This window comes from Mesorhizobium sp. B2-4-6, from assembly GCF_006442775.1.
Classification (GTDB): Bacteria; Pseudomonadota; Alphaproteobacteria; order Rhizobiales; family Rhizobiaceae; genus Mesorhizobium.
This window is the reverse complement of record NZ_VFVI01000003.1, coordinates 224422-333226: the sequence shown is the minus strand read 5'-3', so window position 1 is coordinate 333226 and position 108805 is coordinate 224422. Positions and strand designations below refer to the sequence as shown.

Genomic DNA, 108805 nt, shown 5'->3' with positions numbered 1-108805 from the left:
CAAACCTTCGTCTTCCTCGACATGCCGGTGATGCAGCAGCCGGAGGCTTATATAGGCAATGTCTCGGAGCTGTTGGACGACAAAGGCGCGGTGACCAACGCTGACACCGCCACCTTCCTTGAGAATTTCATGGCCAGCCTGGAGAGCTGGATCAGGACGGTGCATCCTGGCGGCTCGTCCTTCGATGCCTTCATGAAGCAGCGCGAGAAGATTGCCGAGGACTATGTCAATGGCGACGCCTCCTCGCTGAAAGCGATCGTCACCCGTGCCGGGCCGGCGACGTTCTTCTCGCCGCGCGGCGACCATCTCGAAGGGGCCGAAGCGATTGCCGGCCGTTACGAGCGCGATGCCGCGAGCTTCCACAAAGGCGGCAACACCGACCTCGAGGTGCTGCAGGCGTCGGCAAGCGGCGATCTGGCCTTCTGGAGCGGCTTGCAGCATGCCAAGGCGCGCATGGGCAAAAACGGCGAGGCAACCGAGATGACCTTGCGAGTCACCGAGGTGTTCCGGCTGGAGGACGGCGCGTTCAAGCTGGTGCATCGCCACGCCGACCCGGTTCATTAGCCGGCGCTTGCAAAAATCCGCGACACAATGCCGGTGGCCTTTGCAACATAGACCTATTCCTTTTGGCCCGGGGGCGGCATATGTCAGATACATGGTCGTGCCAGTTGAAGGCATGATGACGACGATAAAGACACGTATGGGCGCGGAAGCGAAAGTCTTGCCGTCGGGGGTCGGCGAGCCAGCGATATTGGAAGGCGCGATTGTCATCGGCGCGGGCGCCGCGGGGCTTGCCGCCGCGCATGCGCTGGCCAAGGCCGGCGTGACGACGCAGCTCCTGGAACGCGAGGAACGGCTGGCCGAGCCCTGGCATCGCCGCCACGACAACCTGCACCTCAACACGCATCGCGACCTCTCCTCGCTGCCGGGCGTATCCTTTCCGGCAGGAACGCCGGCCTTCCCGCACCGCAGCGCCGTCATCCGCCATCTCAACGATTTCGCTGAGACGCACAGGCTGCCGATCGCCTTCGGCGTCAAGGTCGACGAGATCGAATTTCGCGGCGACCACTGGCTGCTGCGGACAAGCGCGGGCTTGAAGGCGGCGCGATATGTGGTGGTTGCCACCGGGCGCGACCGGCAACCCTTCATCCCGGCCTGGAAGGGCATTGCGGATTTTTCAGGATCGATCATCCACTCGGCCGATTTCGGCAAGGCGAGCGACTATGCCGGCAAGAAGGTGCTGGTGGTCGGCGCCGGCAATTCCGGCTTCGACGCGCTCAACCATCTTTCCCGCGTCGAGACGGGCCAGATGTGGCTTTCGGCGCGCAATGGACCTTCGCTGCTGCCCAGGCGCATCGGCAAGATCGCGGTGCATCGCATCTCGCCGGTGATGGCAAGCCTGCCGACATGGCTCGCGGACGCGGCCATGGCTGCAACGCAGCGCCTGGTGTTCGGGGATCTGACGAAATACGGCCTGCCTCCTGCCCCGTCGGGCGGCGCCAGCCGGCTCGGCTCCGACTATACGGCGATCGCCGCCGACGACGGCGCGGTCGATGCCATCAAGGCCGGACGCATCATCGTGGTGCCGCAACCGCGCGAATTCAGTCGCGACGGCGTGGTGCTGGACAATGGACAGATGATCGCGCCCGACATCGTCATTGCCGCCACCGGCTACCGCACGGGGCTGGAGACGATGCTGGGCCGGCTCGGCGTGGTCGACGCCAAAGGCGTGCCGCTGTTCAACGGCGCCGCCAACGACCCGAAGCTGCCCGGGCTCTGGTTCACCGGCATGCGGCCGAGCATTCGCGGCTGCTTTTCCAATGCAAGGATTCAGGGCACAGCGATCGCCAGGAAGATCGTCGGCCAGAAGCGCTGAGCGGCATCGTCAGTTCCGACCTCGGTTTTTGTGTTGCCTTCCGAGCGTGCGCCCCCTATACGCCGCGGGACGTCGGAGTGTAGCGCAGCCTGGTAGCGCACCTGATTTGGGATCAGGGGGTCGCAGGTTCGAATCCTGCCACTCCGACCATTGCTTCTTTCCTAGACCAAATCGGTCTCGCCGTCCCTGCATTACAACCGGAAGGACAGGGACAATTGGGACGCCAACACCGACATCATCGTCGTTGCGGATGTTTCCAGGGCAGCTGACATGGGTACTCCGCGACCTATGGTCCCTCCTCTTCAACGACGCGCGTCGATGCGGCCCCGCCATGGTGGCGGCAGCTTGCTGCTCGGCGCGGGACAGGCTCACGGGCAAGCGGAACCAGCCATTCAACGGCGCAGCCGAAGTCACGGTAAACCCGCCGGGCGAGAACCCCAACACCTCGAGCCCGGCGAGCCTACAACCCGATCTGGAACGCGACCGGGGCCGGGATCAGCCGGCACGGTCCGCGTTGCAAGAGTGATGCCGGAAAGACTGTTCCGGAATGGGACCGCTACGCCGCGTGCTCCCACAGGTAGATCACGGAAACGCCTGCCGTGGCTCGAATAATCCCTCGCCTCCAACTTTGTCGCCGGTCTAGACTTCGAACCAGGGGGATTTTCGATGCCCGTTCTCGAGGCTCTGCTGTCGCTGATCGGCCCGGCCTATCTGGCCTATTACGGCTTTACGGTTGCGGTGATGGTGGTCTGGGCAATTCTGTGCGCTGTCCTGTGGGTTTGGAACAACCGGCCCAGCAAGAGGAATGGCGGCGTAGCCCGGTCGCGGTCCGCCGGCCTGATGTTCTTCATCCTAGTCGCCGCCTGTTATGTGGCGGCGCACACGGGAGTCTATCTTTTGGCCCGGCATCTGGCCGGACTATGGGCGTGACAGGCCTCAGATATCGAACTCGCCCTGCCCCTCGTCCATGGCGCTGACGGTCTCGGCCGCCAAGACGCGGGTGATCGGCGTCTTGCGCTCGAGGGCGGCGCGATCGAGGCGCTCGACGACGCGCATCGCGGTGCCGAGCGAACGCTCGATGCGGCGCACCAGGTATTGCACCACATGCGGCTCGACTTCGACCTGGCGGTCGGCGAACAGCTTTGTGATGACGCCGGCAAGCAAAAGGTCGTCGGGCTCGTGGATCTCGACCGTGGCCGCCGCCTTCAGCCGCGAGATGAGATCGGGCAGCGCGACGCGCCAGGCCGAGGGGAACCGCCGCGCCGTCAAAAGCAGCGTCGAACCCGCGCCGCGCACGGCGTTGATCAGGTGGAACAGGCCCTGCTCGTCGATCGGCCCCTTGTCGATATCGTCGATGAGCGCCGGCCTGGTGCCGAGACCGGCAATGTGCTCGTCGATCCGGCCGGGATCGATGGCGACGGCATGCGTCCGATCCTGCCAGATCCGGGCGAGATGCGTCTTGCCGGAACCGGGCGGCCCTGCCAGCACGACCACCGGCGACGGCCAGTCGGGCCAGCGGTCGATCAGCGATGCCGCCTGCGCATTGGTGCCCGAGACGACGAGTTCGTCGCGCGAATAGCCGGTGCCGTGGCCGAGATCGAGCGGCAGCTGGCGCGGCGTATCGGCTGGCTGAGCAGCCATTTCAGCCCCGCTTCGAGCGATGGCCGCCGCCGCGATCGGCTGGCAATGGCGGCACGGGCCGGGCGGCGTGACCCTTGTAGAGCGGCGATTCGAGATAGCGGCCGATGGCGAAGCGCACCAGTACGGCGATCGCAGCCGAGGCCGGGACGGCGATCAAAAGGCCGACGAAGCCGAACAGCGCGCCGAAGGCAAACAGCGCGAACATCAGCCAGACCGGATGCAGACCGACGCTTTTGCCGACCAGCCTCGGCTGTAGGATGTTGCCCTCGATGAACTGGCCGACGAAGAACACGCAGGCCACCGCCACGATCATTGTCCAGTCCGGCCAGAACTGGACGAAGGCGACGCCGACGGCGAGCACCAGCCCGGTCAAGGAGCCGACATAGGGGATGAAGGAGATCAGCCCGGCGAAGAAGCCGATGAGGATGGCGAAGTTCAGCCCGGTCAGCGTCAGGCCCGTGGCATACATCGCGCCGAGCACCAGGCAGAGCGTGCCTTGACCGCGCACGAAGCCGGCGGTGGCGGTGTTGATGTCGCGGGCGAGCGCGCGCACCGTCTCGACATAGTCGCGCGGCACCCAGCTGTCGACCACCGCCACCATGCGGTCCCAGTCGAGCAGCATGTAGAAGGCGACGACCGGGGTGACGACGAACAGGCTGACGACCGATACCAACGCCACGCCCGAGCTCCAGATCGAGGTGAAGACGGTGGTGAGCAGCCCGAAGCCGGTGGTCAGCAGCGAGTTCAGCCCGTCGCGCAGGCCGGCGGCGTTGACGCCAAAGCGCTGCTCCAGCCATTTCGGGTCGAAGCTGGTGATCAGCGACTGCAGCCGGGTGAGATATTCCGGCAGCTTGCGGGCGAAATCGGCCATCTGGGTGGCCAGCACCGGCACCAGGATAACGAAGGCCAGCACCACGACGACGATGAAGGCAATCAGGATCACTACCGTCGCCATCAGGCGCGAGAGGCCGAGACGCTGCAGCCAGTCCGCGACCGGGTCGAGGAAATAGGCGAGCACCATGCCGGCGACGAAAGGCAGGAGGATGCCCGAGAAGACATAGAGGAACAGCGCCAGCAGGACAGCCGTGGCCAGCCAGAAGAAGGCCTGGCGGCGAAGCCCGCCCGAGCCGTCGTCGGCCGCGATCGCCGCGGCGTCATTGTCAGGCGCCCGTGTTGGAACCGCCCGACTTGCCGATGCCCGACTTGATGTCGCCGGTCTGGGAGTTGCTCGTCCGGGAGCCTTCGCCATAGCCGCTCATATGTCTTAGCCAAGCCACGAGATAGGCCGCGGCCGAAGCCACGGTCAAGACCCCGGTCAGCAATATGAGCGCGGTCCGCAGCGGGCCGAGATGCACCGAGAAGGCCAACTCGCCCAGCACAAGCGCCGCCAGCACGATCTGCGCCGCGGTGTTGGCCTTCGACACGAAGAGCGGCTTCATCTCGACCGGATGGCTCATGACGCTGGACAAGAGCACGGCGCAGACGATCAGCCCGTCACGCGAGACCATGGTCACCACCAGCCAGAGCGGCAGTTCGCCGGCAAAACCCATGACGACGAAGACCGAGACCAGCAGCAGCTTGTCGGCGATGGGATCGAGATAGGCGCCGAGGCTGGATGACTGGTTCCAGCGACGCGCGATGAAGCCGTCGACACCGTCGGAGACGCCGGCGACGAGGAACCCGGCGAAGGCCCAGTCCCAACGCGCATTCAGCATCGCCAGCACCACGGCGGGCACGAGCAGCAGCCGCATGATCGTGATCATGTTGGGAAAGGTCACGTGATGTCCCGTCGTGGTCCTTTGTTGGGGAATAGATGAGGGAGATGGGCAAATTGGGCAAGTGGAAGCGGCGCGGAAGCTGCCAATCTCTTCCCTCGCGGGGGATGTCTGGCAAGGCAGAGAGGGGTGCTGTCCCGCCAGCTTATCGACCGTTGCTCATTGGATATCGAAAAGCTGATCGCTCGATCGCCTCGCCCACTTTCCACGGTGTTTTGTCCGCCTCGACGACCGTCATCCTTGCTCCCCGAAACCATTCATGCGAAGAGCCCGCAATGACAAACAGGGACGAGCCGACCATGAGCAAGGGCGACCAGGCCAAGCGCAAGAACGGTCTCACCTATGCCGAGGCTGGCGTCGATATCGATGCCGGGAACCTGATGGTCGAGAAGATCAAGCCGCTCGTGCGCATGACGCGCCGGCCGGGCGCCGACGGTGAGATCGGCGGCTTCGGCGGGCTGTTCGACCTGAAGGCCGCCGGCTTCACCGATCCGGTGCTGGTCGCGGCCAATGACGGCGTCGGCACCAAGCTCAAGATCGCCATCGACGCCGGCAAGCACGATACGATCGGCATCGACCTCGTCGCCATGTGCGTCAACGACATCGTCGTGCAGGGCGCCGAGCCGCTGTTCTTCCTGGACTATTTCGCCACCGGCAAGCTCGACCCGGACCAGGGCGCTTCGATCGTCGGCGGCATCGCGCAAGGCTGCCGGCAGGCCGGCTGCGCGCTGATCGGCGGCGAGACGGCGGAAATGCCCGGCATGTATCACGACAAGGACTATGACCTCGCCGGCTTCGCCGTGGGCGCGGCCGAACGCGGCCAGTTGCTGCCGACCGACGACATCGTCGAGGGCGACATGCTGCTCGGCCTTGCCTCGTCCGGCCTGCACTCCAACGGCTTTTCGCTGGTGCGCCGGATCGTTGCCACGAGCGGCCTTGGCTGGAGCGATCCGGCGCCGTTCAACGAGGAACTGAGCCTCGCGGAGGCGCTGCTCGAGCCGACGCGCATCTATGTGAAGTCGATCCTGAAGGCGATCCGCAACACGCATGGCATCAAGGCGCTGGCCCACATCACCGGCGGCGGTTTCCCGGAAAACATTCCGCGCGTGCTGCCCAAGGATTTCTCCGCCGAGCTCGATCTCGAGGCGATCGACGTGCCGGCGGTGTTCTCGTGGCTGGCCAAGACCGGCGGCGTGGCGCCGGAAGAAATGATGCGCACCTTCAACTGCGGCATCGGCATGGTCCTCGCCGTCGCTTCCGGCCAGGCAGCGCAAGTAGCGGCAGTGCTGCAGGAAGCCGGCGAAACGGTGACGCCGATCGGCCGCATCGTGCCGCGCCGAGACGCCGGCGTCATCTATCGGGGCTCGATCGGCCTATGAGCAGGAAACGCACGGTCGTCCTGATCTCGGGACGCGGCTCCAACATGACGGCGCTGATCGCGGCGGCCGCCGATCCAAGCTATCCGGCGGAAATCGTCGGCGTCATCTCCGACCGCGCCAACGCGGCCGGCCTCGGCATCGCCCAGTCGCGCGGCATCGCCACCAAGGTCATCCAGCGCGCCGACCATCCGAGCAAGGATGCCTATGACGCAGCGATCGATGCCGCGCTCACCGGCTTCGGCGCCGACATCGTCGCCCTGGCCGGCTATATGCGGATCCTCGGCCGCGGCCTCGTCGAGAAATGGCAGGGGCGCATGGTCAACATCCACCCTGCCCTGCTGCCGGCCTTCAAGGGGCTGGATACGCATGCTCGCGCATTGCGCGCGGGCGTTCGCATCCATGGCTGCTCGGTGCATTTCGTCACGCCGGAGATGGACGACGGCCCGATCATCGCGCAGGCCGCCGTGCCGGTCATGGTCGGCGACAACGAGGACACGCTGGCCGCGCGGGTGTTGAAGGTCGAGCACCGGCTCTATCCGCTGGCGCTGGGGCTGGTCGCCGAAGGCAAGGCACGCATGGAAAAAGGCCACACCGTGCTTGCCCATTTCGCCGACGATGCCGACAACGCCACCTCAGTAGTGATAGCGCCGGACCCGTTGCGCGAGGAAACCGACCTCGAACAGCTGGCGCGGATCACGCCTTAGAGGCGTCAATGCCCGTAAAACAACTGCTTATCCTGCGCCATGCCAAGTCGAGCTGGGACGATCCCTCCCTCGCCGATTTCGACCGGCCGCTCGGGCCGCGCGGGCTGAAGACGGCGCCACTGATAGGGCGCGAGCTTGCCCGGCGCGGCTGGCTGCCCGATCTGGCACTGGTCTCGCCGGCGTTGCGCACCCGCGAGACCTGGCAGACGGTCGCGGCTGAACTGCCCCACCATGTGCCGGTGCAATTTGCCGAGGAACTCTACGAGGCGGCGGCCGGCGCCATCCTGGCGCGTGTGCGGCAGGCCAAGGCGGAGAGCCTGTTGGTGATCGGCCACAATCCCGGCCTGCAGCATTTTGTGTTGCGGCTGGCCGGCGCCGGGTCGGACGAGAGCGTGTTCAAGAAGATCGAAGCGAAGTTCCCGACGGCGGCGCTCGCGCGGTTCACGCTGGACGAGGATTGGGTGGACCTTGACTTTCGCGGCGCGCGCCTGACGCATTGTGTTCGGCCGAAGGATTTGGCCTAGAGGGAGCCGCCGATCTCGTCGCACTGGGTGGCGCTGCTCGCCGCATAAAACAAAAGGCGGCGGAGCAAGTCCGCCGCCTTTGACAGTTCAAAGCGTCAAGAATCAGTTGCCCCAGATGCCCTGGCCCGGGTCGGACCAGGCCTTGGAGCCAGCCGAACCTGTCGTCATCGAGGTGTCGACATCGGCCTGCTTGGCAACCTCACGCTTGCCGATCGAGGCCGTATAGGCCCTGTCGACGCCGGCGGTTGGCCGGTTGGCGTCATTGGGGTCGTAGTGATCGCTGCCGGCAAAGGCGGAGCCCATCGCGAGAAGCATTGCGGCAGTGGTGAGAGCGATCCTGGTCATTTCGGTTTTCCTTGTTCGTTGGTTTCATAGAGGCGGAGGCCCTGGGAGGATGACCCCGCTGCCGACAAGACCCGCGGCGGCCGGGATTTATTCCCGGCCCGCTCGCTTTCTTTAGCGGCCCCGGCAGCGTCGGTCCAAACTTCGCCGAGAAAAAGACAAACGATTACAAATACTTGTGATACAAATACTTGTGAAGTGATTTCACAATGCCGGTAGCCGGCTGTAGAAAAACAGAGCGGCGGGACAAGCCCGCCGCTCGAGGTCTTGGAACCAGGCCATTCAGCGGTTGCCGAAAAGATCCTGATCGGCGGCCTGGACCGCCGGCTTCTGGACATTCGCGCCCGAATTCTTGATCGAAGCGGTGAACGAGCTGTCGACCGAAGCAGTCGGCCGGTTGGCCTCGTTGGGGTTGTAGTGGTCCGACCCAGCGAAGGCGGCGCCAGTGGCGACAAGCAGGGCGGCGGCGGTAAGAGCGATCTTGGTCATTTCAAATACTCCAGGTTTCGGGTTGCGCTGTTTGATCAGGCGCGATCGACGATCAGATGACCAAGTGGATCGGCACAGGGTAGCCTCGGACATCGCCCGGGTGCTGCCCGCTCGCTCCACTCACTTGAATTTCCTTGGCATCGGCCCCGTCTATCGGCCCTTACTCCCACTTCGACAGCACCAGTGGCACCGTTACAGGCATCACCGCTTCGTGATGAATGCTTGATCGACCCTGAAAAGCCGGTCCGGGAGCAGCCGGCTTTAGAAAACAGAGCGGCGGGACAAGCCCGCCGCTTTGAAGTCTTGGAAGACCAGGGCGTTCAACGGTTGCCGAACAGATCCTGGGCAGGAGCCTGGGTCGCCGGCTTCTGGACGTTCCCGTCCGAATTCTTGACCGAAGCGGTAACCGAGGTGTCGACCGACGCGGCCGGCCGGTTGGCTTCGTTGGGGTTGTAGTGGTCGGACCCAGCGAAAGCGGCGCCAGTGGCGACGAGAAGAGCGGCAGCAGTAAGAGCGATCTTGGTCATTTGAGTTACTCCAAATTCAAGGTTGATGGGTTGATGGTCAGATTTTGGTCAGGACTGGAACCAGCTTAGTGGTTGCCCCAGAGGCCCTGGCCGGATTCCTGCTGGTTCGAGCTGGGCGCATTCTTGAGGAAGCGCTGTTCGAACTTGTTGATCGAGCCGGTAACGGTCCGGTCGACGTTGCCCGCGGGGGCCGTTACGGCCGACTGGCTGGCATCGTTGGGGTTGTAGTGGTCGCTGCCGGCGAAAGCGCTGCCCGTGGCAATGAGGAAGGCAGCGGCGGCAAAAGCAATCTTGTTCATTTTAGGTACTCCAGATTTCAAAAGTCATGTCCGTCAAGTGGCGTGCCGTAATGGAAATTCGCGTCGCTCGGACCACCTCGAAATGGGTCGGCCCTGTTGCCATTTCCAATCACGAAAAGTTGTGAACCGAACCGTTCGGTTCGATCTTGAAATTATGTGAAGAACGTAGCGGCCACATTCTTATCGTTTAATATCAACTGGTTATAGAGAACCCCGCGCGATGCGGGATTCGGATACGGGTTGCCGGTGTTCACCTTGGCTACACGAACCGTCAACATTAATTGAACCGAACGGTTCGATTTCGTCGCTTGCCCGGCCGAACAAGCGGCTCGGCGGACGCCACGACCGGGATGGCGGCCGCCGGGAAAGCACGTTTGCCTTGCGCGTGGATCGATACTATCGGTTGCCTCGGGAACCAATTTGGACGCTGCCCGCCGCGCTTTGGCGACGGTCGACGCCATTGGGAGGAAACAGCGACAAACGATGCGGCTGCTGCTTGTCGAGGACAATCGCGAACTGGCCGATTGGTTGAGCAAAACGCTGCGCCAGGCGAGCTATGTCGTCGACGTCGTGCATGACGGCGAAGATGTCGAGCATGCTTTGGCCGCCGGCGACCATGCCTTGATCATCCTCGACCTTGCCCTGCCCCGCATGGGCGGCATGGAGGTGCTGAAAAGATTGCGGGCGCGCGGCAACCCGGTGCCGGTGATCGTGCTAACCGCCAATGCCAGCCTCGACGGCCGGGTCAAGGGCCTCAACGAAGGCGCCGACGACTATCTGGCGAAACCCTTCCAGATCGAGGAGCTGGAAGCGCGCATCCGCGTGCAGCTGCGCCGCGCCAACGACCGAACCGCGCCTGTCATTGCCTGCGGCGATCTGGTCTTCGACACCAACACACGCCTGTTCTCGCTTGCCGGCGCGACGCTGTCGCTGACACCGCGCGAGCACGCCGTGCTGGAACAGCTCGTCGTCAAGGCCGGCCGCACGGTGAGCAAGGCGGCGCTCTCGACCGCGATCTACGATTTCGAGACCGACGCCGACCCCAGCGCGATCGAGATCTACGTGCACCGGCTGCGCAAGAAGCTGGAGGGATCGCGCGTCCAGATCGCCACCTTGCGCGGCCTCGGCTACCTGTTGCGCCACGACGATCCGGCGCCATGAGGATCGGCAGGTTTCGGATCGGCAGCCTTCGCCTGCAATTGCTGGCCTGGGTGGTGCTGCCGCTTGCCGGGCTCGCCGCCATCAATCTGTGGACCAGCCAGCGCAACGCGCTGGCGACCGCGGACCTCGTCACCGACCGCATGCTGGTCGGCTCGGCGCGCGCCATCGCCGAGCAGGTGGCAATGGCCGACGGCGCGCTCGACGCCATCGTGCCGCCGGCGGCGATCGAGATGTTCGACACCGGCGACCGGGACAGCGTCTATTACCGGGTCGAGACCGCCGGCGGGCGGCTGCTGACCGGCTATCCCGGCCTGCCCGTGCCGCCGGAGCACGGCAGCATAGAGGCTGCCTATCGCGATCACCCGCTGCGCCTGGCGACGCTCAGCCATGCCGTGATCGGCGCCGGCACGGATTCGCCGATCAAGGTCACTGTCGGCGTCACGCTCGCCGGGCATGACGCGATGGTGAAGCGCCTGTGGCTCAGCGCCTTCGCCCAGCAGCTTGCCTTGGTGGCTATTGCCGGCGTGTTCGTGCTGCTTGGCCTGCGCCGCGGGCTGGCGCCGCTGATCCGGCTGCGCGATGCGGTGCGCTCGCGCAGCCGCAGCGATCTCGACCCGGTCGAGGTCCCGGGCGCGCAGAGCGAAATCCGACCGCTGATCGAGGCGCTCAACGCCTATATGGAGCGCGTGCGGGCGCAAATGGCGGCGCAGCGGCGCTTCATCGCCAATGCCGCGCACCAACTGCGCACGCCGCTGGCGCTCTTGTCGACGCAGGCAAGCTATGCCTTGCGCGAAACCGCGGCCGACCGGCGCCAGGAGGCGCTGGTTGCCTTGCAGGCGAGCTCGGGCAAATTGGCGCGGTTGGCCGAACAACTGCTTACGCTGTCGAGGGCGGAGCCCGGCAGCCGACGGCCGCGCGCCGACCGCATCGACCTCACCGAAGCCGCCCGCCATGTGCTGGAAGCGCAAGCGCCGGCGGCGATCAAGCGCGACATCGATCTCGGCCTCGAGGAGAGCGGACCGGTGACGGTGGTCGGCGACGGCACGATGCTGCGCGAGATGATCGTCAATCTGGTCGACAACGCGCTGCGCTATTCCAGACCGGGCGGTAGCGTCACGGTGAGGCTGGCGACGGCGGATGGCGAGGCCGCGCTCACGGTGAGCGATGCCGGACCGGGAATCCCGGCGGAAGAGCGGGAGCATGTCTTCGAGCGCTTCTACCGCCTCGCCGGCTCGGCCGAGGAAGGCAGCGGTCTTGGTCTCGCCATCGTGCGCGAGGTGGTCGAGAATGCCGGCGGCAGCGTCACGCTGGGCGACGCCGCCGCGGGCGGACTCAAGGTCGAGGTGCGGCTGCCGCTTGCTTCACCTGCAGAGCGATCTGCCTGATCAAGTCCCCTGCTCGTTGAAAGGTGCCGGCCGCCACTTCACCACATAGTTCTCGAAGCGGGTGATGATGAATTCCACCACCAGCGCCATCACCGCCAGGATGATCATGGCAGCGAAGACGCCATTGGCGTTGAAGGCGCCCTGCGCGGTGGAGATCAAGAGACCCATGCCCTGCTTGGCGCCGAGGAACTCGCCGACCACAGCACCGACCAGCGCGAAGCCGAAGGAGACATGCAGGCTGGCAAGGATCCAACTCATCGCCGAAGGGATGATGACCGAGCGGGTGATCTGCATCGGCGAGGCGCCGAGGATCTGGGCGTTGGCGATCATCGCCCTGTCGGCCTCGCGCACGCCCTGGAAGGCGTTGGCGAAGACGACGAAGAACACCATGACGACAGCCAGCGCCACCTTGGACGCCATGCCGAGGCCAAGCGCGATGATGAACACCGAGCCCAGCACCACACGCGGCACGGAGTTCGCGATCTTAATGTAGATCGAGAACACGTCGGCCAGCAGCTTGTTGCGGCCGAGGATGATGCCCGCCACGATGCCGCCAACGGCGCCGATGACGAAACCGAGGAAGGTCTCTTCCAGCGTCACATAGATCTGCAGCCAGAGCGGCCCCTGCGAGGTGCCTTCGGTGATCCAGGACCAGATCTGTTCCCAGATGCCCGAGGGGCTGGAGAAGAAGAACGGATCGATGATGTTGTAATCGGCGCAGAGTTCCCAGAGGCCCAGGAAGACCACGAGGATCGCGAGGCGCAGGCCGATGACCAAGGCATGGCGCTTGCGCAGCCGTGCCCTTGCCCGCGCTTCAGCGGCGACGATCGAAGTGGCACGGGTGGCGGCCTGATCGGTGGGAGAAATGGCGGTCATGCTGTGCCTCCTGTCAATGGCCGGTCTGGAGGCCGCGGCTTTGGCCAAGCTGCACCTCCTCGCGCAGATCGTTCCAGATAACCTTGGCGATCTCGATGAATTTCGGATCGTAGCGGATGTCTGCCATGACGCGCGGGCGCGGCAGGTCGATGCGATAGACGCTCTTCACCGTGCCCGGACCGGCGGTGAGCACGTAGACCTTGTCGGCCAGCGCCACCGCTTCCTCGAGGTCATGCGTGACGAAGACGACGGATGATTTCAGCCCCGACCAGAGGCCCAGCAATTCGTCCTGCATGGCCGTGCGGGTCTGCATGTCGAGCGCGCTGAAGGGCTCGTCCATCAGCAGGATCTTGGGCTGGTTGATGAAGGTCTGGGCAAGCGCTACGCGCTTGCGCATGCCACCCGAGAGCTGGTGTGGGTAGTGCTTGTCGAAACGCGAAAGGCCGACCCGGCCGATCCAGTCGCGCGCCTTCTCGTAGGCTTCCTTCTTCGGCGTGCCCCGGAAGAGCGGGCCGGCGGCGACATTGTCGATGACGCTGCGCCACGGAAACAGCGCGTCGGCCTGGAAGACGAAGCCGATGTCGCGGCTGATGTCGGTCACCGGATTGCCCATGACGCGGACATTGCCGGTGGTCGGACGCAACAGCCCGGTGACCAGGTTGAGCGTCGTCGACTTGCCGCAGCCGGTCGGCCCGACGACGCAGGCGAACTCGCCGCGCGCCACCGTCATGGTGAAATCGCGGATCGCCGTCATCATGTGGCCGTCGGGCGTGACGAAGCGCAGCGTCACGTCATCGATGGCGATCGCGGCATCGGCCGGCGGCGCGGCCGGAGACAGTTTCTCCGCCGCCATGGTCTGCAACTGCATGGCACACTCCTGTCGTGGTGGCGCGAGGATGCCTTCGGCTAAAGCCGGAGGGCTTGCCGCAGCTTGGCATCCGGAAGGCGCCGCTGCCGAATTGATTCAGGCAGCCGGCGCAAGTCGTTGTTCCCTAGAGCGGTTCGCCGTTTCACGCCAAACCGCTCCATCTCTTTGCTTGACGCAATTCCGGGTGGAAAACCGTTTCACACTTTTCCTGGAATTGCTCCAAGGGCGGACTGAACAGCCCGCCCTCGCCTGCCAACGCTTACTTCGCGGCGTCGACGAATTCGGTCGTGTAGGTCTTCGACAGATCGATCTGCTTGCCCTGCAGGCTCTTGGAGAAAGTCGACAGAACCTTCAGCACGGTCTCCGGGCCGTCGGCGGGCATGCGGCCATCCGGCGTGAACATCGCCTTGCCGCCGGCCAGGCCCTGCACATAGAGGTCCTTGCTGCCGGCGTAATAGTCCTTCGGCATCTTGTCGGCTATCTCTTCGGCCGAGTGGCCGGCGATGAACTTCATCGTCTTGACGAAGGCATTGGCGAGCTTCTGCGCCTCGTCCTTGTGGCCGTCGAGCCAGCTCGACTGGACGTAGAAAGAGGCCGCCGGATAGTCGCCGCCGAGCGCTGCCTTGGTCTTTTCGGGCGTGCGCATATCGACCAACACCTTGGCCTCACCGGTCTGGAGCAGCTTGGCGATAGTAGGCTCGGTGGTCATGCCAGCCTGGATCTGATCCTGCTTGACGGCGGCGATGAAGGTGTTGCCGGCGCCGACCGGAAGCAGCGTATAGTCGCCGGGCTTCAGGCCGCTGCGAACGGCGAGATACTGCGTCAGGAAATCGGTCGAGGAGCCGAGCCCGGTGACGCCGAGCGTCGCGCCCTTGAAGTCGGCTGGCGACTTGATCTCGGGATGCTTGGCCGAAACCAGCTCGACCTCGCCCGGCGCCTGGCTGAACTGCACGATCGACTGGATGTATTTGCCCTTCGACTGCAGGTCGACGGTATGGTCGTAGAAGCCGACGACACCCTGCACGGCGCCGGCCAGCAATTCGTTCTCGGCTTCGACGCCGGCGCGCGAATTGATCAACTCGACATCGAGCCCTTCATCCTTGAAATAGCCGAGCTGCTGGGTGAGCACGGCCGGCAGATAGATCTGCTTTTCCATGCCGCCGACGATGATGGTGATCTTGTCGGCAGCCGAGGCCGCCGATGCGCCAGCGCCAATCATGGCAAGCGTCAGCGCCACTGAGCGCAGCGCGCGTTTAGAGATGAAACCGGTCACGTAACTTCCTCCGCTGGGCGGCGCGGCGCGCCGCATTTCCTCCTGCCGGCCGCTCCCAGGCCGCTCATGTGGCGAACGCCACAAAACCGTCATGGCATAGCTAAGCTTTCAGCTGGCTTTCAGCCGTTTTGGCGGCCGTGGAATGGAATCCGGCGTGGTTCCCGGTCACGAGGCAGTGAAGCCGAGAACGTCGCGCATATCATATTCGCCCGGCGGCCGCCCGGCGACCCAGAGTGCCGCCGCGATGGCGCCCCGCGCGAACATCGAGCGGTCGCCGGCGGCATGCGAGAGCGTGAGCGTCTCGCCTTCGGTGAGGAAGCTCACGCCATGCTCGCCGACGATGCCGCCGCCGCGCACAACGGCAAAGCCGATCCCGCCGGTGGGGCGCGGACCGACGTGGCCGTCACGGGTGCGCTTCGCCGCGTTGTCCGGCTCGACGCCGCGCCCGCGCGCCGCCGCATCGCCGAGCATCAGCGCCGTGCCCGACGGCGCGTCGACCTTCATGCGGTGATGCGCTTCAAGAATTTCGATGTCGCAGTCTTCCGCGCCGAGTGCCCTCGCCGCCTGTTCGGCCAGCCCGGTCAGCATGTTGAGCCCCAGCGAATAGCTTCCGGAGCGCACGACGGCGATCTTCTTCGCCGCCTCGGCGATTGCCGCCAGCTCCGAGGCGTTGAAACCTGTCGAGCCGATCACCAGCGCCGGACCGCCGCGCGCAGCGCAGGCCTTGGCCAACTCGGCGGAAGCCGCGGGCGTGGTGAAATCGACGACCACATCGGCAAGCGCCAGCGCTTCGTCGCGCTCAAGCAACCCCTCGCCCGTGCTGCCCGGCCGATGGAAGCGCGCGACGAGCCGCAGCCGGGGATCGGCCGCGACGGTCTGCGCCATCTGCCGGCCCATGCGGCCGAGCGCGCCGGCGACGGCTATCCTGAGCGGCTGCGGCATGGCGATCCTTGTCGAAAGCCCGAGTCGGAACAATCCTCTAGCACGCCGCCCTGGCAAATTGATTCAAGCGTTGATTCAGGCGGCGCCGTTGGTCTTCAGCATCATGCCGGCGATTTCCTTGACCAGCTTGGCGGCGACCAGCGCCGTCACGTTGGAGAGGTCCTGGCGCGGATTGTATTCGACCACGTCGGCGGCGACGATCGGTTGGTCTATTGCCTGGATCAGGCCGATGACCTGGCGGGTGGTGAAGCCGCCCGGCTCGCGGTGCGAGATGCCGGGGGCGAAGGCCGGATCGAGAGCGTCGATGTCCATCGAGATATAAACAGGCGTCCGGAGGTCGAGTTGCAGGCCTTCCCTGAAATGCCGCATCTCCACCACCTCGACGCCGAAGCGCTTGAACTGGTCGCGATGGTGATCGTTGACGGTGCGCAGTCCGATCTGGATCAGCCGGTCAGCCAGCTTCTCCTCCATGACGCGGGCAAAGGGCGAGGTGTGCGAGCGCGGATTGTCGTCATAGGAATGATAGATGTCCGGATGAGCATCGATATGGACGATGGTCAGGTTCCGATGGCGGCGGCGAACGCCACGCAGTATAGGCCAAGAGATCGCATGATCGCCGCCGAGCGAGATCAGCGGATGACCGTCGTCGAGCGCGCGGCCGACCTCGGCCTCGATCCGCTGCCACGGGTCGCCGGGCTGGGTGAAATCGATGTCGCCGTGATCGACGAAGCGGTCCGTCAGGTCGAAGCCTGTTTCCGACCAAGAAGTGTAGGCGTCGCTTGCGAGTTCGCGCCGGATCAGCGGCGGCGCCTCGGCCGGCCCGCGCAGATAGGACGAATTCTGGTCGTGCGGAATGCCCAGAAGCGAGACCTTGGCCACGACATCCTCCCTCGTTGCCGAGACAAGGGGCCTCTATAGACGCCGGAGCTGGCGGGTGCGACCGGAGCCGTTTGGGCCAGATCGCAAAGCGTGGTGCAGTCTTAGGCAACGCCGTGTGAAGCGTTGCGCGAAGGCATCACCGACCGCATCGCGCTTTGCAATACGGCATCGGCAGGATGGGCGCCGGCGTGTTCGGCAACGGCGCGGCAGGCATCGAACTGAGCGGCCTCTTTTCCGGACCTGCCTCCAGCGCCGGAACGGCAGCGATCGCGGCCGCGGTAATGGACGCTTTTCGTGAGGCGCCGGCAGGGCTCGATGACGAGAACCTCGTCGGTTTCGGCAAGGCGCTGCCCGACGATATCCGCGCCGCGATCGAGACGACGCTGAACAGCGAAGGCTTTTACGCCGGCGAGCCGAAGGGCCATTTCGGCCCGGACGCGCGCAAGGCGCTGGCCGCCTGGGTCGACGCCAAAGGCCCGCTCGCCGAAATCCCCGCCCAGACCGCTGCGACGCAACAGACCGCGCCGGCTTCAGGCCTGCTTGCGAACGAAATCATCGACCGCATCGGCAAGAAGGTCTTCGCGCAGGCGCAGGCCGCCAAGACCGACAAGCAGAAGATCGCCGCCATCAAGCAGCTCGATTTGCTCGCCCGTTACGGTGACCTCCCGTCGCGCTGGGCGCTGGTGCGCAACTACCATCAGGCAAAGGTGGTGCGCGCGGTGGTCACGCCCGAGAAAGTCACCCGCTATGCGCTGGACATTCTTGTGTCGAAGCCTGCCGGCGTCGACAAGGCGGAATTCGAGTTCATCTTCGACCTGACGCAGATCGCGCAGGATCGCAAATCCAAGGTGGTGGGCAGCGCCACCATCCAGGCGATCCGCGACGATCCGCGCCTGCAGGATCCGCTCACGCTCGGCGCCATCATGGGTCAGTTCGCCTTCGCTCCGGACGCCTGCGACTCCGTGCTCGCCGCCGCCAAGAAAGCCGGCATCGACGGCTTGGGTTCGGACGGATGCGACGAGGACACGCGCACCGCTCTCATTGCCTTCGCCAAGGAGAAAGGCTTGTCCGGTGTCGATGCGGCGGCCCGCAAGGCGGCCGCGGATGAGATCAAGACGCTGGACGCTCAGGCGGCGAAGTAGCAAGGCAATAAGCCGCTACGGGCCTATTCCGCCTTGTCAACACGATCGAGGATCGCGCGATAGCGGCTGCATACGGTGGCGTCCTGATAAAAATCCACTTCCGTATCAATGATCTGGTCAAGGCTTAGTCCGCGATAATGTGCCTTGACCTTCGCCAGCACGTCCTGCGCTTGCCTGATTTCGCCGAGTTCGGAATGGCATATGATAAGACGAATGAGCGACCACGGCGTTACAGTCGCCATTTTCGCGTAGCAGGCAGCCGCCTCGCGATATCGCCCAGCCGTCGTCAGCAGGACGCCGCGGAAGTCGTCATACCATCCCACGGCGTATGGGTCGCGGCGCTGGGCTTCGGTTATTTCATCAAGCCCTTGCTCCGGCCTGTCAGTGTGATTGAGGAAAATAGCACGGATGCTGAGAATGAACGGATCGTTCGGATTGAGCGCAACGGCCCGGTCAAGGCTGATTTCAGATTGCCTGAATTGGCGGAGGTACAAGTGAGCGAAGCCGGTGGCGAGATGTCCATAGGCTTCGTCGGGATCAAGGCCCAATGCTGTTCTTGCGATCTCCAGTCCGGAATGCAAATGGCCGGGATTGTTGTAGTCCCAATAGTACTTGATGGACTCCACAAAGCTTAGCATGGCGTGGGCAGCAGCAAACTGCGGATCAAGCTTTACCGCCTGGTGCAGAAACGGTTCCGCTTCGAGCACCGTGTCATAAACGGCTGCCAGTTGCAGCGCCCGTAGGTAAAACTCGTAGGCCGACATGTTGTTGGTCGGCCGGGCCCTGGCGCGCGACGCAATCGCGGTTCTGGCCTGCCGGGCCAGACGCGCTGCAATCATCCGGGTGATTTCGTCCTGGATGGCGAAAATGTCGTCGAGTTCCCGGTCGTAGTGTTCGCCCCAGATATGAGCCATCGACGACGCATCGGTTAGCTGTACGGCGATCCGCACCCTGTTGCCGATCTTCCGCACGCTGCCTTCGACGACATATTGGACACCAAGCTTGCTCGCTACCTCCGCCGGGTCATGCGCCTTGCCGCGAAACTGGAAGGACGAGTTCCGCGCAATGACCAGAAACTCCCTATATTTGCCGAGCTCGACGATGATGTCTTCGGTAATCCCATCGCTGAAATAGTCTTGCTCCGCGTCACCGCTCATGTTGTCGAAGGGAAGTATGGCGATGGACGGTCTGGACGCCGCCGTATCATCTGCCGTAACCGCGAAGGGCCTGGGGCCTGCATATTTATAACCGCGACCATGCACGGTTGCGATCAGCTCGGCAGACAGCAGTTTTCGCAGCGCCGAAATGTGGACCTGCAGCGTATTCTCCTCCACCACCACGCCGGGCCAGACCGCATCGAAAAGTTCGGTCTTGCCGATCACCTCATCGGGCCTGTCGAGCAACATGGCGAGGATGTCGAAGGAACGTGCCGAAAGTTCCACCGGCCCTTTCGGGCCCAGCAACTGCCGTTCGGCTCGTCTCAAACGATAGTTCCCAAACTCCAAGTCCATCGGCCAAGAACCCACCCTCGCGGGCAGGATAATCCAAGATGACCCTGAAGGCGAACTTCAGGGCCGTTGGGATTCTTCGTTTCAAGCAATTTCAGAGCCGTTCAGGACTCTTCAGGTTTTAAGCCAAGGACCTGGGTGGGAAGCGCTGCCATTGTCGCCGTCACAGGAGGACATCATGACCGACATCCTCACCACCGGTTCAACTGCAGTCCGGCGCCTCAAACTGCCGCGGCCAAGCGTCCCGAGGCTGGCAGTCCTCGCGACGTTCAACACCATGCTCAGTTTGATGGTCAATGCAGGCAAGGCAGCGTATCTGGACCCTTTCACCAGTCTTGACCGCCGACCGCCGATCATCCCGGAAGACGATCTCGAAGGCCGGAATCCCAACTGGTGATCCGCAACGCCTTGCGGATTGGCGCCTGGCGGTGCGGCCTGCAGACCCGCGACCTGGGCGCCAGCGCTTCTAATCCGAAGTGATCAAAGCGCCCTGAGCCAGACCTTGTTGTCATGGACGGCGGCGCCGCCATAGGGAGCCGGAGCATCGGCGCCGGTCAGCACATTGATGCCCTCGCCGCGCTCATGCGCGCTGTTCGGCCAGATGCCTTCGGCGATCACCACGCCGCGCTTCACGCCGTCGAAGAACCTGGCATGCAGCACCAGGTCACCGCGCCGGTTGCCGACCTCGACGCGGCCGCCATCCTCGATGCCGAGCACTGCTGCATCTTCGCGGTGGATGAGAAGCTCGGGCCTGCCTTCCTTGGCCTTCGAGACCGGCGTCTCGGCAAAGCTGGAATTGAGGAAGTTGCGCGCCGGCGAGGTCGCCAGCCGGAACGGATGCTCCTCGTCCGCCACCTCGATCAGTTCGACATGGTCGGGGAATTCCGGCAGCCGCCCGACCGGGCCGAACAGGCCCATGCTTTTCGGCGGCCGGTTGGGCGCCGACTGCCCGGTCCAATTCGGCCGGAAGTGGAACTTCCTGTCGGTATGGCCGAAGCCGTTGATGAAATGCGCGTCGTCGAAGCCGGGCTGCAGGTCGACCCACTTTTGTTCCTTCAGACTGTCGAAGCTGCCCAGCCCGCGCTTGCCGAGGATGATGTCGATATGCTCGCGCTCCGTCAGTCCGAAGCCCGGACGGTCGGCGACGCCGAGGCGCTTGCCGAGTTCCTCATTGACGTAGTGGTTGGTGCGCGGCCCCGCCGGCGGCTCGATCAGCTTGGGGCCGAGCGTGATGTGCTGGTTGCCGCCGCCCTTGTAGATGTCGTCATGCTCCAGGAACATCGTCGCCGGCAGCACGACGTCGGCGAGCTTGGCCGTGTCGGTCATGAACTGCTCGTGCACGCAAGTGAACAGGTCCTCGCGCATAAAACCCTGTTTCACCAGCCGCTGCTGCGGCGCGACATTGGCCGGATTGGTGTTCTGGATCAGCATCGCCGTCACCTGGGGACCGCCATAGAGCGCATCCGCCGCACCGGTCAGCACCGGGCCGATGCGCGAATGGTCGAGATAGCGCACCTTCGGGTCGCGCATCGCTGTGCCTTCCAGCACGTCCTGGTTCAGCTTGAAGATGCCGGAGTTGGAGTGGAAAGCGCCGCCGCCCTCATACTGCCACGCGCCGGTGACGGCGGCGATGCAGGAGGCGGCGTGCATGTTGACCGAGCCGTTGCGCTGGCGCGCAAAACCGTAGCCGAGACGGAAGTAGGTTTTCTTCGTCGTGCCGACCAAATGCGCGAAAGCTTGTATCTCATCGACGCTGAGCCCGGTGATGGCGGCCGCCCATTCGGGCGTGCGCGCCTTCAAATGCTCTTCCAGCCCGCGCGGATCGTCGGTGTATTTTTCGAGATAGGCACGGTCGGCCAGCCCATCGCGGAACAGCACGTGCATGACCGCGCAGGCGAGCGCGCCATCGGTGCCGGGCTTCAGGACAAGGCCGAGATCGGCCTGCTTCATCGTGGCATTGTCATAGATGTCGACGACGACGATCTTCGCGCCGCGTTCCTTGCGCGCCCTCATCGCATGGGTCATGACGTTGACCTGCGTGACCACGGCATTGGTGCCCCAGATCACGACGCAATCCGACTTGGCCATCTCGCGCGGGTCGGGCCCGCGCAAGGCGCCCGCCCCCATCATCCAGCCGGTCCAGGCCAGATTGGTGCAGATCGAGCCGAAGAAGCCTGAATATTTTTTCGCGTGGCGCAGACGTTCGATGCCGTCGCGCTGCACCAACCCCATCGTGCCGGCGTAGAAATAGGGCCAGACCGTCTCCGAGCCGTATTTCGCCTCGGCCGCTATGAACCTTTCCGCCACGAGGTCCAGCGCCGCTTCCCAGCTGGATTCCTTCCAGGCGCCCTCGCCCTTGGCGCCGGCGCGCACCAGCGGCTTCAGCAGCCGGTCGGGATGATGTACGCGGTCGGCATAGCGCGCAACCTTGGCGCAGACGACGCCCGCCGTATAGCTATTCGCCTTGGCGCCATGGACGCGGCCGATGCGGTTGTCGTCGAGCAGCTCGACCTCGAGCGCGCAGGTGGAAGGGCAGTCATGCGGACAGGCCGAATGGCCGATCCGGAGCTTGGCGTGCTGGTTCATGCGGGGTGTTTAGCGGGTTTTGCGGGAGAGGTGTAGGGCCAGATGATTGGCTAGTCTCCCGCCTTGTGGGCCCTTGTGGCGGAGACGGCCGGCAGGCCAGAGGGGCGCGACGGAACGCAAACCTCTGATATGGAAGTCGCTCGCTTCCAAAAAATACTGTCGCTATTTGCGAATAGCTGAGAAGTCGGCGGGACGGCGCCCCCTCTGCCCTGCCGGGCATCTCCCCCACATGGGGGGAGATCAGCCAATCACTCCGCGATCCCTTCTTCATACTCCGCCGACATCGTGAGCCACTTGTCCTCGTTCTGCGCCAGCGTCTGCGCCAGTTGCGAGCGTTCCTTGGCGAGACGCGTCGCGGTCGAGGGATCCTTCTCGTAGACGGCCGGATTGGCGAGCTCGTCCTCGATCAGGTCGATGCGCTTGCGGATGCGGTCCATCAGCGCCTCGGTAGCGCGGATTTCCTTCGCCAGCGGTTCCAATGCAGCGCGGCGCTGGGCGGCTTCGCGGCGGCGATCGGCCTTGGACGCCTTGTCCGCTTCCTTCTGCTCGCGGCGGTTGGACGACACGCCGGTGACCAGGGTCTTGTAATCCTCGAGATCGCCGTCATAGGGATTGACCGCGCCGTCCTTGACCAGCCAGAGCCGGTCGGCGGTGGCTTCGAGCAGGTGCCGGTCGTGCGAGATCAGGATCACCGCGCCCGGAAAATCGTTCAGCGCATGGATCAGCGATTCACGGCTGTCGATGTCGAGATGGTTGGTCGGCTCGTCGAGGATGAAGAGGTTCGGGCCCTCGAAAGCCGACAGGCCCATCAGCAGCCGCGCCTTCTCGCCGCCGGAAAGGTCTTTCGCCGCGGTGTTCATCTTCTCGGTCGCAAGGCCGAATTGCGCCACGCGGGCGCGCACCTTGGCTTCCGGCGCGTCCGGCATCAGCCGGCGTACATGCTCGTAGGCGTTTTCCTCGGGACGCAGGTCGTCGAGCTGGTGCTGGGCGAAGATCGCCACCTTCAGGCCCGGCGCGATCGTCATCGAGCCGGTCTCGGCCTTGAGGCGGCCGGCGAGCAATTTGGCGAAGGTCGACTTGCCGTTGCCGTTGGCGCCGAGCAGCGCGATGCGATCGTCGGCATCGATGCGCAGCGTCATCTTCTTCAGGATCGGGCTGCCCTCGGTGTAGCCGACATTGACGCCGTTGAGCGCGACGATCGGCGAAGCCACCGTCTTCACCGGCTCCGGGAAGGAGAACGGCCGCACCGTGTCGTTCACGACAGCGGCGATCGGCTTCAGCTTCTCCAGCGCCTTCAGGCGCGACTGTGCCTGCCGGGCCTTGGAAGCCTTGGCGCGAAAACGCTCGACGAAGGATTCCATATGCTTGCGCTGGGTTTCCTGCTTGACGCGGCTCTTCTCCTGCAGCTCGCGCTGCTCGGTGAGCTGGCGTTCGAACTGGTCGTAGCCACCGCGCCAGAAGGTCAGCTTCTTCTGATCAAGATGGACAATCGAGTTGACGGCGCGGTTGAGCAGATCGCGGTCGTGCGAGATCAGCAACACCGTGTGCGGATACTTCGCGACGTAGTTCTCCAGCCACAGCGTACCTTCAAGGTCGAGATAGTTGGTCGGCTCGTCGAGCAGCAGCAGGTCGGGCTCGGAGAAGAGCACCGCGGCCAAAGCCACGCGCATGCGCCAGCCGCCGGAGAAGGACGAGGCGGGGCGTTTCTGCGCGGCATCGTCGAAGCCGAGGCCGGCAAGGATGGTGGCGGCGCGGGATTCGGCCGAATGCGCGTCGATGTCGGCCAGCCGCGTGTGGATCTCGGCGATGCGGTGCGGATCGGTCGCGGTCTTTTCCTCATCGAGCAAGGCCTGGCGCTCGACATCGGCTTTCAGGACGATGTCGATCAGCGGCTCCTCGGTGCCGGGCGCTTCCTGCGCCACCTGGCCGATGCGGGTGTTCTTCGGCAGGCTGATCGAGCCGGTCTCCGAAGGGAAATCGCCGGTGATCGCCTTGAACAGCGTGGTCTTGCCGGTGCCGTTGCGGCCGACGAGACCGGCCTTGGTGCCGGCCGGCAGGGTCAATGAGGCATGATCGAGAAGCAGTCGCCCCGCCATGCGCAGCGTAAGGTCGTTGATGATAAGCATGGCCGGCTTTTGCACGGGAGATCGGCGCTTCGCAAGAGCCAGGAGCCGGGATGAGGCCCGCCGCAGCCTGTTAAAGCGCGTAGCGTTGCACCGGACTCAAGCGATGCGCTTTAAGTCTTTGTTTTGCCGCATGTCGTTGTCCCGGAACCGCTGCGCACTTCTGGGCGACGTGTATTGGCCGCTCAGCAAAAACACGACGGACTGGAACCAGTTGCCGGCCGAAGCGTTTGGAGGCCCGTGATCCGCCATCTCGCCCTAGCCTTCATCTTCTTCCAGGTCGCCACGACAACCGCGCTGGCGACGCAGGTGGTTCTGTTCGAGGACCAGACCGGTCAAATTGCTGTTCCGACCGAGCGCGCGAGTGGGCCGCAGGCCCAACCAACCTCTCCTCAGGCGGGAAAGATTGCGAACAGACCAGAGACGCGGGCGCCGGAACACCTGTTGATCCAGATCGATTCCGGGAAGGCGCTTTAGGGCGGCCATCGTCCCGAGACTGCGCGCTCCTGCGCTGTCGCCAATCTCGCCCGGTCACACTTTGCTTGCCACGTCACAGGTTTGGCGTTGATTGCGGCTGTTGTCTCAACCTATGCTGGCGCGAGCGGCGGGGTTCGATTCAAACAGAGGGCAGATCAGATGTCGGGCAAGACCTCGCTCCTTTCGGCCTCGCTGGCGGTCGCAATTTTCGCAGTCGCCGCCGGGCTGGCTATGCTTCTCACCACCCCCGCCGCCCGTGCGGCCATCGATTGCGCGGCAGCGAAGACGCAGGCCGACCTTGCTACCTGCACGACCGCGAATGCCGCTTCGGCCGACGCTGGCCTCAACGCGGTCTACAAGGTGCTGGCGGGACGTCTCGCTCCCGCCAGCCTGAAGCGCTTGCGCGACGCGCAGCGCGCCTGGATCCCGTTCCGCGACAAGGAGTGCGCCTTCCGCACCCAGCCTTATGCCGATGGCTCAGTGTACTCGACCCTCGTCGAGACCTGCAGGGCGGAGTTGACCAAGGCGCGGCTGGCGCAGTTGCAGCACCAATTGCAATGCCCCGAAGGCGATCTCTCCTGCGTGCCGCAAAGCGGCGGCAGTGCCGCGCCTGCGAAGGCCGCGCCCGCGACGGCTGGCGCCGCGCCCGCGAAACCCGCCCCCGCCAAGGCAAGCCAGAACGACACGCGGCCATGCGTGCAATCCGCCGGCAAGGCGAAGTCGGACCAGTATGTCTCGCAGTGCATCCAGGTGTCGCCGGCGACCAATCCGCCTTGCAACGGGCAGAATGCATGCAGCATGATGGTCGACGAGATCAAGCGCGGCTGCACCATGATCGGCAACGACAACCCGCCAAGCTTCTGCTCCGCCTATAAGGACTGAGCGGCGTGACCGCTATGGCCGGCCTGTTACGATCAACATTCCCTGGCGGAAAATCAGCCATGCGCGGCAAGACAACCGCAAGTTCGGCCTGGTTCAATATTAGCGCCACAAGTGGCGATACCACCAAAAAAAGATGGCAAAATCTTCCGTGCCAAAGCATGATGCTTATAAAAAATGATTTCAGTTTTGCCGCAAACCTGCAAACCTGTAGTCGCGCCGTGAGTCGTGAGTGGGCGCCAACGATAACTTGGTTCACGTAACTTGGCCCAAACAACTTGGCCATATCAGGAGCTCACGATGGATGGAGCGCCCAGCGATTTACGAACGTTGCGATATGTCGCGGAGATCACGCGCAAGCTGGCCAAAATGCTCTCGCACACGCGCTACCAGATGCTTGTCTATCTCCTTGAAATGACAGCGGTCGAGGCGGAGAGCCTTGCCGGCGAGCAGGATTCCGAGCGCACCCGGCCGGTCAAGCCGCCCCAGGCCCGCCGCTAGCGCGTTCCACTGTTTCACGGAAACGGCGAAACGCCCTGTCTTCTTTGTTTTTACGCAATTCCGGACGGAAAACCGCTGCGCACGTTTGCCGCAAGGCGGTCCAGGATGACCAAGCAGCTCAGTCTGCGCGCTTCGATGGCCGACGGGTCGTCGCATTCGACGATGGCGCGCTCGAACCGGTCAAGCGCGTCGAGCGCGGCAAGCAAGTCGCCGGAGGGATCGCCCAGCGAAAACAGGATGCGCCGCGCCCTGACGCCGTCGGCCGCGTCCACCGAGGACTGGACGGCTACGCCACGGCGCAACGCGCCGAGGGCAGTCAGATGGTCGCGCCACGGCCATGGCGCGCCATCATCCGTTGCGGGCAACATGGCCTCAGGCCTTGGCCTTGCGCCTGCCCTTGCCCGCGTCGCCGCCCGCTGGCTTGCGGCCGAGGCCGGAGGATTTGGCCAGTGCGGAACGCGTCGCCGAATAGCTGGGTGCCACCATCGGATAGTCGGCGGGCAGGCCCCATTTCGCGCGGTATTCGTCCGGCGTCAGACCATGGTCGGTCGCGAGGTGGCGCTTCAACGACTTGAACTTCTTTCCATCCTCCAGGCACACGATGTGGTCGGGGAAAACCGAGCGCTTCGGGTTGACGGCGGGCGTCAGAGCCACCGCCTCCTTGACAACGCTGCCGCCGGCGAGCTTGCGAACCGAGGCGCTGACGCTGGCGATCAGATCAGGCAGGCCAGAGGCGGGGAGCGGATTGTTGCCGACATAGGCCGAAACAATGTCGGCGGTCAGCTCGATTGCAGTCTTGTCGTCGATGTTGGACAATTTTTTCACCTTCTGCTGGTCCTCAAATCGCCAGCTCTTTTTTAAGACTTTCGTCGGTGTATCGAATTGGACCTGTCCCCCAACGGACCGTCCAGAGTCAGTAAAGCTACGACACTCAATACCGGGTGATGTTTCTACGCGGACTGGAAACGCGCAAGTTAGGAATTCTAATAGCTATAGCCAGCGCTTTATAGCACCGGCGGCCCGCCTGGATGCGCAAAAGGCGCTATAGCACTTCGATTCGCCGTGAAAGTTGCTGAAAAATCGAAGTTCAGGGCAAGTTCCGGCACGCCGCGATAATCTACCGTCGGATAATCGAACATGCGCGATTCGGCGGCCCCATGGCAAATCGGTCATCTGGCGGCGACACCGCGCCTGAGTTCCGCGGGCGGCTTGTCCGCGAGGATCTCCAGCACGCGCTTCCAGCGCGCGCAGCGGCCGAAATCCTTCTGCTCGATGGCCTTTTCGGCCTTCATGGCCGCATAGAGCGGCGCCTCCGCGCCAAACTCCCTGACCAGCCAGTGCGCCTCCTGCCTGGCGCGGCGTTCGTCATCGTCAACGGCCATCTTGGACATCGTTCCGGGCCTCCGTACCTTCGATGCCGACCGCAAGGCAGCTGCCGATGACGAGAACGGCGCCGGCAACCGCCGTCATCGACAGGCTTTCGCCCGAGAGCGTCAGCAGAAACGTGGAAGCAATCGGCGTCAGATAGGCGACGACCGCTATCCTGCCGCCATGATCGAGCTTCGCCGCGCGCGACCAGAAATAATAGCCGAGCCCCATCGGGCCGGCACCGAGATAGAGGCCGAGCACAAGGTGCGCGCCGGTCGGGCGCACGACGCCGTCATGCAGGCACCAGGCAAAGGTGAGCGCGACGCCGATCAGCGCCGAGGGCAACAGCAGGCGCTCCGGCGACACGGCAAGGCGGCCGACGGCGAGCGAGTAAAAGGCCATGCAGAGCGCCGAGCCGAAAGCGGCGAGGTAGCCGACGAGGCTGCCGCCCTGGAACCAGGTCTGCGCGCGACCGCCCGAAATGACCAGCGCCACGCCGATGAAGCCGAGCGCCGCAGCCAGCCCGAGCAACAGCGGACGGCGCGGACGGCCGAGCAGGATGACCGCCGCGGCGGTCATCAGCGGCCAAGTGTAGGCGACGAGGTTTGCCTCGATAACCGGCATCGAGGCGAAGCCGATATATTGCAGCACCATCGTGCCGACCAGGCCCAGGAAGCCGACGGCGTAGGCGAACGCGGCATTCCCTTTTTCCCGTTGTGGGAGAAAGCGGGCTCGCGAAGCGAGGTCGGATGAGGGATGCTCCAGGGAACGCCGACGTCCCATTTCGCTGGAACACCCCTCATCCATCTCGGCGCTGCGCGCCGATCGACCTTCTCCCACAGGGGAAAAAGGAAAGAGCCGGATCAGCGCGAAGACCATGGCCGCGCCGCAAAACTGCAGAAACTGCACCTGCGACACCGGATAGAGGGCAATCAGCGTTTTGCCGACCAGGGCGTTGGTGGCCCACAGCGCCACGGCGCCGAGGGCGAAGGCCAGCGCCGCCCCGGGGGCGACGCTGGAACGGTTTTGATTTTCCGGCACGACCGGACCGAGGCTCAGCGACACTGAGGGCGGCTGACGCTCGACCGGATCATGGCTCATTACCACGACTCCCTCGTCCCGCCGGAAACCGCTTCCGCCGTCGGCTGCGGCGCGGAATGCTCCTCGGCATGGCGGCGGTAGGCGGGCAACTGGTTGGTCCAGACATCCTCGGCCAGTTCGTTCACCCAGGCACGGTCATGGTCGTTGTCGGCGGCAAGATAGAACATGCGGTTGTCGTCGACATAGGGTTTGGTCGCCGAACGCTGGTTGAGCACCAGCGTGACGCGCTCGCCGAGCTGGATCGGCGCGGTGCGATGGAGCACGCCGAGGAACTGGCCGAGCGTGGCATAGTTCATCTTGTGGTCGATGCGCATGATCTTGTTGCGCGGCAGATCGCGGCCGGATTCCAGGATCGAGCGGCCGGTCTCGGAATCGTCGCAATAGATCTCAAGATGGCCGCCGATGAGCGGGTCGCTGATCGACAGCGGAATGAGTTCGGTCACCGGAACGCCGTCGCAATGCCATTCGACCGCACCGTCTTTCGGATTCATGAAGGTGACGGTCGAGCCGACGATCGACAGCGGATACGGCTCGAGCTTGGTGCCCATCATGTCGGAAAGTCTTTCCAGGCGCAGCTTGTCGTGTAAAAGCTCCTTGATCTCCGGAATATAGCGGTCGGCGCCGGTGATGAAGGTGAGGTCGAGGTGCTTGTGCACGGCATGGCTGGCCTTCAACTTCAGGGCGGCTTCCTCGATGGCGGCAAGCAGAGCGGGGTCGTAACCGTGACGATACTGGGCGACGCCGAAACCCGACACTTTCCAGGAGGTCTCATGACCAATGATCGCCTCGCGGCTCATTGCGCAGCGCAGTTCGGGAATTGTATGGGCGTTCATTCTACTTTCTCCAAGGTGGGGGCAACACTTGGTTAGCAGTCATTTAAACGCCTACCCCTGTAAATTTAGGAATGCTGGTGGTAGCGTAAGCCCAGCTTAAGGTCGAAACCCCGTGCGTCTGCTCAGTCAGGTCAACCTCAACTCGCTGAAAATCGTGGAGAGCGCCGCGAGGCACAGGAATTTCACGCGTGCCGGCGAAGAGCAGTTCATCACCGCTTCCGCCGTCAGCCAGCGCGTGAAGAGCCTGGAGGATCAGCTTCGCTTCAAGATCTTCGAGCGCGGCGGCAATGCCGTGTCGCTGACGCCGGAGGGTGAGACCTACGTGGCGCGCGTCCGCGAGGCGCTGGAGCGGATCGTAGCGGCCAGCATGGAGGCTACGGGCCAGTCGCAGGCGCATGTGCTGCGGATCTGCGTGCTGCCGACCTTTGCCGCGCGCTGGCTGTTCCCGCGGCTCTCGTCCTTCCAGCGGCAATATCCCGACATCGAGATGCGGGTGGCGACTTCCTATGCCACGCATGAATTCTCGACCTCGGAATACGATCTCGAGATCCGATATGGCGACGGCAACTTCCCCGGCCTCACCTCGGAACTGCTGTTCAAGGAAGACCTGACACCGGTCTGCAGCCGCAAGCTCTTCCACGATGTGCTGGGCGACAAGCCGCTGTCGAAGGTGACGCCGGAAGACCTGCGCTATTTCACACTGCTGCATTCCGACACCTGCACGCAGAGCTGGCAGTCATGGCTGGGCTTTGCCGGCGCGAGCTTCGTGCTTGGCGAAACCATGAGCGTCTATTTCGATAGCTGCATGATGTCCTACGAGGCGGCCAATGCCGGCATGGGCTTTGCCGTCGCCAACCGCGCCTATATGGCAAGCGACATCCGCGCCGAACGGCTGGTGGCCCCCTTCGCGGTCCACCACCCCAACACGGCGGGCTGGTATTTCGTCAACCCCACCAAGGCGCTCGGCGCCCGCAAGGTGCAGTTGTTCAAGCAGTGGATCATGGCCGAAGCGGCGCTGACGCAGCGCCAGCTGGACGTAGAGATCGCCGGCGGACAACTAGGGCGCGCGGCGGTGGCTTGAAGGCCGGATGCCGGCTACCAGCGTTCGCACACCTCTTCCTCGATAGCTCTGGCCGCCAATATCCGGCCGTCGGCAGCGTCTTGGCCGCCAGACTTTTCACGATTGCCTCCGATGAGGTCGCGCGCAGCAAAACACGACACCCAGATACCCGCGAAGGCGGACCTCGGCGGAATTTCAGGATTTTCCGGTGATTTCTTCGGAGCTGTATAGCCGGCTACCGCGATCGCACCATGACGCAAAGCGGAGACTCAGCTATCTTATGTTGTGCGGCGGGCCTGATTTTCCCGCTTGGCCGGCGCTATCAGCTTCCTCCCAAGCAGCGCCGGCCTTCTTCGTTTCAGACTGACGACAATTCAGCCCGCCTGCCCTATTGCTTCGGCGCTGTACCCTGCTGGTCGCCACCGGTGGTCGATTTCGGCACCGGGTTCTTGTCGACCTGAGGATTCTGGTTGACTTCAGCGCCCGGCGCCTTGGTGGGTTGCACGCTGTTGTCACAGGCGACGAGCACGAGCCCTGCCGCAAGAGCCAGCAGCACAGGAAGCTTCTTCATGACGAGCTCCTCTCGTTTGCTCCTTGATCTCAAGGGCAACGAAGCGGTGGCGGTTTGGTTGCGTGGCGCGGTTTGGCTGGCTGGAGGGGAACCAACCGTTGGCCACCCGGTTGAGACCCGATCGAACCGCATAAGGAGATAGCCATGATCCGCCTGATGTTAACAGGCCTGTTTGCCTACACCGCCTACCGCGTCGCCATCAGGATTATCGACGAGGTGCCCGGCAACGTCGCGCCACTGGACATGCCGGGCGACGAGCGGCGCAATTTGCGGCGCCAGTCGGCGGCGATGGGGGTCGAGCCGAAGCGGTAGTTCAGCCAATCTCCCCTTGGGAGATCGTCTGTCGCGTCGGCTTTCGCCAATCGCCAGCGCCGTACCCGTTGCGAACAAAGCGGAAACGATGCTTGATGGGCGATGAACATCGCCGCTCGTGATTCGTCCTTCGAGGCGCCCGCCTATCTTGGCCGGCTGAACGACGAGCAGCGGCTGGCGGTGATGCATGGCGACGGCAAAGTGGCCGCGCCGCTGCTGGTGATCGCCGGCGCCGGCTCCGGCAAGACCAACACGCTGGCGCATCGCGTCGCCCATCTCATCGTCAAGGGCGCCGATCCGCGCCGCATTCTGCTGATGACCTTCTCCCGTCGCGCCGCTGCCGAGATGGCCAAGCGCGTTGAGCGCATCGCCGGCGAGGTGCTGGGACGCGACGCCGCCATCATCACCGACGCGCTCGCCTGGGCCGGCACTTTCCACGGCATCGGCGCGCGACTGCTGCGCGATTATGCCGAGCAGATCGGCCTCGATCCGGCCTTCACCATCCACGACCGCGAAGATTCCGCCGACCTGATGAACCTTGCCCGGCACGAGCTGGGATTCTCGAAAACCGAAAGCCGCTTTCCCACCAAAGGCACCTGCCTGCAGATCTATTCGCGGGCGGTGAATGCGCAGGCGCCGCTGGGTGAAGTGCTGGGCTCCGCCTTCCCGTGGTGCGCTGCGTGGGCGGACCAGCTCAAGGAGCTGTTCGCGGCCTATGTCGAGGCCAAGCAGGTGCAGAACGTGCTCGACTACGACGACCTGCTGCTCTACTGGGCGCAGATGGCGGCGGAGCCGGAGATCGCCGCGCATCTTTCCAGCCGCTTCGACCATGTACTTGTCGACGAATACCAGGATACCAACCGGCTGCAGGCCTCGATCCTTCTGGCGCTGAAACCGGACGGCGCGGGCTTGACCGTCGTTGGCGACGACGCGCAGTCGATCTATTCCTTCCGCGCCGCGGAAGTGCGCAACATCCTCGACTTTCCAAGACAGTTCGCGCAAGAAGCAGCGGTCGTCATGCTGGAGCGCAATTACCGCTCGACCGAGACGATCCTGGCCGCGGCCAACAAGGTGATCGGCGAGGCCAGCGAGCGCTTCACCAAGAATCTCTGGACCGAGCGGCGGTCATCGCACAAGCCGCAGCTGGTCAGCGTGCGCGACGAGGCCGAGCAGGCCAACTATGTCTGCCAGGCGATCCTGGCGGAGCGCGAGGCCGGCACGGCGCTGAAGGCGCAGGCGGTGCTGTTCCGCACCTCGAGCCATAGCGGGCCGCTGGAGGTCGAGCTCACACGCCGCAACATCCCTTTCGTCAAGTTTGGCGGCCTGAAATTCCTGGATGCCGCGCATGTCAAGGACATGCTGGCGATGCTGCGCTTCGCCGAAAACCCGCGCGACCGCGTCGCCGGTTTTCGGGTGCTGCAGCTCATGCCAGGGATCGGCCCATCTGCCGCCTCGCAGATCGTGGACGCCATGGCGACGTCGCTGGACGAGACGCTCGGCCTTGCCCGCTTCCGGCCGCCGCAGCGCGCCGCGCAGGATTGGCCGGTGTTCCTCGACATCTATGGCGGCTTACGCGCCGGCGCCAAATGGCCGGCCGACCTCGAGCGGATCAGGCTTTGGTACGAGCCGCATATGGAACGCATCCATGAGGATGCGATCACGCGCCGCGCCGACCTCATACAGCTCGAACAGATCGCATCGACCTATCCGTCGCGCGAGCGCTTCCTGACCGAGCTCACCCTCGACCCGCCCGACGCCACCAGCGACCAGGCCGGGCCGCCGCATCGCGACGAGGATTATCTCATCCTGTCGACCATCCATTCGGCCAAGGGCCAGGAGTGGAAGAACGTCTTCGTGCTCAACACCGTCGACGGCTGCATCCCGGCCGATCTCGGCGTTGGCACCAAGGAGGACATCGAGGAGGAGCGGCGCCTGCTCTACGTGGCGATGACGAGGGCCAAGGACAGCCTGCATCTCGTCGTGCCGCAGCGCTTTTATCCGCACAACCAGCCGGCGCGCGGCGACCGCCACGTCTATGCCTCGCGCACCCGCTTCATCCCGGCCTCGATGCTTTCGGCCTTCGAGCAGTCGTCCTGGGCAAGTGCTGCGCTCAAGGACGACCCGCGCCAGAAGCCGGGCGTCAAGGTCGATCTCGGCTCCCGCATGCGCGGGATGTGGAAATAGGCCGCCTGCCCGACGGATCACGTCCAGTACGGAAAAATCGGCACGCACGGAACCACTCGCCGCAAGCCGCGTTGTGTGGCGTCCTTCCCCCAGACCGGGGGCGGCAGCCCCCTGCTTCCACAGCCAATACACGAGGTCCGAATGTACGACAGGATGTTCTTCACCCCCGTCGCCCTCAGCGTCGGCGCCGGCCACAAGCGCATGATCGCCTCGCTGTTCGACATGCATGACTTCCTGACCGAATTTCCGCCGTCGCGCCGCCGCCTCAGCTACGGCGCCGCGGTGAAGGCATGCGAGGCAGCGCGCAGTGGAGAAATCTCGGTCGAGGCGGCGCGCGATGCGCTGATCACCTTCGCGGTGACGGCGGGCGTGCTCTGGCCCTCGGAGCAGCCGGTCGTCTCGGTCAAGCCGGTGACGCGCGGATATGGCGGTTTCGCCGCCTGAGGTTTACGGCAAAAGGACTACCCTCCCGCGAAAACCCGCCCCAGTGGCGGGCTTTTCCGTGCCGTCATTCCGGCTTGGCGGCGGCGGGCGCGGCCTCAACGATCGCCGCGGCCGGTTCGGCCGCGGCGACGAAGGGATAGACGAGCTGCTGGTGATAGAATTGCGGCACCGGCTCGTCGACGCCGTATTTTTCCGGCATTCGTTGCGGCATGAACAAGGTGCCGCCGATCAGGTCGAGAAAGGGCAATTGTCCGGCGAAATTGCTGTCATAGGCCTGGCGTTCGTTGGCATGGTGCCAATGATGGAACTGCGGCGAGGCAATCAGCCATTTCAGCGGCCCGAACTTTATGCGCGTGTTGGAGTGGATGAACACCGACTGCCAGTGATAGATCAGCACGTAGATAAGAACCGCCTCGCCGGAAAAGCCCAATGCGAACAGCGGCAGGAACGAAGCCGACTTGGTCAGGATCTGGTCCACCGGATGCACCCGGTGGGCGGCCAGCCAGTCCATTTCCTCGATCGAGTGGTGGATGGCGTGAAAGCGCCACAGGAACGGCACCGCGTGAAAGGCGCGATGGGCAAGGTAGAAGCCGATATCGGCGATGAGCAGAGCCTCGATTGTCTGCAGCCATAAAGGCTGCGACTGGACGGCGGCGGCGAGCGCTTCGGGAACGAAACGCTGCACCACGAGCATCGCCGCGCCGACCACCAGCAACATGCCGAGCTTGATGACGATGCCGTTGAAGAGCAGATAGACAACGTCGTTCAGCCAGTGCCGGCGCGTCGCCGATTGCTCTGCATGCAGCGGCAGGAGCTGCTCGAGCGGAATGAAGATGAGGGCGATGACCAGCACCGCCTTGAAGTCGATAAGGTCGAACACGGTCGCTCGCGGATCGGCTGAGGCCAGCCTCCGACACTAGCCGCCAAAGGATGAACGGACCGTTGATGGCGCAGAGCATGATGCGAAAAGCGTGAAGCGGCTTTCGGACGACATCATGCTCTATCTCTTTGATCTGGGCGGCGCGGACATCCCATGAAACTTTTCGAGCGCTGCGTGAAACACCGCACGGACCGCTCGCGTTCACCATGTCAGTGCGGACGCGCGGCAAGGAGGGCGGATGTTTCTCGATCGCGAGCGTTTCAAGCCGGCGGCCGAAATGCGGCTCAGCCGGGACAGATCGTCCATCCGGGTGACGATAACCGACCCTACGGCGTGCGAACTCGGCGAAGCCGTCTATGCCTGGATCACCGCCGACGGCAGGGCGGTCAGGATCGGCACCTGCGGCGCGTCGGCGGGCAAGCGCCTGCTTTCCTATCCCGGCTATATCAACCGCAGCCTCACCGGCCGCGGCGGCGCGACGCCCAAATGGGAGGCGCTGAAGTGGCTGAACCTGCTCACCGAACACGGCATGCTGACGGCGGTGGTGCACCAGCCGGAGCCGACCACGACCGCGGCGGGACTGATCAGGCCCTATCTCGATGTCGAGCGCCAGTTGATCCGCCAGCACAGGCCACTGCTCAACCGCAGCCACCGTTGACCTCGGCTTCCAGGCCGCGGGCACGACAATGGACGGCTACGGCGCGGTTGCCGGGCCTAAACGGATCGCACTTTGATTAGTGGACCGTGCCGGCGGCGTCGCCCGCCAGCCCGCCACGCGGGCTCTCGAAGCTCACCTGATCGCGGCCATTGGACTTGGCCTTGTAGAGATGACGGTCGGCGACCTGGAACACGTCATGGTAGGTGGTCGGGCCGCTGAAGGCGGTACCGCCGATGCTCACCGAAAGCGGCCAGGGCCGCCCGCCGGGTGCAAACTCGGCCTCGCGGATGCGGCGCCTGATGGATTCGGCGACCAGGAAGGAGCGCGCGGCGTCGGCGCCGGGCAGGAAGACCGCGAATTCCTCGCCGCCGATACGCCCGACAATGTCGGCGCCGTGCAGTTGCCCCTTGATCGTCGCCGCGATCAACCTCAGCGCCTGGTCGCCGCAATCGTGACCGAGGCGGTCATTGATCGACTTGAAGTGATCGGCATCGACGATCAGCAGCGCGCCGGCATCGGCGACCGTCTGGCCCCGCGCCCGCTCGAGGTAGGCCTCGACCAGCATCGAGAAGGCGCCGCGGTTGAAGACCGCCGTCAGGCTGTCGGTCGCAGCAATGACGCTGAGTTCCTTCTGCGTGATCGCCAGCTGGCGCATCTTCCACATCAGGAAGAACAGGAAGGAGCCGCCGAGGACAAGCGGCAGGAACAGGTCCGTGAGTTGCGCCCACAGCAGCGCCTGCGGCGACAGCGAGGGGAAATTGAAGGAATCGACGAAGAAGGCGGCGGCAATGAAAAAGGCGGTGCCGCCGGCGGTGACCACCACGACCCTGCCCCAACTCGTGGGGGACAAATCGATGCGCATGTCATTGCTCCCACTGCAATTGGCTTATTGTGCAGCGCGAGCGCAAAAGAAGTCCTAACATATTAGCTTCAATGCAAGTGTGGTTAAGACGCCGTCGGCATCGCCTTTGGTGACGGGCAGGCAGAAAGCCCGCCACCAAAGGCGGCAGGGTCTCCGACTGGCCGGAGGTTTTCGTCAGCGCGCCGCCGCAGCCGGCGACGCGGTAGGAGAATGCCGCGGAGCCTCACGGCCGGTTCGACACTCCCTGTTGGCCGTGGCCTGACTTTTCTTAAATTTGGAAAATTTCTCAAGAACAACCCGGCCGCAAACTTGGCCATTCATGGACAATGCAGCCCGATATGCTGCTTGACCGGCTATTGCCGGATAACTCGCGCGAGCACTTCTTCCGGCCAACGCGCTTTCAGGCGTAGGCGCGACCTTCCTCGGAGCGCTGGAACAGCGCAAGGTCGAGCGGCACCGAGGGTCGGCCGAGTACCGTGAGCACCATATGCGCCTGGCCGCGATGGTGGGTCTGGTGGTTGAAGAAATGGCTGAGCGCAGGCGAAAGGCGCTGCGAGACGGTGCGCATGTCGACGGTCATGTAGGAGAAACGGCCGGTGATCGCCTTGTCGCCCATCGCGCTCACCCAGTCGACGACCCTCCTGTCCTCGGCCTTGCGCGCCAGCTTCAGGGCCGGCAAGGCGTGGTAGAGCATGGCGGCTGTGTTCGAGGGCGCGTCGCCCTCGCCGGTGAAACGCTTCATCCAGACGCGGTCGACGGCGAGCAGATGGTTCAGCGTGCCGAGCATCGAGCCGAAGACAGCGCCGACGTCGCGACCGAGCTCGTCTTCGCCAAGATCGGCGGCGGCATCGTAGAGACGGCCATTGGCCCATTGATTATAGGCCGCAAACATCATGAAATGCTGCTTCATTTTTCCCACCCGGCTCAACTCGAATCCGGACCCTTCGTAACCCGCAGCAACGGACCCGCCAATGACCATTCTGCTTTACGACCTTGTCGGCCATGACATCGGCCGTCCGTTCAGCCCGCATTGCTGGAAGACCAAAATGGCCCTGGCGCACAAGGGGCTCGCCGCCACCAAGGTGCCGACGCGCTTCCTGGAGGTGCCGAAGGTCGAGGGCGGCGTGTCGAAGACGGTGCCGGTGATCCGCGACGGCGAGCGCGTGGTGGCCGATTCCTTCGCCATCGCGCTCTATCTCGACGAAGCCTACCCCGACCGGCCGACGCTGTTTTCCGGCGAAGGCGGCAAGGCGACGGCGCGCTTCATCGAGCGCTGGTCGCAGCTCACCATCCACCCCTATATCGCGTCGGTGGCTCTGACCGATCTGCATGCGATGCAGGACGAACCGAACGCGGCCTATTTCCGCGAGAACCGCGAACAGCGCTATGGCAAGCGCCTGGAAGACGTGGTGGCCAATCGCGACGCCGGGCTCTCGGCCTTCCGTGCCGCGCTGGAGCCGCTGCGCTCGACGCTGACCTACCAGCCCTTCATCGGCGGCGAGGCGCCGCTGTTTGTCGATTACATTGTCTTCGGGGCGCTGCAATGGGGTCGCATCGCCTCGCCTTTCCAGTTGCTCGACGATGCCGACGGCATCACGCGCTGGTTCGAGCGCTGCCTCGACCTGCATGGCGGGATCGGCCGGCAGGTCGCGGCTGCGGCGTGAACGCCGCGAGCGCGGGGCTGCCATGTTGCGCTATGAGATGCAGGCCGAGATCTGGGTCTATCCGGGCAAGGGTGGCTGGCATTTCATGACGCTGCCGACGGACGTCGCGGCGCGGATCAAGGCGGCGATGGCGGGGCTGGCGCGCCCTTGGGGCTCGGTCGGCATCACGGCGGCGATCGGCAAGACCAGGTGGCAAACGTCGCTCTTTCCCGACAAGTCGTCCGGCAGCCTGCTGTTGCCGGTCAAGGCCTCGGTGCGCCAGCGGGAAGGCCTCAAGGCGGGCGATGCGCCTACAGTGACCTTTGAGTTTGAGCTTTAGCGCCTATTTTGACGCGCCCTTGTCGCGCGCGTCCCCATTCGGCGCGTTGCTGTCGGCCAGCCTCACGCAGATCGGATCGCCCTGTTCCATACGCACGCATTGCCATTCCGGGCCGAAGCCGAAATTCTGCTCCGCGCGCTGCGGGAAGAAAAGCAGGGCAAGGACGACAGCGGCGAAAAATACGGCCACGAAAAGAAGGCCAGCCATGTCACCGCGTGTGAGATAGGGCCAGTTCATCGCCTCGGGCTCCGCCGCCACGGCGCTCCGGACCTCGCTCCCGAGGCGTGTGCAGCCGCCTGATTATCCCGCAAACGGCTCGCCTTGACCAGAAGCCGCCTCCCCTTGGCAAGCCGCCGGGCGACTTGTATAGAGCCCGCCACCCCAGTTTCCATTCCCACAACAAGGACGACCCTATGGCGATCGAACGCACCTTCTCCATGATCAAGCCGGACGCGACCAGGCGCAACCTCACCGGCGCCATCACCAAGATGCTGGAAGACGCCGGCCTGCGCGTCGTCGCATCGCGCCGCGTGTGGATGAGCCGCCGTGAGGCCGAAGGGTTCTACGCCGTGCACAAGGACCGTCCGTTCTTCGGCGAGCTGGTGGAATTCATGTCGTCGGCGCCCACGATCGTGCAGGTGCTGGAGGGCGAGAACGCCATCGCCAAGAACCGCGAAGTGATGGGCGCCACCAACCCGGCCAACGCCGCCGAGGGTACCATCCGCAAGGTGCACGCGCTTTCGATCGGCGAGAACTCCGTGCATGGCTCCGACGCGCCCGAGACCGCCGCGCAGGAGATCAAGTACTGGTTCTCGGACACCGAGATCGTCGGCTGAGCCGCAACTTTGGATCTCGCAGAGACGGCCCGCCCGAGCGGGCCGTTTTTATTTTGAGGGGTGGTCGCGCCTGCCGCGCGCCCTAGGTTCGACGACACCGGCGGCAGAACAGCCTAGGGCGTCGCCGGCTGTGAGCGACCACCGCGCTTCCGCCCAAATCGAGGGAGGCAAGCATGATCATGCCTCATGTTTCTAAAAGTGGCGTTGCATACCCGGACGACCTGGTCCTGTTGAAGCGTATCTATGACCAGCTCTGCGAGGAACGCGGCATCGTCGCAGGCAGTTCCGAGGCATCCGACCTGGCGATAGAGGCCATGAAACTCTTTTCCGCGGGCGTCTTCGATGAGGAGACGATCTGCCGCCGGCTTCGGGGGCGGATCGGAGATGGCGGGGGTCACTCCCCGTCGCCGTAGCGGATGACCTCGACCTTCTCCCTGGTGATCAGGCAGCTCTTCGTCTTCGTCAGCGCCTTGATCTCGGGGATCAGCGCATCGATCTTCTCGGGCGCGTCGGCAACGATCGCAGATCCTGCGACAGGCGCAGGATGTTGGCGGTGTGCAGCACGCTCGATCGGCCGAAACCGAGCGGGCCCCTCAGCACCGTCGCGCCCGCCATGACGGTCTCGCGCGCCTTGATGACGATCGCCTCATGCAGCGGCTTGCCACCGGCTGCTCTGTCGTCCTCGCCGAAGAAGATCCTGAGCAGCGCGCATTGGGTGGGAAGTTCCATGTTCTCTTCCCCTGATCACCGGTTTGGCCCGATCACCTGTCGGCCGGCAAGCGGTTGAGCCTGGACGCCATGAGATAGCCCAGCCACGCCGCGGCGAGCGACAGGCCGACCACACTGATGAGATAGGTCGCGGCCAGCGGCCAGTCGCCCTCGAACAGCAGGATAAATGTATCGAGGCTCATCGCCGAAAACGTGGTGAGGCCGCCGCAGAAGCCGGCCATGACGAAATTGCGGCTGGCCGGGCCGACCATCAGGCGCCCGTCCGGCCCGGTCAGCGTGGCGAAGGCCATGATGACCCACGAGCCGACGACATTGACGAAAGCAGTCGACCAAAGCGCGTTTATGCCGAGCAGCGAGACGATGACATAGCTCGACAGGAAGCGGGCCAGCGAGCCGATCGCCGCGCCACAACCGACCGCCAGATAGAGCCGCGTCGCCATCTGCCTGTCCGTCATCGTTCAGCCCGCCATGCCGGTGGCTGAACCAGAAACCCAGACGATCGTCCAGAAGCCAAGCGCGACGAACAACACGCACAGCACTGACGAAGCGACGACGTTGAAGGCGGCGAGCCGCCCCTCGCCGTCGAGCGCGAGGTTGAGCGTCTGCAGGCAGAAGGACGATACCGTGGTGTAGCCGCCGAACAGGCCGACGACGATCAGGTCGCGGACGAGATCGCCGGCGAATACGCCGCCGACAGCCCGCGCCGCGCCTGCGAAGGCGCCGATGGCCAAGGCGCCGGAAACGTTTACCAGCAACGTGCCCCAGGGAAAGGTCTCGCCGATGGCACGGCCGACCATGCCGGAGAGGAAAAAGCGGGAAATGCCGCCGAGGAAACCGCCGATCAGAACCAGGGCGCAAGCCGCAAGGGTCATCGCTTCAATGCCTTTCCAAACGCGATTCCGCACCGGAATCACTTCACGAAATGAGGCATGATGCGAGCGGGAAAAACAAATCCTGCCGCGCGAGAGCACGCCTGGCAGGAGTCATCAGCCCTAAGGGCAGTTTCGGGGAACCCCATCCCCATTTTCGAGGGAGCCTAGGGGGTCGAGGTGGCGGGGTCAATTGGCGCCTCAGCGGATCAGCGGCGTGTCCCAGAGATCGCCGAGCAGCGTCTTCAATTCCTGGAAGCGCTTCGGCCCAAGCTCCTCGGCCCATTCCCGCTCGATATCGAGCAGGATGTCCGCCATCTTCTGGTAAGCGGCCCTGCCCCTGTCGGTGAAGTTCACGACGGTCCCCCCGGCATCGTCGGGCGCCGCGCTGCGAATGATATAGCCCATCCCCTCCAGCGTCTTCAGCAACTGGTTCATGGCCTGCTTGCTCATCGCGGCCCGCTCTGCAAGCGCGCTCGGACGCATCCCGTCCGGTCCTGGATACTGGATCACGGCCATATGCGGCGGGCTCAAATCGTCGAAGCCGGATGCCCGCAAATCCCTGATCAGCTTGCGGTGGATGGCCAAGGCCGGCACGCGCAACAGCGCGCCGATCAGTGGCGGTTTTTTCGGAGGATCGTCCGTGGATGGAGGCATTGACATACTCGTAAATTGAGTTTACTCATTTCGGTAAATTCGATTTACCACGTGGGAGGATGGAATGCTAGGGAAAGCCGGCAATGTGCGCGTCAATCCGGCGGAAGAAACGATCGGCGATGATGGCGGCCTCGCCATTCGCTTCCTGCTCACCGGGGACCAGTCCAACGGCAGCATCGCGGCCTTCGAACTGACCGTGTCCGGCTCGCAGCGGCTGCTCGCCCCGGCGCACAGCCACGACCACTACGAGGAAACGATGTACGGCATCGAGGGCGTACTGACGCTCACGGTCGACGGGCAGCGACACGAGGTCGGGGTGGGACAGGCTCTCTGCATTCCGCGCGGCACGGTCCATCGCTTCGACAACAACACCGCGGAAACCGCCAAAGTGTTGTGCGTGGTCACACCCGCGGCGATCAGCCCGGACTATTTCCGCGAGGCCTTTGCCATTTTTGGCGCCGGCGGCCCGCCGGACCGGGCGAGGATCATGGACCTGATGCGCCGCTTCGGCCTGACACCGGCGGCGGCGGCGCAGGCTTGAATTCCTGGCGCATGCCGCAAATCGAACTGGCTGAATGGAAAGACCTCAACTCGCGCCAGGCAAATCAAACCGATTGGCAAGTTTGGGAGGGATTGCGGTCGTTCGATGGCCGAACGGGATTTTTATTCGCGCTGTTGACGCGGTCCGGCATGCTAGAGCGTTTCACCATTTCCTGGAAACGGCGAACCGCTCTATCTCTTTGTTTCACGCAATTCCGGACGGAAAACCGCGTCCCACTTTCTTGGAATTGCTCTTAAAACCCGCCGGCCCCCCGGCGGGCGGACGTCATTTGGCTTGACGGTCTTTCACATTCGCATGGGCGTTCGCCGCCTCGGTATCGGTAGACGGCGTCTTCGTCTCCTCGCCGGCGAACGGACTGCCCTGTCCAGGCGCAAGGTCACCGCTGTGGCCGGCCTTGTTGGTCTGGAAAGGCTGGCTGTCGGGGCTGAGGCCGTGCTGCGTGGCGTTGAACAGGTGATCGTCCGCCCTGGCAAAACCGGCCAAGGCGATCAGCGATATGCTTGTGACTGCGAGAAAGAGCGTGTGCTTTTTCATATCTGGTCTCCTTTGAGCGCCAGATCGATCCGCGCATTCGGTCTGGCGGTTTAAGTGAAGGGACATCGTCCCTTTGCCTGCCCGCCATCTGCATAAGTCAACGCCTGGCGTTGCCGGTTTATTCCGGCGAACACGGTTTCGAGGCGGAAAAGTCGCGCGGTCAGGCGCGGCGCACGACGTCAGTGCGCCATTTTCAGCAAAACCGTCCGCGGCCTGCTCGCCAGCGGATCGAGCTGGTGACGTGTATCGGTAACGAACATCAGCCGCTCGCCGACCGTGATGCGCGCCTGCAGCGCGTAGGTTCGGCCCTTCTGGATCGACTTGGGATCGAAGCCGATGTCGAACTTGATCGGCACCTGGCCGGTGGGCGCTATCCTGCGCCTGGCGATCACGGTTGCCGGCGCATCGGCCAGCGAGACATCGGCAAGCTCGACCACGAGCACGGCATCGGGCGGCAGGGCGATGCGTTCACGATAGGTCACCTCGCCCGCGATCGTCTTTTCGCCGGCATTGGTCACTTCCGGCACGGCAAGCACGCCGACGACCAGCGGCACCAGCCCGAAGATGAAAAACTCCGCGATCCCGTCCAGCATGAGATTGCTCCGCCAAGCAAATCAAACCGATTGGCAAGCTTGGGAAGGATTGCGGTCGTTCGATGGCCGAACGGGAGTTTTTTCTGATGCATGTCGTTGCCCCAGAACCGCTGCACACTTCTGGGCGACATGCATTATTCGCCTTGTTTCTTCCAGCGGTCCGCGGCGTGATCGTCGGCTTCCTTGGCCTCGACCCAGCTGCCTTGAGTTCCGTCGGCGAGATGCTCCTTCTTCCAGAAGGGCGCGCGCGACTTCAGGTAATCCATCAGGAAATTCGCCGCCTCGAAGGCCGCCTCGCGGTGCGACGAGGCCGCGACCACCAGCACGATGTTTTCGCCCGGCGCTATCTTGCCATGGCGATGGATGACGGTGAGCCCCTGCAGCGGCCAGCGCTCGAGGGCTTGCGCGGCGATGCGGCCGATCTCGGCTTCGGCCATGCCGGGATAGTGCTCGAGCTCGAGCGCCGACAGCGCACCCTGCTCGTCGCGGCAAAGGCCGGAGAACGTGACCACGGCGCCGATATCGGCCCGGCCCCCGGTCAGGCCGGCGATCTCGGCGGCGACGTCGAAATCCTCGCGCTGGATGCGGATGGCGGGCACCACGGCGCCGGCCATCTCAGCCCCCGGTCATCGGCGGAAACAGCGCGATTTCGCGCGCGCCCGCTATCTTCTCGCGGTGGCCGACATGTTCCTGGTTGATGGCGACGCGGATGACGTCGGGGTATTGCAGCGCGTTCTCATACTCCTCGCCGCGCGACTTCAGCCAGCGCAGCAGATCGGCGACCGTCTCGATGCCGGAAGGCAATTCGACGTCCTCTTCCGGCTTGCCGATCCGCTCGCGCACCCAGGCGAAATAGATGAGCTTCGTGGGCATTGTCTTCACTCGTCCATGATGTGCTTGAGGCCGGCGCGGAAATAGTCGTAGCCGGTGTAGAGCGTGACGAGCGCCGCGACCCACAGCAGCACCAGGCCGATCTGGGTGGTCAGCGGAAAGATCTTGTCGCCGGCCGGGCCGACCAGCAGAAAAGCGATGGCGACCATCTGAATCGTGGTTTTCCACTTGGCGAGCTGGGTCACCGGCACCGACACTTTCAGGGCAGCCAGATATTCGCGCAGGCCCGAAACCAGGATCTCGCGGCACAGGATGATGATCGCCGCCCAGAGCGACCAGCCGGCGATACCGCCATGACGGTCGGTGTCGGCGGCAAGCAGGAGCAGGCAGGTTGCGACCAGCAATTTGTCGGCGATCGGATCCAGCATCTTGCCGATGTTGGAGGTCTGCTGCCAAGCGCGCGCGAAATAGCCGTCAAAGTAATCGGTGATGGAGGCCAGCAGGAAAATGACCAGCGCCGACCAGCGGGCGAAGTCGGACGACTTCAGATGCCCTTCTAGAAAGAAGCACAGAACGACCAGCGGCACCGCGACGATGCGGGCATAGGTGAGGATGTTCGGCAGGTTGAACGCGCGTTGTGCCATGTCGTCTCGGGAAATCTCCTCCGCCAGACGTACTCAAATCAGAAGCGAATGCAGGGGGTCAACAGGCGAGATTCGATTGGACAGGGAAAAATGGCGTGAAGGTCGGCGTGAAGCACCTCTCTCTGGTCTGGGCATTCCACGTCAGAGGCAGAGATTGGCAACTTCGATGTATACTCTTCTTGCAACGTTGGGATTGGCGAAGCCTAAGCAACTTCGTCATCCACGGGCGGAGCGGGAGCGAAGCGGACGCACAGACCCGAGGATCCATTCCGTGACCTCGCGCGGACTGCAACGGAGCAGAACGGAGGTTTTCTGAACCGCTGCAACGCGTAGAGGTAACGGAATGGATTCCAGGGTCTGCGCCGCGTCGCTGCGCTCCTGCTCCGCCCTGGAATGACGACGTGGTGGGCGTTTGAGCTAATCGCCAAGGTGCAACATCCCTCACCACACCGACGCCTTGGTCAACCTTCCATGCTCGCGACCAGCCCTCAGCTCTCGTGGAAGTGATTGTAGACCAGCTTCGCCACATGCTCGGAAATGCCGTCGACCTTGACCAGGTCCTCGACCGCGGCGCGGCTGACCGCCTTGGCGGTGCCGAAGGCGAGCAGCAGGGCGCGCTTGCGGCCCGGGCCGATGCCGGCGATCTCGTCGAGCGGGCTTTTGACCATCTCCTTCTTGCGCCGCGCCCGGTGCGAGCCGATGGCGAAACGGTGCACCTCGTCGCGCAGGCGCTGGACGAAATAGAGCACCGGATCGCGCACCGGCAGCATGAAGGAGTCCCTGCCCTTGACGAAGAAGCGCTCGCGGCCGGCGTCGCGGTCCGGGCCCTTGGCGATGCCGATGGCCACCACCCGGTCCTCGACGCCGAGATCGGCGAGGATCTGGCGCACCGCCGTCATCTGGCCCTGGCCGCCGTCGATCAGGATGACGTCCGGCCAGGCCGGGAAGCCGCCATTGCCGGCGACCAGATCCTCCTCGCCGGTTTCGTCCTCGACCGCCGGGCCGGGCTGCTCATCGCCATGTTCCTTGAGCAGCCGCGAAAAGCGCCGCTGCATCACTTCGCGCATCATGCCGAAATCGTCGCCCGGCGTGATCTCGGTCGAGCGGATGTTGAATTTCCGGTACTGGTTCTTCACGAACCCCTCCGGCCCGGCGACGACCATGGCGCCGACCGCATTGGTGCCCATGATGTGCGAGTTGTCGTAGACCTCGATGCGCACCGGCGGTTTTTCCAGGCCGAAGGTCTCGGCAAAACCCTTGAGCAGGCGCGCCTGGGTCGAGGTCTCGGCCAGCCTGCGGCCGAGTGCCTCGCGCGCGTTCTGCAGCGCATGGTCGGTCAGGTCCTTCTTCTCGCCGCGCTGCGGCACCGAGATGGATATCTTGCGGCCGGCATGGGTGGAGAGCGCCTCGGCGAGCAGTTCTTGCTCCTGCGCGGTCTGCGACAGAAGCAGCGCGCGCGCCGGCAGCTTGTCGTCATAGAACTGCGCCAGGAACGAGCCCAGCACCTCCGCCGGCTCCAGCGCCGGATCGGCCTTGGGGAAATAGGCGCGGTTGCCCCAGTTCTGGCCGGTGCGGAAGAAGAACACCTGGATGCAGGTCTGGCCGCCCTCCTGGTGGATGGCGAAGACGTCGGCCTCTTCCACCGTCTGCGGGTTGATGCCCTGATGCGCCTGCACATGCGAGAGCGCCGCGAGACGGTCGCGGTAGATGGCGGCGCGCTCGAAATCGAGCTCTTCCGAGGCCTGCTGCATGGCGGCCGAGATTTCGGTCTTCACCTTCTGGCTGCGGCCGGAAAGGAAGTCCTTCGCTTCTTCGACCAGCTCGGCATAGCCCTCATGCGAGATCTCGCCGGTGCAGGGACCGGCGCAGCGCTTGATCTGGTAGAGCAGGCAGGGCCGCGTGCGGTTCTCGTAGAAGGAGTTGGTGCAGCTTCGAAGCAGGAAGGCGCGCTGCAGCGAATTGATGGTGCGCCCGACCGCGCCGGCCGAGGCGAAAGGGCCGAAATAGTCGCCCTTGCGCGAGCGCGCGCCGCGATGCTTGTAGATGCCGGGCGAGACATGGTCGCCGGTCAAGAGGATGTAAGGGAACGATTTGTCGTCCCGCATCAGCACGTTGAAGCGGGGCCTGAGCCGCTTGATGAGGTTGGCCTCGAGCAGCAGCGCCTCGATCTCGGTGCGGGTGACGACGAACTCCATCGTCGCCGTCTCGCGCACCATGCGGCCGATGCGTGCAGTGTGGAACCGCCCCTGAGCATAGTTGGTGACGCGCTTCTTCAGGCTGCGCGCCTTGCCGACATAGAGCACGTCGCCGGCGGCGTTCATCATGCGGTAGACCCCGGGCTGGTTGGGGAGCCGCTTGACGAAGGTCTGGATCACCTCAGCGCCGACCATGCCGTCGGCGTCGCCGGCATGAGGCGTCCAGTCTATGGCCGTGAAGGCGACGTCAGGCCCGGTCGGGATCGACTCCGGCTCGACGATCTCCTCCGCCGCCTCGTCCTCGACGTCGAGATCGACACCGGGCGGCAGATCGTCGGCGGCGCCGTTTCTTTTATGTCTTTGGGCTGCGGGACTCATTCCACCATGCCTGTCACATCGGGCGTCTGCCACGCAAGATGCTGGCCGCCGTCGAGCGCGATCATCTGGCCGGTCACCGATCGCGTCTGCCAGAGATAGCGGATCGTGGCGCCGAATTCGGACAATTGCGGGCCGCGCTTCAGAATGAGGCCCTCGACTTGCTTGCCGAAGTCAGCGTCGTCCTGGCGCTTGTTCTTCAGCGTCGGGCCGGGGCCTATGGCGTTGACGCGAATATGGGGCCCAAGCGCCTGCGCCAGCATCTGCGTTTGCGTCCAAAGCGCCGATTTCGACAGCGCATACGAGAAATAGCGCGGCGTCGGCCGCCAGACGCGCTGATCGATGATGTTGACAATCAGCCCCTCTTCGCCTTCAGGCAGGGCGCGGGCAAAGGCCTGCGCCAGAAGCGCCGGCGCCTTCACATGGATGGCGAAGTGGCGATCCCAGGCCTGCCAGTCGAAATCCTCGACACGATCGTCGACGAACAGGGAAGCGTTGTTGACCAGCAGCGTGACAGGTCCGAGCACCGCTTGCGCGCGACCGACAAGGCCGCCCACGGCTTCCATGTCAGTGAGGTCGGCAGCTACCATGGCGGCGCGGCCGCCCTCGCCCGCGATCTTCTCCGCCAGCGCCTCGGCCTCGTCGCTTGACCGGTTGGCGTGGATGGCGACAGCAAAGCCATTGGCGGCAAGGTCCTCGACGATCGCCTTGCCGATCCGTCTTGCTCCACCCGTCACCAGCGCGACAGCCGTGGCTTGTCTCATCTTGTCAATCCTCAATCGGCTTCACGATTCCGGGAAGCCGGCACAATATGACGGGCCAAGCGTTAAATGCCATTTCCACCTGGGGCAAGAATGTGGCGAAGCGGCCCGGACGCGCTTCCGCCCCGCCGGATTTGGGGCACCGTTCCCGGCAATATATGTCGCTGGACCCCTTGAACCAAGCGCTGTGCAGCGCAACATATTTAGCCTGCTGACATTCGCTGTTGCGAAGATGCAACGTCAACTTTCGGCCTCATTCGCGCCGGGATATGACCCAAGTTCAGGTTCGCTTCAGCCGCATTTCAGCACGACATTTGGAACCGTTGAGCGCCAAGCCCGTTTATCCCCCCGGACGGGCCGGGGCGTTTCATGAACAAACAAGCCTAAGTGTCTTGTGGCTTAAGGAGAGTATAACAATGAAGACCAATCTCAAATTCGCGCCGCTCGCCGCTGCGCTCGGGCTGTTCGCCCTTGGTGGTACCGCCTTCGCGGCCGACGTCGTTTCCGAGGAGCCGCCGGCTCCCGCCCCGGTTGCCGAGCTTCCGGTTGCTTCCTGGGCCGGCCCTTATGCCGGTATCAATCTCGGCTACGGCTTCGGCGGCCATGTGAAGGCCCCGGGCGTCGACGCCAAGACCAAGGGCTTCATCGGCGGCGTTTTCGGCGGCTACAACTGGCAGCAGGATAACTTCGTCTACGGTGCTGAAGCCGACCTCGGCTACAATGGCACCAAGGGTTCGGACAACGGCCTTTCGGCCAAGACCGGCATCGAAGGTTCGCTGCGCGCTCGCCTCGGCTATGCCGTGACCCCGGAAATCCTGCTCTATGGCACGGGTGGTCTCGCTGCGAAGAACCAGAAGATCGACGACAGCGTCACCGGCGTGAACGACAGCAAGGCCATGCTCGGCTGGACCGCCGGCGCCGGTACCGACATCAAGATCACGGACAACGTGTTCGGCCGCGTCGAGTATCGCTACACCGACTACGGCAGCAAGAACTTCGGCGACACGGGCAAGGTCAAGTCTTCGGACAACCGCGTCACGTTCGGCGTCGGTATGAAGTTCTAAGTCGTAAAAGCCACGACACGGAAAAGCCGGGCCTTGCGCCCGGTTTTTTTGTGTCCGCGGAAGACGGAAGGGCTGCGAGCTCGTCAGTCGTCCTCATTTCGACCGCTTCGGCAGTTTCGCCTTCGCCGGCAGCGTCTCGACGAAAGCCAATGCGCGGCCGAGCCAACCGGCAAGATCGGCGTCGGTTGCCGTCCCTTCGGACGCGACACGGATATAGCCTTCCATCGAGCGCCCGCCCATCTCCATCGCGCCTGCATGAGGAAGTGCCGCGGCGGCCGCATGCGCGCCCTTGCCGACACGTACCAGAAGCCCGCGCTTCGAGGTGCCGATCAGCATGTTGCCGTTGATCATGAAACAGGTGCCGCCGAACATCTTCTGCTCGGTGAAGGCGCGCCGGCCGAGGGCGGCGCGCAGGCGTGCGACCATCGGGTCCGGCGCGGCGCTGGTTGAGGGCTTTGCCATGCTCACCACTCCGACTTGGGTGATGCCAGGCAAGCATGGAAGGGAATGGGGTTCAAGTGGGGGCGGCGTAATGGAGAAGCGCAGCGGCGAAGCTGCTGATCTCCCCCTTGCGGAGGAGATTGGCAGTTCTCACCCCGGCACGCTTGCCTTCAACTCGGGGAACTTCTCATCGAACCTAGCGGCCCAGCGCACGAGCCGGCTGTGGCCTTTCTCCCATTGGCCGGAAAAGCGCAACGCGAGATAGCCGAGGGCGGCGCGCATCGCCATGTGGCCGGCGGTGATCTTCTTCGGCAGCTTCGGCGGGTTGGCGTTGATGAAGTCGAGCGCGGTGGCGATCTTGGCCCACTGGCGGTCGAGCCAGGGCTGGTAGACCATCGCCTCCGGCCGCGTGCGGCGCTCATAGACCATCGACAGGGCGCAGTCGCAGATGCCGTCGGCCAGCGCCTCGAGAACTTCCGCCTCGAGCCGCTTGTCCGGATTGCGCGGGAAGAGTGCGTTCTTCGACAACCGGTTGAGATGCTGGGTGATGGCGCGGCTGTCATGGATCGAGCGGCCGTCCTCCAGCACCAGCACCGGGATCTTGCCGAGCGGATTGGCCGACATCAGCTCAGCGGGCTTGTCCTCCGTCTTGACTGGCACGAGGTCGATCGCGATGCCGGCATAGGCGGCCGCCATGCGGACCTTCGAACTATAGGGCGACGTGGAAGCGTAGAGCAGTTTCGGCATGATCGGGTTCCCAGTTGTTTACGGCACTGTTGACCGATCGGGATCCGAAGGGCAACGGCCAGCCGGGCAATCCGGATTGGCCAACAGCATCTTGCCGGCGCGGGCACCCCAAAGAAAAAGCTCCCGGAAGTTCTGCCTGGCGGCAAAATTTCCGAGAGCTTTAGGAGGAGCGCCCGCTCCGACTCCGCCCGCTGTGGCACCGGATTGGCGAGAGGGGGGCCAAGGTGGCACCCGCCCTCACCTGTTGCGGTTCGCGAGCGAAGCTACGCGATTACTTCTTGGCGGCCGGCTTCTTCGCCGGAGCTGCCTTCTTCACTGCTGCCGGTGCCTTGGCGGCGGCGGCTTTCAGCGGAGCCTTGGCGGCGGGTTTGGCCGCTGCCTTCGCTGCCGGCTTCTTGGCGGCAGGCTTGGCCGCCGGCTTTGCCGCAGCCTTGGCGGCGGGCTTGGCCGCTGCCTTCGCCGCCGGCTTCTTGGCGGCGGGCTTAGCCACAGCCTTTGCCGCGGCCTTGGCGGCGGGCTTGGCCGGAGCCTTGGCGGCGGGCTTGGCCGCTGCCTTCTTCACTGCTGCAGGTTTCGCGGCAGCCTTAGCTGCCGGCTTCTTTGCCGGCGCTTTCGCCGCCGGCGCCTTGGTTGTCGTCTTTGCCATGCGATGCCCCTTGCGTTTTGCCGATGGTCGTGAGTGACCCGGCGTGTCTATGCATATCTGACTCGCGACTGTCTAGCCAGCGAAGCAACACAATGATTTTCAGTTATTGAATTTTGGTTACACGAAACGCTCGAAGATGCATCTCATTGAAAAATTGTGAGCGAATCTATCACTTTCGAAGTGACAGCCCGGCCCACAGGTTTTCGCGCTGCTTCTATCACCCGATCATCCAGCAGCCCGAGGCATAACCTTATATCACAATGTGAGCATAGTGCTCACAATAGAGGACACACCGCCAAACGTCGGCTTCATCTTGTCCAGCGAAAACATCTACAGATGAACCTATCAAGCGCGACGACCAAAGCTTGCGCATCTTAAAGTGAGCCTAAAGCTCATATTCAACCACCGGGATCAAACGTCGCCGCCGGTCAGCGATCACGCCGCAGGCGGCGCGCCGGCTCGGCCCGGTGCAGATGGACGGCGTAGGTGTCCCAGGGCGGCGAGAGCGCGATCCTGGCCAGCATGCGGCCGATCTCGCCGCGATGATAGCTGCCGTGCAAGACGATATGGGTCAGCATTTCCTGCCTCGTCATGCAGCCCCTGTCGCCGTCGGTGAAGGTGAAGGCGACCGGGTCGGCAAGCTCTTGCTCCGCAACGGTTTCAAGATAGTCGAGATACCAGCCGTCGATCTCGGCCAAGGCGACGCGCAACGCGCGCGGTTCGGGCGTGTCCGGGGTATTGTCGCTCGCATAGCCATGGGCGACGCCCTCCAGATGCGCGGCAAAAATCCGCGACACGACATGGATATGGTTCATCAGGTGGATCGCGGCGCGCCGCTCCTCGGGGTCGCGGGACGGATCCATCCCCGCAAGCTTTCCCGCGAGCTCATCATTCGCCCAGGCCTGATAGACAAGCAGGCTCTTCAGCAAGGTCTTGGCGCTCATGTGCCGGCCCATTTGCGTTGGTGAAATGAATGTGAGTATCCTGTTTATATTCTCGGGAGACTGGCCAGGATGTCTACTCGCATTGCAAAGCCGGCCGCACGCATGCGCAAGCAGCCGCGCCAGGCGCGTTCGATCGCCACCGTCGAGGCAATCATCGAAGCCGGTGCTCGCGTTCTTAGCGAGCTCGGCTGGGCGGGCTTTTCCACCAACAAGGTGGCGGAGGCCGCAGGCGTCAGCATCGGCTCGCTCTATCAATATTTCCCCGACAAGCTCGCTCTGGTCGAAGCGATCCGGCGCCGTCACTTCGATCATGTGCTGTCGGTGATTCGCGAAGCGGCGGCCGACGAGAAGCCGCTCAGGCAATTCGCGCGCGAGCTGGTGCGCGGCATGATCGGCGCGCACTCGATCCATCCGACGTTGCACCAGGTGCTGCTCGACGAGGCGCCCGGCGACCGCGGCTCGCGTGCCGCGCATGCCTCGTTTCAGACGCGCTATCTCGAACACTACGCGGCGGCCGTCGCGCAGTACCGCAAGCGCCGCAAGGATACCGAGACGATGGCGCGCGTGCTCTCCTCGGCGATCGAGGGCGTGATCCACAACGCGGCACGGCGCAACATGCTCGACGCGCCGGAATTGCAGAGGCAACTGGTCGAGCTGATCGAGGCCTACGTATCGGGCGGCAGGGCAGCCTGAGGCAGCGACGGCAAAGTGGCTGGCGCCGGCCGCGTGCCCGCGCCTCCTCGGTTACCGGCATCGCAATTAAATTCGTATCGCCTGTCGATTCCGACGATCGCCGTTCGTCGTATCATCGCAACCTGCAAACCGAAGGAACACAAAGATGCGTTTCATGATGCTGATGATCCCCGGCGGCTACGCGACCGCCGCTCCCGACGTCAGGCCCGAGGCCGAGGCCGTGGCAACGATGATGAAATACAATGAAGAGCTGAAGCGGGCCGGCGTGCTGCTTGCGCTCGACGGGCTGCATCCGCCGTCCTCGGGCGCGCGGGTTTCCTTCAAGGGCGGCAAGCCAGCCGTCACCGACGGCCCGTTCGCCGAGGTCAAGGAAGTGCTCGGCGGCTATTGGATGATCGACGTGCGCTCGCCCGAGGAAGCCATCGAATGGGCACGCCGCTGCCCCGCGGGAGAAAACGACGTCATCGAGGTCCGGCGCGTTTTCGAGATGAACGATTTTCCCGAGGACGTCCAGAAGATCGTCGACGGGTTCGACGAGCTCAAGGATTGACCGCGACTGCAACGATCGAAGCGGTCTGGCGGATCGAGCAGCCGAAACTCGCCGCCAAGCTCACCCGCACCCTGCGCGATGTCGGGAGCGCGCGCTGCTGCTGGCGCGGGCTGGTGACGGTGATGGTTGAGAGAAAAAGGATAGGCCGGCGGGACAGCGCCCCTCCGGCCTGCCTATCAGCCGGAAAATTTACCTGAGCACGCGGCAGCGGCCGTTATAAACCAGCCAGCGGTCGAAGCCCGAGACGCAGAATTCGACATTGTCGCCGATCGAGGCAAAGCCCTGGCCTTCCTCGATCAGGTAGAAGATCGAGCGGTCGCGACCGTCCGACAGGTTGACGGTGGCGCGGCAATAGTGGCGGCCGATCGGCCATTCGTCGGTTGCCGGCTCGTAGCGATGCTGGCGGATGTTGCGGAAATCTGTGATCGCGACATCCGGCAGATGCGGCACGTGATGCACTTGGTAGGAGAAGCGGTCGGTGATCTTGCTCAGCACCCAGCTTTCGCCACAGACGCTGCCATCGTCGCCGCTGTAGATGGAAAGGTCTGCGGCCTGCGCCGCCTGGGTGAAACCCAGCGGAGCGGCAAAGGGAGTGGACAGCGCAACCAGCGCGGCAAGGGCGGAATGGGCGAAGCGAGTCATGACAGCCTCTCAAGGTCGGTTGCGCGCACTGTGCGGATTCGCTTGGCGGCGGTCAAGCGGTCGCGAAAACAATGGTTTTCGCAAAACTTCGTTCCAGCCTTCACCAGCTAACCAAGAGTGCCAGCAAGCAGCAGCCCGCCGATTACCGCGATGTTGATCAGGAACGCATTGCGCAGCACCTGGCGCTCCGGTTCCTCGCTGGCCCAGAAACGCAGCAGCATCGCGTTCGTCGCCAGCGTGAAGATGACCAGCGCGCCAGCAGCGAAGGGCCGGGCCATGCCAACGGCAAGCAGGAAACCCGCAACGATCTCGACCGCCGAACCGGCGGCCAGCATCAAGGCCGGCGCCGGAAATTTCTGGACGGCCAGATAGTCGCGCATCGCCCCGAATTTCAGGAAATGTTCGATGCCGGCGAAGACGAACACGCCACCGATGAGGAGAGCGCCAAGCGCTTGAACGGTTTGAACAGTCATGGCGGCGTCCTCTCGATGATCTGCTTCGCTCCGCTCAGTCCTCGGGGACGAAGGCCGGGTTGTAGACGACCTCCCACAGATGATCGTCGGGATCCTGGAAATAACCGGCATAGCCGCCCCAGAAGGTTTCTTGCGCCGGCTTGACCACGCGCGCGCCGGCCTTGACGGCCTCGGCCATCACCGCGTCGACCTCGGCCTCGCTGCCGACATTGTGGCCGATGGTCAATTCGGTCGGGCTGCGGCCGCTCTGCGGCACCGTGGCATCCCAGGCGATGTTGGCGCGTTCGTAGATGGCAAACTTCAAGCCGCCGGCGAGTTCGAAGAAGGCGACGGCGCCATGCTCGAATTCCCGGCCGATGATGCCTTCGGTCGGCAGGCCGAGGCCGTCGCGATAGAATTTGAGCGACGCTTCCAGATCGTCGACGCCGAGCGTCAATACGGTGATGCGAGCTTTCATTTCTCTCACTCCTTTCTATATTCGAAACCAACATCCGAAATCGGACCTGGTTGGCAAACGCGCCGATGGGCGCCATCAGGCCACGTCTGTTCTGCCATGGATGACGAGGCCGGCCTTGAAGATTTCGGCCAAATTGACCGCCGCACCGATCCGGCATCCGACGGTTGAGATCGGAGAAGAGATGGAACCGGTCCTGGCGCAGACAATCGGCTTCTTCCGGGAACGGCCCGCTGGCAAAGGCCTGGCCGATGCCTTCTGGGCGATCTGGGTCCACCGCATGGACGAGCGCGCCGCTCCGCCCCTCGTCATCACGCCTGACGCGACGATCGACCTGCAATGGATCGACGGCCGCTTCCGCGTTGCCGGGCCGGACAGGGTGCCACAGATCGAGACGCCTGCCGCCGGCGCGGTGATCGTCGGCTTCCGCTTCCGGCCGGGCGCGGCCGCCGGCTGGCTCGGCGTGCCGGCCAGCGAAATCGTCGGCGGGCGGCTGGACCTCCAGGAGTTATGGGGCACGCGTGCCCGCGAACTGTCGGATCGCATCAAGGCTACGACCGATCTGCCGGCCATGCTGCGGCAGTTGGAAGAGACGGTCGGCATGCGCACCGAGGGCCGCGATGCGCTGGACCCGCGGATGGGCCGGGCCTTTGGTGTCCTCGACGAGGGCCTGTCGCCGGAGACGCCGCTGGTTCCCTTCCTGCAGCGCCATTTGCATATGAGCGAACGGACGCTGCGACGCCGCTTCGAGGACGCCTTCGGCTATGGCCCGAAGACGCTCGATCGCATCCTGCGCTTCCACCGGTTCCGGCGCCTGCAACGGCAGCAGGGCGAAGCCTCGACCGCGTTGCTCGCCATCGAGGCCGGCTATGCCGACCAGGCGCATCTGATCCGCGAAAGCCGGCGGCTGACCGGTGTGACGCCTACGGCGCTGGCTCAGGCGCGCGGTCGCCCTACTCGCCCGCCAGCCAATCAAGCGTCCATCGCGACGGCTGCCGGAGAGCAAGCGCCTTGTGGAGAGCGGGCAACAGGATTTTCAATTCGCCTTCCAGCGTGTAGGGCGGATTGACCACCACCATCCCGCTGCCGTCGAGGCTGGGCTCGTCCGAGGCAGGCCGGATCTCAAAGGCAATGTCGAGCAGTTTTGGAATGCCGGTCTCCCTCAGCGCCGCGCGGAAAGCGGTCACCGCCTTGCGATCCTTGATCGGGTACCAGAGCGCATAGATGCCGCCCGGCCAGCGCCGATGCGCCTTCAACAGGCCATCGACGAGCCTGGAGAACTCGCACTCCTCCTCGAAGGGCGGATCGATGAGGACGAGGCCGCGCTTCTCCTTTGGCGGCAGTTGCGCGCCCAGCGCCAGCCAGCCGTCGAGCTCGATCACCCTCGCCTGGAAATCGCTGGCGAGGACGGATTTCAGCCGCGCGGCATCCTTGGGGTGCAGTTCGATCGCCGTCAGCCGATCCTGGTTGCGCAGGAGATGGCGCACGATCAACGGCGAGCCGGGATAATGCTTGAGGCCGCCGTCGGGATTTTGCGCGCGCACCGCCTCCAGATAGGGCTGAAGCAGCGCCGCCGCCCGCGGCTCGAGCGTCGCCTCGGCCACCCGGCCGATGCCGCCCTGCCATTCGCCTGTTTTGCCGGCCTCCACCGAGGCAAGGTTGTAGCGGCCGATGCCGGCATGGGTGTCGATGACGCGAAACGCCTTATCCTTCTGCTTGAGGTATTCGACGAGGCGCGAGAGCACGGCATGCTTGACGACATCGGCGAAATTGCCGGCGTGGTAGGCGTGGCGATAATTCATGCGCGCCTACCACTAGAGAGCATGATGTCGACCGAAAACCGCTTAACACTTTTCGGTATCATGCTCGTGCCGAACCGTTGCGGCCCCAGCGTGGCGGTGGCGGCTGCGAATTGGGATTCTGGGGATCGCCTCCGCCGCGGCGCCCGAAGACCAGCGACAGCGCCAGTCCGGCAAGGCCGACGCCCATCAGCGTATAGCCGGCCGGCTGCGCGCGTTCGTCGATCGAGCCGGTGCCGGCGCGCAGGATGAGATCGACCGCGCGCATATCGATGCCGTCGGCATCGCCGGGGCCGACGGTGAACACATAAGGACCGGGCGTGACCCTATCGATGACGCCGCCCTCGTCGCGAAAGATCTTGTCGGGCAGTTGCGGGCTCGCCTGGCGGGGATTGTCGGTGTGGTTGAAGGAGAGCGCCGACGCCAGCGCCGTGCGGCCGCCGTTCGCCGCGGTCAGCGTCAGCACCGTGCGCTGCTGGCCAGCGACGCGCTCGGCCCGCGCGGTCAAGTCGACCAGCACCCTCACCGGCGCGTCGCTTGCGGCGAGTTGCACGGTGACCGGCCGAAAGCGGCCGCCCTCATAGACGCGGTAAGTGCCGATCGCATGGCCGGAAAAATTACTCATCGCCCAGGGATAGAAGATGCCGATGGCGGCACCAACGATGAGGAGAAGGACAAAGAGGAAGCGCATTCAGAGCCGTACCCTTGCAACTATTTCGCGTTCGCACCGTCTCGGATGCGTTCCATCTCGTCCAGCAGCATTTCGAGGCCGAGATCGAAAGTCTTGTCGAATTCGGCGGTGCCGAAGTAGCGACCAGCGGCGGCGATGTTGGGAAAATCGCGCGCGAGCTGTTCTTTGCTTACAGGCGTGGTCGCAGAAGGACCTTTGGCGTAGCCGGCGGTCTCGTCCAGGATCGCGCCTCCCAGATAGTATCCAATGGCGCGGAACAGCCGCGCGGCGGTTTCCTGATCGAATCCGCCCTCGTTGAACAGGCCGACAATGCCGTTGATATAGGCGAGGCAAATGGGCGAATTCATCCGGTAGCTCAGAAAGTAGGTCGCGAAGGCCGGATGCTCACGGCCAATCCGGCGATAATCCAGCACCGCCAAGCGCATTCTTTGGCGCCATGGCAAATCCAGATCCGGCATTTGCAGCGGACCGATCTGCCGGTCGATCAGCGCCTCGTACAGATGCGCCTGCGAGGGAAAGTGGTGGTAGATGCTCATCGCCTCGCAGCCGAGCCTGGCGGCGAGCTTGCGCATCGAAAAGCCGGAAAGCCCTTCCCGCTCGATCACCTCGAAGGCGGCGTCCTCGATCATCTCGCGGGAGAGTTTTCCGCGGGGTCGCCTTTTTTTACTCGGTGCATCCATGGCGTCGCTTGACAACTTACACTGTAAGGTTCATCTTCCACGCACCTTACATCGTAAGGCTAACAAAAACCAGAGGAGAACATCATGTCAGTCATTCGCATCGTCTCAACCGTGCATTCCTGCCGTCGTTTCGCCTCGCTCATCGCCGCCGCGAGCGTGTTTGCCACTGCTCTGGCTTCCGCGCCTGCCCGGGCCGATGACTACGACGCCGCCCTCAAGGACATCCAGTCGACGATGGGCGGCGTGCCGAGCTTCGTGAAACAGTTTCCAAAGGCCGGTCTGCCCGGCGCCTGGGCCGAGGTCAAGGCCATCGAGCTCAGCGACAAAACGGCGCTGACGCCGAAGGAGAAGTCGCTGATCTCGCTGGCGGTCGCGGCGCAGATCCCGTGCAGCTACTGCATCTGGTCGGATACCGAGAACGCCAAGCACGCCGGCGCCACCGACCAGGAGATCCAGGAGGCCGTCGCCATGGCGGCACTGACGCGCCATTGGAGCACCATCTTCAACGGCATGCAGGTCGATTTCGACCAGTTCAAGAAAGAGATGGGCAGCCAGTAAAGCGGCAGGCACCAGACACCGAAGGCGACAAATGGCCCGCAGCCACGCGGGCCATTTTTTTGCTCGCGGCCAACCAGCCGCCCTCCGCTCGATCGTCGTCGGCGGGCGGCCGCATGCCCGCTCCTCGAGCCGTCCCGCCCTTTGCGGCGACAGAAAAATCCTTGGAAGCGTTCAAACAGCTATCGCTAAATTAATCAACTTTGCCATAATGAGTTATGTGGGTGACCGATCAATGATTCGAACATAAGCGCCGCGCGTTTGAGGGGACACTACTTCATGCTCATGGCTTATCGCGGCTTAAGCCGGTCTTGCCCCAACAACAATTTCCGCGTGCCGATCAACGCCTGGTCTTATCTTTTTGTTTTGGGTGCATTGTTGGCAACTTCCGGTTGTCAATACTTCAACTTTGGCCAGTCGACTTCATTCAGCGTCTCACAAAGCGGCAACGCCGCCTTGATCGACTTGAAGCCGAGCCGGCCCGCCCAGATATTGAACCTGTCTCGCCCGGCTCCTGTCGCAAGCGCCAATCCTTATCTCGGGAACGCTGCTTTCGTTTGCGGCCCAAGCGGCTTCGGACAGCAATCGCATTGTTTCGCTAGAAGTTCCGGGGCGCTTGCCGAGAACATCTAGACACGGCGCGGCAGCCTCGACCTGGCGTCATGATAGCGTTGCTTCGAGGCTTGAAGGATGACGCCGAAGGCTGCTTTCGACATGCTTCTGCAATTCGGTTAGTGCAGCGCCAGTTACAAAGTGTTCCAAGCAAGGCTTCACCGCCGACCAGCCGGGTAAGCGCCCGCCATCGTTAACCAATCGCGAAGGCGCAAGGTTAACAAAACGCTAATTTAGTTGACTAGCCCCGGCGCAGGTATATCTTTGTATGCGTTGGGTGTGCAATTTGGGCGAGCAGTCTGCGATGGTGGCAACCGTCTCATAGATCGCAACTTAGGGGCAGAAGGGACGCCTAAACGGCAAAATAAGCCGTAGGCAACAAGCTCCGCGAACTCAGAAAATTATGACGCACATCAGTGCCAGCGATTCCGCGCATGCGGGGGAATCGCTCTTACAACCTGGTCGGGCAAGGCCCCGTCCCGGAACGGTAGCGTGTGTGTGCGTATGAGGTCGTCATGAATAGGGTCATCAAGGTTCTGAAACCGGTCGGGTCTGGCAAAAAGAGCATCGACCGTGGCCGGGCCCTTGTAACTGGCGGAGCGGGATTCCTCGGTTCTCATTTATGCGAGCGGCTGCTTGCTGACGGCTATGAAGTCATCGCGTTGGACAATTTCCACACCGGCAAGAGATACAATCTGGCCGGCATCGCACGCGACGCCTCCTTCACCTTGATCAAGCACGACGTCATCGACACCTTGCCGATGGATCTTGCAGTCGACGAAATCTACAACCTTGCGTGCCCCGCCTCCCCGCCGCACTACCAGGCCGATCCGATCCACACGTTCAAGACGAGCGTGCTCGGGGCGATCAACCTTCTGGAGCTTGCCCGGCGCCACAATGCCAAGATTTTCCAGGCTTCGACCTCCGAGGTCTATGGCGACCCGCTGGTGCATCCGCAGCCGGAAAGCTACTTCGGCAACGTCAACACGCATGGCCCGCGTGCCTGCTACGACGAGGGCAAGCGCTCGGCCGAAACGTTGTTCTTCGATTATTCGAGGACGTACGGCATCGATATCCGCGTCGCGCGCATCTTCAACACCTATGGGCCGCGCATGCAGCCTGACGATGGACGCGTGGTATCCAATTTCATCGTGCAGGCGCTGCGCGGCGAAGAGATCACCGTCTATGGCAGCGGCACGCAGACGCGCTCCTTCTGCTATGTCGACGACCTGATCGAAGGGTTCGTGCGGCTGATGCGGTCGCCGGTGGCGCCGACACATCCGGTCAATCTCGGCAATCCCAGCGAATTCACCGTCATGGAATTGGCCGAGTTCGTTCTCGATTATACGAATTCCCGCTCGCGGATCGTGCACCGGCCGCTGCCTGTCGACGACCCCAGGCAGCGCAAGCCTGATATCGCTTTTGCCAGGCAGCATCTTGGCTGGGAGCCAAAGGTCTCGCTCGGCGAGGGTTTGGCCCACACCGCGGCCTATTTCGAGGCCCTGCTGGGTAGCCGGCGGCCCGCAGCTCAGCATAGCGGCCGCCCGTCGGCCCGCGGCGAGGCGGCCGCGCTATGAGTGCCCGCCCCATCCTGGTGACGGGCGGCGCAGGCTTCATCGGCAGCCACACCTGCAAGCAACTGGCGGCGGCCGGCTATCTGCCTGTGGTCTACGACAATCTCAGCCGCGGCAACGAGAAGACGGTGGCCTGGGGTCCGCTGGTGGTGGGCGATATTCGCGACCGCGACGCGCTCGAGCGAGCCATCGCCATCCACCGGCCGCGGGCGGTCATCCATTTCGCCGCGCTTGCCTATGTCGGCGAGTCGGTCAGCGACCCGGCGGACTACTATTCGGTCAATGTCGCCGGCACGATCGCCGTGCTCGAGGTCGCGCGGGCCAACGGTATCGGCAACATCATCTTCTCGTCCAGCTGCGCGACCTATGGCATGCCTGAGACGCTGCCCGTGCGCGAGACTTCATCTCAGAACCCGATCAGCCCTTACGGCCGCAGCAAGCTGATGGGCGAGGAGATCATCAGGGACCACGCCTCGGCCTACGGCACGAAATACGCAATCCTGCGCTACTTCAATGCCTGCGGCGCCGACCCCGACGGCGAGCTTGGCGAATGGCACACGCCGGAAACCCATCTCATCCCCAAGGTATTGATGGCGGCGTCCGGCATGATCGACGCGATCGAGGTCTTCGGCACCGACTACGAGACCGCGGACGGCACCTGCGTGCGCGACTATATCCATGTCAGCGACCTCGCCCGGGCGCATCTCAAGGCCCTACAGCATCTCGAGGCCGGCGGCAAAAGCCTCGCGGTCAACCTCGGCACCGGCCGTGGGGTCTCGATCAGAGAGATCATGGAGGCGGTCGAGCGGATCACGTCCCGGCCGGTCCCGGTGATGTACAGGGCGCGCCGCTCCGGCGACCCGGCGGGGCTTTTTGCCGACCCCCGCCTCGCGCGCGAGCAACTGGGCTTTGTGGCGCAACTGTCAGACATCGACACCATCGTCAGGACCGCGGCGCCCTTCTTCGGGTTCGGTACGGCCTCGCATGGTTCCAGCGCTTCGGCCGCCGTGCCACGCGCATTGCGCGCGCCGCGCGGCGCGAACGCCAATCCGAAACGCCGGCCCGCAAGGCCGGTGGTCGGCCCTGTGAGTAATGTGTCGGGGCGTGGGCTCGCTGAGTTCGGCTAAGGCCGTCTCAGCGAGCCTCCATTTTGGACTTTGCCGGGCTACCCTAGCTCTTGGTGTCGATGAGCTTGCGAGCCTCGTCGAACTGAGCGCCCTTGGTGTTGCCCGCCTCGAACTTGCGGTGTTCGTCGGCGGGATTATCCTTGGCGTGCTTGAAATCGTACCAGCCGCCGTCCGGATCCTTGCGCTGCTCGATATTGCCCTTCTCGACACGGTGACTGTAGCAGGTGCGCTGCGGCTTGGTGTTGTAGGTCTTGGATCGCCACGCGAGTTCCATGCACATCTTGCCGGTCTCAGTCACCAGCCAGCGGCCCTCGCCGACGGCCGGCGCATCCTGTCCGCCTGTCCAGGCCCGCAGCCGTCTGTCCGTCCCGAAATAAGCCGCCCCATTCTCCCAGTTCCAGGTGCGATCGGCGTAAAGGAGCTGCAACTCGAAAGCCGTCGGAGCTGCTTCGGGCTTGGCGGCCGCCTCGACGGGCGCATTGTTCTTTGCCGTGGTCGCGCCGGCGGCGCCGATGAAGGCCAGTTGGCCACAGACGGCCAGCAGTGGAAGCAACCAAACGCGCCTTGAGGGCTTACCTCTCGAGCCCCGTCCGGTCGATCCCGGTTCGCATGGCGACGTGGTTTCAGCTGTCGTTCCGATGAGCGCTCGCATATAAATAGGCCCCCTTTCGACCCTGACATGGCCCGGGTCGAGGAATTATGATCTGGAAGATGTTTCTTCGGGCTTTCCGCGATCCGTCACGTTGCCCGAGCCTATCGGCCCGATGGCGGCGCGAGCAGCGCCCTTGGTCCTATTAACAGCCGCGCGCGGCGCGATGTCAACTCGCTCGAAGCCCTGACAGGACGGGTGATCGACCACCTCGACAAGACCGCGGCCAAGCTTGTGGATTCGGATACGATGCTGGTCTATAGGATCACCCGCCCGTGACGGCGCGCCGTTCGAGGCGCGCCGGCGAAGCGATCCGCGGACAAAGGCGTGAATTGTCGAACCACCGGATAAGCCGCTTCTACGCGGCGGCGGGCGCCATCGGAGGATTGGTTGAAGCGAGCGATATCGATAGTCGTCACCCTGGCGCTGCTGGCATGGCTTGCCAGCGACCAGCGTTGGAAGATGGTGGGCGACGCCTTCGCCTCCATCACGCCCGGCGCCTTCGCGGCGGTGGCGGCGGCGCTGTTCGTCACCTATGTGCTGAGAGCGTTGCGCGTCTGCGACGAATTCCGCGCCGACGTGAACGGCCGCTTCGGTGCCGTGCTTCGCATCATCCTGATCCACAATGCGATGATCAACGTGGTGCCGTTCCGTGGCGGGGAGACGGCCTTCCCGATCCTTTTGCGCCAGGTGTTCGGCGTATCGATCATGCGCGCCAGCGCCTCTCTCCTCTGGTTCAGGCTGCAGGACGCTTTCGTCGTCGGCGTGCTGGCCTGCCTGGTCTGGCCGGGCGTGCATCCGGCGCTGAGGGCCGCCGGCATCGCGGCGCTGATCGCCGCCGCATGGTATCTGCCGCGCTGGGCGCGCGCGCCGCATAACTGGACCACTGGCGGCAGGATCCTCTCGAAGCTCGGCAAATTGCGCGATATCTTCACCGAAGCGACGGGACGCTCGCGCTATGGCTGGTGGTGGACGATCGCCAACTGGGCGCTGAAGCTCGGCGTGCAGGGATGGCTGCTCGCCATGGTGCTTAACACCTCGTTCCAGACCGCCTTTCCCGGCGCCGTCGGCGCGGAAGCCGCGGCCATCCTGCCGGTGCAGGGCGTCGCCGGCTTCGGCACCTATGAGGCGGGCGCCGCAGCCGCGTTGCGCTATTCCGGCATTGCCATGAAGGATGGCCTGCAGGCGGCGCTGGCGCTGCATCTCTTCATCCTATGCTCTGCGGTCGCAACCGGTGCGATCGCCTGGCTGTTCCCCTCGAAATCGACGCTGCCGGAAAACCCGGCGGCGGGACCGGCAAGGAAATGACCGCCATGAACGTGCTTCCCATTCCCGCATCGGGACTGCCCGAGGGCGCCGTCATGCCCGAGCACAAGCTCTCCATCGTCATCCCGATGTATAACGAGGCTGACAATGTCGAGCCGCTGCTCGTCCGCATCCATCAGGCGATGGAGAACTACAGCCAGCCTTGGGAAGTGGTGCTGGTCGACGACGGCAGCACCGATGCCACACCCGCCGAGATCCGCCGGCTGGCGGCTCAATACGGGCCGCATGTGCATGGCGTGGAGCTGGTGCGCAACTACAAGCAGACCGCGGCCATGCAGGCCGGCCTCGACGCCGCGCGCGGCGACGTCATCGCCACGCTCGACGGCGACCTGCAGAACGACCCGTTCGACATTCCGCGCATGGTCTACCGCCTGCTGACCGAGGATCTCGACCTCGTCGCGGGCTGGCGCAAGGACCGCAAGGAAGGGTTCTGGTTGCGCCGCCTGCCCTCGCGCATCGCCAACAGGCTGATCGCGCGCGTCACCGGCGTTAAGCTCAAGGACTATGGCTGCAGCCTGAAAGTGTTCCGCGGCAGCGTCATCCGCAGCGTCCGGCTCTATGGCGAGATGCACCGCTTCATCCCGGCATGGCTGGCGACCGTGACGACGCCGCGCCGCATCGCCCAGGAGGTGGTGACGCATCACGCCCGCATCCACGGCCAGTCCAAATACGGGATCTCTCGCACCTTCCGCGTGGTGCTGGATCTCGTCTTCATGTTCTTCTTCCTGCGCTACCGCACGCGGCCTGGCCATTTCTTCGGCGGCATCGGCATCGTGCTCGGCGTGCTCGGCTCGCTGATCCTCGCCTATCTCTTCGCGATCAAGGTTTTCTGGGGACAGGACATCGGCACCAGGCCGATGCTGATCACCGGCTTCTTCCTGGTGATCGCCGGGCTGCAGGCGGTGACGTCGGGCGTGCTCGCCGAGATGCTGTCGCGCGTCTATCTCGAGGCCAATGGCGCGCTCGCCTATGTGGCGCGGCCGCAGCCCGCGCATGGCGAGGGCGACGGCTGGCATTGGCCGAGCAAGCCGGCGACCGGAGGCAAGGGGTAGCGCTGATAGCGCACATTCCCTTGCCTCGCGATGCCCACCCTTGGAGCATGATGCCGAAAGGCGTGCCGGATTCAGATTTCGGGTCGATTCGACCTGCAGTCATCCGGCCCCAGTGCGGTTCAGCGTTTCACGGAACCGCCGAGCGGCGGCGCTTCGGCGTTTTTAACGCGCCCGGCAAGCCGAGTGCTGGCCGAAACCGCTTGGACCGCAGATCCACGGCGAATGGCCAAGCAGCGGACCGACGCTGCCCGGGCTGTAGGAAATCCTGACCGGCCCGGCCAAGCGAACGCGCTGCGTACGCACGTAGGCCGCGTAGGCCTCTTCCCTGACGCGCGTCACGCTGGTCGTCTGCGTCAGCGGCTTGCGGTGGATGCGAGGCAGCCGCTGCTTCTTGAGGTATTGCACCTTCTTTGTGGTGGTGTGGGCTGCCGACACGGTGCTGATCGAGCTGGTGTTCATCGTGTCCATGCTCTGGCAGCCAGACACGATCGAGGCCAGTGCAATGGCGGCAATGGCGCAAGCATATCTCTTGCCGACAGCCGCTGCTTCATTCATGAAATCGTTCATTGTTATCCCCTGCCACGAAATACGCGTTGTTTCCGCCGCGGATATACTTTCTCATTCCTTGGCTTCCGCGCGGGGCGAACGGCTGATCACCATTCACATCGTGGCTTAATATTAGAGGGGACTTATTAAAATTCGCGCAAACAAGATGATGAGCGCGATCTTTCGCGACTCGATCGACTATTATTAAAATTTGATCTTTTTTCGGGAAGGCCATGATGAAGCAGCGGCCTTACCCTGCGGGGCAAACGGCCTCTCGCATGCTCTCGGCTCAGCGCGGCGCTTCCCAGCCGGGGTCGAAATAAAACTTGCGCGAGCCGATCTCGCCCATGCCGGCGCCGGAAATCACATAGGCGATCCTGACGATGCGAAAGCCGCCGGCCCCCTGCTGCAGGCCGTAGATGCCCTCAAGTCCGCGATCGTAGAAGCCCGCGATCGGGACGCCGAGCGCGATCAGCGCGAGAAAAGCGTGCAGGGTGAATTTCGCGGCATTGGCGCGCAGCGGAATACCGTTTTCACGAACATGCCTGGCAATGATCACCGTGACGAGCAGGCCATAGAGGAAGGCATTGAAGGTGGCGAACCAGTAGAACCCGGTGGCGTCGAAAGGATGTTTGACAAGCAGCACCGGCAGGGCCGCGCCAATCGCCAGCAGGACATAGGGCGCGAAGGCGCGTGCGGGCAGAAGATGCTTCGGGCCGCTGCCCTTCGGCGTAACACGGAAGTCAACGAAGGATTTCGTGACGTAGTCGCGCACAGCCGAAAGCGTGCCCCAGAGCACCCACGGCCAGCGGGCAAAGAACAAGAACAGCGTGCCTTCCCAACTCAGCGTCTTTGCCGTCATCGGCCGCGACAGACCGAAAGCCTTCAGCATCATCACTAGTCCGACCAGCGCCACCGAATTCGGCGCATAATAGAAGACGAACTCGACATACATGACGTCGGCGAAATTGCGCCCCGTGAACAGCGCATAGATCGGCATCACATACATCATCAGCGCAAAGACCGCGAACAGCGGGTACCAAAGCTGGCAGAACAGGAACTGGAATTTTAGCCGCGGCGGCAGTTTGCCGAAATATTTCGGCGTGTATTCGAGCAGGATCGTCATCAGGCTGCGCGACCACTGGAATTCCTGGGTTACCAGATCGGCGAAGGTCTGCGGGCCATCGCCATTGGCGATGGCGTCGATGGCATGCACGCCGCGCCATCCGGCGGCGTTGATCAACATCGAGGTGGAATGATCCTCGGCCAGTTCCGGACCAAGCCCGCCCGCCTCGCGCAACGCCAGCGTCCTGACCGCGTAGTGCGAACCGATGCAGAGCGGCGCGCCGGCGCCTGTGTGGCCGGACTGTAACGGGCCGTGGAACATGCCTTCTGGGAACAGCCGGCCCCGGGCCGCCCAGCTTTCGTCGGCGTTGTTGTCGCAGATGCTGGGGGCCGATGCGTAGCCGACTGTGGGATCGGCGAAGGGATAGAGGATTTCCCTCAGATAGGTCGGTGACGGCACGTGGTCGGCGTCCATCTGGGCGACGAAGTCGTAGCGCTCGTAACCGTAATGATCATAGAAGAAGGCCAGGTTGCCTTCCTTGCAGCGCGTCCGGCGCGGCCAGGTCTTGCGATGATAATCCTGGCGGCCGCGCCGCGTCGATACCAGCACGCCATGCGCGTCGCACCAGGCAATCGTTTCCTCGCTCGGGTCCTCGTCCGCAAGCCACGTGTCGTGCGGATAATCCTGCGCCAGCATCGCCTCCAACGTGCGGCGGACCACGGCGAAAGGCTCGGACGGCGCCTTGGTGACCACCATGGCCACGCGCGAGCGCTTCGGGATCGTGTGCAGCTTCGACGACTTCCTCGAGGCGTGGACGTTGAGCAGGAAATACATCGGCATCAAGGTCAGCCAGGCCAACACTATGGTGGCGAAGGCGAAGGGTCCGATATGCTCGACATGGGAGGGTCGCAGCCACCACGACCAGAAGAAGGCCAGCGTGACAAACCAGAAACCGAGACCCAGCCGTAGGATCAGCCGCTGGCGGGAAGTGAGAACGGGCACGAGATAAGGGCCCTTCGGGCCGATGTCAGTCCGAACTGCATCGGATCGGCGCGCGGACTTTGCCGCCCCGCCGGAGATGCCGGCATCCATCGACGTACTCATACTCTACCCGCCGCCTTGCGCGCCCGACCAAAAACCGGTCGAGGACGTTCACCCGGCGACAGAATCAGCCGACGCTAATGCGGAGTCAACAGAATTAGGTTTTCGTTAACCACGCTTGTTGCGAACTGGTTAACCTTCCCTTGTCTGCGTGCCATTACCTTCCGGGCGCAGCCGCGCCGGCCCGGCCTTTTGTCGACTTGATCAAGAGCGTCCGCCCGTCCGGGCGGCCGATCTTGCCATGCGCGCGGTTAACCATGCCGATAGCAACAAGGTTAAGTAACGGTTAATTGCGCTTGACTCTCGCCGGGCATAGGCTCTTATATGAGGAAGGGTTAATATCGTATTGTTGGCGCGAATTTGTGAGTATCGCGGCGACCTTGTCTTAAAGGTCTGGGTATAGGGCCTCGATAGACTATCGTAGTGGACGGCACAGCGTGAGACGCACCCGTCCCAGTCGCTCGGAAAACCCGCAGTTCACGTGAGCAGACCGATATTTGGGTTTGCGTACCGGTTTCGGTCGGCACGTCGTGGCAAGCTTCAAAGGTCCGGCGGGACATTGAAGCCATGGGAGACGGGAATGAAACTCTCCACAGCAACCGCGGTTGTTTCGGCACTCATTCTCGGCGTGGCCTTACCGGCGTCGGCCGGATCGCCCGCTGGGACGGATCCGATCAAGACGAGCTCGGCCGCGTCGGCGTTCGGCTCCTACGATCCCTACGGCGATTTCAGCAATGACAAGTCGGCCAGTATCGAGGAACTGTTCCTGCCTTGGGAAGACGTCGACCTGTCGACGCTGCCGCTGGCGGACGCCTATGCGCAGCAACGCGGCCGCTCGCTGCTCATCACCATCGAGCCTTGGACATGGTCGAAGGACTGGCGCATCACGCCGCCCGAACTGCGCGACGGCATATTGAGCGGCAAATACGACGCCAACATGCAGGCGATCTGCAGCCTTGTCGGGCAGATGAAGAGCCCGGTCACCATCCGCTGGGCGCAAGAGATGGAAGACAAGAACGGTCGCTTCACCTGGGCCAACTGGGCGCCGAAGGACTGGATCGCCGCCTACAAGCGCGAGGTGGACGTCTGCCGCAAGGTCGCGCCCGCGGCAAAATACATGTGGTCGCCCAAGGGTGTCGAGGGTCTCGAAAAATACTACCCCGGCGACGATTACGTCGACGTCATCGGCCTGTCGGTGTTCGGCCTGCAGAAGAAGGACAATGACGAGGCCGGCCGCGACCGGACATTCGAAGAAACGCTGAAGCCAGGCTATGACCGTGTCGCGAAATTCAACAAGCCGGTCATTGTTGCCGAGTTGGGCTATGTCGGAAAAGAGGACTACGTGTCGAAATGGGCTGACGACTCGCGCAAGTCCTATGCGGAGTTTCCGGCCCTGACCTCGGTGGTCTACTTCAACCAGAAGGAAGTCTGGCCGTGGCTGGGCGGCTATGGGCTGCCCGACTGGCGGGTAACCCAGCACGTCCTGCCGTAGTGGCGAGGCCACGCCCGTCCGGCAGAACAGGGACGGGCTCCAGCTTTCCAGTTTGATAGGGATCGCTCCCAGGGCCGGGCCTTGGGAGCCGATGCAAGGCGCGTGGCGTAAATGAGTTGGCGGAGTAAAATCGTGAACAGGGTGTTGGGAAATCTGCTCGGAGCGGCGCTCGCCTTCTCCGTTTTTGTTGTCGGCCAGCAGGGTGCTGCAATGGCCAAAGCCGCGAACAGGATTGACGCCAAGGCGGCGAAGGCCGTCGTCGTTTCCGACGAAGGTGTCTATCAGCTCTACAAGAATCGTTCATGGCGCTGGGGCAATCACGGTGCTGCGTATTTTGCCGTGCAGAAGCGACAGTTCACAGCGTGGTCCACCGAGGGTGGCAAGAGCTACGGCGAGGGTCTCTGGTTCATGCCCGGCCACGGCAAACTGTGTTTCCGGGCAACCTGGCACGGCTCGTGGGGCGCCAAGACCTCCTTGAGTTGCTTCGAGCATCGCCAGGCCGGCAAGGTGATCTACCAGCGCAAATCTCCGAGCGGAGACTGGTATGAGTTCAAGGATCGCCACGGCAAATCGAGCCTGCGCAACGGCGACTACGCCGGCAGGAAGGTGAAACGCTTCAAGGCGAAGTTGTAGTCGCTGCCCGCCGGCATGGCGCCATGCCGGGTTGGCATGAACAGCGCGATTGCCTGGCAAGGCGATTCGCGCAACGGTTTTCGCGACGGGAACGACCGCGAATGACCGATGCAGACGGCTGACAGACCCATCCTGATTACAGGGGCACGCGCGCCGGTGGCGCTGCATCTGGCGCGCCTTCTCCGTGGCGCCGGGAAAAGGGTGATCCTGGCCGACACGCCGGCGAGGCCCATCGCGGCGGCGAGCAAGGCCTGCGCGCGCTATTGCCGGCTGCCGCCGCCGCGCTTCGAGCCGCAGGCTTATGCGGATGCGGTGGAGGCGCTGATCCGAGCGGAAGGCGTCGAGATGGTCGTCCCGACCTGCGAGGAGCTCTTTCACCTCGCGCTCGCCTGGCGCGGCAGGACCATGCCGGCGCGATTGTTCGCCCCCGATATCGCGTTGCTGGCGCAGGTTCACAACAAACACAGCTTCATCCGGTTGGCTGAACAGCTTGGCCTCGCGGTGCCGGAAACGGCGCTTCTCAATTCCCTCAACGATCTGGAGGCGGTACGTGGCCGCTCACGCGACCTGGTGTTCAAGCCGGTCTGGTCGCGCTTCGCCAGCCACGTTCTGCTGCGTCCGACACCGGATTTCCTCGATGTGATCGCGCCCTCGCCCGCCATGCCCTGGGTGGCGCAACGTTTTGTCGAGGGCAAGGAGATCAGCGCCTATGCGGTGGCGCAAGAAGGCAGGCTCAAGGCGCTTGCACTCTACCGCTCGCTCTACCGCGCCGGCAAAGGCGCCGGCATCTTCTTCGAGCGGGTCGAGGACGATGCGGCGCGCGACCTGGTCGAGCGCATCGTCGCCGGCACCGCATGGACCGGGCAGATCTCCTTCGACCTGATGCGCGAGGCGGATGGCCGCGTGCTGCCGCTCGAATGCAACCCACGCGCCGTGAGCGGCCTGCATTTCTTCCGCGATCCGGCGCGCTTTGTGGATGCCGTGCTCGGCGACGGTCAGGAAGTCATTCCCGATGTGTCCGTGCCGCAAACCGTGCGACTCGCGATGTGGATCTTTGGGCTGCCGGCCGCGCTGCGCTCAGGCGGGCTCGCCCACTTTCGCAAGGCGATGCGCGAGGGCGAGGAATTGCTCGACTGGCCGGGAGATTCCGCGCCGGTGAAGGCACAATGGCCGGCGCTGCTGGAGGTTGCGCGAGTGGCATTGCGCCAACGCATCAGCCTGCAGGCGGCGTCGACGCGTGATATCGAATGGAATGGGCCTGGTTGAGGCGCTTCAGGCCCCGAGCGAGCCCGGGCCGATAGGCTTGACCTCAAGTTGCAAACCCAGCGCCTTGGTGACGCCCAGCAGCGTGCTGAGGCGCGGATCGCCCTTTTCACTCAGCGCCTTATAAAGCGCCTCGCGGGTAACACCGGCGTTCTTAGCCACGGCCGTCATGCCGCGAGCTCGTGCGATGACGCCGAGCGCGTGTGCAATATAGGTTGCGTCACCGGTCTCGAACGCGTCGGCAAGGAGCTCGGCCTGAGACTCTGCGTCGTCGAAATATTCAGTGGCATCGAATGGTGTGGTTTTGAGAGCCATGTCAAACCTCGCTTGCCATCTGCTTGGCCTTTCTGATGTCCCTGTCTTGAGAGGATTTGTCGCCTCCGCAAAGCAGGATGATGACCGTATTGCCGCGCCTGATGAAATAGACACGGTAGCCCGGTCCGTAGTCGATCCGAAGCTCGCCGATGCCTTCGAAGAACTTGGCATCTCCCAGCAGGCCCGCTTCAACACGAATGATCCGTTGAGCAATCTTCCTGGCGGCTCGGATATCTTTAAGGTCCCGCAGCCACTTTCCGAATTCGTCAGTCTGCCGAACCTCGATCACTCGTGAACTATAATTCACAGAAACGATCCAATCAAGTGCCGTGAATTTTAATTCACAACTCGATCTGGTGCGCCTTCGGCTCACCGGCCGCCGCCGGCATCTTCCCCTCCATGATCGCCGCGATGTCGCGGCGCAGGAAATCGAGCGGGCCAATCACCGGCAGGACTTGTGGCGCGAAACGGGCGTTGTCGCTCGCCGATTTCAGCACGCGGCGGTCCTGGTGCAGCGCGATGGTGAAGAGCGGCTTGAAGGCAAGCGCCTTCAGTTCGCCGAGCAGGCCCTGGCGCCGGCCGATCAGCCAGCCGATGCCTTCGACGGTGCGCTCGTCGGCCTGGCGAAGATGGAAGGTGGTGGCCAGGACCAGCCCCTCCTTGCCCCAATATTCGAGCTCGGCGATGCCGGGATGACGGAAGCGGCCGATGGTTTTCGCGCGCTCGCCTTCGAGCAACCGGCTGATGAGGCCCTGCTGGCGGTTCTCGCCGGTGTAGCTGGCCTCGACCCAGCCTTCGCCGCCGGTCACCTCGACTCGCACCAGATGGCGCTTCGAGGTGAGGCCGCGCAGCAGGCCCTTATGGGTGAAATGGGTGTGCGTGGCATCGAGGATGTTTTCCGCCGCGTCGATCACCGTCGACTGCGTCGACGAGCGCACCCGCCGCACGATGATGTCCCTGCCCTGCATGCAGTGCAGGTAAGGCTCGCACCGCGGCGTGCCGGATGAGATGAAGACGACGCCGTCGCGCTCGATCGCCGCGTAGCGGCGAACCCGGTAGTGCGGCATGGCGCCGACATGGCCGGGGATCGCCGTGCAGCGGCCCTCGCCGTCATAGCGCCAGCCGTGATAGGGGCATTCGATCTCGCCGCCGACGATCTTGCCGGTCGACAGCTCGACCAGCCGGTGCGGACAGCGGTCGAACAACGCGGCGATGCCTTGCGCCGAGCGGAACAGCACCACGGGCGCACGATCGAACAGGATGCGCTTCGGCTGCTTGCCGATATCGGCGGACAGCGCCACCGCCTGCCAATGATCCTCCCCACGCCGCTCGCTCACAACTCGAACCTCCTGAGCAGGGGAATGCCGACCAGCGCCAGCACGGTCTCCATGACGCGGATCGCCAGGCGCCGGCGAAGCGGAAGATGCCCGGCATAGACGGCGTTGTATTCGATCGCGGCGACCGCGCCGCGCCGGCGTTTGAAATCGGCGGCACCCGCGCTCATGTTGAAGAACAGGCCGCGCGCCGTGGCGTGGTCCTGCGCCATCGCCATCATCATGCGATAAAGCCCGTCGGCGACTGGCAGGGCTGTGTCGTAGCCGACGATGGGCTGGGTCAGCGTACCGCCGTTTTCGAACAGGCCGGTGACGGCGACCAGATCGCCGCCCGGCCTGCGCAGCCCCGCCAGGCCGATGATGCCGCGCCGGTGCATTTCGGCGATGTAGCGAGCCGTGTAGTGCGGATTGAGCGGCGTGTATTTGTCGAGATAGAGCATGTTGTAGAGGATTTCGGCACGCGCATAGTCGGCCTCGGTGAAATCGCCATTGCCGACCCGCTCGAACGGCGTCGCGCCCAGGCGGGCGCGATCGCGCTTCATGTCGCGCGTCATCGCCGGTGCGGCGCTGCGGTCGGCGAAGATGTAGATCTGGCGCGCCGCCAGCATGCGGAACCCCTCGGCCTTCAAGGCGGCAATGGTCGCCGGATCGGCGATATCGTTCAACGAGCGGACGACGATGGCGCGATCGGGGAAACGCCCGGTCAGGTCCGCGCGCAGCGACGCGGCCGCCGGCCGGTCGAGCAACGGCACCGGATTGGTCGAATAAAGCCAGTTGTTGACCTGCGCCTGATGGTCGAGGCCGCTTGCCCTGACAAGCGGCGCGCACACCCCAATCAGGGCGTTGAGCGCGCGTTGCAGCAGCGGGTGACCGGCGAAGTTGCGCGTCTCGTCCATCGCATAGTCGACATAGGCGCAGGTCGGGCAGCAGATATAGCAGTTGGGCGCTTCATCGGCGTTGTTCAGCGTCAATGGAAAAATACGCCCGGCGACTTCGAACGTCTCGACTTTCGTGTCCAGATTGGCGATGAGATCGCGCACCGGCACCTCGTCGAAAAGCCCCACAAAAGCCTCGACCTTTGCCGGCTTGTTCTCGACCCGGTCGGTCTGCTGCGCAGGTCTTTCCATCATAGCCGCGCCGCTCATCGCGCCGGCTCCAGGCGGCATTCGACGCGGCGCAGCTTGCGGCCTGTTTCCAGCGGCAGCGGCGCGCGGATAAGCGTCACGGTAGCGACCGCCTTTCGCATTTCCAGCAGCGTGCGGACTGCCAGATGAGCGGCCTCCGCTGCTTCGTCCGCGAGCGTTGGTGGAAGCCGGAGTTCGACGCTGCTCGGCGTGGACTGGACGAGGCGAAAGTCATCGATGCGGCGGTCGGCCTTGAGCACGGCGTTGCGCAACACATCCGGCGTGACCAGGATCGGGCCATCCTGTGACATGAGACGGAAGACATCGTCCATGCGGCCGACGATCTCGTCGACGCAGCGCAGCGGCGAGCCGCAGCCGCAAGCCTGTCCGGACAGGCGCAAAAGGTCATTCATCCGGTAGCGCGCCATGATCTGGGTTTGGCGCCGAAAGGCCGTCACCAGCGTCGTCACCAGCCCCTCTCCCGCCGGCTCGAATTCGAAGAAGACGGAGTCTTCCGCAAGATGCAGTCCGCCCTGCCGGCAGGTCACCGCGAACAGGCCTTCGGTCGCCATATAGATCTGGTCGAGCGGCAGCCGGAAGAAATTTTCGATCACCGGGCGATCGACCGGGTCGAGAGTCTCGGCGGCGGAGAAGACACGCTTCGGCCGGAGCCGGAAGTCTTCGGCCGCGAAATGGCGCAGGATTTTTGGCGGCGCGATGATGACCGTCGGATCGAACATTTCGAGCGCGCCGCGCCAGCTCTCCGGCCCTGCGGTCAGATCGAAGAAGGCGAGCTTGATCAGGCGCGATCTGCGGGCGCTGTCGTAAAGCCCGGTGTTTTGCGGCAGGATGACGGCGACGCGCATGCCGCGCCACAGAAGATCCGGCGCCGCCTTGGCCAGAATCGCGCCCAGCCAGCGGTATTTTTCGGCCTCGGAAATCACGAACAGGCCGCGATTGCCCGATGTTCCGGTGCTGGCGCCGACAGTGAGCGATCCGGCGCGGCCATCGCGCTCCAGGGCCGCCCGGGCCTGCGCAGCGGTGAGACCGTGGATGTTGAATTCGTCGAAGCGCGCCATCAGCAGCGCCTTGTCCGTGACCGGCAGGTCGGCGAGGTGCGCCGGCGCCTTGCCGTAAAAGGACGCGCGCGGCAGGTCCCGATCGAGGAAGCGCCGCAACGCGGCCGCCTGCCAGCGCTCGAAGCCGGGCCGGGTCTTGCGCGAGACCCAGTGTGTCAGGGCGAAGCAGCCCGCCGCTTCCGCCAGCCCGTTCATGCGGCCTCCGGCGCGAGATCATAAGATGTCGGAGCGGGATCATGGCAGAGTATCACCTCGCCGCCGGCGGCGAGGAAGCGGCGCAGCATGGCGCTGGTCGGCTCGATCGCCGCGGCATCCTCGGCGATCAGCGTGGCCGGGAAACCCGGCGTGCGGTTCTGGGTCAAGGCCATGAGAAGCCATTGCGCATCGACGGCATAGAGCAGCGGCCGCTCCAGGCCGGTAAACAGCAGGCCGATCTGGCCGTCGGCATGTCCAGGCAGATCGACCGCGATCACGCTGCCGTCGCCGAAGAGATCGGAGCCGCCGGGTACATCCTCGCGCGCCTCGACCCTCCGCTTTGCGGACAGGCCTTCCAGCCTCGCCTCGAAATCCAGCGGGAAGAGTTCGGCGAAGACGCCATGGCGCAGATTGTGCCTCGGGTTGCGCGCCTTGACCCGCGCCCAGGCGGCATCGCTGGCGATGAAGCGGGCGTTGCGGAACAGCGACAGGCCCGAAATGTGGTCGGCGTGAAAATGGGTGACGATGATTGTGCGGATGTCATCGGGCGACAGGTCGAAACGCCGCAGCACCGGCAGGACCTGCTCCGCGGTGTTGAGCTGCGGTTTCAGCAGCGCACCATAGAGCCGCAGCATCCGCCCGCGCCCCTCGCCTGTCAGTGCTTCCGGCGTGTAACCGGTGTCGATGAGCACCGGCCCGGCAACCGGGTGAAAAATCAACCCGTAGCGGACGCGCAACCTGACGCTCTGCCAGCCGCCGCCGCGCAGGATCAGCCGCTCGGCGGCGCTCACCCAGGCGCTGTTGGCGAAGACGATCCTCATGGCTCGGCGTCACCGGCGAACGTGCGGTCAAGCCCTTGCTCGAACGAGATTTTCGGTGCCCAGCCAAGCATCCGCTTCGCCTTGGAAAGATCGAGACTTTGCGCATAGGCGAAGAGACCGAGCCCATAGCGGGTGACCGGCGGCTCGGGCCGCCCGGGCAACCGAAGCGCCACCGCTTCCATCAGGCCGGCCGCCAGCATCGCCGGCATGAGCGGCGTCGGCCGCCAGCGCGCCTTGAGACCGGCGCGGCTGCAGGCCTCGTCGGCGATGCGGCGGACCGGCAGCACTTCGCCGCCGGAGATGTTGAAGACCTGGCCCTCCGCTTCCCTGGGCGCGGCAAGCGCCGCCAGCACCGCGTCGACGACGTCGTCGACATGGGTGAGATCGATGGCCGCCCGGCCATCGCGAAACAGCGGCAAAGGCCGGCTCCTCGCGGCCTTGATCAGCCGCGGCAGCAGCGCCCGATCGCCGATGCCATAGATGCCGCGCGGCCGCAGCACCATCGGATGGATGGCGGGCTGGCCGAACACGATCTTTTCGGCCTCGCGTTTGGTGCGGGCGTAGTGATTGACGGGCTCCGGCAAGGCCGCGTCCTCGCTGAGCCCAAGCTGGTCGCGGAAGGCGAAGCAGACGGACGGGCTGGAGATGTGGACGAAGCGGCTGACCCCTAGTCGCTCGGCGAAGCCGAGCAGGTTCCGTGTCGCCGTGACGTTCGCCGCCACGAAATCCCCGAGGCGGCCGAAGGGCGAAGAGAGCGCCGCGCAATGGATGATCCGTTCGATCCTGCCAAGCCTCGGATCGAGCGCGCCATCGAGCGGCTGCGCGAGATCGTGGCGGACGATACGATGGCCGGCGGCCTCCAGCGCGGCGCAACGCGCTTCATCGCGGCCGAGCCCGAGCGCCAGCATACCGGACGCGGCAAGCCGCTCGAGCACATGAGCACCGAGGAAGCCGCTGGCGCCGGTGACGAGCACGGCCATCCCTCAGGTCTCCAGCGCCATGCCGCCGAAGGAGACGCCGGCCGACGTGCCGAGGAAGAGCAGCTTCATGCCTGGCGCGACGCGCCCCTCGCGGCGCGCGACGTCGAGCGCGAAGGGCATGGAAGCCGCGATCTGGTTGCCGAAGCGGGCGGAGATGTCGACGAGCTTTTGCGACGCAAAACCGGTCTGGCGCGCCATATGCGCAAGCGCGAAGGGGCTCGCCTGGTGCGGCACGACGAGATCGACATCGTCATGCCGCCAGCCGGCGCGCTCGAGCAGAGCGTCGACGAAGCCGTTGAAGTGGCGCGAAGTGAGCCGGAACAATTCCTTGCCGTCCATGTGGAACAGGCTGTGCGCCGCGAACGCTTCCCGATCCTTGCGGAAATCGAAGCGCGTGCCGCCCGAACCGATGCCGCAGGCTTCCCAGCCCGACGGATAGGTGCGCATCAGGCTCGCCGCCACCTTTCCCTCGCTTGGCTTGGCCTTGCGCAGCACGGCCGCCGCCGCGCCGTCGCCGAAGAGCGCGGCGATCTCCGGCGCGTCCTGCCACGGCAAAGCGCGCGAGGCGACTTCGGACGAGAAGACCAGCGCCGTCTCGCACTGCCCCGCCTCGATCATGCGGCCCGCGGTCTCGAAGGCGGTGAGGAAGCCAAGGCATGTGCTGTTGACGTCGAAGGCGGCGGCCGAGCCGTCCGCCACCCCGAGGCGCTGCATGACGAGCGGCGCGGTCGCCGGCAGCGGCTGGTAGGGCACGCCGCAGCCGCCGACGATCAGGTCCACCGAGCCGGCCTCTACGCCGGCATCCTCAAGCGCAAGGCGCGCGGCGGCACAGGCAAGATCGATCTGCGATTCGGCATTGCAGACATAGCGCTCGACGACGCCGGTGACGGTTTCAAGCGCGCCCTCGCCAAGGCTCAGCTTCGCCTCCAGGGCGCGTGTGGTGAGGCGCTCAGCCGGTACCGCCCTGCCGGTTCCGACGATCCTGATCCGCATTCTCCCCCCGCCGCGTGAGCTTGGCCCTATCTAACGCAAAAAACGGTTCGAGGCGACGACCATCATCGGCGCCTGCGCGACCATGTTTGATCGTCGATCATTCTGCTGTAAGTATGCGATGCTTCCAGGGGGTGAGGTATGGCTAATTCTTTTTCTCGCTTTATTTCTTTTGTCTTCGGGAATTCTGTTTCTAAGCCAAATGCAGACGCTGTCAGAAGCCCGTGGCCGAGCGGTCTCCAGCATCTGTTTATCGAGCCATCAAAGAAGGATATCTGGGAAGCGCTGGACGGCTGGAAGTGGATTGGGCTTGATGGCTTGGAGCCCGGCGCAGTCTCTGCGTTCGGCGACATTTTCTTCCGCGCTCCCGATGGTTCCGTCAAATTGCTGGACATGGTCGGAGGCCGATTGACCGAAGTCTCGGAAACGTGGCCGGAACTTACAACCCAGTTCAATGATCCTGATCGGCGCGACGAACTGTTGCTGGCTGGATTAGTGACGACGGCACGAAAGAAGGGATTGGTCTTGGGGGTCGGCGAATGTTACGACTTCGAAAAGCCGCCCGTGCTCGGTGGCGAAATGTCCGTTAAGCAAATCAACAAGACTTTCTTCGTGGTCAAAGTGCACATAGCCGGCCAGATTCACCGGCAAGTAAAAGACCTTCCGCACGGTACGAAAATCAACAAGGTAACGATCGGCGATCGCTGACGGCTCTAAGCCTTGCGCTCCCAGCGACGGTCGGGCGTCTGCTGCCAGTAGGTCACGGCGTGGCCGGCTTCCTTCAGCGTCTTCCAATGCGTCCGCGCGCCTTCGAGCTGCGCGGCGTCATGGCCGTCGAAAAGGAAGACGGCGCGCTCGTAGCCCGATAGTTCGGGCGGGCTTGCGCCGTCGACCAGGAAGCGGATCTGCGCCGCGTTCTGGTTGCCCTCGCCCGTGGTGAGCAGGACCGGCTGTTCGGCCGGATAGGCCTCGCGGTCGGTGGCATGCGCCAGAAAGGAATCGTCGCGGAAAATCCACAGATGCTGGTCGAGCGCGTCGCGTCGCTCCTCGGTGCCGGTCTGCACCACCGCGCGCCAGCCGCGCTCGACGCTGCGCTCGAGCAGGCCCGGCAGCGCCTCTTCGAGCGTCGATTCGGTCAAATGGTAGAACAGGATGTCGGCCATCCCCCTACCCTTCGTAGTGATCGCGCACCAGCCGGTCGAGCAGCCTCACGCCGAAGCCCGAGCCCCAGGACTGGTTGATCTCGCTCGACGGCGCGCCCATCGCGGTGCCGGCAATGTCGAGATGCGCCCAGGGCGTGTCCTGGACGAAGCGCTGCAGGAACTGCGCGGCGATGATGGCGCCGCCATAGCGGCCGCCGATGTTCTTCATGTCGGCGTTCTTGGAATCGATCAGCTTGTCGTATTCGGGCCCGAGCGGCATGCGCCACAGCCGCTCCTGGCTGACCTGGCCGGCGCCGAAAAGCCGCCCGGCAAGCTCGTCATTGTTGGAGAAAAGGCCGGCATAATGCTGGCCGAGCGCCACCATGACGGCGCCGGTGAGCGTCGCCAGGTTGATCATGAATTTCGGTTTGAAACGGTCGTTGGCGTACCAGAGCGCGTCGGCCAGAACGAGGCGGCCTTCCGCGTCGGTGTTGAGCACCTCGATCGTCTGGCCGGACATCGATGTGACGATGTCGCCGGGGCGCTGGGCATGGCCGTCGACGGCATTCTCGACCAGGCCGATGATGCCGACCACATTGGCCTTCGCCTTGCGCGCGGCGAGCGCATGCATCAGGCCGGTGACGGCGGCCGCGCCGCCCATGTCGCCCTTCATGTCCTCCATTCCGGAGGCCGGCTTCATCGAATTGCCGCCGGTGTCGAAGGTGACTCCCTTGCCGATGAAGGCGAGCGGCGCGTCCTTGGCCTTGCCGCCGTTCCAGCGCATCACTGCCAGCCGCGCGCCGCGCGGCGAGCCTTGCGCGACGCCGAGCAGCGAACCCATGCCGAGCTTCTTCATCTCTTTTTCAGCCAGGATCTCGACCTCGACGCCGAGCTGCTCCAGCGCCTTGACGCGTTCGGCGAATTCGACCGGCCCGAGCGCATTGGCCGGCTCGTTGACGAGATCGCGCGCAAGCAGCACGCCGTCGGTCACGGCTTCCTCGCCCGCAAACGCCTTCTTCGCGGCCGCGGGATCGGCGCAGTGGATGGTTATCCTCGCGGGCTTCGCCGCCTCGGCCTTCTTGGCGCCCTTCGCGTCAGACTGCCCGTCTTCTTTCCTGGTCTTGTATTTGTCGAAGGAATAGCTGCGCAGCAGGATACCGGCCGCAAGATTGGCCGCCTGACGGCCGTCGGGCTGCAGTTCGGGCAGATCGAGGATGACCGCCACCTCGACCGCCTTGCGCAGCGAAGCGGCAATGGCCCCGCCGAGCTTCAGCCATGCATTGTCGTCGAGGCTCGAGATCTTGCCGGCGCCGATCGCCACCAGCCGGTCGACCGGCGTTCCTTCCGGCGCCAGCACCTCGGCCGAGCTTGCGAACTTGCCGGAAAAATCCGCGACCGGAAAGGCGCGTGCCAGCGCGCCGGCTGGATCGCAGACCTTCGCCGCCTCGCCGAGCCCGCCGCCATCGGCGGCGAAGACGAAGACGCTGCCCTTTTTCGGCGCGGCAAACTTGGCGAAAGAAATGGAAGGTCTCGACGTCATCAGGTCCTGCTTTCAGGGATGGCCGGAAGGTGCCGGCAAAGGGTATTTCTTGGCGAGCAACGCGTTGGCAAGCGTGCGCGACATTTGGTCGTTTTCAGCCATTTGGCAAGACTTTGGCCGAAATCGCTGTCTATATCAGCGCCACCATAGACAAAGGATTCGCCCCGGCACGACCTTAGCTTGCTGCCGTAACGTGCTGTTAACCATCGATGTTTTGCATTTCTTATCCATTGACGCGGAGACTCCGTCGCGCCGGGGCACGCGGCGTGGGGCGACGAACCGGAGCGAGCCGCCTATGACCCAGTTGTGCGGGCGCCGCCGGATCACTACCTTGTCGGCTGGCATGATGCCGTTCGGCAAAATCGAGAAAAGCCTTCATGAAGGTCGTTGAACGCTACATCATGCGCCGCACGCTGACGATGTTCCTCGCATCGCTGGTGTGGACGCTGGCGATCGTGTGGACGACGCAGGTGCTGGCCAAGATCGACCTCGTCACCGACAACGGCCAATCGGCGCTGACCTTCTTCGAGGTCGCGGCGCTCATCATCCCCTCCATCATCCCGATCGTGGTGCCATTCGCCCTGGTGGTGGCGGTGGCGCAGACGCTGAGCGCGATGAACACCGATTCGGAGCTGGCGGTGCTCGGCGCCGCGGGCGCCTCGCGCTGGACGATCGCGCGGCCGATCCTGCTGCTCGCGGCTTTTGCCTGCGCGTTTTCCTTCATCGTGGACAACGCCGCCGACCCCTATGCCAGGCAAAAAAACCGCCAGCTGGTGGCGGCCTCGCGCGCCGACCTCGTGTCGCTGATCATCCAGGAAGGCACGTTCCGCAAGATCGACGAAGGCCTTTACCTGCAGGTCGGCGAACGGCTTCCCGGCAACCGGCTCGGGGGCATCTTCGTCGCCGATTCGCGCGAGGAAGGGGCCAGCCTCACCTATTACGCCAAGACCGGCAGCATCGTCGAAAAAGGCGACGAGAAGGTGCTGATGATGAATGACGGCGTCATCAACCGCAAGTCGGTGACCGGCGACCTCTCCGTCATCCGCTTCACCTCTTACGCCTTCGACATGTCGGCCTTCCTGTCGGCGGCGAACGACATCACGCTTTTGCCCAAGGACCGGACGACGGCGTATCTGCTCAACCCGGATCCCAACGACAAGATGTTCCAGCGCGAACCAGGCAGCTATCGGGCGGAGCTCAACCAGCGTTTCGCCGAATGGTCCTATTCGCTGGTGTTCGCGCTGATCGCTCTTGCGGTGGCGGGCGATGCGCGCTCGCATCGCGAAGCGCGCATCAATCCGCTGATCACGGCGATCGCAATCGCGCTTTTCGTGCGATGGCTTGGCTTCTTCGCCGCCGGCAAGGCCGACAAGGTCTGGTATTTCGTCTACCTGCTCTACGGCATACCGATCATCGCCTCCGCGGTTTCGGTCTGGTTCATCGTCTCCTCGCGCACCATGGAATTGCCGGTCAGTTGGGCCGACTGGCTGACGAACCTTGCCAAGCGCACCGGCGACAATTGGATGGCATTCAAGCTCTGGCTCGCCCGGCGCACTTCCGGCCAGGGAGCCTGACCATGGGCTGGACGCTGGGCCGCTATTTCTTCTTCCGCTACGTCTCGATCACCTTCTGGTTCTTCCTGGGCCTGCTGGCGCTGGTGTTCCTGATCGACTTTACCGAGCTTTCCGGCCGCACGACTGGGCTGCCAGGCTTTACCTACGGCATTGCCTTCGCGATTTCGGCGCTCAGGATGCCGATGATCATGCTGCAGACGGTGCCGTTCGTCGGGCTGTTCTCGGCGATGGCGACGCTGGTATCGCTCAACCGCCGCTACGAGCTGGTGATTGCGCGCTCGGCCGGCGTCTCGGCCTGGCAATTCCTGTTCCCCTGCTGCGTCGGCGCGCTGATGTTCGGCGTGCTGTCGGTCGCCATCATCAACCCGATCGCCGCGCATGGCTTTTCCTGGTCCGAGCAGATGGAGAACGACCTGCGGGCCGGCAAATCGAATGCAGTCACCACCAATGTCACGCCGTGGCTTCGGCAAAAGACCGAATCGGGCGACACCATCATCGGCGCCCGCGCCATCCTCAACCAGGGGCTGGAGATGGCGGATGCGGTGTTTTTCGTCCTCGACCATGAGGGCAACATCACCGAGCGCAAGGATGCAGCCAAGGCCTTCCTGCGCGACGGCTATTGGGAATTGCAGGACGTCAAGGTCTTCAAGGGCGGCAATATCCAGACGCTGGCGTCCGACAAGGTGCCGACGAATCTGAAGCCGGAATTCGTGCAGGAGCGGCTGGCGCGTCCGGAAACCATCCCCTTCTACGAGTTGCCGCGCAAGATCGAGGTCGCCCGTTCCTTCGGACTCAAGGCAAACGCCTTCGCCATGCAATTTGATTCACTGGTGGCGTTGCCGTTCCTTCTCGTCGCCATGACGCTGATTGCTGCAACGGTTTCAATGAGATTTGCGCGAATGGGGCAGTCGGCAACGATGATTCTGGGTGGCGTCGTGGCCGGCTTTCTGCTTTATGTCGTTTCGGTACTGGTCAAGGCATTCGGTGTCGCCGGATTCGTGCCTACTGTGGTGGCTGCATGGGTTCCGGTTGTCGTGGCTATGTTCTTTGGGGTGACGTTTCTGCTATACAAGGAAGACGGCTAGTGAGGGAGGCGGTTTTGCGCAGCCATAGGCAGGCCGGTCTGGCACGCCTCTATGGGGCGACCGCCTTGGCATGTCTGTTCGCCTGCGCGGCGCCGACGGTGCCCGCGCTGGCGCAGACGATCGCTGCCAAGTCCGTCCCTTCCGGCACGCAGATGCTGCTGGCCGCCGATACGCTCGTCTATGACAACGACAAGCATACGGTGACCGCCGTCGGCGGTGTGCAGATCGACTATGGCGGCAACAAGCTGGTCGCCCAGCGTGTGGTCTACAATCGCGACACCAAGCGCCTCGTCGCCAGCGGCGCCGTCGAGTTGATCAACAGCGACGGCACCAAGGTCAATTCCGACCATATCGACATCACCGACGACTTCGCCGACGGCTTTCTCAACGCGCTGCGTGTCGAGACGATCGACAAGGCTTATTTCGCCGCCGAGAGCGCCGAGCGCATGGGCGGCGTGCTCACCACCTTCCACAACGGCGTCTACACCGCCTGCGAACCTTGCGAGGACAAGCCGGACAAAGCGCCGACCTGGCGCGTCAAGGCGCGCAAGATCATCTGGAACGGCGAGAAGAAGACGGTCCGCTTCGAGAACTCGAATTTCGAGTTCTTCGGCTTCCCCCTCGCCTACCTGCCGGCCTTCGAGATCGCCGACCCGACGGTGAAGCGCAAGAGCGGCTTCCTGATCCCCGGCATCGTCTACAACAACCATCTCGGCGTCGGCGTCAAAGTCCCCTATTACTTCGCGCTGTCTCCGACCTATGACCTGACCGTCACCGGCAGCGGCTATACCAAGCAGGGTTTCCTCGGCGAGGCCGAGTGGCGCCAGCGCTTCAACAACGGCCAGTACACGCTGAAGATCGCCGGCATCAACCAGCAGGATCCCAACGCGTTTGTCGATTCCGGTATCCGCAATGTGAATTCCGGGCCGGCCGACGATCCGAACAAGTTCCGCGGCATGATGGGCACCAAGGGCCAGTTCGCCATCAACGAGCGCTGGAATTTCGGCTGGGACGTGCTGCTCCAGACCGACAAGGAATTCTCGCGCACCTACAACATCGACGGCTACAGCGATCTCGTCCACCAGTCGTCGATCTATCTGACGGGCTTGAGCGACCGCAATTATTTCGACGTCCGTGCCATGCGCTTCGAGGTGCAGGAAGACACGCTCTCCAGCGACCCGACGGCGCGCGCCTCCAAGCAACCCTGGGTGCTGCCGTCGCTCGACTACGCCTATATCCCCGACACCTCGGTGGCCGGCGGCCAGTTGTCGTTCAACGTCAACGCACGCGTGATCAGCCGCAACCGGCTGGATGAGACTTTCGACAAGTTTTCGAACGTGGAACGGGTTCCCGGAATCGAGGGGCAATCCAGCCGGCTGAGCGCGGAAGCCGAGTGGAAGCGGACCTTCACCACCGATAACGGCCTGCAGCTGACGCCTTTGCTCGCCTTCCGCGGCGATGCCGGCTACGTCAACGCCAATTCGGCTTCACTTGCGGCGGTCAACGACATGGCGACGAATCTTGGCCAGGACGTCGACATGCGCTCGTCGCTTGCCCGCTACATGGCCACGCTCGGCCTCGAAGCGCGCTGGCCGCTGCTGTTCTCGATGCCTAGCTCCAGCCACATCCTGGAACCGACCGCGCAGGTCTTCGTGCGCCCGAACGAGCAATATGTCGGCGGGCTGGCGATCCCCAACGAAGACGCGCAGAGCTTCGTCTTCGACGCCACCACACTGTTCGAGCGCGACAAATTCTCGGGCTACGACCGCATAGAAGGCGGCACGCGCGCCAATGTCGGCTTCCGCTATTCAGGCGCCTATGACAATGGCTGGGGCACGAACGCCATCTTCGGCCAGTCCTATCAGCTCGCCGGCGAAAACTCTTTTACCGCGCCCGATCTTGTAAACGTTGCGGCCGAATCCGGTCTGGACAAGCGGACCTCGGATTACGTCGGCCTGGTCGGCTTCAACAGCCCGAGCGGTTTCTCCGGTTCGCTGAGCGGGCGTTTCGACGAGCAGACCTTCGAGGTCAGGCGCGCCGAAGTGAAGGCCGCCTATTCCAGCCTGCCGATATCGCTTAGCGCCAAATATGCCTTCATCGAGGCGCAGCCGCTCTATGGTTTCACCACCGACCGCCACGAGCTCACGCTCGGCGCCTCGACCCATCTGGCGCAGAACTGGCGGCTGTTCGGCACCGGCACCTACGACATCGAGACAAATGTTCTGGTCAAGGACGGTGTCGGCTTCGCCTACAATGATTCCTGCTTCACTTACATCATGACGTATTCGCAGACGCGTGACACCGTCACCAAGGAAGTGTCGCAGAACATCGGTTTCAACCTGTCGTTCCGCACGCTCGGCGATTTCGGTTCGTCAACAAGCTCGATCGATACCATCCAGTGACCAAGCGGCAGGCGCGCGGCCTCCGAGCCGTGCGTCGACTGGAGCGCTGATGGGCTTTGGTCTTGATCTGGAGCGTGTTCCTTCGAAAATGGGCCTGATTCTCAGGGCCATGCGCCGGTGACATCGTTTCGCCGCATAAGATGGGCATGGGGGTCGACCGCATCACGCAGGCGTTCGGAGGACGCGCGGCGCCGCGATGGTGGGGAAAATTGGGATGGGGAAAAATTAGGAAGGTAAGATGAGGAAATACCTGTTTTCAACGGGATTCGCGCTTCTGGTGGCAGCGGCCTCGGTTTCGGTCACGGCTGTCGTGCAGCCTGCTTTCGCCGCTGAGATCAAGTATGTCGTCAACAACATAGCGATCACCACCGGCGACATCGCGCACCGCGCAGCCTTCTTCAAGCTGCAGCACAAGAAGGGCGATGCCGCGCAGGAGATGATCGACCAGACGCTGCGGCTGGCCGAGGCCAAGCGGCTCGGCATCCGCATCAGCGACCAGCAGGTCGACGCCGCCTACCAGCGCTTCGCTTCGGGCAACAAGATGCCGCTGGCGAAACTCGACGCGATCATGGCGCAGTCGGGCGTCACCAAGGAACATTTCAAGGAATTCATCCGTGCCCAGATGGCCTGGAACCAGGCGCTCAGCGCTCGCTACCGCTCCGGTGAAGGCGGCTCGGTGACCGAGCAGGATGCCGTGCGGCGCATGCTGGACAAGGGCGGCGCAAAGCCGACCGCGACGGAATACATGCTGCAGCAGGTGATCTTCGTGGTGCCCGCGTCGGAGCGCGGCGCCACGCTCGCCAAACGCAAGCGCGAGGCAGACGCCATGCGCGCCCGCTTCAGCGGCTGCAACACCACGCGCGACTTCGCCAAGGGCCTGCTCGACGTCACCGTGCGTGATCTCGGCCGCTTTCTGGCGCCACAATTGCCGTCCGACTGGGCCGAGCAGATCAAGGCGACCAAGGTCGGCGCCGCGACGCCGACCCGCGAGACCGAGCGCGGCATCGAATTCATCGGCGTCTGCTCCTCGCGCGATGTTTCCGACGACAAGGCCGCGCAGATGGTGTTCCAGGCCGAAGGCAGCAACGACAAGGATGCCGACGAACTCAGCAAGAAATATGTCGCCGAGCTGCGCCAGAAGGCCAAGATCGTCGAACGCTAGGGCGACAAGCGTGCGATACCGCAGCCGGCCCACCGCATGAGCGCGCAGAAGACCGATGCGCCGCTGGCGCTCAGCGTCGGCGATCCCTCGGGCATCGGGCCCGAAATCGCCATCGCCGCCTGGCAGGCCGGCGACAGCGCCGGCGTGCCGCCCTTCTACCTGCTTGCCGACCCCGCTTTGATCGAAGCCCGCGCCCGCCTGGTCGGCGCAAATGTTGCGATTGCCGAGACGCTGCCAGGACAGGCAGCGCATCATTTTTCCCGCGCACTGCCCGTCGTGCCGCTTTATGCGCGTCATGTCGACAGCCCAGGAGAGCCGGACCCGGCCAATGCCGCAGGCACGATCGAAGCCATCGACCGCGCCGTCGCGGACTGCCTCGCCGGCCGCGCCGCGGCGATAGTCACCTGCCCGATCGCCAAGAAGCCGCTCTATGATGCCGGATTTGGCTTTCCGGGCCACACAGAGTATCTGGCGCATCTGGCCTCGCGCCACACCGGCAGGGACGTGACGCCGGTGATGATGCTGGCCGGACCGAACCTGCGCACCGTTCCGGTGACCATCCACATCGCCTTGGCCGAAGTGCCGAAAATGCTCACGACGGAGCTGATCGTCGCAACCGCGCGCATCACCGCCGCCAATCTCAAGAACCGCTTCGGCATCGCCCGGCCGAGGCTTGCGATCGCCGGGCTCAACCCGCATGCCGGCGAGGGCGGCGCCATGGGGCTGGAGGATGCAGCGATCGTCGCTCCCGCCGTCGAGATGTTGCAGGCGGAAGGCATCGACGCGATCGGACCGCTGCCGGCCGACACGATGTTTCATCCGCGCGCGCGCGCCGGCTATGACGCGGCGCTCTGCATGTATCATGACCAGGCGCTGATCCCGGCCAAGACCTTAGCCTTCGACGAGGCGGTCAACGTGACGCTCGGCCTGCCCTTCATCCGCACTTCGCCCGACCACGGCACCGCTTTCGACATCGCCGGCAAGGGCATCGCGCGCGCCGACAGCCTGATCGCCGCGTTGAGGCTGGCGCGCCGGCTGGCCGACAGCGGACGGCAGGCCGCCGCCGCGTGAGGATGCATTGAGCGGACGCACCACAATCGACGGGTTGCCGCCGCTGCGCGAGGTGATCGAGCGGCACGGCCTGCAGGCCAAGAAGGCGCTCGGGCAGAATTTTCTGCTCGACCTCAACCTGACAGGCAAGATCGCGCGCGCCGCCGGCGATCTCGGCGAGGCGACGGTGATCGAGGTCGGTCCGGGCCCGGGCGGACTAACGCGGGCGCTGCTCTTCAACGGCGTGCGGCGCGTGATCGCCATCGAGCGCGACGAGCGCTGCCTCGAAGCGCTGGCCGAGGTTTCCAGCCATTATCCCGGCCGGCTCGAGATCATTCCCGGCGATGCGCTGAAGACGGATTTTGCCGCACTCGCCGGCGCGGCGAACGGCGCGCCTGTGAAGATCGTCGCCAACCTGCCCTACAATATCGGCACGGAGCTTCTGATCCGCTGGCTGACGGTGGCCGACTGGCCGCCCTTCTACCAGTCGATGACGCTGATGTTCCAGCGCGAGGTGGCAGAGCGCATCACCGCGGCTCCTGGCAGTGACGCCTATGGCCGGCTCGGCGTGCTTGCCGGCTGGCGCACCGAGGCGAGGATCGCCTTCGACGTGCCGCCGCAGGCGTTCACGCCGCCGCCGAAGGTCACCTCATCGGTGGTGCATCTGGTGCCTCGCCCATCTCCCCTGCCCGTGGACGCCAGAAAGTTGGGCCGCGTCACCGAGGCCGCCTTCGGCCAGCGCCGCAAGATGCTCAGGCAAAGCGTGAAGAGCCTGGGCGGCGAGGCGCTGCTGACCCGCGCCGGCATCGACCCGACGCGTCGGGCGGAAACGCTGAGCGTCGAGGAGTTCGTCAGGTTGACGAACGCGGTGTAGTTCTCTTCGCCCCGTTCACGGGGAGAAGAATGCCGGCAGATGAGGGGCGGCGCGAACCTGCAAAAGTATGGCGCTCCTTAAGGGGAAAGTTGCGCTGGCAACCGTCATTCAAACGCATTACATTCATGGCAAAGGAGATGGCCATGCCAACGAACGCACTTGTCCAGACGCGTATCGACGCCGATATCCGGGATCGGGCTTCCGCGGTGCTCGAAAGCATGGGACTCACGGTTTCGGATGCGGTGCGGATACTTCTTACCCGAACCGCCAACGAGGGCGCGTTGCCCATCGATCTGCTCGCAAACAGTGAGGCTTACGATGTGTGGTTTCGCGCCAAGGTGCGCGAGGCTCTGGACGACACCCGAGCCGACATTCCTGACGAACAAGCCGAGTCGCATTTTGCCGAAAGACGTGCTGCAGCACGCCGCAAGGTCAATGAGCCTAGATCTTGAAGATCGTATGGTCGGCATTCGCACTTTCGGATCGCGATGGGATATTCACGCATATCGAGGCTGACAACCCTGCCGCCGCGGTCGCGATCGATGAGCGGATTGTCGCCGCGATAGGCCGTCTCCGTGACATTCCCGAGAGCGGCCGTACCGGCAGGCTTTCAGGAACACGAGAGCTTGTCATCGTCGGCACGCCATATATCGCGGCCTATCAGACAGCTGAGAGCAGGATACGAATCCTGGGTGTGCTTCATGGAGCACAGCGCTGGCCGGACGTCCGGCCAGCCTATGTCGTCTTCTCGTCCAGCAACCCCGAAATGAAGTCGAACAGGCCCGGCCGCCTGTCGCGCCGAAGCCGCTCCGCCGTGACGATGGCGCGGACCTCGGCGAAGGCGCGGTCGAGATCGTCGTTGACGATGACGAAGTCGTATTCCTTCCAATGCTCGATCTCGAGGCGGGCGTTCTTCAGCCTGGTCTCGATGACGGATTCCTGGTCCTCGGCGCGACGCTTCAGGCGGGCCTTCAATTCCTTCATCGACGGCGGCAGGATGAAGATCGAAACGATATCGGCGCGCATCTTCTCCTTGAGCTGCTGGGCGCCCTGCCAGTCGATGTCGAAGAGCATGTCGCGGCCTTCGGCCAGCGCGATTTCCGCGGGCTCACGCGGCGTCGCATAGCAATTCCCATGCACCTCGGCCCATTCGAGCAACGCGTCGGAGTCGCGCAACCGCTCGAACTCGCGCATGGTACGGAAATGGTAGTGGACGCCCTCGATTTCCGAGCCGCGGCGCGGCCTTGTCGTGACGGAGACCGAAAGCTCAAGACTTCCATCGCTTTCCAGAAGATTGCGCGCGATCGTCGACTTGCCGGCGCCCGACGGCGACGACAGCACCAGCATCAATCCACGACGGCGGATGCGGGACCCCAGATCCCTGGCGGCCGTCGGTTCCTTGGCAACCATCCCGTCACTCCAGATTCTGGACCTGCTCGCGAAACTGGTCGACCACCGCCTTGAGCTCCAGCCCGATCGCGGTGACCGCGGCGGCGTTCGACTTCGAGCACAACGTATTCGATTCGCGGTTGAATTCCTGCGCGAGAAAATCGAGCTTGCGGCCAACGGCGCCACCGCTTTTGAGCAGCGCCCGCGCCGAAGCGACATGTGTCTTCAGCCGGTCGATCTCCTCGCGGATGTCGGCCTTGGTGGCGAGGAAGGCCGCTTCCTGGTGCAGCCGGACGGCATCGAGATTGGCCGAGACATCCATCAACAGACGCATCTGCTCGGCGATGCGCGCGCGGATCGCGGCAGGTTCGCGCGAGGGATCGGCCTCCGCCTTCAGCGTCAGCGTCTCGATGGTGTCGACATGGCCGGAAAGAAGCGCGCCAAGTGCCGCGCCCTCACCGAGGCGCGCCTGTTCAAGGCCGGCGAGCGCCGCCTCGAGCGCCGACAGGATCGTGGCATCGAGGGTAGCCCGCTCCTCCTCGGTCTCCACGGCCTCGGGGATGTCAAGCACACCGCGCAGGGAAAGCAGGCCATCCGCGGTGGCGGGCTCGGTGCCGAACTGCTCCTGCAAACGCTTGGCCAGCCCCGCCAGATCCTTGAGAAACGCCTCGTTGACCACCGGCTGGACTTGCCTGGCGGCGGCGCGGCCGACGGTCAACGTCGCCTGGAAGTTGCCGCGCGCAAAGCGCTTCTGAATCGTCTGCCGGACCGCCGTCTCCAGCCGGTCGAAACCCTGCGGCAACCTCAGCCTCACCTCGGCGCTCTTGCCGTTCACCGATTTCACCTCCCAGGCGATCGAGGTGCCATCACTTTCGGCGGCGGACCGCGCAAAACCGGTCATGCTTTGCAGGCTCATTGCCCTGTCGTCCCCCTGTCGCAGTCAAGGCATGCGTGGCCCAGCGCTGCGCGCCCCAAACATCACCGGACGAAAGGCCGGCGCCCCCTCAAAACATGAATACGGCCTCGCGTCAAAGGACGCGTACTTCCGTTTGATGCATGTCGTTTTCCCAAAACCGCTACGCACTTTTGGGCGACATGCAGTGCGTTTGATGCAAGTCGTTTTCCCAAAACCGCTACGCACTTTGGGCGACATGCAGTGCGTTTGATGCAAGTCGTTTTCCCAAAACCGCTGCGCACTTTTGGGCGACATGCATTGCGCCTATTGCGCGTCGCCGACGCCGGCGTCGCCGTTCTCGCCATTGGCGCCGGCATCGCCGCTGTCGCCGTTGCCATCGGGAGCGGCCGGCGCCGTCGTCTGGCCGGAAGCCTTGGCGGCGGCGTCCGCCTGCTTCTTCTGAAGCGCCCGGTAGCGGGCAACGTTCTGGTTATGCTCTTCCAACGTCGCCGCGAAGACATGGCCGCCATTGCCGTCGGCGACGAAATAGAGGTCGTCGGTCTTCGACGGATTGGCGACCGCTTCCAGCGCCGCGCGGCCCGGATTGGCGATCGGCGTCGGCGGCAGGCCCTTGATCATGTAGGTGTTGTAGGGCGTCTGCTTGTCGAGGTCCGACTGGTAGATCGGCCGGTCCGCCGGCTTTCCCTTGCCGCCGAAAAGGCCGTAGATGATGGTCGGGTCGGATTGCAGCCGCATGCCCTTGGCCAGGCGGTTGAGGAACACCGCGGCGACGCGCGAGCGCTCGTCGCTCCTGCCCGTCTCCTTTTCGACGATCGAGGCCAGCGTGACGAAGTCGTCGATGTTGGCGATCGGCAGGTCGGGCGCGCGGTGCGACCAGACGTCGTCGACCAGCTTCTTCTGGTCGGCGATCAGCTTATCGACCATCTGCTGCCTTGTGGCGCCGCGGGTGAAGCGCAGCGTGTCGGTGGCGATGCTGCCCTCCGGCGGCAAGGCCGGCGGCATATCGCCGGTCAGCGCCTCCTGCTCGGCGACGCGCTGCAGCGCCTGCTCGACCGTCAGCCCTTCGGGAATGGTGAGTGAGTACATGACCGACTTGCCGCTCTTGAAGAGCTCCATGATGTCCCGCATCGAGGCGCGCGGCTTGATGGCGTATTCGCCAGCCTTCAGCGCCGATTCATTGCCCGTGGCGCGCACGCCCAGCCGGAAGATGCGGGCATCGCTGATCAGGTTGCGGCGTTCCAGCTGGTCGGCGATCTCCTGCACGCCGGTGCTCGGCTTGATCAGGAAGGTATCGCCATTGGCGGATGGGCCGGGCTCGACGAAAGCCTGCATGCCGAAATAGAGCGCGACACCCGAGGCGAGCACGACCAGGATGACCATGGAGAGGAAGAAATTGAGGAAGACGACGACCTGGCTGCGCGAGGCGCGCGAGCGCTTCGACGGCGGCGGCGTGCCGGCTTCCGGGCGCAACGCCTCGGCCGCGGTCTTCGGCCTGATCGGCCCGTTTGTGCCTTGCCGTCCGAATTCCCCGTCGCCGCCCGGATTTGTGCTGCCCGGATTTATGCTCATGGCGCGCCCTACCGTCTGATCTTGCAACGAATCCCCCGGCAAAAAGCTAGGGGAGAATTTGGCAAAAATGACGGCAGGTGGCGGAACTGCCGGCTGGTTGTCCGTCTCTGAGCAATACCGGGTAGAAAACCGCTGCGCACTCTTCCTGGAATTGCTCCGGCTGGCCCTTCAGCCATCGTAACGCTGGAACACGAGCGAGGCGTTGGTGCCGCCGAAGCCGAAGGAATTCGACAGCGCGACGTCGATCTGGCGCTGGCGTGGCTTGTTCGGCACAAGATCGATCGCCGTCTCGCGTTCCGGATTGTCGAGATTGATCGTCGCCGGCGCGATGTTGTCGCGGATGGCCAGGATCGAGAAGATCGCTTCCGCGGCACCCGCGGCGCCCAGCAGATGACCGATCGACGACTTGGTCGACGACATCGAGATCTTCGAGGCGGCATTGCCGACCAGGCGCTCGACCGCGCCGAGCTCGATCGTGTCGGCCATGGTCGAGGTGCCGTGCGCGTTGATGTAGTCGATGTCGGCCGGCGAGAGCTTCGCCCGGTTCAGCGCCGCCGTCATGCAGCGGAAGGCGCCATCGCCATCTTCTGCCGGCGCGGTGATGTGATGGGCGTCGCCCGTCAGGCCATAGCCGGTGACTTCCGCATAGATCTTGGCGCCGCGCGCCTTGGCATGCTCCAGCTCTTCCAGGACGACGACGCCCGCGCCCTCGCCCATGACGAAGCCGTCGCGGTCGCGATCATAGGGACGCGAAGCTGTTTCGGGGCTGTCATTGCGCTCGGTGGAGAGCGCCCGGCAGGCGGCGAAGCCGGCGATCGACAGCCGGGTGATCGGCGCCTCCGCACCGCCGGCCAGCATCACATCGGCATCGCCCCACATGATCAGCCGGGCGGCGTCGCCAATGGCGTGCGCGCCGGTCGAGCAGGCGGTGACCACCGCATGGTTCGGGCCTTTCAGGCCGTGGCGGATGGAGACCTGGCCCGAGACCAGGTTGATGATCTGTCCAGGGATGAAGAAGGGGCTGATACGGCGCGGGCCGCGTTCCTTCAGGATCATCGCGTTCTCGGCGATGCCGTCGATACCGCCGATGCCGGAGCCGATAAGCACGCCGGTGGCGCACTGGTCCTCATGCGTCTGGGGCTTCCAGCCGGAATCGGCCAGCGCCTCGTCGGCGGCGGCGATGCCATAGAGGATGAACTCGCCGATCTTGCGCAGTTCCTTCGGCTCAAGCACGGCCTCCGGATTGAAGGTGCCGTTCAAGCCGTCGCCGCGCGGGATAATGTGGGCGATCTTGCAGGCAAGATCGTCCACCTCGAATTCGGTGACGCGGCGGCAAGCGCTGCGGCCGGAGAGCAATTCCCGCCAGCTGTGCTCGACGCCCATGCCAAACGGCGAAAGCAGGCCAAGGCCCGTGACGACGACACGCCTCATCGCAGGTCCTCCCCGATAATGCCTGCGAAAGAACTCAGGCCGAGGCCTTGTCGATATACTTCACGGCATCACCGACGGTCAGGATGGTCTCGGCGGCATCGTCCGGAATCTCGACGCCGAACTCTTCTTCGAACGCCATGACGAGTTCGACCGTGTCGAGGCTGTCCGCGCCCAGATCGTCGATGAAGCTCGCCTGCTCCGTCACCTTGTCGGCGTCGACGCCGAGATGCTCGATGACGATCTTCTTGACGCGCTCTGCGGTGTCACTCATTTGGGCAATCCTCGTCTTAAGTTGTCTATCTTCGTTAGCGGGCGGAATGCCGCTAATCAAGCTGAAAGATGGTCTCGCGGGCAACGCACGCCACAGGACCGGTTTTTGCCCGAACCGCCGGGTTGCGGGCCGCATTACACGAAAAATGGCGGGCGTCCAAGCCGAAATGGCTGTTTTCACAGGCGCCCGCCCTTGCCTCAGATCATCGCCATGCCGCCGTTGACGTGAATGGTCTGGCCGGTCACGTAGGCCGCCTCGTTGGAGGCGAGATAGGCGACGGCCGACGCCACTTCAACGCTGGTGCCCATGCGCCTTGTCGGGATCGCGGCCATGATCGTCTCTTTCTGCTTGTCGTTGAGCTTGTCGGTCATGGCCGATTCGATGAAGCCCGGGGCGACGCAGTTGACGGTGATGTTGCGGGTGGCGATTTCCTGCGCAAGCGACTTGGAAAAGCCGATCATGCCGGCCTTGGATGCGCAGTAATTGGTCTGCCCGGGATTGCCGGTGACGCCGACCACCGAAGTGATGTTGATGATGCGGCCATGGCGGCGGCGCATCATGGGATGGGTGAGTTCGCGGGTCAGCCTGAACACGGCGGTGAGGTTGACCTCGATCACAGAATCCCAGTCGGCGTCCGACATGCGCACGAACAGGCCGTCCCTGGTGATGCCGGCATTGTTGACCAGGATATCGACGCCTTCGAGGTCGGCTTCAGCCTTCTGTCCGAGCGCCTTGACCGCGTCGCGGTTGGTCAGGTCCGCCGGAAACAGTTTTACGCGGTCGCCGAGCTCGCCAGCCAACGCCTCGAGCTTTTCAACGCGCGTGCCGTGCAGGCCGACCACCGCGCCCTGGCTGTGCAGCACCCTGGCGATCGCTTCGCCGATGCCTCCCGATGCGCCGGTGACGAGCGCCTTGCGGCCGGTCAGTTCGAACATTTTCTCAACCTCATTTTTCCGAATGCGCCGCGGGCGATCCCGGTTCCGTATACGTCAAATCATCCAGGCCATGCCAGAAATCTTCGGCCTCAGGACATCCTCGTCACCGCGCCGAATGCGTTCCACAACCTCAGCTGCAATGCGATAGTGCTCCTTCATGTGCTCGGTTTTGCTTCGACCAATCTTCGAAGGAGACATTCGACACCTCCGGTAACGTTCGAGCGATCCTTAGCCAAGCGCCGCCAGCGCCGCCTCGACTTCCGCCGCCGTGCCGATGGCGCCGGTGGCGATGTCGCGGTTGATGCGGCGCGCCAGGCCCGACAGCACCTTGCCGGCGCCGACCTCGTAAAGCGTCGCGACGCCGTTGGCGCCGAACCACTCCACCGTCTCGCGCCAGCGCACGCGGCCGGTCACTTGCGCGACCAGGCGGCGAACGATCTCATCAGGGTCGCTGGTCGGCGTCACCGTCACGTTGGAGACGACCGGAACCACCGGCGCCTGCTTTGCGACACCCGCCAGCGCCTCGCGCATGATATCGCCCGCCGGCGCCATCAGCGCCGAGTGGAAAGGAGCGGAAACCTGCAGCATCAGCGCCCGCTTGGCGCCCTTTTCGGTGCACAGCTTCGCCGCCAGCTCGACCGCCGCCTTGGCGCCTGAAATCACCAACTGGCCGCCGCCATTGTCGTTGGCGACCTGGCAGACGGAGCCTTTGGCCGCTTCCGCGCATGCCGCTTCGACATCGGCCTGCTCGAGACCGATGATGGCGGCCATGGCGCCCTCGCCGGCCGGCACCGCCGCCTGCATGGCGTTGCCGCGGGTCCGAAGCAGCCGCGCGGCGTCCCCGACCGAAACGAAGCCCGCAGCGGCAAGCGCCGAATATTCGCCGAGCGAATGCCCCGCGACATAGGCCACCTTGTCCTTCAGCGAGAAGCCGCGCGCTTCAAGCGCCCGCATCGCCGCCAGCGAGACAGCCATCAGCGCCGGCTGGGCGTTGGCGGTCAGAGTCAGCGTCTCTTCCGGCCCTTCCCAGATGAGTTTCGACAGTTTTTCGCCGAGCGCGGCGTCCACTTCCTCGAAGACGCGGCGCGCTTCGGGGAAGGTGTCGGCGAGGTCCTTGCCCATGCCGACGGCCTGGCTGCCCTGTCCCGGAAAGGTGAATGCGAGGGCCATTTTGGGTCTCTCCAGAGGCTGGTTTTTCTTGCCTCTGGCGCAAGGCGCACAGCCAAGTCAAGCCCGCGGTCGCCTCTTTAGCCAGCATTTCAGCCGGAAAAACCGGCTGACTCCCTGTTCCGAAAGGCTTTTTGGCGATCACACCTGATGAAAACCGCTCACGTTTAGTTTGCTGGCTCTTCTTATTTCCGCCACAGGCGCTAGCTTTGCGTGACATTTCGATGACAGAAGCGTGACGGGCGTGGAAGGCGTGTCGCGTTGACCGGGGGAAGTAGAGTGGCAAGGATCAGAAAAGGCGCGGCCAAGCCCGTGCCGCAGTTTTTGGAAGACGATCCGTCCACCGGCTACCTGCCGGGACGGGCCTGGCCGACTGTGCGCTACGGCCTGACGACGCTTCTCGTCTCCGCCCTGCTCGTATTCGCGATCGAGTTGATCGTGCGCGGCGATTTCTTCGGCACGGTCGATTTCTTCCTGCAGCCGTTCAAGCCGGGCTGGACCACCATCATCGTCTTCGCCCTGGTGCTGGTTGGGCTGGACGCCATATTCGGGCGCAGCCACCAGAGCCTGATGATCGTGGCGCCGCTGACGCTGGCGCTGGCCTTTGTCGGCCACCAGAAATCGCACTATCTCGGCGATCCGCTCTATCCGACGGATTTCCTGTTCGCCCGCCAGATCGTGGCGCTGATGCCGCTTCTGGTGCGCGAGCGGCCATGGACGGCCGTCATGCTGGCGGTTGGCATCGTCGGCGGGCTGACGCTGCTTGTCTACGGCTGGCGGACCTGGCGCAGGCGGGTGCCGATCCTCAGCCGCAAAGGCCGCCTGGCGCGGCTGGCGCTTGCCGTGCCGCTGCTCGCCTTCTTCGTCTCGATCATGGACTATGCCACCTTCTCGTGGACGCGCGACCGGCTGCAGATCATCCCGATCATGTGGGACCAGAAGGAAAACTACGCCTCCAACGGCTTTGCGCTGGCTTTCGCGATGAACGTGCCGATGGCGCATGTCTCGGCGCCGCCCGGCTACACCGAAAAGGCGATGGCCGCGATCCAGCGTCCCGACGTCGCCGCTTCGGTGCCGGACGAGAAGCCGGATATCGTGGTGGTGATGAGCGAATCCTTCTGGGATCCGACGCAGTTGCCCGGCGTCACCATCAAGCCCGACCCGATCCCGACAGTGCGCGCCTTGCGCTCCGGCTCGATGTTCTCTCCCGAATTCGGCGGCATGACCGCCAACATCGAGTTCGAGGCGCTGACCGGCTTTTCCAACGCCTTCCTGCCGGCGGGCTCGATCCCCTATCAGCAATATGTGCGCACCCCGACCCCGTCGCTGGCGACCTTCCTGAAGAGCGAAGGTTACTATGCGCGTGCCATCCATCCTGGCACCAACTGGTTCTGGAACCGCGGCGCGGTCTATGCCGATTTCGGCTTCAAGGACTTCAAGTCTGAAGAGACGCTGCCGCCGATGGAAAAGCGCGGCCCGCTTGCCTCCGACGCGGCAATGACCGACGAGATCATCCGCGAGGCCGATGCCAGCGACGACCCGGTGTTCTTTTTTGCGGTCAGCCTGCAGAACCATGGGCCTTACGAGCCTTACCGCTACAGCAACCCGACGCATTCGGTCGATGCGCCGATCAGCTCCTGGGCGCGGGAATCGCTGCTCTCCTATGCCGAAGGCTCGGCCGACGCCGACCATGGCCTTAAGCGCCTGATCGACTGGGCGAAGGCGCGCCAGAGGCCGACGATCATCGCCTTCTTCGGCGACCATCTGCCGCCGCTGGGACCGGTCTATGTCGAGACGGGCTATCTCAAGGACAATGTCGCGCCGCGCAGGGAACCTAACGCCGGCGCCGCGATCGAGCATCACGACACGCCGCTGGTCATCTGGTCGAACCGCTCCGGTCCGGTGCAGAACCTGGGCTCGGTAAGCCCGGCCTTCCTGCCCTACCATATCCTGACCACCGCAGGCATTACCCACCCCTATTACACCGGTTTCCTCGGCGCGCTGCGCGAACACTACCGGGTGGTCGACCGCAACCTGCTCCTGTCGCCCTCGGGCGAAGCCACGCCGGACTGGGCGAGGCAGAAGCAGATCGACCCGAAGATCAACGATTTCCGGCTCATCCAATACGACATGATGTTCGGCAAGCGCCGCTCGGCGCCCGATTTCTTCCCCGAGACGGTGGACAAGCTGGTCGCGCATACGAGCTGAGGCGAAGGCGATTTAAGCCCGAGGACGGTCTGCGGACCGGTCGCAGCCTTCAAGAGCGCCAAGCATAAGGGGTCGCTAGCTGCCTCGTCGATCTGCACAACATGCAGTCATCGTCGAGGCCGTGATCGAATGACGTTTTCGGCGCGAGGTACGAGCCGTTCGGCGGACAATTCCATCAATTGCACCGTCGACTTCACGGTGGGCGCGAGCCTGCCGATCTCGGGCCTGACCGCATGGCAGGACTCCTTCAACACGGTCGCCTTCAGGCAGGGCAGAGCGTCCTCGCTCACGGCGCGGACGGCGCGGTCGGATCGATGGTGGCGCAACCCGCACGTGAGGCCGGTGCCTATGTCATTGGCACCGGACGTGCCGACGATCGTCAGAAGGCGCTCGACTTCGGCGCAAATGCGTTCGTCGATCTCGCAAACGACACCCTAGAAGACGTCGGTCGAGTCGATCGCCACGACCACTCTCATGCCGAGCCCACCCTCGTCAGTTGGTGAGCTGCAGCCTGGAGAACTTGTTGGCGATGGTCCGGAAGACGTTGGGCAGCTTGGCCGGGTCCTCGACGGCGTAATAGTCGCTCGGATCGGAGGCGCAGGCGCTGTAGAGCGAGCGGTTGGCCGCTGTGTCGGCCTGCAGCACCATGGTGTAGATCTGCACGCCCTGGCTCTTCAGCTGTGTGCAGACATCCTTGGTCCAGCCGTCGACATTGCGCGCCGCCGTCGTCTGGTTGCTCGAACCGAAACGGCCGCTGGCGAGGTAGCCATAGGAAGTGTAGTCCGATTTCTGCGGCGTGTTTGAGGCGCCGTAGACGACGTTCTCGCCATCGGTCAAAAGCATCACCACCTTTGTGACGCCCGCCGTCTTATAGGGGGCGGCGTCGGTGTAGGGTGGCTGCGGCGACAGCACCCGCTGGCCCCAGCTCAAGCCCTCCGACACGTTGGTGCCGGAGCCGTTCCATTCGCTCATCTGGCTTGCCGCCAAGCGCAGCTTGTCGAAGTCGTCGGTCAGGGGAATGATCGGCGTCGGGCAGGCGCGGTTGGGGCCGATGGTGATCGTGCTGCCGGTCTCGGTGATCAGCTTGGTGGTCGAGGCGACATATTTTCCGATGATCTTCAGATCGGCGCCGAGCAGCGCGTTGACCAGGCCGGTAACGAGGCCACTGAGGTCGATGCCCAGAATGTTCTGGTTGAGTTTGCTGTTGTCGATCGCGTCGTCGAGATAGGAATTGTTGTAGCCGGTCGACGAATTGCCATAGGAGGACGACGGCTTCTTGGCGATGTCGGGATCGTCCGGCGCGAAGTAGGGCACGAACAGCGTGTCGGGCTTCGTCGGGTCCGGCGGCGTATCGGAAATGTTCAAGGCGCCGGGCCGCGCCTCGACGCAGCCCTTCCAGCCCGTGTTGCTCCATCCGCTCTTCTGGCCGAGCTGCTTGAACAGCGCCATATGGTTCGGCCGCTTGCCGTCGATGACCGGAAAGTTGACGCCGTTGGTGGACGACTTGCCGTCCATATCGATCCAGGACGGATCGAATTCGGGGCCATTGACGTTGACGGCGGTGACGAAGGGAACCAGCGAGGCCCGCACGGACCGGGTCGGCGACTTGACCGCCTCGAGATAATCGAGCAGCGACTTGGACGCGGTCCGGAGCGCGGTGATACGCGCGCCGGCCATCGAGCCGGTGTTGTCGAGCACCAGCACCACTTCGAGCTGATTGTTCGATTCAACCGCCGAAGCGTCGACGCTGATATGCTTTTCGGCGCCAAACAGGAACGCGAAGTTGAGATTGACGTCGGCCGAGGCCGTGGCCCTGGTCTTGACGAAGTTGACGCCCCTGTCGACGGTGAGCGTGGCCTTGGGGTTGGAGAGTTCGCCGTGGCTGGCGACATTGGCCTGGAAATAGCTGTTGAAGGCATCATTGCGCGTCGTCTCGGCGTCGCCCAGATGCGAGGAGGCGAGGTTCGCGGCGTCCAGCGCGTTCTGCAGATTGCTTTTTGCCCGCATCAGGGTGGAGACGTCGGTGGCAAACGCCACCGCGCCCAGCATGGCGGGCACGCCCACCGCCAGCATCAACGAGAAATTGCCGCGCCTTGAGCGCCAAAACTGCCTGAGAAGCATTCCCTACCCCTGGAACTGCCCGATGGAATTGCCGGATTTTCCGCCGCGATGCGGCCCGGGTTGCTTCTCATGCGCCTTTCATAATAAACGGGTAGTTACAACCCGCCACAACCTGATGGGGTGGTTAAAGCCCGATTACTGGAAATCGATCTAATCAAGCAACGGCCGGCGTCTTCCGAAACTGCGGCGTCTTCTCCCGCCATGCAGGGAACTCCAGACTTTGGCCAGTGCCTCAGTCTGAAATTGAACCTGTCGCTCGCGGTGCAAAGAAGCACGTCCATCTCATTCGATATCTGCCTACGCGAAATGTCGGGTAGAGATTTTCGCAGATATAATACTGGTCATCCGGCGCTGCCTGCACGCGGTTCCATGGAATGAACCACTCGCCTGTAGGCGGATCGTTCCGAGAGTAAGGCTCGGGTTGCTTAACGTAATAGCCCTGCCTGGCATATCTGACATCGCTTGACGCGACAGGACGGCAATCATGATCGTCGCAGCATTTGAGATTAAGAACAGGATCAGTCTTACCCGAATACCAGCTATGGGCGTTGGCGTCGCCCACCAAGATAAGACATGTAAAGGCGATACGCCGTTGCAGCCGCCCCATGGAATTCAGACCCTCACATTTTGCCTATAGCATATTATGGATGGCTAACGTTTTTACTGAGGTCGCATTGATAGGCGCATAGGTCCGATCGGCTGCCGTCACTCGGCAACTCGCTTTTGCAGGACCGCGCGTTCCCGGCTTCGGCAACAGCCCCCGCTTAAGGCTGAGGCATTACGTGGCCTTGCCTTCGCTGGAAATTACTATATAGACCCCCGCAATCTGCCGGTCCTTGCTGGGGGCTGAACGGAGGGCCGTGGTCATCAAAGACCCCGACACGAAGCCAGAAGCGCTTCCAGCCTCCCGTGTCTCCGCTCTCGACCGTCTCGTGATGCTCCTTTCTTCCCCGCGCCTTGGCGACCGGGTCAGACAAGTTGCAGAGGCTTAGCCGCGAGGGCCGGTGAGAGAAACGAAGAAAGGCAGAAAGACATAATGGCTCTTTACGAACATGTGTTTCTTGCCCGGCAGGACCTGTCGCAGCAGCAGGTTGACGCGCTTGTCGAACAGTACAAGGGCGTCATCGCGGCGAATGGCGGATCGGTCGGCCGGATCGAGAACTGGGGACTGAAGTCCCTCACCTACCGGGTCAAGAAGAACCGGAAGGCTTACTACACGCTGATGGACATCACCTGCCCGCCGGCCGCGCTCAACGAAATGGAGCGCCAGATGGGCCTGTCGGAAGACGTCCTTCGCTTCCTCACCGTCAAGGTGGAAGCGCATGAGGAAGGCGTCTCGGCGATGATGCAGAAGCGCGAAGAGCGCTCCGAGCGCGGCGGCTTCGGCGACCGCGACCGTGGGCCGCGTTCCTTCGGCGACCGTGATCGCGGCGATCGTCCGCCGCGCAGCTTCGGTGGCGACCGCGATGGCGGTGGCGATCGTGGTCCGCGCCGTCCGCGCGAAGGCTTTGAAGGAGCTGCAGAATAATGGTCGACATCAACCAGATCCCGACCCGGCGTCCGTTCCATCGCCGCCGCAAGACCTGCCCGTTCTCCGGCGCCAACGCGCCCAAGATCGACTACAAGGACGTGCGTCTCCTTCAGCGCTATATTTCCGAGCGCGGCAAGATCGTGCCCTCGCGCATCACCGCCGTCAGCCAGAAGAAGCAGCGCGAACTCGCCAAGGCGATCAAGCGCGCCCGCTTCCTCGGCCTGCTGCCCTACGTGGTTCGCTGATATTTCGAGCGGGCGGTTCGCCGCCCGCTCTTTTCACCGGCGCGACGGGCGTGTCGGATCGAGCATCAAATCCCGAGTTGGGGCCAATTGCCTCTAACTGCCCAGACAGGCAGGACAGCGACAAGAGCGGCTATGCCGCACCAAGCTTCCTGACCTGTTCCAGATCATCGCGCCAGTCTTTCGGCCGGTGCCAACCGAAGGAACGAAACCATGGAAGTCATTCTCCTCGAGCGCATTTCCCGCCTCGGCCAGATGGGCGAGACCGTCAAGGTCAAGGACGGGTTCGCCCGCAATTTCCTGCTGCCGCAAGGCAAGGCGCTGCGCGCCAACGAAGCCAACAAGAAGAAGTTCGAGGGCCAGCGCGCCCAGCTCGAAGCCCGCAACCTGGAGCGTAAGTCGGAGGCCACGCAGGTCGCCGAGAAGCTCGACGGCAACAGCTTCATCGTCGTGCGCTCGGCCGGCGAGACCGGCCAGCTCTACGGCTCGGTGTCGACGCGCGACATCGCCGATCTGCTGATCGCCGAAGGCTTCACCGTCAACCGCAACCAGATCGAGCTCAACCAGCCGATCAAGACCATCGGCCTCTCCAATGTGGCGATCGCGCTGCATCCGGAAGTCGAGGTCACCGTTACGCTCAACGTCGCCCGTTCGGCCGACGAGGCGGAGCGCCAGTCCAAGGGCGAGATGCTGACCACAGCCGAAGCCATCTATGGCGACGACATCAACGACAATGCCCGGCCGGAGAATTTCTTCGACCCGAACGCCGAATTCGAAGGCGGCGAAGAGAACGCCTGATTTTCGGGCTCTGACCGGCACATCCTCCGAAGCGTCGCTTCGGTTCGCAGGCGTCCAGAATTTCTGGACCAACGCCCGGGTCTCCGACCCGGGCTTTTTTGTGCCAAAAGGAACTTTTCGACACCCTATATCTTGTGCACATTACAGCATCTTGTGCACATTACAGCGTGGCGCGTCGATTGGACGCGGGCGACGCGCTGAGGCATTTCGATCTGGCATTCCAGTCCGATTACCGGGTGATCCGACTGAGGGGACATTTGGTCATGAATATCCTGTTGAAACACGTTCTCGAACGCCTGGTTCGGGTCGGCGACCTCAAGGTGACCGGCCCAAAGGGCACGACGCACAAATTCGGTGACGGCAGCGGCGAGCCGGTGCGGATCCACATCAAGACCACACATGCCGAGCGTGCCATAAGTTTCGACCCGATGCTGGCGGTGCCTGAAGCCTATATGGACGGCGAGCTGGATATTCCCGAGGGCGGCGTTCTCGGGCTGATGCGCATCGCTTTCCAGAACATGGGCTCGAGCGGCATCGACGTGTCGTGGTCGAAGGCGATCGAGGGGCTGCGCCACGCCTTCCGCCGGCTGCAGCAGATCAATACGGCAACACGCTCGCGCCGCAACGTGCAGCGCCATTACGATCTCTCCGGCGAGCTCTACAAGCTCTTCCTCGACGAGGACATGCAATATTCCTGCGCCTATTTCGAGCAGCCGGACATGACGCTGGACGAAGCGCAGGCCGCCAAGAAACGCCATATCGCCGCCAAGCTCCGGCTCAAGGCAGGCCAGACCGTGCTCGACATCGGCTCCGGCTGGGGCGGCCTCGGCCTCTATCTCGCCAAAGCTTTCGACGTCGACGTACAGGGCGTCACGCTGTCCACCGAACAGCATGGTGTCGCCACCGACCGCGCCCACGCGCTGGGCCTCCAGGACCGGGTGCATTTCGAGCTCAAAGACTACCGCGCGCTGAACGAACGCTTCGACCGGATCGTCTCGGTCGGCATGTTCGAGCATGTCGGCGTCAACCACTACCGCACCTTCTTCGACAAGGCCTCAACTCTGCTCAAGCCGGACGGGGTGATGCTGCTGCACACGATCGGCCGTTCCGGCGTGCCGTGGGCGACCAGCGCCTTCGTCCGCAAATACATCTTCCCAGGCGGCTACATCCCGGCGATGTCGGAGGTGATGCCGGCGATCGAGAAGTCAGGACTCGTCGTCACCGACATCGAAATCCTGCGGCTGCATTATGCCGATACGCTCAAGCACTGGGGCGAGCGCTTCGCCGCCAACCGCGACAAGGCCAAGGCGATCTATGACGAACGCTTCTGCCGCATGTGGGAATTCTATCTAGCCGCCTCGGAGGCCGCCTTCCGCTGGCAGGACCTGGTGATCTTCCAGTTCCAGCTCGCCAAGGTGAACGACACGCTACCGGTGACGCGCGACTACATGGCCAAATGCGAGAAAGCCCTGGAGCTGCGCGATATCGGCCATCAGGAGCCGGCGACGCCGACCCCCTCCAAGCCGGCCCGCCGCAAGAAGGTGGAATAAACACGCATTGCCGCTTGCCATCGCGGCCTGACGCCACGAAAAAGGTTTCGTTCGCGAGACCTTTTTCATGACCTATCTCATCTACGTCGCAGCCGCGCTTGCCGAAATCGCTGGCTGCTTTTCCTTCTGGGCGTGGTGGCGGCTGGAAAAGTCGGCGCTCTGGCTTCTCCCCGGTCTCGTCTCGCTGACACTGTTCGCCTTGCTGCTGTCGCTGGCCGACACGGATGCGGCGGGCCGCGCCTACGCCGCCTATGGCGGCATCTACATCGCCGCTTCGCTCGGCTGGCTGTGGCTGGTCGAGGGCGTGCGCCCCGACCGCTGGGATCTGGCCGGCGCTGCGCTCTGCATCGCCGGGGCCTCGGTCATCCTTCTTGCGCCGAGGGGAGCCTGAGATGGAACTGCCCGCCCCGCTCCGGCAAGGCGTCGACAGCTTGCTCGAAAGGGTGCCGCTGCCGGCGCTGAAACAGGCCGCAAAGACGCTTTCCGAACGCTACCGCGCCGAGCTGCGCGACGGCCGCCTGCACATGGGCGAGGAGATGGCGGTCAAGGCCTATCTGGCGACTCGGCTGCCCGCCACCTATGCCGCCGTGCGCGCCAGCCTCGAGGCGTTGAGCGAGGCCCGCCCCGACTTTCGGCCGGCGAGCCTGCTCGACATCGGCGCCGGACCTGGCACCATGCTTTGGGCCACGACTGACGCCTGGCCTACGCTGGAACGGGCGGTGCTGGTCGAGGCAAGCGCTGCCGTGCGCAAGGTCGGCCAGTCGCTCGCGGAAGGCGCAATTACCGCCCGCGCGGACTGGATCGCCGGCGACGCGACGATCGGTTTCGACGGCGTCATGCCCGCCGACCTCGTCAGCGCCGCCTATGTGCTGGACGAGATCGTGCCTCTGTCGCTGCCGAAGCTCATCGAGCGCCTCTGGCGGCTCACGGCCGACACGCTCATCCTCGTCGAGCCCGGCACGCCCGCCGGCTGGCGGCGCATCCTTGAGGCACGGCAACAGCTGATCGAGGCGGGAGCGCACCTGCTGGCGCCCTGCCCGCATGCGGTGCCCTGCCCGCTCACGCCGCCCGACTGGTGCCATTTCGCACGCCGCGTCGCGCGCTCGCGCCTGCATCGTCTCGTCAAGGAAGCCGAAGTACCGTGGGAAGACGAGAAATTCATTTACCTCGCCGCTTCCCGGCGGCCGGCGCCGGCGCGCGCCGCACGGGTGATCGCGCCGCCTAAAGGCGGCTCCGGCAAAGTGATGCTGAAACTGTGTCGGCCTGACGGCAGCGCCGGCGAGCGCCTGTTCAGCAAGCGCGACGGCGATGTCTTCAAGACGGCGCGGCGGGCTGACTGGGGCGACACGCTGGACTGAGCTGCGGAGGCCGACGGCACCGCGTCGTCGAACCACTGAACGCCTGGCAGGCGCGCCCCCGTGCGATCTTGCTCGACGAAATTGTTCTTGCTTTGTTCGGCAACCGCCGATAGGAATCACGGCTTGCCGAGTCAAATGGAATCGGGCCACCGGAATACTGTCCTGTGGATGGTTTGCTGATCCTGTGAACATTGGGCATCAAGCTGGTTGGACCGAGGAGTGTTGCAGAAAGGTCAGCACCGAATCTCCCCGTTCTGGTATCGAGGAAAGCGGGATCGAAATCGGGGATATCATGGCAGAGGCGGCACTGAAATTCGGCGCGGCGGAAACGCCGCTTTATCGCGAGGCACCGAACAACATCGAGGCCGAGCAGGCGCTGCTCGGCGCCATCCTCGTCAACAACGACGCGTTCTACCGCGTCTCGGATTTCCTGAAGCCAGCGCATTTCTACGAGCCGCTGCACCGCAAGATCTTCGAGGTTGCCGCCGAGCTCATCCGCATGGGCAAGATCGCGACGCCGATCACGTTGAAGACCTTCCTGCCGGCCGACGAGAAGGTCGGCGACATGACTGTGGCGCAATATGTCGTGCGGCTGGCTGTCGAGGCCGTCACCGTCGTCAACGCCACCGACTATGGACGCGCCATCTACGATCTTGCGACGCGCCGCGCGCTGATCACCGTCGGCGAGGACATGGTCAACATCGCCTACGACGCGCCGGTCGACATGTCGCCCTCCGACCAGATCGAGGACGCCGAGCGGCGGTTGTTCGAACTCGCCGAGACCGGCCGCTATGACGGCGGCTTCGAAAGCTTCAACGACGCGGTCAAGACCGCCGTCGACATGGCCAACGCCGCCTATATGCGTGACGGCCATCTGTCCGGCATCGCCACTGGCCTGCGCGATCTTGACCGCCGCATGGGCGGCCTGCAGCCCTCCGACCTGATCGTGCTCGCCGGACGTCCGGGCATGGGCAAGACCTCCCTGGCCACCAACATCGCCTTCAACATCGCCGAGGCTTACGTTCCGGCGCAGCAGGCCGATGGCAGCTTCAAGGCCGCCAATGGCGGCGTCGTCGGCTTCTTCTCGCTCGAAATGTCGTCGGAGCAGCTCGCCACCCGCATCATCTCCGAGCAGACCGAGATCTCGTCGTCAAAAATCCGCCGCGGCGAGATCACCGAGATGGATTTCGAGAAGCTCGTCGCCTGCTCGCAGACGATGCAGAAGATCCCGCTGTTCATCGACCAGACCGGCGGTATCTCGATCGCGCAGCTTTCCGCCCGCGCGCGGCGCCTGAAACGCCAGCGCGGACTCGACCTCATCGTCATCGATTATATCCAGCTGATGCAGGGCTCCTCCGCCCGCGCCTCGCAGAACCGCGTGCAGGAAATCACCGAGATCACCACGGGCCTGAAGGCCTTGGCCAAGGAGCTCGGCGTACCGATCATCGCGCTGTCGCAGCTGTCGCGCCAGGTCGAAAGCCGCGACGACAAGCGCCCGCAGCTGTCGGACCTGCGCGAATCCGGCTCCATCGAGCAGGACGCCGACGTGGTGCTGTTCGTCTATCGCGAGGAATATTACCTCAAGAACCGCGAACCGAAGATCGGCACCGAGGAATACGTCAAGTGGGAAAACGAGATGAACGAGGCGCGCGGCAAGGCCGAGTGCATCGTTGCCAAGCAGCGCCACGGACCGACCGGCACTGTCAGCCTCGCCTTCCACGGCGAGTTCACGCGGTTCTCCGATCTGGCGGAAGAGCATCATCTGCCGGAGAGGTTTGAGTGAGCATGGGCGCGTGTTCCAGGCTTCCAGCCTTTTTTGCCATAGCCCTCTTCACCGCAATCTGTGTGCCTGGGACTGCTTCAGCTTGTTTCATGCCGGTGGGTTGGACGTCGCAGCAGGGGTTTACGAAGGCAGCCTTGGTATTCCGAGGCTTGGTGACGGCTACGGAGCTCAGTCCGACAAAACTTGCAACCGGCCCGGCTGATACAAACGATGGCCGAATACTCGTCAATGTACGTTATGAGATAGCGGAGGTGTTCAAGGGCAAGCCGGAGGCTAACGGTGTAATCTCCACGACCACATTGATCATGGGAGGATGCGGCGTGCCCGTTCTGGCCGGGCAGAGTTTCCTGTTTTACGTCGATGCGCTCGATGAAGAGGCGCAGAAAGCGGAGCCGGAGTTTGCGAAGCAGACCCAGGGCATGATCTCCATCTATGATAGCCAGATGCTACCGCCCAATCCGCAGTTGCTCGACGAGGCGCTCGCCGAAGTTCGGGCTTTCGCCAAGAAGCATTGAGTTGCATTCAGGTCGTCCAAATCACGCTCGGAAATGTGGATGGTCACGCTTCGCCTCCTCTGACGGGCAGACTCGAATCCATGGCTAAATCGCGCATCCAGTTCATCTGCCAGAATTGCGGCTCGGTGCATCAGCGCTGGGCCGGAAAATGCGATGCCTGCGGCGAGTGGAACACGCTGGTCGAGGAAGGCACGTCCGGCGGCATCGGCTCGGGGCCGGCCAACACGCGCAACGCCCGCAAGGGCCGCGCCGTGGTGCTGACCAGCCTGTCGGGCGACATCGAGGACGCGCCGCGCATCGTTTCCGGCATCGGCGAACTCGACCGAGCGACCGGCGGCGGCTTCGTGCGCGGCTCGGCGCTTCTGGTCGGCGGCGATCCCGGCATCGGCAAGTCGACGCTCTTGACGCAGGCGGCCGCGGCACTTGCCTCGAAGGGCCATCGCATCGTCTATGTCTCGGGCGAGGAAGCGGTGGCGCAGATCAGGCTGAGAGCGCAACGCCTCGGCGTCGCCTCGACGCCGGTCGAGCTTGCCGCC

General features: G+C 64.0%; 121 protein-coding genes, 1 tRNA gene, 3 pseudogenes and 1 riboswitch (2 of these 126 running past the window's edge). Of the genes and pseudogenes, 58 read left to right on the top strand and 67 right to left on the bottom strand.

The window, feature by feature from the left end:
• The 4 genes from FJ957_RS11650 to FJ957_RS11635 form a co-directional block, all read left to right on the top strand.
• On the top strand, nt 1-564 hold the 3' portion of the coding sequence (locus tag FJ957_RS11650) for an NAD(P)H-dependent oxidoreductase (RefSeq protein WP_140831447.1). The gene continues 405 nt to the left of window position 1, outside the view; only the last 564 of its 969 coding nucleotides appear in the window; the start codon falls outside the window, past its left edge; its stop codon occupies nt 562-564.
• Nucleotides 565-679: 115 nt separating this feature from the next.
• Entirely contained in the window at nt 680-1876 is a 1197-nt protein-coding gene (locus FJ957_RS11645; RefSeq protein WP_246685811.1) for an NAD(P)/FAD-dependent oxidoreductase, read from the top strand.
• A gap of 73 nt (nt 1877-1949) precedes the next feature.
• Nucleotides 1950-2026: transfer RNA gene (locus tag FJ957_RS11640), tRNA-Pro, on the top strand.
• A 516-nt stretch (nt 2027-2542) separates the two neighbouring features.
• Nucleotides 2543-2806, top strand: a complete 264-nt coding sequence (locus tag FJ957_RS11635; RefSeq protein ID WP_140831445.1) for a hypothetical protein — start codon at nt 2543-2545, stop codon at nt 2804-2806.
• A 6-nt stretch (nt 2807-2812) separates the two neighbouring features.
• On the opposite strand, the gene hdaA is transcribed toward FJ957_RS11635, so the two are convergent.
• The 3 genes from hdaA to FJ957_RS11620 are packed head-to-tail and all read right to left on the bottom strand — an operon-like array spanning nt 2813 to nt 5295.
• Nucleotides 2813-3517: a DnaA regulatory inactivator HdaA gene (gene hdaA / locus FJ957_RS11630; RefSeq protein ID WP_140831443.1), complete on the bottom strand. Its 705-nt coding sequence runs from the start codon at nt 3515-3517 to the stop codon at nt 2813-2815.
• Nucleotide 3518: 1 nt separating this feature from the next.
• On the bottom strand, nt 3519-4766 hold the full coding sequence (locus FJ957_RS11625; RefSeq protein WP_246685810.1) for an AI-2E family transporter: 1248 nt from the start codon (nt 4764-4766) through the stop codon (nt 3519-3521).
• The gene (locus FJ957_RS11620; RefSeq protein WP_140831441.1) at nt 4678-5295 is read right to left on the bottom strand and encodes a CDP-alcohol phosphatidyltransferase family protein; all 618 of its coding nucleotides are present in this window, start codon (nt 5293-5295) and stop codon (nt 4678-4680) included. The genes FJ957_RS11625 and FJ957_RS11620 overlap by 89 nt, the downstream gene beginning before the upstream one ends.
• Before the next feature lie 296 nt (nt 5296-5591).
• Here FJ957_RS11620 and purM point away from each other — a divergent pair, with 296 nt between their 5' ends.
• From purM to FJ957_RS11605, 3 genes are read left to right on the top strand one after another with little or no spacing between them, the layout of a single operon-like run.
• Nucleotides 5592-6671, top strand: a complete 1080-nt coding sequence (gene purM, locus FJ957_RS11615) for a phosphoribosylformylglycinamidine cyclo-ligase (protein WP_140831890.1) — start codon at nt 5592-5594, stop codon at nt 6669-6671.
• The gene (gene purN / locus FJ957_RS11610; protein WP_140831439.1) at nt 6668-7375 is read left to right on the top strand and encodes a phosphoribosylglycinamide formyltransferase; all 708 of its coding nucleotides are present in this window, start codon (nt 6668-6670) and stop codon (nt 7373-7375) included. Before purM ends, purN begins: the two co-directional genes overlap by 4 nt.
• A gap of 8 nt (nt 7376-7383) precedes the next feature.
• Nucleotides 7384-7899 (top strand): histidine phosphatase family protein, encoded by a 516-nt coding sequence (locus FJ957_RS11605; RefSeq protein ID WP_140831437.1) that lies wholly within the window; start codon nt 7384-7386, stop codon nt 7897-7899.
• 102 nt (nt 7900-8001) lie between these two features.
• On the opposite strand, the gene FJ957_RS11600 is transcribed toward FJ957_RS11605, so the two are convergent.
• The 4 genes from FJ957_RS11600 to FJ957_RS11585 all read right to left on the bottom strand — a co-directional run bounded on the left by FJ957_RS11600 (nt 8002) and on the right by FJ957_RS11585 (nt 9556).
• Nucleotides 8002-8244, bottom strand: a complete 243-nt coding sequence (locus FJ957_RS11600) for a DUF680 domain-containing protein (RefSeq protein WP_140831435.1) — start codon at nt 8242-8244, stop codon at nt 8002-8004.
• A 279-nt stretch (nt 8245-8523) separates the two neighbouring features.
• Complete coding sequence (locus FJ957_RS11595) at nt 8524-8730, bottom strand: DUF680 domain-containing protein (RefSeq protein ID WP_140831433.1); 207 nt, start codon at nt 8728-8730, stop codon at nt 8524-8526.
• A 320-nt stretch (nt 8731-9050) separates the two neighbouring features.
• On the bottom strand, nt 9051-9257 hold the full coding sequence (locus FJ957_RS11590) for a DUF680 domain-containing protein (RefSeq protein ID WP_140831431.1): 207 nt from the start codon (nt 9255-9257) through the stop codon (nt 9051-9053).
• 65 nt (nt 9258-9322) lie between these two features.
• Nucleotides 9323-9556 carry a DUF680 domain-containing protein gene (locus FJ957_RS11585; RefSeq protein WP_140831429.1) on the bottom strand — a complete coding sequence of 78 codons (234 nt, stop codon included), beginning with the start codon at nt 9554-9556 and terminating at the stop codon, nt 9323-9325.
• Nucleotides 9557-10039: 483 nt separating this feature from the next.
• Between FJ957_RS11585 and FJ957_RS11580 the strand changes: the two genes are divergently transcribed.
• Both FJ957_RS11580 and FJ957_RS11575 read left to right on the top strand, forming a co-directional pair.
• A complete protein-coding gene (locus FJ957_RS11580; RefSeq protein WP_140648061.1) occupies nt 10040-10717 on the top strand; it encodes a response regulator in 678 nt (225 codons plus the stop codon).
• Entirely contained in the window at nt 10714-12102 is a 1389-nt protein-coding gene (locus tag FJ957_RS11575) for a sensor histidine kinase (protein ID WP_140831427.1), read from the top strand. Before FJ957_RS11580 ends, FJ957_RS11575 begins: the two co-directional genes overlap by 4 nt.
• Here FJ957_RS11575 and FJ957_RS11570 read toward each other — a convergent pair whose 3' ends face one another.
• The 5 genes from FJ957_RS11570 to speB all read right to left on the bottom strand — a co-directional run bounded on the left by FJ957_RS11570 (nt 12103) and on the right by speB (nt 16940).
• Nucleotides 12103-12978 carry an ABC transporter permease gene (locus FJ957_RS11570; protein ID WP_140831425.1) on the bottom strand — a complete coding sequence of 292 codons (876 nt, stop codon included), beginning with the start codon at nt 12976-12978 and terminating at the stop codon, nt 12103-12105.
• A gap of 13 nt (nt 12979-12991) precedes the next feature.
• Nucleotides 12992-13846, bottom strand: a complete 855-nt coding sequence (locus FJ957_RS11565; RefSeq protein WP_140831423.1) for an ABC transporter ATP-binding protein — start codon at nt 13844-13846, stop codon at nt 12992-12994.
• 259 nt (nt 13847-14105) lie between these two features.
• Nucleotides 14106-15065: an ABC transporter substrate-binding protein gene (locus tag FJ957_RS11560; RefSeq protein WP_246685834.1), complete on the bottom strand. Its 960-nt coding sequence runs from the start codon at nt 15063-15065 to the stop codon at nt 14106-14108.
• Between the two features lie 219 nt (nt 15066-15284).
• Nucleotides 15285-16061, bottom strand: a complete 777-nt coding sequence (gene dapB, locus FJ957_RS11555; protein WP_140831419.1) for a 4-hydroxy-tetrahydrodipicolinate reductase — start codon at nt 16059-16061, stop codon at nt 15285-15287.
• Nucleotides 16062-16136: 75 nt separating this feature from the next.
• Nucleotides 16137-16940 (bottom strand): agmatinase, encoded by an 804-nt coding sequence (gene speB, locus FJ957_RS11550; protein WP_140831417.1) that lies wholly within the window; start codon nt 16938-16940, stop codon nt 16137-16139.
• 155 nt (nt 16941-17095) lie between these two features.
• Between speB and FJ957_RS11545 the strand changes: the two genes are divergently transcribed.
• Nucleotides 17096-18082: a hypothetical protein gene (locus FJ957_RS11545; RefSeq protein ID WP_140831416.1), complete on the top strand. Its 987-nt coding sequence runs from the start codon at nt 17096-17098 to the stop codon at nt 18080-18082.
• 23 nt (nt 18083-18105) lie between these two features.
• On the opposite strand, the gene FJ957_RS11540 is transcribed toward FJ957_RS11545, so the two are convergent.
• The gene (locus FJ957_RS11540) at nt 18106-19593 is read right to left on the bottom strand and encodes a winged helix-turn-helix domain-containing protein (RefSeq protein ID WP_140831415.1); all 1488 of its coding nucleotides are present in this window, start codon (nt 19591-19593) and stop codon (nt 18106-18108) included.
• 175 nt (nt 19594-19768) lie between these two features.
• On the opposite strand from FJ957_RS11540, the gene FJ957_RS11535 reads away from it, so the two are divergent.
• Nucleotides 19769-19987 carry a hypothetical protein gene (locus FJ957_RS11535; protein ID WP_140831413.1) on the top strand — a complete coding sequence of 73 codons (219 nt, stop codon included), beginning with the start codon at nt 19769-19771 and terminating at the stop codon, nt 19985-19987.
• Between the two features lie 83 nt (nt 19988-20070).
• Here the strand turns inward: FJ957_RS11535 and FJ957_RS11530 are convergent, their stop codons facing one another.
• Together FJ957_RS11530 and FJ957_RS11525 are read right to left on the bottom strand one after the other, a co-directional pair.
• Complete coding sequence (locus FJ957_RS11530) at nt 20071-22176, bottom strand: molybdopterin oxidoreductase family protein (protein WP_140831411.1); 2106 nt, start codon at nt 22174-22176, stop codon at nt 20071-20073.
• Between the two features lie 248 nt (nt 22177-22424).
• Nucleotides 22425-24302, bottom strand: coding sequence for an ABC-F family ATP-binding cassette domain-containing protein (locus FJ957_RS11525; protein ID WP_140831409.1), 1878 nt, complete (start codon nt 24300-24302; stop codon nt 22425-22427).
• A gap of 237 nt (nt 24303-24539) precedes the next feature.
• Here FJ957_RS11525 and FJ957_RS11520 point away from each other — a divergent pair, with 237 nt between their 5' ends.
• The 3 genes from FJ957_RS11520 (at nt 24540) to FJ957_RS11510 (ending at nt 26156) form a co-directional block, all read left to right on the top strand.
• Nucleotides 24540-24776, top strand: a complete 237-nt coding sequence (locus FJ957_RS11520) for a hypothetical protein (RefSeq protein WP_140831407.1) — start codon at nt 24540-24542, stop codon at nt 24774-24776.
• A 159-nt stretch (nt 24777-24935) separates the two neighbouring features.
• Complete coding sequence (locus tag FJ957_RS11515; protein ID WP_140831405.1) at nt 24936-25658, top strand: lysozyme inhibitor LprI family protein; 723 nt, start codon at nt 24936-24938, stop codon at nt 25656-25658.
• Nucleotides 25659-25955: 297 nt separating this feature from the next.
• Complete coding sequence (locus FJ957_RS11510; RefSeq protein ID WP_140831403.1) at nt 25956-26156, top strand: hypothetical protein; 201 nt, start codon at nt 25956-25958, stop codon at nt 26154-26156.
• Nucleotides 26157-26206: 50 nt separating this feature from the next.
• On the opposite strand, the gene FJ957_RS11505 is transcribed toward FJ957_RS11510, so the two are convergent.
• The 5 genes from FJ957_RS11505 to FJ957_RS11485 form a co-directional block, all read right to left on the bottom strand.
• The gene (locus FJ957_RS11505; RefSeq protein WP_140831401.1) at nt 26207-26524 is read right to left on the bottom strand and encodes a hypothetical protein; all 318 of its coding nucleotides are present in this window, start codon (nt 26522-26524) and stop codon (nt 26207-26209) included.
• A 4-nt stretch (nt 26525-26528) separates the two neighbouring features.
• The gene (locus FJ957_RS11500; RefSeq protein WP_140831888.1) at nt 26529-26972 is read right to left on the bottom strand and encodes a MucR family transcriptional regulator; all 444 of its coding nucleotides are present in this window, start codon (nt 26970-26972) and stop codon (nt 26529-26531) included.
• A 353-nt stretch (nt 26973-27325) separates the two neighbouring features.
• Nucleotides 27326-27538, bottom strand: a complete 213-nt coding sequence (locus FJ957_RS11495) for a hypothetical protein (RefSeq protein ID WP_140831399.1) — start codon at nt 27536-27538, stop codon at nt 27326-27328.
• On the bottom strand, nt 27528-28625 hold the full coding sequence (locus tag FJ957_RS11490; protein WP_140831397.1) for a DMT family transporter: 1098 nt from the start codon (nt 28623-28625) through the stop codon (nt 27528-27530). Before FJ957_RS11490 ends, FJ957_RS11495 begins: the two co-directional genes overlap by 11 nt.
• The gene (locus FJ957_RS11485; protein ID WP_140831386.1) at nt 28625-29458 is read right to left on the bottom strand and encodes a hypothetical protein; all 834 of its coding nucleotides are present in this window, start codon (nt 29456-29458) and stop codon (nt 28625-28627) included. Before FJ957_RS11485 ends, FJ957_RS11490 begins: the two co-directional genes overlap by 1 nt.
• Nucleotides 29459-29570: 112 nt before the next feature.
• On the opposite strand from FJ957_RS11485, the gene FJ957_RS11480 reads away from it, so the two are divergent.
• Nucleotides 29571-30539 carry a LysR substrate-binding domain-containing protein gene (locus FJ957_RS11480; RefSeq protein ID WP_140831383.1) on the top strand — a complete coding sequence of 323 codons (969 nt, stop codon included), beginning with the start codon at nt 29571-29573 and terminating at the stop codon, nt 30537-30539.
• Nucleotides 30540-30906: 367 nt separating this feature from the next.
• Here FJ957_RS11480 and FJ957_RS11475 read toward each other — a convergent pair whose 3' ends face one another.
• Nucleotides 30907-31089 carry a hypothetical protein gene (locus FJ957_RS11475; RefSeq protein ID WP_140648177.1) on the bottom strand — a complete coding sequence of 61 codons (183 nt, stop codon included), beginning with the start codon at nt 31087-31089 and terminating at the stop codon, nt 30907-30909.
• A gap of 144 nt (nt 31090-31233) precedes the next feature.
• On the opposite strand from FJ957_RS11475, the gene FJ957_RS31790 reads away from it, so the two are divergent.
• The 3 genes from FJ957_RS31790 to FJ957_RS11465 all read left to right on the top strand — a co-directional run bounded on the left by FJ957_RS31790 (nt 31234) and on the right by FJ957_RS11465 (nt 34029).
• On the top strand, nt 31234-31401 hold the full coding sequence (locus tag FJ957_RS31790; protein WP_181177538.1) for a hypothetical protein: 168 nt from the start codon (nt 31234-31236) through the stop codon (nt 31399-31401).
• 102 nt (nt 31402-31503) lie between these two features.
• Nucleotides 31504-33585 (top strand): ATP-dependent helicase, encoded by a 2082-nt coding sequence (locus tag FJ957_RS11470; protein ID WP_140831381.1) that lies wholly within the window; start codon nt 31504-31506, stop codon nt 33583-33585.
• 141 nt (nt 33586-33726) lie between these two features.
• A complete protein-coding gene (locus FJ957_RS11465; RefSeq protein WP_140831379.1) occupies nt 33727-34029 on the top strand; it encodes a DUF982 domain-containing protein in 303 nt (100 codons plus the stop codon).
• A gap of 64 nt (nt 34030-34093) precedes the next feature.
• On the opposite strand, the gene FJ957_RS11460 is transcribed toward FJ957_RS11465, so the two are convergent.
• Nucleotides 34094-34909 carry a sterol desaturase family protein gene (locus tag FJ957_RS11460; protein WP_140831377.1) on the bottom strand — a complete coding sequence of 272 codons (816 nt, stop codon included), beginning with the start codon at nt 34907-34909 and terminating at the stop codon, nt 34094-34096.
• Between the two features lie 238 nt (nt 34910-35147).
• On the opposite strand from FJ957_RS11460, the gene FJ957_RS11455 reads away from it, so the two are divergent.
• Entirely contained in the window at nt 35148-35567 is a 420-nt protein-coding gene (locus FJ957_RS11455; protein WP_140831375.1) for a hypothetical protein, read from the top strand.
• A 76-nt stretch (nt 35568-35643) separates the two neighbouring features.
• On the opposite strand, the gene FJ957_RS11450 is transcribed toward FJ957_RS11455, so the two are convergent.
• The gene (locus FJ957_RS11450; protein WP_140831373.1) at nt 35644-36429 is read right to left on the bottom strand and encodes a GGDEF domain-containing protein; all 786 of its coding nucleotides are present in this window, start codon (nt 36427-36429) and stop codon (nt 35644-35646) included.
• Nucleotides 36430-36829: 400 nt separating this feature from the next.
• Complete coding sequence (locus tag FJ957_RS11445; RefSeq protein ID WP_140831371.1) at nt 36830-37339, bottom strand: DinB family protein; 510 nt, start codon at nt 37337-37339, stop codon at nt 36830-36832.
• Between the two features lie 61 nt (nt 37340-37400).
• Between FJ957_RS11445 and FJ957_RS11440 the strand changes: the two genes are divergently transcribed.
• Both FJ957_RS11440 and FJ957_RS11435 read left to right on the top strand, forming a co-directional pair.
• Nucleotides 37401-38093, top strand: a complete 693-nt coding sequence (locus tag FJ957_RS11440; protein ID WP_140831369.1) for a glutathione S-transferase family protein — start codon at nt 37401-37403, stop codon at nt 38091-38093.
• 22 nt (nt 38094-38115) lie between these two features.
• Nucleotides 38116-38412, top strand: a complete 297-nt coding sequence (locus tag FJ957_RS11435) for a DUF1905 domain-containing protein (RefSeq protein ID WP_140831367.1) — start codon at nt 38116-38118, stop codon at nt 38410-38412.
• A 3-nt stretch (nt 38413-38415) separates the two neighbouring features.
• On the opposite strand, the gene FJ957_RS11430 is transcribed toward FJ957_RS11435, so the two are convergent.
• Nucleotides 38416-38619 (bottom strand): hypothetical protein, encoded by a 204-nt coding sequence (locus FJ957_RS11430; protein ID WP_140831365.1) that lies wholly within the window; start codon nt 38617-38619, stop codon nt 38416-38418.
• Nucleotides 38620-38825: 206 nt separating this feature from the next.
• Here FJ957_RS11430 and ndk point away from each other — a divergent pair, with 206 nt between their 5' ends.
• Both ndk and FJ957_RS11420 read left to right on the top strand, forming a co-directional pair.
• Complete coding sequence (ndk, locus tag FJ957_RS11425; RefSeq protein WP_041010781.1) at nt 38826-39248, top strand: nucleoside-diphosphate kinase; 423 nt, start codon at nt 38826-38828, stop codon at nt 39246-39248.
• 173 nt (nt 39249-39421) lie between these two features.
• Complete coding sequence (locus tag FJ957_RS11420; protein ID WP_140831363.1) at nt 39422-39661, top strand: hypothetical protein; 240 nt, start codon at nt 39422-39424, stop codon at nt 39659-39661.
• Here FJ957_RS11420 and FJ957_RS11415 read toward each other — a convergent pair.
• The 4 genes and pseudogenes from FJ957_RS11415 to FJ957_RS11400 all read right to left on the bottom strand — a co-directional run bounded on the left by FJ957_RS11415 (nt 39643) and on the right by FJ957_RS11400 (nt 41503).
• Nucleotides 39643-39977, bottom strand: a pseudogene (locus FJ957_RS11415) (DUF190 domain-containing protein). The gene FJ957_RS11420 and the pseudogene FJ957_RS11415 overlap by 19 nt on opposite strands.
• Before the next feature lie 32 nt (nt 39978-40009).
• Nucleotides 40010-40432 carry a fluoride efflux transporter CrcB gene (gene crcB / locus FJ957_RS11410; RefSeq protein ID WP_140831360.1) on the bottom strand — a complete coding sequence of 141 codons (423 nt, stop codon included), beginning with the start codon at nt 40430-40432 and terminating at the stop codon, nt 40010-40012.
• Nucleotides 40433-40435: 3 nt separating this feature from the next.
• Entirely contained in the window at nt 40436-40849 is a 414-nt protein-coding gene (gene crcB, locus FJ957_RS11405) for a fluoride efflux transporter CrcB (RefSeq protein ID WP_140831358.1), read from the bottom strand.
• Nucleotides 40850-40947: 98 nt separating this feature from the next.
• Nucleotides 40948-41008, bottom strand: a riboswitch (Fluoride riboswitch).
• Between the two features lie 39 nt (nt 41009-41047).
• Nucleotides 41048-41503 (bottom strand): MarR family winged helix-turn-helix transcriptional regulator, encoded by a 456-nt coding sequence (locus tag FJ957_RS11400; RefSeq protein WP_140831356.1) that lies wholly within the window; start codon nt 41501-41503, stop codon nt 41048-41050.
• A gap of 64 nt (nt 41504-41567) precedes the next feature.
• Between FJ957_RS11400 and FJ957_RS11395 the strand changes: the two genes are divergently transcribed.
• On the top strand, nt 41568-42044 hold the full coding sequence (locus FJ957_RS11395; protein ID WP_140831353.1) for a cupin domain-containing protein: 477 nt from the start codon (nt 41568-41570) through the stop codon (nt 42042-42044).
• Between the two features lie 285 nt (nt 42045-42329).
• Here the strand turns inward: FJ957_RS11395 and FJ957_RS11390 are convergent, their stop codons facing one another.
• The 7 genes from FJ957_RS11390 to FJ957_RS11360 all read right to left on the bottom strand — a co-directional run bounded on the left by FJ957_RS11390 (nt 42330) and on the right by FJ957_RS11360 (nt 48001).
• Complete coding sequence (locus FJ957_RS11390) at nt 42330-42599, bottom strand: hypothetical protein (protein ID WP_140644528.1); 270 nt, start codon at nt 42597-42599, stop codon at nt 42330-42332.
• Nucleotides 42600-42778: 179 nt separating this feature from the next.
• Entirely contained in the window at nt 42779-43192 is a 414-nt protein-coding gene (locus tag FJ957_RS11385; protein WP_140831351.1) for a YbaY family lipoprotein, read from the bottom strand.
• A 134-nt stretch (nt 43193-43326) separates the two neighbouring features.
• Complete coding sequence (locus FJ957_RS11380) at nt 43327-43806, bottom strand: molybdenum cofactor biosynthesis protein MoaE (protein WP_140831349.1); 480 nt, start codon at nt 43804-43806, stop codon at nt 43327-43329.
• Between the two features lies 1 nt (nt 43807).
• Nucleotides 43808-44065: a molybdopterin converting factor subunit 1 gene (gene moaD, locus FJ957_RS11375; protein WP_140651850.1), complete on the bottom strand. Its 258-nt coding sequence runs from the start codon at nt 44063-44065 to the stop codon at nt 43808-43810.
• Between the two features lie 5 nt (nt 44066-44070).
• On the bottom strand, nt 44071-44667 hold the full coding sequence (gene pgsA, locus FJ957_RS11370) for a CDP-diacylglycerol--glycerol-3-phosphate 3-phosphatidyltransferase (protein ID WP_040984724.1): 597 nt from the start codon (nt 44665-44667) through the stop codon (nt 44071-44073).
• A gap of 488 nt (nt 44668-45155) precedes the next feature.
• Nucleotides 45156-47240, bottom strand: coding sequence for an excinuclease ABC subunit UvrC (gene uvrC, locus FJ957_RS11365; protein WP_140831347.1), 2085 nt, complete (start codon nt 47238-47240; stop codon nt 45156-45158).
• Nucleotides 47237-48001, bottom strand: a complete 765-nt coding sequence (locus FJ957_RS11360; RefSeq protein ID WP_140831345.1) for an SDR family oxidoreductase — start codon at nt 47999-48001, stop codon at nt 47237-47239. Before FJ957_RS11360 ends, uvrC begins: the two co-directional genes overlap by 4 nt.
• A 413-nt stretch (nt 48002-48414) precedes the next feature.
• On the opposite strand from FJ957_RS11360, the gene FJ957_RS11355 reads away from it, so the two are divergent.
• On the top strand, nt 48415-49062 hold the full coding sequence (locus FJ957_RS11355; protein WP_140644522.1) for an outer membrane protein: 648 nt from the start codon (nt 48415-48417) through the stop codon (nt 49060-49062).
• Between the two features lie 93 nt (nt 49063-49155).
• Here the strand turns inward: FJ957_RS11355 and FJ957_RS11350 are convergent, their stop codons facing one another.
• The 4 genes from FJ957_RS11350 to FJ957_RS11335 form a co-directional block, all read right to left on the bottom strand.
• On the bottom strand, nt 49156-49524 hold the full coding sequence (locus tag FJ957_RS11350) for a TfoX/Sxy family protein (protein WP_140831342.1): 369 nt from the start codon (nt 49522-49524) through the stop codon (nt 49156-49158).
• A 129-nt stretch (nt 49525-49653) separates the two neighbouring features.
• Nucleotides 49654-50250 carry a glutathione S-transferase gene (locus tag FJ957_RS11345; RefSeq protein ID WP_140831340.1) on the bottom strand — a complete coding sequence of 199 codons (597 nt, stop codon included), beginning with the start codon at nt 50248-50250 and terminating at the stop codon, nt 49654-49656.
• 271 nt (nt 50251-50521) lie between these two features.
• Nucleotides 50522-50896: a hypothetical protein gene (locus FJ957_RS31785; RefSeq protein WP_181177539.1), complete on the bottom strand. Its 375-nt coding sequence runs from the start codon at nt 50894-50896 to the stop codon at nt 50522-50524.
• Between the two features lie 428 nt (nt 50897-51324).
• Complete coding sequence (locus FJ957_RS11335; RefSeq protein WP_140831338.1) at nt 51325-51840, bottom strand: DinB family protein; 516 nt, start codon at nt 51838-51840, stop codon at nt 51325-51327.
• A gap of 102 nt (nt 51841-51942) precedes the next feature.
• On the opposite strand from FJ957_RS11335, the gene FJ957_RS11330 reads away from it, so the two are divergent.
• A complete protein-coding gene (locus tag FJ957_RS11330) occupies nt 51943-52533 on the top strand; it encodes a TetR/AcrR family transcriptional regulator (RefSeq protein WP_140680075.1) in 591 nt (196 codons plus the stop codon).
• 145 nt (nt 52534-52678) lie between these two features.
• Nucleotides 52679-53083, top strand: a complete 405-nt coding sequence (locus FJ957_RS11325) for a YciI family protein (protein ID WP_140831336.1) — start codon at nt 52679-52681, stop codon at nt 53081-53083.
• Between the two features lie 189 nt (nt 53084-53272).
• On the opposite strand, the gene FJ957_RS11315 is transcribed toward FJ957_RS11325, so the two are convergent.
• The 3 genes from FJ957_RS11315 to FJ957_RS11305 all read right to left on the bottom strand — a co-directional run bounded on the left by FJ957_RS11315 (nt 53273) and on the right by FJ957_RS11305 (nt 54655).
• A complete protein-coding gene (locus tag FJ957_RS11315; RefSeq protein WP_140831332.1) occupies nt 53273-53725 on the bottom strand; it encodes a hypothetical protein in 453 nt (150 codons plus the stop codon).
• A gap of 107 nt (nt 53726-53832) precedes the next feature.
• On the bottom strand, nt 53833-54198 hold the full coding sequence (locus tag FJ957_RS11310) for a DoxX family protein (RefSeq protein WP_140831330.1): 366 nt from the start codon (nt 54196-54198) through the stop codon (nt 53833-53835).
• 34 nt (nt 54199-54232) lie between these two features.
• On the bottom strand, nt 54233-54655 hold the full coding sequence (locus tag FJ957_RS11305; RefSeq protein WP_140785110.1) for a VOC family protein: 423 nt from the start codon (nt 54653-54655) through the stop codon (nt 54233-54235).
• A gap of 181 nt (nt 54656-54836) precedes the next feature.
• Between FJ957_RS11305 and FJ957_RS11300 the strand changes: the two genes are divergently transcribed.
• Complete coding sequence (locus FJ957_RS11300; protein ID WP_140831328.1) at nt 54837-55721, top strand: helix-turn-helix domain-containing protein; 885 nt, start codon at nt 54837-54839, stop codon at nt 55719-55721.
• Here FJ957_RS11300 and FJ957_RS11295 read toward each other — a convergent pair.
• Genes FJ957_RS11295 through FJ957_RS11285 form a run of 3 tightly spaced genes read right to left on the bottom strand, consistent with a single transcriptional unit; the run spans nt 55606 to nt 57771 of the window.
• Nucleotides 55606-56454: a 23S rRNA (adenine(2030)-N(6))-methyltransferase RlmJ gene (locus FJ957_RS11295; protein ID WP_140831326.1), complete on the bottom strand. Its 849-nt coding sequence runs from the start codon at nt 56452-56454 to the stop codon at nt 55606-55608. The genes FJ957_RS11300 and FJ957_RS11295 overlap by 116 nt on opposite strands.
• Nucleotides 56455-56512: 58 nt before the next feature.
• A complete protein-coding gene (locus FJ957_RS11290; RefSeq protein WP_140831324.1) occupies nt 56513-57142 on the bottom strand; it encodes a hypothetical protein in 630 nt (209 codons plus the stop codon).
• Between the two features lie 20 nt (nt 57143-57162).
• Nucleotides 57163-57771 (bottom strand): TetR/AcrR family transcriptional regulator, encoded by a 609-nt coding sequence (locus FJ957_RS11285; protein ID WP_246685809.1) that lies wholly within the window; start codon nt 57769-57771, stop codon nt 57163-57165.
• A 135-nt stretch (nt 57772-57906) separates the two neighbouring features.
• Here FJ957_RS11285 and FJ957_RS11280 point away from each other — a divergent pair, with 135 nt between their 5' ends.
• From FJ957_RS11280 to galE, 4 genes are all read left to right on the top strand, one after another.
• Nucleotides 57907-58380, top strand: a complete 474-nt coding sequence (locus tag FJ957_RS11280) for a carboxymuconolactone decarboxylase family protein (RefSeq protein ID WP_140831322.1) — start codon at nt 57907-57909, stop codon at nt 58378-58380.
• Between the two features lie 276 nt (nt 58381-58656).
• Nucleotides 58657-59010 carry a hypothetical protein gene (locus FJ957_RS11275; protein WP_140831320.1) on the top strand — a complete coding sequence of 118 codons (354 nt, stop codon included), beginning with the start codon at nt 58657-58659 and terminating at the stop codon, nt 59008-59010.
• A gap of 494 nt (nt 59011-59504) precedes the next feature.
• On the top strand, nt 59505-60566 hold the full coding sequence (locus tag FJ957_RS11270; RefSeq protein ID WP_140831319.1) for a UDP-glucuronic acid decarboxylase family protein: 1062 nt from the start codon (nt 59505-59507) through the stop codon (nt 60564-60566).
• Nucleotides 60563-61690, top strand: coding sequence for a UDP-glucose 4-epimerase GalE (galE, locus tag FJ957_RS11265; RefSeq protein WP_140831317.1), 1128 nt, complete (start codon nt 60563-60565; stop codon nt 61688-61690). The genes FJ957_RS11270 and galE overlap by 4 nt, the downstream gene beginning before the upstream one ends.
• Before the next feature lie 43 nt (nt 61691-61733).
• On the opposite strand, the gene FJ957_RS11260 is transcribed toward galE, so the two are convergent.
• Entirely contained in the window at nt 61734-62243 is a 510-nt protein-coding gene (locus FJ957_RS11260; RefSeq protein ID WP_246685808.1) for a DUF995 domain-containing protein, read from the bottom strand.
• A 486-nt stretch (nt 62244-62729) separates the two neighbouring features.
• Between FJ957_RS11260 and FJ957_RS11255 the strand changes: the two genes are divergently transcribed.
• Nucleotides 62730-63647 carry a lysylphosphatidylglycerol synthase domain-containing protein gene (locus FJ957_RS11255; RefSeq protein ID WP_140831313.1) on the top strand — a complete coding sequence of 306 codons (918 nt, stop codon included), beginning with the start codon at nt 62730-62732 and terminating at the stop codon, nt 63645-63647.
• A 5-nt stretch (nt 63648-63652) separates the two neighbouring features.
• Nucleotides 63653-64717, top strand: coding sequence for a glycosyltransferase family 2 protein (locus FJ957_RS11250; RefSeq protein ID WP_140831311.1), 1065 nt, complete (start codon nt 63653-63655; stop codon nt 64715-64717).
• A gap of 162 nt (nt 64718-64879) precedes the next feature.
• On the opposite strand, the gene FJ957_RS11245 is transcribed toward FJ957_RS11250, so the two are convergent.
• Nucleotides 64880-65284, bottom strand: a complete 405-nt coding sequence (locus tag FJ957_RS11245; RefSeq protein ID WP_140831309.1) for a hypothetical protein — start codon at nt 65282-65284, stop codon at nt 64880-64882.
• A gap of 268 nt (nt 65285-65552) precedes the next feature.
• Nucleotides 65553-67433, bottom strand: a complete 1881-nt coding sequence (locus FJ957_RS11240; RefSeq protein ID WP_140831307.1) for a cellulose synthase catalytic subunit — start codon at nt 67431-67433, stop codon at nt 65553-65555.
• A gap of 577 nt (nt 67434-68010) precedes the next feature.
• On the opposite strand from FJ957_RS11240, the gene FJ957_RS11235 reads away from it, so the two are divergent.
• The 3 genes from FJ957_RS11235 to FJ957_RS11225 all read left to right on the top strand — a co-directional run bounded on the left by FJ957_RS11235 (nt 68011) and on the right by FJ957_RS11225 (nt 70821).
• Complete coding sequence (locus tag FJ957_RS11235; RefSeq protein WP_140831305.1) at nt 68011-68922, top strand: glycoside hydrolase family 26 protein; 912 nt, start codon at nt 68011-68013, stop codon at nt 68920-68922.
• 132 nt (nt 68923-69054) lie between these two features.
• Nucleotides 69055-69555 carry a DUF995 domain-containing protein gene (locus FJ957_RS11230; RefSeq protein ID WP_140831303.1) on the top strand — a complete coding sequence of 167 codons (501 nt, stop codon included), beginning with the start codon at nt 69055-69057 and terminating at the stop codon, nt 69553-69555.
• Nucleotides 69556-69663: 108 nt separating this feature from the next.
• Nucleotides 69664-70821, top strand: a complete 1158-nt coding sequence (locus FJ957_RS11225; protein WP_140831301.1) for an ATP-grasp domain-containing protein — start codon at nt 69664-69666, stop codon at nt 70819-70821.
• Between the two features lie 6 nt (nt 70822-70827).
• Here FJ957_RS11225 and FJ957_RS11220 read toward each other — a convergent pair whose 3' ends face one another.
• The 8 genes from FJ957_RS11220 to FJ957_RS11185 are packed head-to-tail and all read right to left on the bottom strand — an operon-like array spanning nt 70828 to nt 77659.
• Entirely contained in the window at nt 70828-71133 is a 306-nt protein-coding gene (locus tag FJ957_RS11220; RefSeq protein WP_140831299.1) for an addiction module antidote protein, read from the bottom strand.
• Nucleotide 71134: 1 nt separating this feature from the next.
• Nucleotides 71135-71422: a type II toxin-antitoxin system RelE/ParE family toxin gene (locus tag FJ957_RS11215; protein ID WP_140831884.1), complete on the bottom strand. Its 288-nt coding sequence runs from the start codon at nt 71420-71422 to the stop codon at nt 71135-71137.
• A gap of 52 nt (nt 71423-71474) precedes the next feature.
• Entirely contained in the window at nt 71475-72470 is a 996-nt protein-coding gene (locus FJ957_RS11210) for a Rieske 2Fe-2S domain-containing protein (RefSeq protein ID WP_140831297.1), read from the bottom strand.
• Entirely contained in the window at nt 72467-73612 is a 1146-nt protein-coding gene (locus tag FJ957_RS11205; protein WP_140831295.1) for a GNAT family N-acetyltransferase, read from the bottom strand. Before FJ957_RS11205 ends, FJ957_RS11210 begins: the two co-directional genes overlap by 4 nt.
• Complete coding sequence (locus FJ957_RS11200) at nt 73609-74865, bottom strand: CoF synthetase (RefSeq protein ID WP_140831293.1); 1257 nt, start codon at nt 74863-74865, stop codon at nt 73609-73611. The genes FJ957_RS11205 and FJ957_RS11200 overlap by 4 nt, the downstream gene beginning before the upstream one ends.
• Nucleotides 74862-75686 carry an MBL fold metallo-hydrolase gene (locus tag FJ957_RS11195; RefSeq protein WP_140831291.1) on the bottom strand — a complete coding sequence of 275 codons (825 nt, stop codon included), beginning with the start codon at nt 75684-75686 and terminating at the stop codon, nt 74862-74864. Before FJ957_RS11195 ends, FJ957_RS11200 begins: the two co-directional genes overlap by 4 nt.
• Entirely contained in the window at nt 75683-76666 is a 984-nt protein-coding gene (locus FJ957_RS11190) for an NAD(P)-dependent oxidoreductase (RefSeq protein ID WP_140831289.1), read from the bottom strand. Before FJ957_RS11190 ends, FJ957_RS11195 begins: the two co-directional genes overlap by 4 nt.
• A 3-nt stretch (nt 76667-76669) precedes the next feature.
• Nucleotides 76670-77659, bottom strand: a complete 990-nt coding sequence (locus tag FJ957_RS11185; protein WP_140831287.1) for a 3-oxoacyl-[acyl-carrier-protein] synthase III C-terminal domain-containing protein — start codon at nt 77657-77659, stop codon at nt 76670-76672.
• 138 nt (nt 77660-77797) lie between these two features.
• Here FJ957_RS11185 and FJ957_RS11180 point away from each other — a divergent pair, with 138 nt between their 5' ends.
• The gene (locus FJ957_RS11180) at nt 77798-78364 is read left to right on the top strand and encodes a T6SS immunity protein Tdi1 domain-containing protein (RefSeq protein WP_140831285.1); all 567 of its coding nucleotides are present in this window, start codon (nt 77798-77800) and stop codon (nt 78362-78364) included.
• A 5-nt stretch (nt 78365-78369) separates the two neighbouring features.
• On the opposite strand, the gene FJ957_RS11175 is transcribed toward FJ957_RS11180, so the two are convergent.
• Together FJ957_RS11175 and FJ957_RS11170 are read right to left on the bottom strand one after the other, a co-directional pair.
• Complete coding sequence (locus FJ957_RS11175) at nt 78370-78819, bottom strand: DNA polymerase III subunit chi (RefSeq protein WP_140644496.1); 450 nt, start codon at nt 78817-78819, stop codon at nt 78370-78372.
• 4 nt (nt 78820-78823) lie between these two features.
• Complete coding sequence (locus FJ957_RS11170) at nt 78824-80338, bottom strand: leucyl aminopeptidase (RefSeq protein WP_140831283.1); 1515 nt, start codon at nt 80336-80338, stop codon at nt 78824-78826.
• On the opposite strand from FJ957_RS11170, the gene FJ957_RS31780 reads away from it, so the two are divergent.
• The 9 genes and pseudogenes from FJ957_RS31780 to FJ957_RS11130 form a co-directional block, all read left to right on the top strand.
• Nucleotides 80319-80729, top strand: coding sequence for a hypothetical protein (locus FJ957_RS31780; protein ID WP_181180542.1), 411 nt, complete (start codon nt 80319-80321; stop codon nt 80727-80729). The genes FJ957_RS11170 and FJ957_RS31780 overlap by 20 nt on opposite strands.
• A complete protein-coding gene (gene lptF / locus FJ957_RS11165) occupies nt 80716-81912 on the top strand; it encodes an LPS export ABC transporter permease LptF (protein ID WP_140831281.1) in 1197 nt (398 codons plus the stop codon). The genes FJ957_RS31780 and lptF overlap by 14 nt, the downstream gene beginning before the upstream one ends.
• Before the next feature lie 2 nt (nt 81913-81914).
• Nucleotides 81915-82997: an LPS export ABC transporter permease LptG gene (gene lptG, locus FJ957_RS11160; RefSeq protein ID WP_140680024.1), complete on the top strand. Its 1083-nt coding sequence runs from the start codon at nt 81915-81917 to the stop codon at nt 82995-82997.
• On the top strand, nt 82997-85399 hold the full coding sequence (locus FJ957_RS11155; protein ID WP_181180541.1) for an LPS-assembly protein LptD: 2403 nt from the start codon (nt 82997-82999) through the stop codon (nt 85397-85399). Before lptG ends, FJ957_RS11155 begins: the two co-directional genes overlap by 1 nt.
• Nucleotides 85400-85637: 238 nt before the next feature.
• A complete protein-coding gene (locus FJ957_RS11150; RefSeq protein WP_140831279.1) occupies nt 85638-86561 on the top strand; it encodes a peptidylprolyl isomerase in 924 nt (307 codons plus the stop codon).
• Between the two features lie 36 nt (nt 86562-86597).
• Nucleotides 86598-87632: a 4-hydroxythreonine-4-phosphate dehydrogenase PdxA gene (gene pdxA, locus FJ957_RS11145; protein ID WP_140831277.1), complete on the top strand. Its 1035-nt coding sequence runs from the start codon at nt 86598-86600 to the stop codon at nt 87630-87632.
• 7 nt (nt 87633-87639) lie between these two features.
• On the top strand, nt 87640-88485 hold the full coding sequence (rsmA, locus tag FJ957_RS11140) for a 16S rRNA (adenine(1518)-N(6)/adenine(1519)-N(6))-dimethyltransferase RsmA (protein WP_140831275.1): 846 nt from the start codon (nt 87640-87642) through the stop codon (nt 88483-88485).
• A 143-nt stretch (nt 88486-88628) separates the two neighbouring features.
• Nucleotides 88629-88937 (top strand): type II toxin-antitoxin system RelB/DinJ family antitoxin, encoded by a 309-nt coding sequence (locus FJ957_RS11135; protein ID WP_140831881.1) that lies wholly within the window; start codon nt 88629-88631, stop codon nt 88935-88937.
• Nucleotides 88934-89209, top strand: a pseudogene (locus FJ957_RS11130) (type II toxin-antitoxin system RelE/ParE family toxin); the annotation flags it as partial. The gene FJ957_RS11135 and the pseudogene FJ957_RS11130, both read left to right, overlap by 4 nt.
• A gap of 11 nt (nt 89210-89220) precedes the next feature.
• Here the strand turns inward: FJ957_RS11130 and gmk are convergent.
• From gmk to fabD, 7 genes are all read right to left on the bottom strand, one after another.
• Nucleotides 89221-89895, bottom strand: coding sequence for a guanylate kinase (gene gmk / locus FJ957_RS11125; RefSeq protein ID WP_140651807.1), 675 nt, complete (start codon nt 89893-89895; stop codon nt 89221-89223).
• Between the two features lie 4 nt (nt 89896-89899).
• Entirely contained in the window at nt 89900-90790 is an 891-nt protein-coding gene (locus tag FJ957_RS11120) for a YicC/YloC family endoribonuclease (RefSeq protein ID WP_140831273.1), read from the bottom strand.
• A gap of 303 nt (nt 90791-91093) precedes the next feature.
• Nucleotides 91094-92359: an endolytic transglycosylase MltG gene (gene mltG / locus FJ957_RS11115; protein ID WP_140831271.1), complete on the bottom strand. Its 1266-nt coding sequence runs from the start codon at nt 92357-92359 to the stop codon at nt 91094-91096.
• Between the two features lie 168 nt (nt 92360-92527).
• Nucleotides 92528-93790 carry a beta-ketoacyl-ACP synthase II gene (gene fabF / locus FJ957_RS11110; protein WP_140831269.1) on the bottom strand — a complete coding sequence of 421 codons (1263 nt, stop codon included), beginning with the start codon at nt 93788-93790 and terminating at the stop codon, nt 92528-92530.
• Nucleotides 93791-93824: 34 nt separating this feature from the next.
• Nucleotides 93825-94061 carry an acyl carrier protein gene (locus FJ957_RS11105; protein ID WP_006203723.1) on the bottom strand — a complete coding sequence of 79 codons (237 nt, stop codon included), beginning with the start codon at nt 94059-94061 and terminating at the stop codon, nt 93825-93827.
• Nucleotides 94062-94258: 197 nt separating this feature from the next.
• Entirely contained in the window at nt 94259-94996 is a 738-nt protein-coding gene (gene fabG, locus FJ957_RS11100) for a 3-oxoacyl-[acyl-carrier-protein] reductase (protein WP_140831267.1), read from the bottom strand.
• A 228-nt stretch (nt 94997-95224) separates the two neighbouring features.
• Nucleotides 95225-96166: an ACP S-malonyltransferase gene (fabD, locus tag FJ957_RS11095; protein WP_140831263.1), complete on the bottom strand. Its 942-nt coding sequence runs from the start codon at nt 96164-96166 to the stop codon at nt 95225-95227.
• Nucleotides 96167-96442: 276 nt separating this feature from the next.
• On the opposite strand from fabD, the gene FJ957_RS11090 reads away from it, so the two are divergent.
• A complete protein-coding gene (locus FJ957_RS11090) occupies nt 96443-98371 on the top strand; it encodes an LTA synthase family protein (RefSeq protein ID WP_140831261.1) in 1929 nt (642 codons plus the stop codon).
• Between the two features lie 186 nt (nt 98372-98557).
• Nucleotides 98558-98829 (top strand): annotated as a pseudogene (locus FJ957_RS11085) (NADP-dependent oxidoreductase); the annotation flags it as partial.
• A gap of 34 nt (nt 98830-98863) precedes the next feature.
• Here the strand turns inward: FJ957_RS11085 and FJ957_RS11080 are convergent.
• Nucleotides 98864-100492 (bottom strand): pilus assembly protein, encoded by a 1629-nt coding sequence (locus FJ957_RS11080; RefSeq protein WP_140831258.1) that lies wholly within the window; start codon nt 100490-100492, stop codon nt 98864-98866.
• Nucleotides 100493-101528: 1036 nt separating this feature from the next.
• On the opposite strand from FJ957_RS11080, the gene rpsF reads away from it, so the two are divergent.
• The 9 genes from rpsF to radA all read left to right on the top strand — a co-directional run.
• Nucleotides 101529-102020 carry a 30S ribosomal protein S6 gene (gene rpsF / locus FJ957_RS11075; protein ID WP_140831256.1) on the top strand — a complete coding sequence of 164 codons (492 nt, stop codon included), beginning with the start codon at nt 101529-101531 and terminating at the stop codon, nt 102018-102020.
• Complete coding sequence (gene rpsR, locus FJ957_RS11070) at nt 102020-102268, top strand: 30S ribosomal protein S18 (protein WP_006203718.1); 249 nt, start codon at nt 102020-102022, stop codon at nt 102266-102268. The genes rpsF and rpsR overlap by 1 nt, the downstream gene beginning before the upstream one ends.
• Nucleotides 102269-102478: 210 nt before the next feature.
• A complete protein-coding gene (rplI, locus tag FJ957_RS11065) occupies nt 102479-103063 on the top strand; it encodes a 50S ribosomal protein L9 (protein WP_140831254.1) in 585 nt (194 codons plus the stop codon).
• 263 nt (nt 103064-103326) lie between these two features.
• A complete protein-coding gene (locus FJ957_RS11060; protein WP_140831252.1) occupies nt 103327-104613 on the top strand; it encodes a cyclopropane-fatty-acyl-phospholipid synthase family protein in 1287 nt (428 codons plus the stop codon).
• Nucleotides 104614-104680: 67 nt separating this feature from the next.
• Complete coding sequence (locus tag FJ957_RS11055) at nt 104681-105004, top strand: YnfA family protein (protein WP_140831250.1); 324 nt, start codon at nt 104681-104683, stop codon at nt 105002-105004.
• A 1-nt stretch (nt 105005) separates the two neighbouring features.
• Nucleotides 105006-105971, top strand: coding sequence for a small ribosomal subunit Rsm22 family protein (locus FJ957_RS11050; protein ID WP_140831248.1), 966 nt, complete (start codon nt 105006-105008; stop codon nt 105969-105971).
• 292 nt (nt 105972-106263) lie between these two features.
• Nucleotides 106264-107754 carry a replicative DNA helicase gene (locus FJ957_RS11045; protein ID WP_140831246.1) on the top strand — a complete coding sequence of 497 codons (1491 nt, stop codon included), beginning with the start codon at nt 106264-106266 and terminating at the stop codon, nt 107752-107754.
• Nucleotides 107751-108269, top strand: a complete 519-nt coding sequence (locus FJ957_RS11040) for a hypothetical protein (RefSeq protein ID WP_140831244.1) — start codon at nt 107751-107753, stop codon at nt 108267-108269. The genes FJ957_RS11045 and FJ957_RS11040 overlap by 4 nt, the downstream gene beginning before the upstream one ends.
• Nucleotides 108270-108349: 80 nt before the next feature.
• Nucleotides 108350-108805, top strand: partial view of a DNA repair protein RadA gene (gene radA / locus FJ957_RS11035; protein ID WP_140831242.1) — the start only. It continues 948 nt past the right edge of the window; only the first 456 of its 1404 coding nucleotides appear in the window; its start codon is at nt 108350-108352; its stop codon lies off the right edge, out of view.

Coding starts and splice junctions, on each gene's coding strand:
- FJ957_RS11645 (WP_246685811.1), top strand. CDS start 680: ATGACGACGATAAAGACACGTATGGGCGCGGAAGCGAAAGTCTTGCCG.
- FJ957_RS11635 (WP_140831445.1), top strand. CDS start 2,543: ATGCCCGTTCTCGAGGCTCTGCTGTCGCTGATCGGCCCGGCCTATCTG.
- hdaA (WP_140831443.1), bottom strand. CDS start 3,517: ATGGCTGCTCAGCCAGCCGATACGCCGCGCCAGCTGCCGCTCGATCTC.
- FJ957_RS11625 (WP_246685810.1), bottom strand. CDS start 4,766: ATGGCGAAGGCTCCCGGACGAGCAACTCCCAGACCGGCGACATCAAGT.
- purM (WP_140831890.1), top strand. CDS start 5,592: ATGAGCAAGGGCGACCAGGCCAAGCGCAAGAACGGTCTCACCTATGCC.
- purN (WP_140831439.1), top strand. CDS start 6,668: ATGAGCAGGAAACGCACGGTCGTCCTGATCTCGGGACGCGGCTCCAAC.
- FJ957_RS11605 (WP_140831437.1), top strand. CDS start 7,384: ATGCCCGTAAAACAACTGCTTATCCTGCGCCATGCCAAGTCGAGCTGG.
- FJ957_RS11600 (WP_140831435.1), bottom strand. CDS start 8,244: ATGACCAGGATCGCTCTCACCACTGCCGCAATGCTTCTCGCGATGGGC.
- FJ957_RS11595 (WP_140831433.1), bottom strand. CDS start 8,730: ATGACCAAGATCGCTCTTACCGCCGCCGCCCTGCTTGTCGCCACTGGC.
- FJ957_RS11590 (WP_140831431.1), bottom strand. CDS start 9,257: ATGACCAAGATCGCTCTTACTGCTGCCGCTCTTCTCGTCGCCACTGGC.
- FJ957_RS11585 (WP_140831429.1), bottom strand. CDS start 9,556: ATGAACAAGATTGCTTTTGCCGCCGCTGCCTTCCTCATTGCCACGGGC.
- FJ957_RS11580 (WP_140648061.1), top strand. CDS start 10,040: ATGCGGCTGCTGCTTGTCGAGGACAATCGCGAACTGGCCGATTGGTTG.
- FJ957_RS11575 (WP_140831427.1), top strand. CDS start 10,714: ATGAGGATCGGCAGGTTTCGGATCGGCAGCCTTCGCCTGCAATTGCTG.
- FJ957_RS11570 (WP_140831425.1), bottom strand. CDS start 12,978: ATGACCGCCATTTCTCCCACCGATCAGGCCGCCACCCGTGCCACTTCG.
- FJ957_RS11565 (WP_140831423.1), bottom strand. CDS start 13,846: ATGCAGTTGCAGACCATGGCGGCGGAGAAACTGTCTCCGGCCGCGCCG.
- FJ957_RS11560 (WP_246685834.1), bottom strand. CDS start 15,065: ATGATTGGCGCTGGCGCATCGGCGGCCTCGGCTGCCGACAAGATCACC.
- dapB (WP_140831419.1), bottom strand. CDS start 16,061: ATGCCGCAGCCGCTCAGGATAGCCGTCGCCGGCGCGCTCGGCCGCATG.
- FJ957_RS11540 (WP_140831415.1), bottom strand. CDS start 19,593: ATGGACTTGGAGTTTGGGAACTATCGTTTGAGACGAGCCGAACGGCAG.
- FJ957_RS11535 (WP_140831413.1), top strand. CDS start 19,769: ATGACCGACATCCTCACCACCGGTTCAACTGCAGTCCGGCGCCTCAAA.
- FJ957_RS11530 (WP_140831411.1), bottom strand. CDS start 22,176: ATGAACCAGCACGCCAAGCTCCGGATCGGCCATTCGGCCTGTCCGCAT.
- FJ957_RS11525 (WP_140831409.1), bottom strand. CDS start 24,302: ATGCTTATCATCAACGACCTTACGCTGCGCATGGCGGGGCGACTGCTT.
- FJ957_RS11515 (WP_140831405.1), top strand. CDS start 24,936: ATGTCGGGCAAGACCTCGCTCCTTTCGGCCTCGCTGGCGGTCGCAATT.
- FJ957_RS11510 (WP_140831403.1), top strand. CDS start 25,956: ATGGATGGAGCGCCCAGCGATTTACGAACGTTGCGATATGTCGCGGAG.
- FJ957_RS11505 (WP_140831401.1), bottom strand. CDS start 26,524: ATGTTGCCCGCAACGGATGATGGCGCGCCATGGCCGTGGCGCGACCAT.
- FJ957_RS11495 (WP_140831399.1), bottom strand. CDS start 27,538: ATGGCCGTTGACGATGACGAACGCCGCGCCAGGCAGGAGGCGCACTGG.
- FJ957_RS11490 (WP_140831397.1), bottom strand. CDS start 28,625: ATGAGCCATGATCCGGTCGAGCGTCAGCCGCCCTCAGTGTCGCTGAGC.
- FJ957_RS11485 (WP_140831386.1), bottom strand. CDS start 29,458: ATGAACGCCCATACAATTCCCGAACTGCGCTGCGCAATGAGCCGCGAG.
- FJ957_RS11475 (WP_140648177.1), bottom strand. CDS start 31,089: ATGAAGAAGCTTCCTGTGCTGCTGGCTCTTGCGGCAGGGCTCGTGCTC.
- FJ957_RS31790 (WP_181177538.1), top strand. CDS start 31,234: ATGATCCGCCTGATGTTAACAGGCCTGTTTGCCTACACCGCCTACCGC.
- FJ957_RS11470 (WP_140831381.1), top strand. CDS start 31,504: ATGAACATCGCCGCTCGTGATTCGTCCTTCGAGGCGCCCGCCTATCTT.
- FJ957_RS11465 (WP_140831379.1), top strand. CDS start 33,727: ATGTACGACAGGATGTTCTTCACCCCCGTCGCCCTCAGCGTCGGCGCC.
- FJ957_RS11455 (WP_140831375.1), top strand. CDS start 35,148: ATGTTTCTCGATCGCGAGCGTTTCAAGCCGGCGGCCGAAATGCGGCTC.
- FJ957_RS11450 (WP_140831373.1), bottom strand. CDS start 36,429: ATGCGCATCGATTTGTCCCCCACGAGTTGGGGCAGGGTCGTGGTGGTC.
- FJ957_RS11445 (WP_140831371.1), bottom strand. CDS start 37,339: ATGAAGCAGCATTTCATGATGTTTGCGGCCTATAATCAATGGGCCAAT.
- FJ957_RS11440 (WP_140831369.1), top strand. CDS start 37,401: ATGACCATTCTGCTTTACGACCTTGTCGGCCATGACATCGGCCGTCCG.
- FJ957_RS11435 (WP_140831367.1), top strand. CDS start 38,116: ATGTTGCGCTATGAGATGCAGGCCGAGATCTGGGTCTATCCGGGCAAG.
- FJ957_RS11430 (WP_140831365.1), bottom strand. CDS start 38,619: ATGGCTGGCCTTCTTTTCGTGGCCGTATTTTTCGCCGCTGTCGTCCTT.
- ndk (WP_041010781.1), top strand. CDS start 38,826: ATGGCGATCGAACGCACCTTCTCCATGATCAAGCCGGACGCGACCAGG.
- FJ957_RS11420 (WP_140831363.1), top strand. CDS start 39,422: ATGATCATGCCTCATGTTTCTAAAAGTGGCGTTGCATACCCGGACGAC.
- crcB (WP_140831360.1), bottom strand. CDS start 40,432: ATGACGGACAGGCAGATGGCGACGCGGCTCTATCTGGCGGTCGGTTGT.
- crcB (WP_140831358.1), bottom strand. CDS start 40,849: ATGACCCTTGCGGCTTGCGCCCTGGTTCTGATCGGCGGTTTCCTCGGC.
- FJ957_RS11400 (WP_140831356.1), bottom strand. CDS start 41,503: ATGCCTCCATCCACGGACGATCCTCCGAAAAAACCGCCACTGATCGGC.
- FJ957_RS11395 (WP_140831353.1), top strand. CDS start 41,568: ATGCTAGGGAAAGCCGGCAATGTGCGCGTCAATCCGGCGGAAGAAACG.
- FJ957_RS11390 (WP_140644528.1), bottom strand. CDS start 42,599: ATGAAAAAGCACACGCTCTTTCTCGCAGTCACAAGCATATCGCTGATC.
- FJ957_RS11385 (WP_140831351.1), bottom strand. CDS start 43,192: ATGCTGGACGGGATCGCGGAGTTTTTCATCTTCGGGCTGGTGCCGCTG.
- FJ957_RS11380 (WP_140831349.1), bottom strand. CDS start 43,806: ATGGCCGGCGCCGTGGTGCCCGCCATCCGCATCCAGCGCGAGGATTTC.
- moaD (WP_140651850.1), bottom strand. CDS start 44,065: ATGCCCACGAAGCTCATCTATTTCGCCTGGGTGCGCGAGCGGATCGGC.
- pgsA (WP_040984724.1), bottom strand. CDS start 44,667: ATGGCACAACGCGCGTTCAACCTGCCGAACATCCTCACCTATGCCCGC.
- uvrC (WP_140831347.1), bottom strand. CDS start 47,240: ATGAGTCCCGCAGCCCAAAGACATAAAAGAAACGGCGCCGCCGACGAT.
- FJ957_RS11360 (WP_140831345.1), bottom strand. CDS start 48,001: ATGAGACAAGCCACGGCTGTCGCGCTGGTGACGGGTGGAGCAAGACGG.
- FJ957_RS11355 (WP_140644522.1), top strand. CDS start 48,415: ATGAAGACCAATCTCAAATTCGCGCCGCTCGCCGCTGCGCTCGGGCTG.
- FJ957_RS11350 (WP_140831342.1), bottom strand. CDS start 49,524: ATGGCAAAGCCCTCAACCAGCGCCGCGCCGGACCCGATGGTCGCACGC.
- FJ957_RS11345 (WP_140831340.1), bottom strand. CDS start 50,250: ATGCCGAAACTGCTCTACGCTTCCACGTCGCCCTATAGTTCGAAGGTC.
- FJ957_RS31785 (WP_181177539.1), bottom strand. CDS start 50,896: ATGGCAAAGACGACAACCAAGGCGCCGGCGGCGAAAGCGCCGGCAAAG.
- FJ957_RS11335 (WP_140831338.1), bottom strand. CDS start 51,840: ATGAGCGCCAAGACCTTGCTGAAGAGCCTGCTTGTCTATCAGGCCTGG.
- FJ957_RS11330 (WP_140680075.1), top strand. CDS start 51,943: ATGCGCAAGCAGCCGCGCCAGGCGCGTTCGATCGCCACCGTCGAGGCA.
- FJ957_RS11325 (WP_140831336.1), top strand. CDS start 52,679: ATGCGTTTCATGATGCTGATGATCCCCGGCGGCTACGCGACCGCCGCT.
- FJ957_RS11315 (WP_140831332.1), bottom strand. CDS start 53,725: ATGACTCGCTTCGCCCATTCCGCCCTTGCCGCGCTGGTTGCGCTGTCC.
- FJ957_RS11310 (WP_140831330.1), bottom strand. CDS start 54,198: ATGACTGTTCAAACCGTTCAAGCGCTTGGCGCTCTCCTCATCGGTGGC.
- FJ957_RS11305 (WP_140785110.1), bottom strand. CDS start 54,655: ATGAAAGCTCGCATCACCGTATTGACGCTCGGCGTCGACGATCTGGAA.
- FJ957_RS11300 (WP_140831328.1), top strand. CDS start 54,837: ATGGAACCGGTCCTGGCGCAGACAATCGGCTTCTTCCGGGAACGGCCC.
- FJ957_RS11295 (WP_140831326.1), bottom strand. CDS start 56,454: ATGAATTATCGCCACGCCTACCACGCCGGCAATTTCGCCGATGTCGTC.
- FJ957_RS11290 (WP_140831324.1), bottom strand. CDS start 57,142: ATGCGCTTCCTCTTTGTCCTTCTCCTCATCGTTGGTGCCGCCATCGGC.
- FJ957_RS11285 (WP_246685809.1), bottom strand. CDS start 57,771: ATGATCGAGGACGCCGCCTTCGAGGTGATCGAGCGGGAAGGGCTTTCC.
- FJ957_RS11280 (WP_140831322.1), top strand. CDS start 57,907: ATGTCAGTCATTCGCATCGTCTCAACCGTGCATTCCTGCCGTCGTTTC.
- FJ957_RS11275 (WP_140831320.1), top strand. CDS start 58,657: ATGCTCATGGCTTATCGCGGCTTAAGCCGGTCTTGCCCCAACAACAAT.
- FJ957_RS11270 (WP_140831319.1), top strand. CDS start 59,505: ATGAATAGGGTCATCAAGGTTCTGAAACCGGTCGGGTCTGGCAAAAAG.
- galE (WP_140831317.1), top strand. CDS start 60,563: ATGAGTGCCCGCCCCATCCTGGTGACGGGCGGCGCAGGCTTCATCGGC.
- FJ957_RS11250 (WP_140831311.1), top strand. CDS start 63,653: ATGAACGTGCTTCCCATTCCCGCATCGGGACTGCCCGAGGGCGCCGTC.
- FJ957_RS11245 (WP_140831309.1), bottom strand. CDS start 65,284: ATGAACGATTTCATGAATGAAGCAGCGGCTGTCGGCAAGAGATATGCT.
- FJ957_RS11240 (WP_140831307.1), bottom strand. CDS start 67,433: ATGAGTACGTCGATGGATGCCGGCATCTCCGGCGGGGCGGCAAAGTCC.
- FJ957_RS11235 (WP_140831305.1), top strand. CDS start 68,011: ATGAAACTCTCCACAGCAACCGCGGTTGTTTCGGCACTCATTCTCGGC.
- FJ957_RS11225 (WP_140831301.1), top strand. CDS start 69,664: ATGCAGACGGCTGACAGACCCATCCTGATTACAGGGGCACGCGCGCCG.
- FJ957_RS11220 (WP_140831299.1), bottom strand. CDS start 71,133: ATGGCTCTCAAAACCACACCATTCGATGCCACTGAATATTTCGACGAC.
- FJ957_RS11205 (WP_140831295.1), bottom strand. CDS start 73,612: ATGAGCGGCGCGGCTATGATGGAAAGACCTGCGCAGCAGACCGACCGG.
- FJ957_RS11200 (WP_140831293.1), bottom strand. CDS start 74,865: ATGAACGGGCTGGCGGAAGCGGCGGGCTGCTTCGCCCTGACACACTGG.
- FJ957_RS11195 (WP_140831291.1), bottom strand. CDS start 75,686: ATGAGGATCGTCTTCGCCAACAGCGCCTGGGTGAGCGCCGCCGAGCGG.
- FJ957_RS11190 (WP_140831289.1), bottom strand. CDS start 76,666: ATGGCCGTGCTCGTCACCGGCGCCAGCGGCTTCCTCGGTGCTCATGTG.
- FJ957_RS11185 (WP_140831287.1), bottom strand. CDS start 77,659: ATGCGGATCAGGATCGTCGGAACCGGCAGGGCGGTACCGGCTGAGCGC.
- FJ957_RS11180 (WP_140831285.1), top strand. CDS start 77,798: ATGGCTAATTCTTTTTCTCGCTTTATTTCTTTTGTCTTCGGGAATTCT.
- FJ957_RS11175 (WP_140644496.1), bottom strand. CDS start 78,819: ATGGCCGACATCCTGTTCTACCATTTGACCGAATCGACGCTCGAAGAG.
- FJ957_RS31780 (WP_181180542.1), top strand. CDS start 80,319: ATGGAAGGTCTCGACGTCATCAGGTCCTGCTTTCAGGGATGGCCGGAA.
- FJ957_RS11170 (WP_140831283.1), bottom strand. CDS start 80,338: ATGACGTCGAGACCTTCCATTTCTTTCGCCAAGTTTGCCGCGCCGAAA.
- lptF (WP_140831281.1), top strand. CDS start 80,716: ATGAAGGTCGTTGAACGCTACATCATGCGCCGCACGCTGACGATGTTC.
- lptG (WP_140680024.1), top strand. CDS start 81,915: ATGGGCTGGACGCTGGGCCGCTATTTCTTCTTCCGCTACGTCTCGATC.
- FJ957_RS11150 (WP_140831279.1), top strand. CDS start 85,638: ATGAGGAAATACCTGTTTTCAACGGGATTCGCGCTTCTGGTGGCAGCG.
- pdxA (WP_140831277.1), top strand. CDS start 86,598: ATGAGCGCGCAGAAGACCGATGCGCCGCTGGCGCTCAGCGTCGGCGAT.
- FJ957_RS11135 (WP_140831881.1), top strand. CDS start 88,629: ATGCCAACGAACGCACTTGTCCAGACGCGTATCGACGCCGATATCCGG.
- gmk (WP_140651807.1), bottom strand. CDS start 89,895: ATGGTTGCCAAGGAACCGACGGCCGCCAGGGATCTGGGGTCCCGCATC.
- FJ957_RS11120 (WP_140831273.1), bottom strand. CDS start 90,790: ATGAGCCTGCAAAGCATGACCGGTTTTGCGCGGTCCGCCGCCGAAAGT.
- mltG (WP_140831271.1), bottom strand. CDS start 92,359: ATGAGCATAAATCCGGGCAGCACAAATCCGGGCGGCGACGGGGAATTC.
- fabF (WP_140831269.1), bottom strand. CDS start 93,790: ATGAGGCGTGTCGTCGTCACGGGCCTTGGCCTGCTTTCGCCGTTTGGC.
- FJ957_RS11105 (WP_006203723.1), bottom strand. CDS start 94,061: ATGAGTGACACCGCAGAGCGCGTCAAGAAGATCGTCATCGAGCATCTC.
- fabG (WP_140831267.1), bottom strand. CDS start 94,996: ATGTTCGAACTGACCGGCCGCAAGGCGCTCGTCACCGGCGCATCGGGA.
- fabD (WP_140831263.1), bottom strand. CDS start 96,166: ATGGCCCTCGCATTCACCTTTCCGGGACAGGGCAGCCAGGCCGTCGGC.
- FJ957_RS11080 (WP_140831258.1), bottom strand. CDS start 100,492: ATGCTTCTCAGGCAGTTTTGGCGCTCAAGGCGCGGCAATTTCTCGTTG.
- rpsF (WP_140831256.1), top strand. CDS start 101,529: ATGGCTCTTTACGAACATGTGTTTCTTGCCCGGCAGGACCTGTCGCAG.
- rpsR (WP_006203718.1), top strand. CDS start 102,020: ATGGTCGACATCAACCAGATCCCGACCCGGCGTCCGTTCCATCGCCGC.
- rplI (WP_140831254.1), top strand. CDS start 102,479: ATGGAAGTCATTCTCCTCGAGCGCATTTCCCGCCTCGGCCAGATGGGC.
- FJ957_RS11060 (WP_140831252.1), top strand. CDS start 103,327: ATGAATATCCTGTTGAAACACGTTCTCGAACGCCTGGTTCGGGTCGGC.
- FJ957_RS11055 (WP_140831250.1), top strand. CDS start 104,681: ATGACCTATCTCATCTACGTCGCAGCCGCGCTTGCCGAAATCGCTGGC.
- FJ957_RS11050 (WP_140831248.1), top strand. CDS start 105,006: ATGGAACTGCCCGCCCCGCTCCGGCAAGGCGTCGACAGCTTGCTCGAA.
- FJ957_RS11045 (WP_140831246.1), top strand. CDS start 106,264: ATGGCAGAGGCGGCACTGAAATTCGGCGCGGCGGAAACGCCGCTTTAT.